The organism is Caldalkalibacillus salinus (assembly GCF_016745835.1).
Classification (GTDB): Bacteria; Bacillota; Bacilli; order Caldalkalibacillales; family JCM-10596; genus Caldalkalibacillus_A; species Caldalkalibacillus_A salinus.
The window spans coordinates 1-89,272 of record NZ_JAERVL010000020.1 but is presented as its reverse complement, the minus strand read 5'-3'; the positions used below and the strand labels follow the sequence as shown (position 1 = coordinate 89,272).

Sequence of the window (89,272 nt, the reverse complement as noted above, 5' to 3'; positions counted from 1 at the left end):
GCAGCAGAAGTAGAAGCAGAAGCTGACAGCACCCAAGAAGCGTCAGCGGAAGTAGAAGCAGAAGCTGACAGCACCCAAGAAGCGAGCACCGAAGAAGAAACGTCGCTTAAGCCGCTTCAAAAGCTAACATCCTACTTCAAACAACTTGTTTCAGACTATCAAACCTTGTTTTCCTTTTTAAATAAATAGTGAGAATGGCTTAACACCCCCACTTTCTCTCTAGATATTGTTCACCCCTTTAGCAAAAAGAGGAATCTCATAATAGGGATTCCTCTTTTTTTGTGCTATCATAAAAAAAGGATATTGAGCGAAACTTATAGAAGTATACTCATATATCAGATGTAAGTTCAGTATAGATAGAAATAATCAACTAAGGTGATGACAATGATGAATAGGTTTAAAGTACTGGTCGCTGACGACGACCCTAATGTAATTGAAATTATTCGTTTATATTTTGAACAACAACAGATAGATCTTGTGGAAGCGAATGATGGGGAACAAGCTCTTGAATTGGTGGAAACAGAACAACCTGATATCGTCCTACTAGATATTATGATGCCTAATATGGATGGTTTAGAGGCATGTCGTCAATTGCGAAAAAAATATGATATTCCTATTATTATGTTAACCGCCAAAGGCGAAGAATTCGACAGAGTGTTAGGCTTAGAGCTAGGCGCTGACGACTATGTCACCAAACCGTTTAGTCCGAGAGAATTAGTAGCCAGAATCAAAGCCATCTTCAGAAGAATGCAACCCAGACCTGAACGCACAGAGCAAGAAAACCAAGAGGACACAAATGTACTAGAATTCAAAGACTTGCAAATATACCTTGATCGTCGTGAAGTGATCGTAAAGGGAGAGAAAATAGGATTTAGACCCAAAGAATTTGACTTGCTTGTACACCTAGCGCGCTCACCTAAAAGTGTCTACACACGAGAACAGTTATTAGAGCAAGTATGGGGCTACGATTTTATGGGTGATATCCGTACCGTTGATGTTCATGTTAAAAAAGTACGACAAAAGTTAGAACAACTCGATACAAATTATGTTCAAACGGTATGGGGAGTGGGCTACAAATTTGAGGTGGAAGATTAATGCTAGGTATGGATAAAAGCCTGTTTCGCAGGCTTATTTTAAGTTACCTTTTAACAGTGTTAATCGGTATTGGATTTGTAGGGATTCTGATTTCTTACTTAGTCAAAGGGTACATCTTCTCCACAACCCAAGAGGAGATGGTACGCAAAGGTCGTATCGTTAATATGACCATACAAGATATGCAGATCCAGTCAGAAGAGACGGAGCAAATGCTTGTATTTCTAGATCAATCGTTTAATACGAGAATTTGGGTTTTTGATCGTTCAGGTGAAATTATAACGACATCTACGAAAGATGAAGTGTCTATTGGTAAATCGGTGGCGTCATCTATCGTAGAGCGAGTGTTACAAGGGGAAGATGCGGTCAATCGCTTAGAATTCGAGGGGCTTAATGAGCCTATGTTGTCCGTTGTCGTCCCTTGGGGCCAGGAGGAGCAGGTGTATGGGGGTATCGTGTTACACTCACCTGTTGTCGGTATTAATCGGACTGTAATGAAGATAAGAGAAACGATCCTTTGGGCCACGTTGTTTGGGATTTTCGTTTCCACAGTGATGGTGTCATATTTATCATGGTCCATTTCCCGACCTTTAAGAACCATTGACCGCGCCGCTGAGAAGATAGGTATGGGAAATTACGATGAGCGTATTGACATCAAATCCAATGATGAAATAGGAGATCTTGCCAATACGATAAACACCATGGCAGCCAAATTGGATAGGATTGATCAAGAACGCAAGAAGCTTGACCAAATACGTAATGACTTCCTAGCCAATGTGTCCCATGAACTGCGGACACCTCTCACAGCAATGCAAGGTTTCTTGGAGGCCTTACAGGATGGCTTGATCGATGGCGAAGAGGGACGTAAGAAATACTACAATGTCATGTATAAGGAAACACTCCATATGAACCGGCTAGTGGAAGATATTTTTGATCTCATTAAGCTTGAAAATAAGGAAATATCTCTACAACCAAAACCAGTGGACGTCAACGAGGTCATTCATAATACAGCCCTTATTTTTGAACAAGAGGCTGAAGAAAAAGGGGTTGAGCTTAAGGTGGATACAGCAGACCAGCTGCCAAAAGCTTACGCAGACCCCGTACGTTTAGAACAAATTATTGTCAATCTAGTCAAGAATGCACTCAAATTTACCGAACAAGGGTATATTTCCTTGTCCACAATATCAGAGGAAGCGTTTATCAAGATACGTGTAAAAGATACAGGGATAGGTATTACAGAAGCTGATCAGGAACTGATCTGGGAACGTTTCTTTAAGGTTGATCGTGGACGTTCAAAAGTCAATAAAGGAACAGGACTGGGGCTAGCGATTGTAAAAGAATTAGTTGAACTTCACGGTGGCCGCATTGCCCTAGAAAGTGAAGTAGATAAAGGCACGACTTTTACTGTTCTAATCCCAGCGTATGAGGCGCCACATACGGAGTTGAACGGTTAGAATTAGATTCAGAACCAGAACACAAATAACACCAAACATCTCATCGAGCGACATAAAAAAGACCGGCTTTCAACAAAGTTTAAAAGTCGGTCTTTTTTATGGTTTTTGTGTCGTATTAATCATGTTGCTTAATCGGAATAAACCAGGAGCCCATAGGTGTACGGTCGATGTGAATGTTTATGTTTAATTTTGATATCTCTTTTTCAATGATAGTGGCCACTTCCGAAGTTTCAGCAAACGCGGAGAACCCCTGTTTGATTTGATTTATTTTTACCTTCGCCATTTCTTTTCGGCTTATAATCATCTACTTCCCTCCTTCACGCTCGGATGTTTGAGTAAAATGATCGTTGTTTGATATTGTATATGATTATGAGATAAAAAGCGAATTTATAGCTAAATCATATCAATATTATGCGCAGTAGTATGGAATGGTTCTTCTTCAGGTCGCTTACTCATCAAGTTTTATCATTTGTACCTTAACGGTTAATGTGGAGTAGACCACCAGTGTTTTAAGCTGTAATCCGTACCGCTGCTGCTGAATGTCATACTTACTCTCATTCACAAGGTGATGGATCGCCTCTGACGTCTCAGCGACACTTTCAAGTGGGAGTTGAATAAGAAACTTGAGGTCTCTTCGCAGGTGCTCCGCCATTTCTTTCTCTACTAACTCATCAATCGGGTCTTCGTCAGGTTGTTGAACGATTTGGACATCTATGCGACGAATGGCTATTTTCTGTTGTCTTTGTCTAGACAGTTCTGATTTGTCCTCTTCGAGTGTTTCGATATCATCCATCAGTTTGATATTGTCCAACGTCAACTGTCGATTCTGTTTCATCACATCATTGAGCGTACTTCCATGAATGTACAAAATAATAATCGCCCCAATCACAGCGCCTAGAACAAAAGTGGCGATATAACGAGTGAGCTTATCTATGAGTGCCGGTGAAGGGACTCTCATCAGTATTCCCCCACAAACCATTTAATAATAATGGTGCCCGCATGTGCACCCAAAAAGGCGCTACAGATAAAGAGGAGATGCTTAACGACCTCCCCGTGCGACCCGGAGAAAAAGCCCCTTTCAATGGCAGACAGTGTGTCAATGGTCCCACCTATCGCTGCGACAACGGCCCATATTTTAATTTTATCAGCAAGATGAGACATGAGATCTAAAGGGGGATGTGTTGGTTGAGCAATGATGATGGCCCCAAGACCACCTAACAAGCAACCTCCGATTAAAACACCGAAGGCGACAAAGAAATCTAAAATAATGGTTACTAAAAAACTCATGATCATCTCTCCCCTACGTATGCATTACTACCATGTATATGGGGAAGTGGACAGGATCATGAGTCCATTGGACAATTAACGCTTACAAGACGTTTTTTTCTAAAAAGTCAGCAATGCCTTCTTCTTCATTGGTCAGTGTTATGGCATTTGCTCTACGCTTTAACTCTGGAATGGCGTTTTCCATGGCTACACCCGTCCCTGCAAACTCTATCATTTCAAAATCATTATCTTCATCACCGAACGCAATGACGTTCTCGACGGGGATATTATAATGATGGCAAATTCGCTCCAAACCGACCGCCTTATTTAGCCCGCGGCGTATCACTTCGATCACGTTCCAGGGTGCACCCCATTTGCGATGTTCTATGACCTCGGCATGTTGTTGATCTAGTCGTCTTCTAAGCTCATCGACATTATGTTCATAGGGATATATGAGCACAGAGGTAGGGTCGGTGTGAAGGGTATCCTTAAGTAGGGATACTTCTGTATCAGGTCCAAAGAAAGTGTCGATAATCATATCGTCGTGTTTTCTAATAAAAACATGATCCATCACTTCGACCATAATATTCTGTACACCGAACGTTTCAGACGTCTCTACAACACTTTGAGCTGTACTTAAATTCAATGGAAAGTGATACGTCCCCCATGAAGTGTCTTGTGGATGATGGACGAGAGCACCATTGAAATTAATAATCGGCATATTTAGCCCTAGCTCTTTATAGTACATTTCACTAGCTCGAAATGGTCTGCCCGTGGCAATCACAACTTTGTGTCCCTGGTCCATCGCTTGGTGTAATGCTTTCTTTGTCCGTGGCGTAATGGCTTTATCTTCGTCCGTTAACAGTGTACCATCTAAATCAACCGCAATTAAAAACTGTTTTTTGCTCATCGCTTCTCCTATCCTTTTTCGATTTAATCATCTATTATACAATTATACATGAAGGACATGAAGAGCGAAATGATAGACCCGGTTAAAATGGGGATTAAGATACAAGGGGGGATTGAGATGATACAAGATTTTGTTCACCTGCATGTGCATAGCGAGTACAGCTTGCTTGATGGAGCAGGTCGAATAGAGCAACTCGTTGAAACTGCAAAAGCGCAAGGCATGCAAGCCTTAGCGCTGACGGATCATGGGTCTATGTACGGGACAATCCCCTTTTACAAAGCGTGTAAACAACACGGTATCAAGCCCATCATTGGCGTTGAAGCCTACGTCACGAATCAACCTCTAGACCGGAAGATGGTAAAAGGGGAACAGAAACTTTACCACTTATTACTCTTAGCTGAAACGTATGAAGGTTATCAGAACCTGATGAAGCTTACGACCAAAGCCCATTTAGAAGGCTTTTATTATAAACCGCGAGTAATAAAGGAGTGGCTTGCTGAATATCATCAAGGCATCATCGCCACAAGTGCTTGTCTAGCGGGGGAAGTACAGCAAGCGTTGTTGAATGATGAAGAAGAGAAAGCGCGTCAAATTGCTTTAGAATACCAGAATATCTTCGGAAGAGATTATTTTTACTTAGAAATGCAGGATCACGGTCTTGCTGAACAAAAAAAGGTGAACCATCGTTTGGTGCAGTTATCCGAGGAAACAGGTATTCCGCTAGTCGTGACCAATGACGTCCATTACGTCCACAAAAAGGATGCCGTGGCACATGACTGTTTACTATGTATTGGGACAGCCAAGAAAGTCAAAGAAACAGAAAGAATGAAATTTCCAAGTCCAGAATTTTACCTAAAAACAAAGGAAGAAATGCAACGACTGTTTCCACATGTACCTGAGGCGCTTCAAGCGTCGTCACAGATTGCACAGCGTTGTGAAGTGGACATTCCGTTAGGGAGTGAAATTTTACCGCACTATCCTGTGCCTGAAGGTCATTCGGCACTATCCTATCTACAGGAACAATGTATCCAAGGGGCCAAACAGCGTTACGGTACGATCACAGATGAGATTGAAGAAAGATTAAACTATGAACTACAGGTCATCGGTCAAATGGGCTACGCCGATTACTTTCTCATCGTGTGGGACTTTATGCGCTTTGCTCATGAGAAGGGTATTATGACAGGGCCTGGTAGAGGGTCAGCCGCAGGAAGTCTTGTGGCCTATGTCTTAAACATCACGAATATCGATCCGATCAAATACAAATTGTTATTTGAAAGGTTTCTCAATCCTGAAAGGGTGACAATGCCCGATATTGATATAGATTTCTCTGACCGTAGGCGTGATGAAGTGATTCAGTATGTCCTCTCTAAATACGGGGACGATCGGGTCGCACAAATTATTACATTCGGAACGATGGGGGCAAAAGCAGCCATTAGAGATATCGGACGAGTGTTAGATATACCCCTCCCACTTATTAATAAAGTCGCTAAAAGTGTGCCCAGTGGATTAGGCGTGACATTGGAGCGTGCCCGAGCCGAGTCGAGCGAGCTACAAGCGTTAATAAACGAGGATGAACGCATTAAACATTTGTATGACATCGCCGTTCAACTAGAAGGGACGGCAAGACATAGTTCAACTCATGCAGCAGGCGTGGTGATTTCTAAGGACCCATTACCAGAGTATGTCCCCTTACAAGAAGGTCACGAAGGGGTGCCATTAACGCAGTATGCTATGGAGGACTTAGAGGATATTGGGTTACTGAAGATGGATTTTCTAGGCTTGCGAAATCTTTCTTTACTAGAAGAAATATTACACATTATTAACCAAGGTAAGCCACAAGAAGAAGCGTTGGCCTTAGATCACATATCATTTCAGGATGAAGCCACATTTCAGCTTTTAAGCGAAGGCGATACCACGGGCGTTTTTCAGTTAGAATCAGCGGGCATGAGGAGTGTTCTCCGCCGGTTACAACCATCTTCATTTGAGGATGTCATAGCCGTATTAGCGTTGTACAGACCAGGGCCGATGGAGAATATACCTTTATTCATAGACGCCAAATTCAAAAGGACGGATGTTGAATACCCGCATGAGGACCTCAAGCCTATCTTGGAGGATACTTACGGAATCATCGTTTACCAAGAGCAAATCATGCAAATCGCTTCATCAATGGCCGGGTTCTCACTCGGAGAAGCAGATCTTTTACGTCGTGCAGTGGGTAAGAAAAAAAGGGAAATTTTAGAGCAAGAGAGAACGCATTTCGTACAAGGGTGTCTACAACAAGGATATAATAAACATGTGGCTGAGCACGTGTATGACCTGATTGTTCGCTTTGCTGATTACGGTTTTAACCGTTCGCATTCAGCCGCTTATGCCGTGATTGCCTATCAGCTTGCCTATTTAAAGGCGCATTACCCTGTTGCGTTTCTTGCCTCTCTATTATCGACGTCCATTGGTGCGACTGAGAAAGTGGCTGATTATCTATCTCAGGCTTCTAGACGACAGATCAAAGTTTTACCTCCGTCTGTACAGCATAGTCAGGCTGGGTTTACCGTGGAGCACGATCAGATCCGAATCGGTTTAAGTGTCATTAAAAATGTCGGTTATGCCGCTATTAAGGAAATTTTAGCAGAACGGAGCAAACGCCCGTTTCAAAACATGTTAGATTTTTGCCAAAGGGTTAACCTAAAGATATGTAACCGAAGGGTTATAGAGTCCCTTATTATGAGCGGTGCTTGTGATGACTTAGGTATGCATCGCGCCCAAGCACTGGCGAATCTTGATGATATTCTCGATATGGCTGAGCAAGCGCAAGGATTAAGAGACAGTGACCAACTGTTTTTCTTTGCTGATGAGATTCCGGATGACTACCCTTGGATTGATGTCCCACCTTACGCCCCTATAGAGCAATTAAAAGCTGAAAAAGAAGTCCTAGGTTTTTATCTCTCAGGCCACCCTCTAGATCCGTATCGTGACCAGCTGCGACAGTATCAATGGACACCATTGGCAGATATAACGTCACCGACGGAGGTTAAGGTGCGAACGGCGGGAATGGTTCAAAACATACGTAAAATTACCACCAAAAAAGGTCAGGCGATGGCTTTTGTGACCCTTGAAGATCACGGCAGTGAACTGGAATTAGTGGTTTTTCCTCAGGTTTATCAACAATCTCCCGCACGATACGAAGAAGGTCAACTCATATTTGTTGAAGGAAAAATAGAACCAAAGCAACGTGAAGAAGGCTTACAGCTCATTACTCATCGGGCCATAAAGGTTCAAGATTTAATAAAAAAACAGAAGGAACATCCTCAACAGCAGACACCAACAACGGACAAGGTAGAACAAGCGTTATTTATTAAAATACCAAAACGGACCGCATCCTCTATCCTCGTTTCATTACAGCGATTGTTGAAAGAAAATGATGGACATACGCCGGTCTACCTACATTATGAGAAAAATAAAAAGACTGTCCTGTTGGCGCAGGAATATAACGTCAGTGTGGATAAAGGATTCATACAGACCATAAACCACATGTTAGGAGAAGAGGAGAGTGCGATCGTTAAAAGAAAAGGGGAAGCATAAAATGTCTGCTCCCCTTTATTTACATAGATTTATGATCTGGTATAATGAGTAGGAAATAATCTGCTATAATAAATGTATAGATAATTTTATCGCTCAATGCTAGGCAAGTCATCCATAAAAGGAGAGTGAAAGTAAGTGGCCACCACTAGAGAAGAGTCGTTGCACTTACATAGGAAGAACCAAGGTAAATTAGCCGTTAAGTCTAAAATCTCTGTAAAAAATGCAAAGGATCTTAGTTTGGCGTACTCCCCTGGAGTGGCTGAACCGTGTAAAGAGATATTTGACACTCCTAAGAACGTGTATGAGTACACGATGAAGGGGAATATGGTTGCAGTCGTCACGGATGGGACTGCAGTATTGGGCCTAGGGAATATTGGACCTGCTGCGGCTATGCCAGTTATGGAAGGGAAAGCTGTACTTTTTAAGTCCTTCGCTGGTGTGGATGCGTTTCCAATTTGTCTAGATACGACCGACGTAGACAAAATTGTGGAGTCAGTTAAACTTCTCCAACCGACTTTTGGAGGAGTGAACCTTGAAGATATTGCTGCACCTAACTGCTTTGAGATTGAGGAGCGTTTGAAGAAAGAAACGAACATTCCGATATTCCATGATGACCAACACGGGACAGCGATTGTAACGCTAGCTGGGTTGGTGAATGCCCTTAAAGTTGTAGGCAAGGACCTATCGTCGATTAAAGTTGTGGCTAATGGTGCAGGTGCAGCGGGCATTGCCATTATTAAATTACTCATCCGTATGGGCGTTAAGGACATTCTACTATGTGATTCTAAGGGCATTATTTATGAGGGCAGACCCCAAGGGATGAACAATATCAAGGAACAAGTGGCCAAAATGACGAATCATAATCGCCAAGAAGGGACATTAGCGGATGCGATGCAAGGGGCGGACGTTTTTGTAGGAGTATCCGTTGCGGGTGCAGTAACTGAAGAGATGATCCAGAGTATGAACGAGGATCCTATCATTTTTGCCATGGCTAATCCAGATCCTGAGATTATGCCTGAGGATGCAAAAAAAGCAGGGGCTAGGGTGATCGGAACAGGTCGCTCTGATTTTGCCAATCAAGTCAATAACGTACTGGCCTTTCCTGGTATCTTCCGTGGTGCATTAGATGTCTATGCCACACATATAAATGAAGAAATGAAAATCGCAGCAGTCTATGCGATTGCGGAATTGATCAGCGAGGGAGAGCTAACGGAAGACTATGTTATCCCTGCTCCATTCGATACACGTGTCGCGCCAGCAGTAGCAGCGGCTGTGGCCAAGGCTGCCATGGAAACAGGTGTAGCGAGAAGACAGGTGGATCCAGACTCGGTGGCTGAGAAAACGAGACAGCTAGCGATGATTGAAGACGCGTAATCATCTATGTTATGATAACTTAGATTTATAGTCGTTGCTAAGGAGGAATCAGTACATGTGGACGGCGATTTACATAGCTCCTAGTGAAAAAATCGCAGAACGAATCCAAGACCGTCTAGCAGAAGAGGGCTTTCTTGTTAAAGTAAAACCTAGTCAGCATGGCAAACAGTTTGAGATATTAGTACCTGAAGCCGAGCTAGAGGAAATTAAGGAAGTCTTAAGCTCGATCCTCCATTAAAATGAAAAAAGAAGCAACATGTGAGGTGTTCATGTGTTAAAAGATTTATTTAATAAAAAACAGAAGCGTAAGTATGCCACCATCCCGTCGGAACAAGCGAAAAAGGATATACCTGAAGGGTTGATGGTGAAATGTAAACAGTGTGGTACAATCCTATATAAGAAAGAATTGGAAAAGAACCTGAAAGTTTGCGCCAATTGTGGTTATCACTTCCCTCTCACGGCTGGGGAAAGAATTCAGATGATAGTGGATGAGGGTACCTTTGTCGAGTATGACAAGGCTATCACGTCCAAAGACCCCTTAGAGTTTCCCGAGTATCAGGAGCGATTAGAAAGTACGATGGACAAGACAGGATTGAATGAGGCAGTCGTAACAGGCGAAGCTCAGATTGAGGGATTGCCTGTTGTGATTGGTGTCATGGACTCTAGATTTATTATGGCGAGTATGGGATCAGTCGTAGGAGAGAAGATTACGCGCGCCATCGAGAGTGCCATTGTAAACAAAAGGCCATTTATATTATTTTCGGCTTCTGGTGGGGCGAGAATGCAGGAAGGGATATTGAGCTTAATGCAAATGGGAAAAACAAGTGCAGCGCTGTCACAGCTTGACCGTCAGGGTGGCCTGTTTATTTCTGTTCTAACTCACCCAACATACGGTGGCGTTTCCGCTTCATTTGCTTCGTTAGGTGATTACAATATAGCTGAACCACAGGCTCTAATAGGTTTTGCCGGACGGCGTGTCATAGAGCAAACGATACGCCAGAAGTTACCAGATGACTTCCAGACGGCGGAATTTCAATTGAATCACGGACAATTAGACATGGTCGTTAAACGCGCTCTATTGAGAGAACGTTTGGCTACAATCTTAGACATACATGCGAGCTAAGGTAGGAGGTGAAATTGATGGCAGGAGATTTATCTTTTGAACGACCTTTAGTGGAATTAAGGAATAAAATCGAGGAGCTACAGCAATTCACGGATGAAAAGGATATCGACTTTACAGAAGAGATTAATCGGTTAGAGGAAAAAGCCCGTAACTTAGCAAAAGAAATCTACGGAAATCTGACGCCTATGCAGCGGATTCAGATTGCCCGTCACCCTCAACGTCCGACCACATTGGACTATATAGAACAGATCTTCGACTCTTTTGTAGAGGTACATGGAGATCGACTTCACGGAGATGACCGTGCCATCATTACAGGGATTTGCAAATTAGGGGACCAGCCAGTGACCGTTATCGGGCACCAAAAAGGTAAAGACACCAAAGATAATATCGCTAGAAACTTTGGGATGCCACACCCGGAAGGTTACCGTAAAGCGCTAAGGGCAATGGAACAAGCTAATAAGTTTAAACGTCCCATTGTGACTTTTATAGACACTCCTGGTGCTTTTCCGGGTATTGCCGCAGAAGAGAGAGGACAGAGTGAAGCGATCGCTAGAAACCTACGTGAAATGGCCGGGTTTGAAGTGCCAATTATATGTATCGTCATAGGCGAAGGTGGTAGTGGTGGTGCGTTAGCCATAAGCATTGGTAATCATATTTATATGTTAGAAAATGCAGTGTACTCTACCATCTCGCCTGAGGGGGCAGCAGCTATTATTTGGAAAGACGCTTCGCAGGCCCAAAGAGCGGCTGAGGCAATGAGGATCACCGCCGGTGACTTACTTGAAATGGGTGTCATTGAAGGGGTGATCCCTGAACCTCAGGGAGGCGCCCATCACAACTTAGAACAACAAGCACAATCCATAAAATCATATATTCAATCTGCATTAGATGAGTTAAACGACCTTTCTCAATTAGAGTTAGTGACTTCTCGCTATGAAAAGTTTAAAAAAATCGGAGAAATTAGCGATGTAAGCGATTACAACATGCAGGTGTAATAGTACAAAATGCTTCTGTTGACCAGAAGCATTTTTCTATGAGAAAGTGTCTATTGTAAGAGGAAATAGAGAATGATAAAGTATAAAGGTATGTCTTGTATGTCTTTATTTATGTATAAAATGATGTATTAACCAATACATATGACGTTTTTAAGAGGTGAGTATAAATGAAAAAAATTGGCGTTTTAACAAGTGGAGGAGATTCTCCTGGTATGAACGCGGCCATTAGGGCGGTTGTACGTAAAGCCCTTTACCACGGTGTACAAGTCAGTGGTATATATAGTGGATACCATGGATTAATGAATAACAATATAGAAACACTTGATGTTGGCTCCGTTGGAGATATTATTCACCGAGGTGGAACCATATTAGGCACGGCTAGAAGTGAGACGTTCAAAACGGATGAAGGACAGTATCAAGCGATTGAAAATCTGAAAGCTAATGGCATTGAGGGATTAGTTGTCATTGGCGGTGATGGTTCCTTCAAAGGGGCTGAGAAGTTAAGTGAGAAAGGAATTGCAGCTGTAGGGGTACCAGGTACAATCGATAACGACATCCCTTGTACGGATTTCACCATCGGTTTTGACACAGCGTTAAACACCGTCATTGAAGCAATAGATAAGATTCGAGATACAGCTACCAGCCATGAGCGTACGTTTATCATCGAAGTGATGGGCCGAGATGCCGGAGACCTCGCACTGTGGTCCGGTTTAGCGGATGGGGCTGAAACGATACTCATCCCTGAAGAAGATTTCACGATCGACGATGTTGTGAGTCGTTTGAACCGTGGCTATGATCGCGGGAAAAAACATAGTATTATTGTTGTAGCTGAGGGTATCGGTAGCGGTATGGATGTAGGTCACCAAATCACAGACAAAACGGGCCTAGAATGTCGTGTGACCGTACTGGGGCATATCCAACGTGGGGGAACCCCAACAGCCTTTGACCGTGTGCTAGCGAGTCGTTTAGGAGCGTATGCCGTTGAGCAACTCCTTCAAGGACAAAAAGGCATCATGGTGGGCTTACAACAGAATAAAGAAGTCGCAACAAATATTTCTGAAGCGTTAGAACGAAAGCATACCGTGGACCATTCTTTATGTAAGTTAGCAAGAGAATTATCCATATAAAAAGGGGTAGGTATAATGAGAAAGACAAAAATTGTCGGGACGATAGGTCCTGCAAGTGAATCGGTTGCATCATTAAAGCAACTTTTTGAGGCAGGGTTGAATGTTACAAGACTTAATTTTTCCCATGGGGATTTCGATGAACATGGCCAGAGGATCCAAAACATTAGACAAGCCATCGATGAAGCAGGCAAAAACGTTGCCATCTTATTGGATACCAAAGGACCTGAAATACGAACGGGTGTCTTAGAACAAGAGCCTATTGAATTAGTAGAAGGCGATACTTTAGTCGTAACAACAGAGGACATCAAAGGTAATGCTAACCGTATCTCTGTCACCTACACGGGTCTGGTGAACGACATTAACCCGGGCTCAAAAATTCTCATTGATGATGGACTGATTGAGTTACAGGTTGAAAAGATAGAGGGCACAGACATTATAACAACGATCCTAAACGGTGGGGAACTGAAAAGCCGTAAGGGTGTTAACGTTCCTGGTGTGTCGGTAAACTTACCTGGCATTACGGAGAAAGACGAAAATGACATTCGTTTTGGTTTATCCCAGGGGATTGATTTTATAGCCGCTTCTTTTGTACGTAAAGCGAGTGACATTCTAGAGATTCGCAAGATACTAGAAGAAGAGGAACAGGAAGATGTTCAGATTATCGCCAAAATCGAAAACCAAGAAGGCTACGACAATCTCGATGAAATTCTAGAAGTGGCAGATGGCATTATGGTCGCACGCGGTGACCTAGGTGTGGAAGTACCAGCTGAAGATGTTCCCCTCATGCAGAAGGCCATGATTAAAAAGTGTAACGAGGTAGGCAAGCCCGTTATTACAGCGACCCAAATGTTAGACTCCATGCAGAGAAATCCTAGACCTACACGTGCCGAAGTCGGGGATGTTGCCAATGCTATATTTGATGGAACGGATGCCGTTATGCTGTCTGGAGAAACAGCAGCAGGCGATTATCCACTAGAATCAGTGAAAACAATGGCCAAAATAGCAGAACGTACAGAGGCAGCAATCGAGTATAGAGAGTGGATGATGCATCGCGATGTTGAGCAGCAGAATTCGATTACCGGGGCTATTAGTCAAGCGGTTTGTAATGCTGCACTAGATTTGGATGCGGCGGCCATTCTCACACCAACTGAAAGTGGCTATACAGCAAGAATGGTGTCTAGATACCGTCCTAAATCTTGCATCATTGCTGTGACTAATCATGAAAAAGTGGTGCGCAAATTAGCACTAGTTTGGGGGGTACACCCTGTCTTAGCCGATCATGTACATTCTACAGATGAAATGCTAGATAGCTCAGTGGATAGTGCCGTTCAAACCGGTTTCGTTAAGCATGGCGATCTCGTCGTGATTACGGCAGGGGTTCCGGTTCGCGAGTCTGGCACGACGAATTTGATGAAAATTCATGTGGTAGGGGATATCGCCGCTAAAGGACAAGGTATCGGTAAAAAAGCTGTAACGGGTAAAGTGGTTGTCGCCAAGGATGCCGCAGAAGCGAAAGCGAAGATGACACCTGGGTCTATTCTTGTCACCGTTGGAACGGACAAGGACATGATTGAATCGCTCGAACAGTGCGCAGCCGTCATCACTGAAGAGGGCGGATTAACGTCTCATGCTGCTGTTGTCGGAATAAACGTTGGTGTACCTGTCATCGTAGGTGTTGATAATGCAACCACCACTTTCAAGGATGGTGACGAAATCACAGTGGATGCTCTACGTGGACATATCTATACAGGTCATGCTAAAGTATTATAAAAGACGTTTAACATGATCAAGGTGATGTCATGAAGCAAACACACGTAAGCACTTTAAGAGTAAGGTATGAGGAAACGGATCAGATGGGTGTTGTTCATCATTCCAAGTACGTGAACTGGTTCGAGGTTGGGCGTACCGAATTCTTACGAGAGCAAGGGATGGATTACAAAGAGGTTGAAACCTTGGGACTTATGCTACCCGTACTAGAAGTGAATGTGAAGTATCATCAACCAGCACGCTATGATGATTTGATTGCCGTGCATACGGCTATCGAGTCCTACAAAGGTGTGCGCATCACTTTTAGCTACGATATTAAGAAAGGTGAAAAACTGCTCGTTTCGGGGCAGACCACCCACTGTTTTACAAACCTTGATTTTCGCCCCACACCCGTACAGAAGGTGAATAAGGAACTGCATCACTTGATCAAACAACTCATATAAAGGAGTTGGATGAATGTTTAAGCTACTCGCATTCCTTATGATTGTTGTTCCAGTCGTAGAGCTATGGTTTCTCATCACGGTGGGAAAATGGATTGGCGCATGGTACACGATTGGGCTTGTGATTTCAACAGGCGTTTTAGGGGCATGGCTAGCTAAGAGAGAAGGACTCCAGACCCTTCAGCTTGTGAGAATGCAAATGACGAGAGGACAGGTACCGGGACAAGCACTATTAGATGGTGTATGTATCTTATTTGGTGGTGCCGTCTTACTCACCCCTGGTTTCTTCACAGATGCTGTAGGCTTTCTATTGTTAATACCGTATACTCGGAACGTATTTAAAGCCTGGCTGAAAAAATTATTTGACAAATGGATACAATCCGGTCGTTTTATACTCATTAGGAGATAAAATAGAGACTAAAAAAGTCCTGTCAATACAGGACTTTTTTAGTGCCTCATAACTAAAGCTAGCCATTCCAAAAGTAATGGGGGTTTTTAACGTCACTCATCTACTGCTCAAGTGTGATGGATGCTAAACGAACAGCGATTTCGTCTTCCAAATCTTTAGGACTGTTGCTCATATAATTGTTAAACAAGACGGCGAAAGTGAGATCATGGCCATCTGCTGTTGTCACATAGCCTGACAATGATGTTTTTGCCGTTAATGACCCTGTTTTTGCGATTACATTACCGTCAGCAGGTGTATCGCCCATTCTGTTACGCAAAGTCCCCCCAACCATACGGTCACTTTCACCCGCAACAGGTAATCCTTCGAGGAAAACGTCATACCAAGGCTCGTCTTGAATAAGATACAGTAATTCCGTTAAAGCCTGAGCTGGAACCATATTGAGATGTGACATACCAGATCCATCTCTTAAGCGGATACCTTCAGCGTCAAGGCCAATATCCTCTAGGTAATCTGACACCACTTGTAAGCCTTTAGGCCAGCTTCCCTCATCATGTACCTGCTTACCCATTTCCTTAATTAATATCTCCGCATGTCCATTGTTACTCAACTTCATGAAGGGGATAAACAACTCTGATAAGGGCATGGATTCATGTGATACCAACGTTTGTGTACCTTCAGGCGTTGGACCTAACGCATTCTCCTTACCCATTATGCGAATGCCCGTCTGTGCTAAAGACTGCTGGAATAAATCAAGGGCGTAACCCGTGGGTTCCCATACACTCACCCATGTTCGGTATCGGAACCCATCTGTCGGCATGGTACCTTCTACGATAATATCATTCGTACCATGTTCACGATATACCGAGATTTTCCTAGGACCACCTTCTTCAACCGTTTCAGTACGATTAATAATATTAACATATTCCGTTTGAGGTACGACTTTAACTTCCGTCGGTTCCTCTATCTCCGAAGCGTGGACCTCCACTATAACCGTTCCTGCATCATAATCATCGTTAGGGGAAGCGCTGAGGGCTGACACTTGTGCGCCGGCGTAACTGCTTTCATTATCCCAAGCTAAATCTTGAGAGAGTCTGACGTCATCATACCAAGTGTCGTCTCCAACGAGATCTCCTTTAACCGATTCGATCCCTTGCTCTTTCAAGGCTTCTGCAAAGTGTTCAAAATCTTCCTTTAATAGTGTAGGATCCCCTTTTCCTTTTAAATATAGATTGCCGTGCAAGACGTTCCCGCGAAGTTCACCATCGGTAAGGACGAGCGTTTCAAAAGTGTGGTCTGGGCCGAGGGTGTTTAGAGCGGCTGCTCCAGTGAGTAACTTTTGATTGGATGCTGGCGTCATTCTTATTTGATCCTGGTGCGCGTACAATATCTCACCTGTCTCAGCCGACCTGACGCTTACACCAGCGAGTGCACCTTTCAACCTTGGATCGTCGAGCACTTCATTAAGTTGCTCAGCCATTGAAGCTTGTGTTTGCGTCTCTGTGATCACCTGATCGTTAGCAGCGTAAGGAGCCACTGGGCTTGAACTTAGAGCAATAACCAATAATAAGGTAAACAATAATGTCATTCTGCGTGTCGGTAACATTAGATTCTCCTCCCTAGTAACCAAATTTGTTTTCCATTATGTTTGAGACTAAGAAGTGAACACAGAAGTTATGATAAAGGACGTTTAATAGGGCTTGTCTTAAAAATGAAGAGGCTAACAAAGCCCCTTCATCGATGTAACAACAGTTTTAAGATTTACCTTTAATAAACGTCCATATATCCTTAAACACACCGGCGCGATGTAACGCACCAAGAATGACCATACTCACAGGTCCTATGATTAAGCCGAGCATGCCGAATAACTTGAATCCGACAAAGAGAGCAATGAGGGTTAGAAGTGGGTCTAATCCCACGTTCGTTCCTAAAATCTTAGGCTCCATCATCTGTCTCTGTATGACAACGATCCCGTATAAAATGGATAAACCAATGACGAGTGAGTAATCGCCATTGATGAATAAATAAACAATCCAAGGTATAAATACGAGTCCGGTTCCTAAGTAAGGGAGTAAATCGACGACACCTATGATCAGAGCGAGGGTCAGAGCATACTCAATACGTAAGATGAAAAAGCCAATCAAAACGATGACGAATGTGATAGATATAAGTGTCAACTGGGCTTTCACAAACCCGAACAACGCTTTCTTTAGATCTTTAAATACAGCTCCCGTTCTATGTCTGATACCTTCAGGAACGATGTTGACATAATTTCGAATATGACTAGGCCAATCTTTACTGATGAAAAACGAGGCCAATAACGAGATAATAAAAGCGGTCGCCATATTAGGGACTGAACCGATAAAGTTTAAGACACCGTTAAAGACAGATTGCACCGCATCCTTACCCATGGTTGCCGCTTGATTGGCCAGTTCCTGGGTTTCTTCTTCAATCGACTGTTGTACATCTGGTTCCAAAGAGCTATAAAAAGCAGTAAATTGGTCATAGAATACAAGTAGATCATTAAGCACAAAGTCTTGTATACGTATGACATATTCTTCAACATAGCCGGGTAAGGTTTCGCTCAGTCTATTAACTTCGGCCACAATTTCTAAAATGACCAGTGTCACGATCGTTGACAGGACAGCTAATAATAATATGATTGCAACCGTGACCGCAAGCCATCGTGGAAACTTGGCCCGCCGCTCTAAAACACTCACAAACGGATTAAAAATTAAGGCAAAAAGTATACCGATAATAAAGGGGTAAATCAAAGGGAGAACATAATAAGCTACACCAAGTGCTGCCACGATAGTCAATAAAACAATGATAGATCTGAGTACTGCAAGCCAAAACGATTTGCTCATACAATGCCCCCTAAAATAAACCTTTACTAATGTAAATTTTACCTTTTTTTATAGTAAAGCACAATGTTTATCATTATTTTTTAGCATCGAGTGAGGTGTTTAAAAGTGATAACGAGCAGTATTCCCTTTTGGTTTTATAGGCATGATGATTAGAAGGATATTCAGTAGAGAGACATCACTCATCCAAGCGCATGCACTAAAGAAGACAATCGATAAAAAATATGCTAAAATGTATTAAAATACACCTGACCAAGCTATTGGCAAATAAAGTAAACGATTTCATATTGGTTATATTTTATCTCACCTTAGTTTGAACAGAAAGGAAGCGACTCCATTGCCACTCTCTAGTCCTTCATTGTTTTTACTATTACTGCTCATTATTGGATTAATAGGAAAAAATCAATCCATTATCATTGCGGTGCTATTCTTGTTTTTCCTGCGCATCACAGGTTTAGGACAAAAAGCTTTTCCGTTTCTTGAAGGACAGGGGATTAATTTGGGTGTCACTGTCATTACGGTTGCCATCCTTGTTCCGATAGCCACGGGGCAAATCACGCTTTATGATTTATGGGATTCAATGAAATCGACATATGGGGTTGTGGCACTTGTATCCGGTGTTGCCGTTGCGATGCTTGGTGCTTATGGTGTACGTTTACTCTCAGATGACCCGCAGGTCACGATGGCTTTAGTTCTGGGAACAATTTTAGCGGTCGCTTTTTTGAAAGGGGTCGCCGTGGGACCTTTGATTGGAGCTGGAATTGCTTATCTTTTAATGAAAGCGATTCAACTGATTGCCTGAACAAACGTTCACAAACACTGTCAAATAATTTATACTATTATGTAGAAAATCCTACCGGAGCGTAGATTTCTATATGTTGACAGTTGGATAGATTAAAGAAAAGGAGAGATGCCTAATGAGTACTCGTGGATTAGAAGGTGTTGTTGCTGCTGAATCTTCAGTAAGTTCAATCATTGATGGCGTACTGACGTATCGTGGCTACAATATTGACGATCTGGCAAACCATGCTAGCTTTGAAGAAGTCATCTTTTTACTGTGGTACGGCAAATTGCCAAACACAAGTGAGCTTGATCAATTAAAGAAAGACTTGTCAGAGAATGCTTCCATTCCACAGGAAGTAATTGATCAAATTCGCTTGTTTCCTAAGAACATCCATCCGATGGGAGCCCTTCGTACGGCTGTATCTGCTTTAGGATTATATGATGAAGAAGCAGAAGTCATGGACGAAGCAGCAAACCATCGTAAGGCGGTTCGACTTCAGGCCAAGATAAGCACGATTGTGACTACCTTTGCTAGATTAAGAGAAGGCAAAGAACCCGTTGAGCCACGTTCAGATCTGGGATTCGCAGCCAACTTTTTATACATGCTTACTGGTGAAGAACCTTCAGAGATATCGATAGAAGCTTTTAATAAAGCACTCGTTCTTCATGCTGACCATGAATTCAACGCATCTACCTTTACTTCTCGCGTCACTGTTGCCACTTTATCAGATATATTTTCTGGGGTAACAGCTGCAATTGGCGCTTTAAAAGGACCATTACACGGTGGAGCGAACGAACAAGTCATGTCTACTTTGGAGAAGATTGGGGAAGTAGACAAGGCAGAAGGTTATATCCTAAATGCTCTAAGCAACAAAGAAAAAATTATGGGCTTTGGACACCGTGTATATAAGGACGGCGACCCGCGTGCGAAACATCTAAAAGAAATGTCTAGACAGCTGACAACACTTACGGGTGAAACAAAATGGTATGAGATGTCCTTGAAAGTAAATGAAGTGGTAGAAAGAGAGAAAGGACTACTGCCAAATGTAGATTTCTACTCCGCATCGGTCTACCACAGCCTTGGCATTCAACGTGACCTATTCACACCGATCTTTGCTATCTCACGTACCTCTGGATGGATTGCGCATATCTTAGAGCAATATTCGAACAACCGTTTGATTCGTCCACGTGCGGACTATGTAGGACCGCAACAACAAAAGTATATCTCTATTGATCAACGTTCATAGATAGCGAAAAAGTAGATTTTTTTTTCAAAAAGTAAGCGTTAACGTTTACCAACATTTTCATAGATTGATAGAGAGCCATCCTATACTCTACAGAAAGTCATGCCGTCATCCTGTCTTAACTACGGAGTATAGGGTGGTTCGAGCGCGTTATTGACCTTGACTATGACCTTATCGAACTTAATTTAGTGCAAGTCCTTACGTCTAGACTTTTTTTTGTTAAAATAAGATTAGTGTCAAAATTGTTAAAAGTGTAATGGAGGGAGAAAATCATGCCTAACTTCAAGCAGTTTCAACCACCTACTCAAGGGGAAAGAATCAAAGTAGACACCAAAGGGAATCTAATTGTCCCTAATAACCCGATTGTCCCATACATAGAAGGAGACGGTACGGGTCCTGATATTTGGGCAGCCGCATCCCGTGTCCTTGATGCCGCTGTTGAGAAAGCCTACAACGGAGAGAAAAAAATTGCCTGGTATGAAGTTTTTGCCGGTGAAAAAGCAAATAACACGTACCAATCTTGGTTACCTGAAGATACACTCGAAGCGATTCGTGAGTATTTCATCGCGATTAAAGGGCCGTTGACGACACCGATTGGTGGCGGATTTCGTTCATTAAACGTTGCTCTCCGTCAAGAGTTGGATCTCTATACTTGTTTACGCCCTGTACGCTATTTTGAAGGTGTTCCTTCACCCGTACGTCAACCCGAGCTTGTAGATATGGCGATTTTCCGTGAAAACACAGAAGACATCTATGCGGGTATTGAATGGCAAGCTGGGTCTGAAGAAGTGAAGAAGGTCATCGCTTTCTTACGTGATGAAATGGGAGTAGATAAAATCCGTTTCCCTGAGACTTCAGGCATTGGGGTTAAACCAGTATCCTCTGAAGGTACAGAGCGACTCGTTCGTGGCGCTATCGACTATGCATTAGAGAATGGCCGTAAGAGTGTCACGCTCGTTCACAAAGGGAACATCATGAAGTTTACTGAGGGCGCCTTTAAGAACTGGGGTTATGAGTTAGCAGAACGCGTATACGGAGATAAAGTATTCACTTGGGCTGAATACGACAAGATTGTGGAAGAGAAAGGTCGGGAAGCAGCAGATCAAGCGCAAGCTAAAGCAGAAGAGGAAGGGAAGATCATTGTCAAAGATGCGATTGCAGATATCTTCTTACAACAAATCCTCACTCGCCCGGCTGAGTTTGATGTCGTGGCAACAATGAACCTTAACGGTGACTACATTTCTGATGCACTAGCGGCTCAAGTTGGTGGTATCGGGATCGCACCGGGTGCCAACATCAACTATGATTCAGGCCATGCTATCTTTGAAGCAACGCACGGTACAGCACCAAAATATGCAGGCTTAGACAAAGTGAACCCTTCTTCTGTCCTGCTCTCTGGAGAATTAATGCTTCGTCATCTTGGGTGGAAAGAGGCAGCTGACCTTATCATGCGTTCAATGGAAAAAACGATCGCTTCTAAGGTTGTCACATACGATTTTGCTCGCCTAATGGATGGTGCAACGGAAGTGAAATGTTCTGAGTTTGCTGATGAACTCATCAAAAATCTCTAGGATTTAGCCTCTCAGAGGAGACAAAAAAGAATAAGGGAGTTGGTTAAGTGGCTATTCAACGTCGAAAGGTTTCAGTCATTGGTAGTGGTTTTACAGGGGCAACAACAGCCCTTATGTTAGCTCAGAAGGAATTAGGGGATGTCGTATTAGTCGATATTCCACAAATGGAGAACCCAACAAAAGGTAAAGCATTGGATATGGCCGAAGCGGGACCTGTCCAAGGGTATGATGCCAATATTGTGGGTACCAGCAATTATGAAGATACGGCCGGTTCAGACATCGTTGTCATTACAGCTGGGATTGCGCGTAAACCTGGGATGAGTCGTGATGACTTGGTTAATACGAACGCATCCATTATGAAGTCTGTGACTGAACAAATCGTCAAATACTCTCCAGACTGTTTAATTGTTGTCCTTACGAACCCAGTCGATGCCATGACCTATACCGTGTACAAAACGTCTGGATTTCCGAAGCACCGTGTCATCGGTCAATCCGGTGTGTTAGATACTGCTCGCTTCCGCACGTTTGTCGCTCAAGAACTAAATGTGTCCGTTGAAGATGTGACTGGATTTGTTCTAGGTGGTCATGGTGATGATATGGTACCCCTTGTCCGTTATTCCTATGCGGGTGGTATACCTCTCGAAAAGCTCATCTCTAAGGACCGACTTGATGCGATCGTTGAGCGTACGAGAAAAGGTGGCGGAGAAATCGTCAACCTCCTTGGCAATGGAAGTGCCTACTACGCACCAGCAGCATCTATTGTGCAAATGGTTGAGGCCATCCTAAAAGATAAGAAGAGAATCCTACCTTCTATTGCTTTCTTAGAAGGTGAGTATGGATTTGACGGATTATATCTAGGCGTACCGACCATTTTAGGTGGAGATGGAATTGAAAAAGTCATTGAACTTGATCTCACAGAGGAAGAGAAACAAGCGTTAGGAAAGTCCGCCGATTCAGTTCGGAACGTCATGGAAGTACTCAAAAAAGGCGAGAACTAAAAAGCCGAAAACTCAATCCATTCTCACACAGGTGAAACTGGAAGAGAAGACTCCAAGGGCAAGAACCCTTGGGGTCTTTTTTTGCAAAGGTGGAAGATGGTGAGCCCTGCGAAGCAACCTATGAGCGAAGCTCGAGTGGCGAAGGAGGGGTCATCATCAAAACCTGGGTACTTTACGAATGGTACAGAACGTGGTATGATTTGAACAAATTATTGTAAGCGTTTACAAAACTTCTGAGGTGTATCATTTTAGGAAAGCTAAGGAGGCCGAATTATGCTACTTGGAAAAAAGAGACAAGTTGGACAGTATATAGACCGCATACAGGTGGGCGATTTGTTTGAAATTAATCAAAAAATAGACGACAAAGATATACTCGTATACCTAGGGTTATCAGATGATATTAACCCCATGTACATCCAGCACAGCTACACTGAACAAACCTCTTTTCAAAAACCTATTGTTCCCCATGTTATGCTGATTGGTTTACTCTACAGCTGTATTAATAAACACGTTCCAGGCCCGGGCTCAGTCATCCTGTCGACAAAAGTAGACTACCCCGAAGTGCTTTATCATTACGCTGACATACATATCAAACTAGAGGTTATTGCTTGCGATACGGATGCTAACGAAGTCACATTCTCTACGCGAATTGTTGATCAAGACCAAAGAGTTGTACTCACAGGTAAAGTCAATGTTTCTCCTCCTAAACCTTTGAAACCTCTTCCCCGCCATGCATTTGATAACTTTTAAAAGATTAAATTAAACTCACCCTTAACATAGAGGGCGTCTATCAAGCTTGAACCTTCAAGTACAATCATGCTTTATATTTCAAAGAATACTACATGAGTTTGATATAAATATATATCCCAATGAAAAGCAACCTCGAAAGGTTGCTTTTGTGTGTCAAACGATTTACACACGCTTAAACTTTTCTTAACAGTGCTGTAACGTATTTTTGATAAAATGAAATGAAACAGTCAAATGAGCACAAGTTCTTTTCATTATGATCAAAATGTGATAAGAAAGAAGATAAACATAAAAGTGATATGGATCAGTAGATAATAAGGAGAGTAGAAGTGGGGAGGACTTGAGATGGCGCAAAGAATATTAGTGGTGGACGACGAACATTCGATTGTAACCTTATTACAATTTAACCTAGAGCAAGCTGGATACCAAGTTATTACGGCTTTTGACGGTGAGGAAGCGCTTGAAAAAGTGAATCATGAATCACCTGATCTCATGGTTTTGGATCTTATGTTACCTAAATTAAACGGCATCGACGTGTGCAAAGAATTAAGACAAAGACAACTGACGATACCGATCTTAATGCTCACAGCAAAGGATGAAGAACTAGATAAAATCCTAGGCTTGGAATTAGGGGCTGATGATTATATCACAAAGCCTTTTAGCCCTAGAGAAGTGGTGGCTCGTGTCAAAGCTATACTAAGACGGTCCCAAAATACGGTCGTGGAGGACAAACCAAAGGCGATAGAAATAGGCAAACTTATGATATATGAAGAACAATATGAAGCTTATTTCCGGGGAAAAGAATTAGACCTTACGCCAAAGGAATTTGAATTATTACTTTATATGGCCAAGCACGTGGGAAGGGTGCTCACAAGAGAACAACTTCTAAATGCCATATGGAATTACGACTTTGTCGGTGATACGAGGATTGTAGATGTACATATTTCTCACCTTAGGGACAAAATGGAGGCCTCATACATAAAAACGGTACGTGGCTTAGGATATAAATTAGAAGGAAATGGTAAACGTGAATAGTTTATTTTTACGATTAACAGCCTCGATCTTACTCATTATCGGGCTGAATCTCATCGGTCTGGCTTATTTTATCGGTGAGACTCTTATAGAAGAGGTAACAGATAAAGGTAAATACTATATTATTGTTAGTTTTGTCATCTCATTTGTCTTTCTCTCTGTTCTCATATATCACCTCATACGTAAGACCATGAAACCGGTGGATGAAATCACTGCTTTGATCCAAGACCTGACTAAAGGTTATTATTGGAGAAGAATCTATACGCAGGAAACGGGCAATGAGTTACACGCCCTTTCGGCAAACACCAACGAATTAGCCCAACAGTTGCAGAGAACGACAGAAGAACAGGTCGTCAACGAAAATCGGCTCCAAGCCCTCATTAGACATATGGCAAGTGGTCTCATGTTTATCAATCATAAAGGAAGAGTGGCCATCACCAATGAGAAAGTCAAGGACATCTTACAATGGGAACAAGATTACGTCAATTTGATTTACTACGAGGCCCCGCTCCCGGAAGATATTATCACCATGGTCAAAGATGCCTTCGCCAAGGATCATGAAGTGAAAAATCAATTAACGATGAATCAAGGGATACACCGTAAAATAGTTGAGTTATCCGTTGCACCCGTGAAAGACCTAGAAGGTAAAACGAGAGGCATTGTCCTTCTTTTTTATGACATTACAGATTTGAAAAAACTAGAGCAGGTCAGAGCAGACTTCGTAGCCAATGTGTCTCATGAGTTAAAGACCCCTTTAACGTCTATAAAGGGCTTCTCTGAGACTTTATTATCAGGTGCGATGTATTCAGAGGAACATCTCAAAGCGTTTCTTGAGATTATTCACAAAGAGTCCGATCGTTTGTATCGGTTGATCCAGGATTTACTGCATTTATCCCACATCGAACAGAACAGATTCTCCATTAAGTGGGAAAACGTAGATATCAAGCAAGTGCTCGAGGATTTAAAACCATCTATGCTAGAAAAGGCAAAAGAAAAAGAGATCAATCTCCAGATGACATATGAACAGGATCAAGTTTATATGATCAAAGCTGACCGCGACCGTCTCTATCAAATATTGCTCAATCTCATCACGAATGCGATTAAATATACATCACCACAAGGGCAAGTGACCGTTGATATTAACCCTTGGAAGGACAAAGGTTACAGTGTCGACGTTAAAGACACCGGTGTGGGAATCAAGGCGGAAGAGATCCCACGTATATTTGAACGTTTTTACAGAGTAGATAAGGACAGAAGTCGTGAATCCGGTGGAACAGGATTAGGTCTGGCGATCGTCAAACATCTCGTGGAGGCGCATCATGGTGAGATTGACGTCCAGAGTGTAGAAGGTGAAGGGAGTGTATTTACAGTCCATTTTTATCGTCATCCAGTACTAAAGGATTAGTGTAAAAGTAATGTCATTAAACGACTGGTTTAAAGCGACTTAGTTACTGAAAGGGAATAGCTAATGCATGAGAGATTTCAGTCAACATCTCAAATTCCACTAGTATATAACCATATAGTTATATTATAATAAGATGCAAGATGAAGAAAGGTGGAGTTGAAAGTGTCCATAGAAACGCTGGCTAAGAGATTTAAGGCTCTAGGAGACCCCACGCGATTAAAAATGGTGGCCCTTCTTAATCATAGGGATTTTTGTATATGTGAGCTAGTACCGATTTTTCAGATCTCGCAACCGGCTATATCAAAACATATGCATCGGTTAAAAGAAACAGGATTAGTACGAGAGGAACGGCGTCGGCAATGGGTGTTTTATTCCTTGAATAGGGATGTCTTACATGACACAACGCAGTTCTTACATGATTTACCAGATATGACACAGGCTATTCAAGCCTTAAATGAAAATGGCATGCTCGTATGCCAAGAGGATGTAGACTAATTGTGAGATAAGGAGTGCTGGTATGACTACGATTGCAATAATCGTTTTTTTAATCACTTTGTTGTTTGTTATTTGGCAACCGAGGAATCTTTCCATAGGCTGGTCTGCGATGGGAGGTGCGCTGCTGGCCCTTTTATTGGGAGTTGTCACTTTTCAAGATGTGATTACGGTGACCGGCATCGTTTGGGACGCTACGTTAGCGTTTGTTGCCATTATATTAATATCTCTTATCTTAGACCGTATTGGACTATTTGAGTGGTCTGCCTTGCATATGGCTCGTCTCGCCAAGGGTAGCGGGAACCTTATGTTTGTTTACATTGTATTATTAGGCGCGCTAGTGGCTGCCTTCTTCGCCAATGACGGTGCGGCATTGATTTTAACGCCTATTGTTTTAGCCCAAGTCCGAGCCTTACAGTTTAAGGAACAAATGGTCATACCCTTCGTTATGGCCAGTGGTTTCATAGCAGACACAACATCCCTTCCCTTAATTGTGAGTAACCTCGTTAACATTGTGTCAGCCAACTTTTTTGACATTGGGTTTATTGAGTATGCAACCCGCATGATTGTTCCTAACTTTTTTGCGCTAGCAGCAAGCTTAACTGTATTGTATATCTTTTTCCGTAAAGGGATACCCAAAGAGTACAGCCTATCACACCTTAAACAGCCTCGTGAGGCCATAAAAGATCAACGATTGTTTAAATTATCATGGTATATTCTCGGTATATTGCTCGTCGGCTACTTAATCACTGAATCCTTCCATCTCCCTGTTTCAGTTGTCGCGGGTACAGTGGCTGTTATTTTTATGCTGGCAGCTAGAAACAGCGATGCCATGAAAGTCAAAGAGGTCGTCAAGGGTGCACCTTGGGCTGTCGTTGTCTTTTCCATCGGTATGTATGTGGTTGTCTACGGCTTGCATAACGTAGGATTAACGGAAATGTTAGGTCAGTGGCTGCAGGTGGCCGCGGACCAAGGGTTATTTGCGGCTACGATGGTCATGGGATTTGTTGCCGCTATTCTCTCCTCCGTGATGAACAATATGCCAACCGTAATGATTAATGCTTTAGCGATTGAGGGGACGACGGCCACAGGAATGGTGAGAGAAGCACTCATCTACGCCAACGTGATCGGGTCTGACTTAGGACCAAAGATTACACCCATAGGGTCATTAGCAACACTATTATGGCTACACGTGCTCGCTCAGAAAGGGGTTAAGATTACATGGGGGTACTACTTTAAAGTCGGTGTGATCTTAACGGTGCCAACCCTGATCGTAACCTTGATGGGTCTTTATGTATGGTTGCTCATCATCGGTTGATGCAGCTGCTACGTATGGTAAAGGGTTGCTCATCATCGGTTGATGCTGCTGTGTATGATTAAAGGTAATAAAAGAAGAGGAAACCAAAATCATTTAACTTTAGGAATCATAATACTAACATCTCCAAGGAAAGGAATTGATAAAGATGTCAAAACCGCTCGTTTATTTCTTGTGTACGGGTAATTCATGCCGTAGTCAAATGGCTCACGGCTTTCTAGAAGCAGTAGGTGGGAACAAATACGAGGTTAAGTCGGCGGGTTTAGAAGCACATGGGCTTAACCCTCGAGCTGTACAAGTCATGAAAGAAGCTGATGTTGATATCACGGACCAGACTTCAGATGTGATTGAACAGCAAACATTACAAGAGGCGGATTATATCATTACACTTTGTGGTCATGCAGACGAACATTGCCCGGCGGTAAATAACCCTAAGGCTAAGCGTTGGCACTGGGGCTTTGATGATCCAGCCCAAGCACAAGGGTCGGAAGAAGAAGTCATGGCCAAATTTCGCGCCGTTCGAGATCAAATCAAGGGCCGCATCGAAGCATTTGTACGTGAAGGAGAATAATAACAAAATGACAATCACCCATACATCATACTTTTTCCCTATGAAAAGGTATGATGTTTTTCTATAAAATAAAAAAAATGGTTATCCCATTCATTAGGTCACATGATTAAATTTAGTAGTGAGAAGAGCGATGACCTCTCACGACAAAGAGGTGTTTCAGATTGTAGAAGAACTTCTTCTTTGTTAGGACAACTTTCCTCTCGTACTTTTGTTCGGCCCCTCTAGTTGGTATAATGTTAGTAAGTAAATGATAACCCAATAACCAGGATAGGTGAGAATATGTCCAATAATAAATTGATACTGATCGACGGTAATAGTATTGCCAGTCGAGCTTTTTATGCTTTGCCACTGTTAAGCAGCGAAAAAGGCGTATACACCAATGCTGTTTACGGCTTTACAACAATGCTTTTAAGAATATTAGAAGAAGAAAAGCCTACACATATCCTCGTCGCATTTGATGCAGGAAAAGTCACGTTCAGACATACTGATTACAAAGCGTACAAGGGCAAACGCCAAAAATCCCCTAATGAGCTATCTGAGCAGTTTCCGATCATCCGTGAGCTCTTAGATGCGTTTTCAATTGAACGTTACGAATTAGAAGGCTATGAAGCGGATGATATTATTGGGACGCTAACGAAACAAGCGGATACTCAGGGCCTCACCACAAAAGTGTTTACTGGAGATAAGGATATGCTCCAACTCGTATCGGAGCACACCCATGTGGCACTGACCAGAAAAGGGATTAGTGAAGTGGAATACTACGATTTAGAGGCCCTGTACAATAAGTATGAACTGAAACCCAACCAAATTGTTGACCTTAAGGGGTTGATGGGTGATGCCTCAGATAACATCCCTGGCGTTCCTGGGGTAGGTGAGAAAACGGCGCTAAAACTACTCCATCAATTTGAAACGGTTGAGAATGTCTACGAACATTTAGATGGGGTGTCCGGGAAGAAATTAAAAGAAAACCTAACGAACCATAAAGATGATGCTTTTATGAGTAAGGATTTAGCTACCATACTCAGGGAAGCCCCGTTAGAAGTCAATATTGAACAAGCAAAGTATGACGGTTATGATGTCGAAAAAGTGGTTCCTTTGTTCAAGGAATTGGAGTTTAACTCTATACTTGAACGAGTTGGAGGAACAGTTGAGGAAGAAGAAGATCTAGAAGAATATGATATCATCACCATCACAGAACAGGAACAAGACCAGTTGGACAACGCCCTAGTGTCACCAGCAGCTTTGCACGTCGAAATTTGGGACGACCAGTATCATCAAGCGCCCATCTATGGGTATGCCATCCGTAATGAAAAAGGTCATTTCTACCTTACCCCCGAAGTGGTAAACAATCCAACGTTCAAGGCTTGGTTAGAAAATCCTGACCAAGAGAAGTGGGTTTATCATGCAAAACGGACACAAGTTGCCCTTAAGTGGAAAAATATAGACCTACAAGGGGTCACGTTTGATCCTTTCCTGGCTTCCTATTTACTCAACCCGTCGGACTCAGGCTACAACATTCAAACAATCGCAAAAGCCTACGGTAATATCACGATTAATAGTGACGAACAATTTTATGGAAAAGGGGCCAAGCGCCAGCAACCGGAACAAGGTGATACGTTGACGCAACACGTGTCTAATAAAGCAGAAGCTGTTTACCGTGCTAAGGATCATTTAGCTGCTAAGTTAGAGGAACACGAGCTATCATCGCTGCTAAAGGACTTGGAGTTGCCCCTCAGTCAAGTGTTGGGTCAGATGGAGTATGAGGGAATCAGTGTCGATATTGATACCCTCCACCAGATGGAAACAGAACTACAGGAGCGTCTGGAAGGCTTAACGAAAGAGATTTATGATTTAGCTGGTACCACGTTTAACATCAACTCACCTAAGCAATTAGGAGAGGTTTTGTTCGAAAAGTTGAACTTGCCGGTCATTAAGAAAACAAAAACCGGATACTCCACCAATGCTGATGTGTTAGAGAAGCTCGAACCTCAACACGAAATTGTGGGCAAGATCCTTCATTATCGTCAGCTAGGGAAGTTACACTCTACCTATATTGAAGGATTACTAAAAGTGGTCCATGAAGACACGAAAAAAGTGCACACCAATTTCCAACAAACGATTGCCGCGACGGGCCGACTCAGTTCTACCGATCCTAACTTACAAAATATACCAATACGTTTAGAGGAAGGGAGAAAAATAAGAAAGGCCTTCGTCCCAACCCGTGACAATGCCGTGATTCTTGCAGCAGACTATTCACAGATAGAATTACGGGTTCTAGCCCACATTTGTGGAGATAATGAATTGATCAAAGCGTTCAACGAAGAAATGGATATTCACACGAAAACGGCCGTTGATGTCTTCCATGTGAGTGAAGATGAAGTCACATCCCTTATGCGTAGAACAGCTAAAGCTGTCAATTTCGGTATCGTATACGGTATCAGTGATTATGGCCTCTCTCAAAACCTCAACATCACGAGAAAAGAAGCAGGACAATTCATTGACCGATACTTCGAATCATATCCAGGCGTTAAACAGTTTATGGAAGACGTCGTGCAACAAGCGAAGAAAGACGGGTATGTGACCACGTTGTTACACCGTAGACGATACCTACCCGAAATTAATAACCGTAATTTCAATAGGCGTAGTTTTGCAGAAAGAACGGCCATGAATACACCCATCCAAGGCACAGCAGCCGACATCATTAAAAAGGCGATGGTTCATATGGACCAACAGTTGAAAGAAAACAATCTCAAATCAAAATTACTCCTACAAGTTCACGATGAACTGATCTTTGACGTACCGAAAGAGGAAGAGGAGCAGATGAAGGCACTCGTCACTGAGGTCATGGAATCTGCCATGTCTTTAAGTGTACCGTTAAAAGTGGACGTCAGTGTTGGAAACACATGGTATGACGCTAAATAACAGAAGGGAAGAAATACAGTGCCAGAGTTACCAGAAGTTGAAGTTGTAGCCAGAACACTAGCCCCAGAAATTGAGGGCAAAACGATTACAGATTGTGATATTTACTGGCCGCGTATCATTAATTACCCCGATGACAAAGAAGAGTTTAAAACGCTGATAAAAGGTCAGACATTTGGACGTATCAGACGAACGGGTAAATATTTACGTATAGAAGTCGGCGAGCATTATGAGCTCGTTGTACATTTTCGCATGACGGGAAAGTTTCAGATGATTAAGCCAGAGGAAAGAGAGCAAAAACATCTTCACCTTTTTTTTCACTTAGAAAAAGAGGAAGAGGGACTAGCATACATTGACGTACGCAAGTTTGGCGATATTTTCCTCGTTCCTAAGGGTGAGTATCAGCAGATTAAGGGACTATATCATGCGGGGATTGACCCATTGTCAGACGCTTTTACTTTAGAAGCTTTACAGGAACGATTAAGCTCTAGAAAGCGCCACATAAAAGCCTTGTTACTTGATCAGTCTGTCTTTACTGGTTTAGGCAATTATATATGTGATGAAGTCCTCTGGTTTGATGGCGAACAGGGGGTTCATCCTCAGCGGTTATCGCATACCTTAACCCCAAGAGAACAAGAAGGCATTTACCGTCGTATATTAGAGGTCATACAACATTCCATCACATTAGGTGGCAATAGCTTTAGAGATTTTACTTACGGTGAAGGCGTCAAGGGTGAATTCAAACGTATGCTTAAGCTATACGCTAGGAAAGGAGAACCTTGCTTCAATTGTGGAACCCCTATTGAAAGAATCATTGTGGGGGGACGCTCGACACACTACTGCCCAAACTGCCAGCGTTTATAGCGTCAGGGTAGGTCGCAGTGACTCAAAGCCAAAGATGAAAGGATAATATGTAAGTCACAATATAGTCCTTCGCCCATATCATAAAAGAAGAGTAGAGAAAAGCTCTGATCAGATGTGGAGGAGGAACCGTAAGTGATACAAATCGCTTCCTTACTCGTGTTATCGTTCGCCGTTAGCCTAGATAGCTTTGGCGTCGGCATCACATATGGGTTAAGAAGAGTGACCATTCCGCTAAAATCTATATTCATTATTGCTATTTGCTCCGGCACATCGATCGTTCTTGCGATGGCTATGGGGCAAGGGATGAGCTATATGATCTCTCCACAAGTAGCAGAGATGATCGGTGGATTCATTTTAGTGATGATTGGCATATGGGCGCTGTATAATATATCTAAACCGAGTAAAGAATCTACTGATGCTCGGTCTGATGCTAAAGATCATTCTGGCAACAATGAAGCTACTGTAGCACAAGAAGTCAGTAAAGTATGGACGATTGAAATTAAAAAGCTCGGTATTGTGATTCATGTGCTTCGAAAACCGATGATGGCCGATATTGATCGTTCTGGCGTAATTTCTGGGGTAGAAGCCTTCGTCTTAGGCATCGCTTTGAGTTTAGACGCTTTCGGTGCAGGCATCGGTGCTGCTTTACTAGGCTATTCCCCTTTGGCCACAGCTTTGATTATGGCCACAATGAGTAGCTCATTTGTATACCTTGGTTTAAGGGTAGGTGCCGCTTTTTCAACGAGGGAATGGATGGCTAAACTCAGCTACATTCCAGGTGTGATACTCATACTATTTGGACTAATTAAGATTTTTTGATGGAGGATGCGTATGGTCATTGGATTGACAGGCGGAATTGCAAGTGGTAAATCAACGGTCTCGAGTATGTTAAGCGAACTCGGGGCCGTTGTGATAGACGCTGACCAAATTGCCAGAGAAGTGGTGAAACCTGGGGAGCCGACTTTAGAAGCCATCGTAGACCAGTTTGGTATAGAAGTCATACAACGTAATGGCCATTTGGACCGAGAAAAGTTGGGAAGTATGATCTTTCATGATGCCCAAAAACGCTCAGCTCTAAATGGGATTATCCATCCAGCCATACGTGAACGAATGACCGAACGAAAGCGACAAGCCCAAGAGAGGGACGAAGACTTGATTGTTTTAGACATCCCCCTTTTATTTGAAAGTGAACTTACCTACTTGGTAGAAAAGATTCTAGTAGTATATGTGCCTGAGGACATTCAGAAGCAAAGACTTATGCAACGTGATGAGATAGATGAGCATACAGCCTTAGCAAAAATGGAAAGTCAAATGTCTATTGAGGAAAAAAAGGACAAAGGACATGCTTACATAGATAATAGTGGCACCAGAGAGGAAACAAAAACACAGCTTTTAAAAATATTACAGACGTGGGGATACGTGAACAACGATGAGACTAAATCGTAAACAATGGATCTATATCATATCGCTATTTATGCTATTCTTAATATTAAATTCCGATTTCTTTTGGAAAACGATGTATCCAATCGCCTATCAAGAAGAAGTACAGGAGGCAGCAGAGTATTTTGATGTTAATCCGTATCTCGTCCTCGCTATTGTTCAAACGGAGAGTAATTTCAGGCAAGACCGTTTATCCTCGAAGGGAGCGACAGGCCTTATGCAGTTAATGCCTGATACAGCTGATTGGGCAAATGAAGAAAGCGGTCTTAACAAATCCCCTGAAGCGTATCGTCTCAATGCGAGGTCTAACATACTGTTAGGCACTTGGTATATCTCTTATCTTTTAGAAAAATATGATGGCGATATGGTAAAAGCCGTAGCGGCTTATAATGCGGGGCAAGGCCATGTCGATCGTTGGCTAGATGATGGCATTTGGGATGGGTCCGAGTACCGCCTAGATCAAATTCCATTTGGGGAAACAAGACATTATGCAGCGCGTGTGCTTTACTATCTCAAGCGTTATGAAGACATATATGAGTACCCTTTTGAATAGGAGAACGCGGAGGATGCGGTGCAACCTCTGTATAGAAGATCTGCATAAGAAGCGTATAAGCACCTGTGAGCCACAGGTGCTTATTTGTCATACAAAACTAAATTGTAGCGCTGATATCAGGTTTGTCATGCTAGGTGTTTACCCAGCTAGAGGCTACACCACTTCTCTCAATCGTTCAATCGCGTCCATGTCTAACTCCGTTAAGAACAACGTAAGGTCCTTTATAATAAATAGTTTGCGATCATCCACTTTAGCCACTTCATAAATCCGAGCTTCCTCATCAGTCAGTTCGAGTTCCTCATAATCATCCGGTTGAACAGTGAGAACATCCTTTGCTTCGTCTACTAATAGACCGAGCTTCGTGCCTTCGAAATTAATCACAAGAATCCTGTTTGCCTCGTCATCTTTATAATGAGGCACATCCATAAAAGAGCGCATATCCATGACAGGCGTGACTTCACCACGTAATTCACTCACGCCACGAACTTGCTCTGGTAGCCTAGGTATCCTAGATATTTCATTCACACGTTCTATTGAAAGGACTTGTAGGAGCGATAACGCAAACTCCTCTTTTCCTAAACGAAAGGCAATCACCTTTTTACCTTTTTCACTCATGATCATATTCCTCCTATGCTTCATTTAGAGAATGAGTTGTATACAACTTTCGACATTTTTTTCTAAAATCCTTTATGAAAATATGGTTCCACGGACCTCAATTCAAATGTCGGAGGATATGATAGAATAAAGAGATCTATTGTTAATCGCTTTAATTATTCTAAACACAATAAAAGGAGCTCTTGCAGATGAAACTGAATTCAGAACAACGGGAGGTTGCTATAAGCGAAGAGGAACGACAGAAGTCATTATCCTCTCCAAAACTTCCTTTTAATCCCCCATTCTTCTATGGCTGGATCATCGTTTTTATGGGGGCGCTAGGTATGTTTTTTTCCGGTCCTGGACAAACCTACACCGTCTCAATTTTTATTGAGTCTTACGTTAGAGATTTTGGTTGGAGTCAGTCATTGATAGCCTCCATGTACTCCATTGCTACCCTGGTCGCTGGATTATTCTTTTTTTTCGTGGGCAAGTTTGTGGATCGTTTTGGTCAGAGAAAGATGAGTGTGACCATCGGTATGTTGCTTGCATTTGCTTGTTTTTTAAATAGTTTTATAGCTGGTGCCACTATGCTATTTATCGGCTTTTTCATGTTACGTTTGTTCGGTCAGGGCTCTATGACATTAATACCTGGGACTTTGGTTCCCCAATGGTTTGTCAAACAAAGGGGAAGAGCACTCAGTCTTATGGCCCTTGGCGGTTTTGTCGGATCATCTAGCTTACCTCCATTAAATGCTTGGTTGATCGAATCCTATGGGTGGTCTATGACATGGCAGATTTGGGGCATCATACTCGCCTGTTTTTATGTTCCACTCGCATTCTTTTTAATTAGGAATAAGCCAGAACAGGTAGGACTGCTTCCAGACGGGCAAAAAAACAAAAGTGAACAAGATAAAGTCAGCCAGTCTGACCAAACCGATAAGAGGCACAGTGGAGAAAATAAAAGTACAAAAAAGGAAATCTCTTGGAAGTTAAATGAGGCCATGAGAACAAGGGTGTTCTGGTTTATCCTGTTCTGTGTTGGAATCCCCTCGATGGTGAACACCGGAATCGTCTTTCATATTACCTTTATACTAGGTGAAAATGGCATGAACAATATGATGGCCTCCTATATATTGAGTTTAATGGCCGTGGTCGCCTTTCCTGTCACGTTTATTGCTGGATTTGTTGTGGAACGGATCAAAGTACATTGGGTGTTAGCCCTCACCTTTATTGGCCAAGCGGTGGCCATGTTAGTCCTGTTACAAGTTAACACATTTGGAATGGCTGTTTTATTTGGTGTGATCCGTGGTCTTGTGGGAGGATTTGAAGTGATTTGCTTAGGGATTATTTGGCCTAATTATTTCGGACGTGAACATTTAGGGAGTATTAAAGGAATCGCTATGACTGTGACGGTTATTGGTTCTGCTTTTGGTCCTCTACCGTTTGGATTGGCTTACGATATGTTTGGGGGGTATAGCGAAATCATCCTCTTGATGACCCTTTTTCCTTTACTAGGGGCTTGCGCCGCTTTCTTTTCACCAACTCCGAATAAAGCTGTGTTGAGCAAATAAAAAGAGATAGTGATTGCATCACTACCTCTTTTTTTAGTTAAGGTTAGCGGGTATCATCATGTTACGGAGCTCGTAATGGTTCTACTCCAGAGTTTGCAGATAAGCAATAACCGCTTCTTCTTCTCCACCCGCTGTGCCCTTTGGCATTTGTCCGATACCATTAACCAGGATATCATTTAATTCTTCCTCAGAGTATTTCTTACTAACACCATGCAACGTTGGTCCCATATTACCTTCTAGGTTTTCTCCATGACAACCAATACAAGATTGATGGACGACTTCCTCACCGGCAGCCACAAGCTCTGCATCCTGATCACCTTGTCCAGCTTCTTCATCTGGTTGTTCATCTTCGGTTGCCTCATCTGGTTCAGTAGCTGGATCATCTGTCGCTGGATCTTGCCCCTCTTGGTCTTGCTCTGGGTCTGCAGGGGTTTCAGCTTCATCCTGTTCTGGAGGCGCTTCATCTCCTGCACCACAAGCTGTGATCAGGGTGATACTTAGCAGACAAACAAAAAAGATAAGGAACCATTTACTTCTTTTCGTTTTCATTCTCATTCACCTCATCTGATATCATGCACAAAACAACATTGCTTTACACATGATTTTGCTCAATCAAAGGAGAAAAAATACATCTTTTTTGAGATTGATTTGAAAATGTTTAAAGTTGATTTAACGCGTGAAGCAGTTCTTGCTCTAAGACATCGTACTCTTCAATACCCACAGACAGCCGGATCAACCCTTCAGTAATGTTAAGTTTTTGACACTGTTCCGGGTCTATCGAACGGTGTGAAGTCGATAACGGATGCGAAATAGAGGTTTGCACTCCGGCTAACGATGGTGCAAATACAATGTGCTCTAGTTGTTGAAATAAAGTATTCACTTTGTCTCGATCATCTTCGATTTGAAATGAAAGCATACCGCCGAACAAGTCATGCCCTTGTTGCTTGGCTAAAGTGTAATCAGGATGCGTACGTAAGCCAGGGTAGTAGACATGTTTGACCTTATGATGGTTAGAGAGTGTTTCAGCTATTTTCATTGCGTTCTCTGAGTGTTGTTTCATTCGTAAGCGTAAGGTTTTAACGCCTCTAGAAGCTAACCAACTATCGAATGGACTCAGATTTAAACCATAGCGAATGACAATCTCTCTCACGCGTTTGATGACCTGGTTAGACCCAGCAATGACGCCTGCAGTCACATCGCTATGTCCAGATAAATATTTGGTCACGCTATGCAGGACAAGATCTGCTCCTAACGTCAGAGGCGTTGTGATAACCGGAGTAGCAAAAGTATTATCAATGACAAGCTTAAGCCCCGCCTGATGACATTCGCGCGCTAGGCGTCTGATATCGTGGACGGTTAACAAGGGATTCGTCATCGTTTCCGTTAAGAACATTTTTGTCTGAGGTGTACAATAATCTTCAAAGCTGTAAGTATCTTCTTTTTTTACAAATGTAACTTCTATACCCAATCGGCTCAACTCTTCTTGCAGTAGTACAGCCGACCCGCCATAAATCTCCTCCGAGCACAGGAGGTGATCACCGCTGCGGCAAAAGGTAAGTACACTGGTCAGAATAGCCGAGGTGCCAGATGAAGTAACGACTGCATCCTGAGCCTTTTCCAACTGAGCCACCTCTTGTGCAAGTTCATCCGAATTAGGGTTTCCGTATCGAGAATACATATAGCGGTTAGCAGGTGCTTCAAAGTAGGCTTCTAACTCATTTAAATCTTCAAAAGAGAAAACGGAAGTTTGGTAAATGGGTGTCGCCTTTGGTTTTGATTGTACAGGCTTCATATGATCTCTCCCTCCAAAGGATATGTCTAATCTCAATTTTTTGTATTTCTTTCACTATAAGAGATAAAACGTTTGGTGTACAACATTTTTGATAAAAGTGGTTGGTAATAACAAAACAAGCCATCAGCCACGCTCGTGTCGTGTGTACATATTTGATAGAATAAGGAAGGTATACTCTGTTTGAAGTCCAAGTTTTTGAGGGAGTCGAGATTAATGCGCTTTGTACCGTCCTACCCAAAAGAATTATGGATCCTCGCGATTGGGATGTTTATTAATATCACTGGGGCGTCTTTCTTGTGGCCTATGAATGCCATATACATGACCCAAGTGTTAGGTCAAAGCTTATCCACAGCAGGGACGGTGCTCATGCTACATGCTGGAGCAGGGATGCTTGGCAATTTGTTAGGGGGGAACCTATACGACCGGATTGGAGGTAAGCGAACGGTACTCCTTGGCGTCGGTTTAGGTACGTTGAGTGCGTTTAGTTTATCTTTGGCCAATGAATGGCATATTTATATTGCCCTCATGATTGCACTAGGGTTCGGTAACGGGGTTGTGTTTCCTGCTATATATGCCATGGCTGGCTGGGTGTGGCCTGAAGGTAGGCGCAAATCCTTCAATGCCATATATGTCTTTCAGAATGTAGGGGTTGCCTGTGGAACGGCCATTGGGGGCTTAGTTGCACAAATCTCTTTTACATACGTTTTTATCGTCAATGGCCTCACGTTCTTAATCTTTATCTCTATCGTTTGGTTTGGTATTCAAAGCCATAACGCCACTCAGCTAAGAGACGGAGAAGTGACGAGAGAAACGAACGCGAGTAGGCCAAAGCATCTAGGCAACGGGTATCTTTCGTTATTCATCCTCAGTTTGGGATTTATGGCCTGTTGGATGAGTTATGTACAGTGGCAAACGAGTATATCTGTTTACATGCAAGAGCTTGGCTTCACGTTATCTTCCTACAGCGTGTTATGGACCATTAACGGCCTGATCATCATACTGGCCCAACCCTTTAACGCTTATATCACGAAAGTATGGATACCGAGTGTAAAGGCTCAATTAGCGACAGGCGTTTTCATTTTTATAGGGGCGCTTGTCCTGCTCAGTCAAACGAACGTTTACTCCGGTTTTCTCATCGCCATGGTGATTATGACAATCGGTGAAATTTTCATCTGGCCAGCAGTACCCACAGCTGCCCAAGATCTTGCACCAATCGGACGAAAGGGGCTGTATCAAGGCGTGGTTGGGAGTGCAGCTACAGCGGGAAGAATGCTAGGACCCTTGGTTGGGGGATATATTTTCGAAATATATCATGCTCAAGTCTTGTTCTACTCTATGATCGCTTTCTGCGTTCTGTCTATGGTGAGCTTTATGGTTTATGACTTAAGTTTTAAGTCTAAGCATACAACCATATCAAGGGAACAGCAAGGGGAGCAGAGTTTGAGTCAATAAGCGTATGGTTGATGCTAGTTTTTACTAAGAACATATAAATAAGCGCATCATGGGATGACATACAGATGACATACATAACATACTTTCAATTATTTATCATAAATATGAAACATACCTTAAATACGAAACAAGCGAAGGTGGTTCTGAAGACATAGTCGGATGAACGACCTTTTTTAATAAACACATTTATTTGAAAAATAAAACTTAATAATATTTTCACATTCTATAAAAAATTAAAAGGATTTTAACGAATTTTGCAGAATACTTGTTTAGAGTAGATATGAAGATGAGGAGGCTATCACGTGCAAGAGCCAATTCTAGAACTAGACCAATTACATACACACTTTTTCACCGATAACGGAGAAATTCCAGCAGTAGACGGTGTAAGCCTCAAAATCCACGAAGGAGAAATTCTAGGTGTCGTAGGTGAGTCTGGATGTGGTAAGAGTGTCACATCACTCTCCATCATGGGACTTGTTCCTCATCCGCCTGGACGAATCGTTAGTGGGCATATTCATTTTAAGCAGAATGTAGACACGCACATTGATCTAACGACGTTATCCGAGAAAAAGATGCGGAAGATTAGAGGAAATGACATCGCGATGATTTTCCAGGAGCCTATGACCTCGCTGAATCCAGTGTTCACAATTGGAGATCAAATGGCGGAAACGATCCGAATACATACAAAGATGAAGAAAAAAGCAGCCATCGATGTTGCAGTGGATATGTTAAGACAAGTTGGTATTCCGAGAGCTGACGAGATCGTCAATGATTACCCTCATCAACTGTCAGGAGGCATGAGACAGCGCGTCATGATTGCGATGGCCATGTCTTGTGAGCCCAAATTGCTCATAGCGGATGAACCCACAACAGCCTTAGACGTGACGATTCAAGCTCAGATTTTAGACCTTATGAAAAAATTAAACAAAGAAAATAAAACTGCGATTATGCTCATTACGCATGATCTTGGTGTCGTTACTGAAGTATGTGATCGTATTGTGGTCATGTACGGTGGTAAAGTGGTTGAAGAAGGTACTGTAGAAACGATTATTAAGGAACCACAGCACCCATATACGCAAGGGCTGATTAAGTCTATTCCCAAGCTCAAACAAACGGAAACTCGTTTGTATTCCATACCTGGCAATGTACCGAAACCGGGTAGTATTCAAGAAGGATGCCGTTTCGCACCACGGTGTGAAAGAGTGTTAGATATATGTCGTCATGCCGACCCAGAGCTTATTGAACTTGAGAATGGCCACAAATGCCGTTGCTTTCTACATACTGAGGAGGGAGGGGCACAAGTTGGCTAAAGCGATATTAGAGGTTCAGAATCTAAAAAAATACTTTGATATCAAGGGGGGCGTCCTAAGTAAGAAAGTCGGGGAAGTCAAAGCCGTCGACGATGTTTCCTTTACTGTGAATGAGGGAGAAGTGCTAGGTCTTGTCGGAGAAAGTGGTTGTGGGAAATCCACCACTGGTAGGTCCATCCTGAGACTGATTGAGCCAACCGACGGCAAGATCATGTTTGAGGGTCAAGATATTACAAAACTAAATGATGAGGATATGCGCAAGATGAGAAGGGACATGCAGATTGTTTTTCAGGACCCCTACGCGTCATTAAACCCTCGTCATACGGTGGAGAAGATTATCAGTGAACCAATGCTCATTCACGGTATTAAGAACGCGAAGGAGCGCCGGGAGAAAGCTCATCATCTACTGGAGGTCGTGGGGCTTAGTAGCTATCACGCATCGCGTTATCCTCACCAGTTTAGTGGAGGGCAACGTCAACGTATCGGCATTGCACGGGCGCTGGCCATGAATCCAAAGCTGATTATCGCAGACGAACCGGTTTCTGCTTTAGACGTGTCCGTACAGTCTCAAGTGTTAAACCTTATGCAGGATCTTCAACGAGAGTTTCAACTCACGTATGTCTTTATTGCACACGATTTAAGTGTTGTTAAACATATCAGTGATAGAGTTGGCGTTATGTATCTAGGGCGTCTAGTAGAGTTAGCCGAGAAAGATGCGCTTTATGACGCACCCAAACATCCATATACACACGCGCTTCTTTCAGCAGTCCCAACAGTAGATGCTGAGGAAAAAAGCAGAGAGCGAGTGATATTAAGTGGGGACGTACCTAGCCCTTCTAATCCACCGACTGGCTGCGCGTTTCACACACGTTGTCCAGACTGTATGGACATATGCAAAACAGAACGTCCTGAATTTAAATTATTAGAAGAAGGTCATTACGTCGCATGTCATCTTTACGACTAAGTCGTTTGGTGATAGGCACGTTATGATAAATCGTTCGACGAAGAAAAAAAGGGGGAAATAACAACATGAAAAAAAGAATATTCATGCTACTCATGCTCACGCTGGCACTATCACTAGTGTTAGTCGCTTGTGGTGAAGAAACAGGTACAACGCCGGATGAGAGTGATAATGACGAAGGTAACAATGAAGAAACATCTGGGGATAAGACGTTAATCTTTGCAAGAGGTGGGGATTCTGTCAGCCTAGATCCAGCAACCACGACAGATGGAGAAACCTCTCGTGTAACAAGACAGATTTTTGAATCACTACTCGAATTCGAAGCAGATTCTTTCGAGGTCAAACCTGGCTTAGCAACTGACTATGAGATCTTGGATGATGGACAACGATACCGTCTAGAGCTACGAGAAGATGTCCAATTCCATGACGGAACAGACTTTAACGCAGATGCTGTCATTTTTAACTTCGAACGTTGGTCTGATCCAGAGCATCCGCACCATTATGCAGATGAAGGATTTACTTACGTCTTCTACGGTAACCAGTTTGGTGGCTTCAAAGGTGATGAAGACCATATTATTGAGTCCATAGAAAAAATTGACGAGTATACTATTGAATTTGTGCTTAAGCGCCCATCCGCACCATTCCTTCAGAATTTAGCGATGTCAGCGTTCGGGATCGCATCACCACAGAGTTTTGAGGAACACGGAGCTGATGTGATCGAAAATCCAGTAGGGACTGGACCTTTTGTTTTCAAAAGCTGGAAAAGAAACGATACCATTACACTTGAGAAAAACGAGAACTATTGGCAGGAAGGTTATCCACTCCTTGATACGGTTATCTTTCAAGTCATCCCTGATAACTCGGCACGTTTTACAGCCCTTATGGCAGGTGATATAGACTTAATGGATGGTCTAAATCCTGACGATGTGACGACAGTCGAGGCAGACGGAAACTTAGAACTTTATAAGCGGGCACCAAATAATGTAGGCTATTTAGGCTTTAACACACAGAAAGCACCATTTGATAACGAGCAGGTCCGTGTGGCAATGAATCATGCCGTGAATAAGGAAGCACTCATCTCCGCCTTATATAGAGACTTAGGGGTTACAGCAAAGAATCCATTACCGCCAGGCTACTTAGGGTACAACGACACGATTTCAGAGTATGAGTATGACCCTGAGAAAGCAAAGGCTTTACTAGCCGAAGCGGGTTATGAAGATGGATTTGAGTTCGAATTGTGGACGATGCCAGTAGCTAGACCTTATATGCCTGATCCACAGAAGGCTGCAGAAGCCCTACAAGCAGACTTCGCTGAGGTTGGATTGACGGCTAAAGTAATCTCTAAGGAATGGGCCACTTACTTAGACGAGACCCAACAAGGTCTGCAGGACGTCTATATGTTAGGTTGGTCTGGTACGAATGGTGACCCCGACTACTTTGTAAACAATCTCCTTAGTGCCGATGCCATACCAGGTGGGAACCGAAGCTTCTACGATAATGAAGAAGTGACAGCCCTATTTAATGATGCCGTAGAGGAAACGGATGTTGATGCTCGGGATGCCATGTATCAACAAGCGTTAGAGATTGTACACCAAGAAGCACCGTGGATCCCACTTGTCCACAACACACCCGTCCTTGCGGGTAGTGATAGAGTGATCAATTACATTCCACACCCTTCGACTAGTGAAGTGCTGACGCACGTTGACGTCGAATAAGTATAGTGACAAAAGGGAGGAGAGATCACTCTCTTCCCTTTTTTAAAGTACAATTGAAAGACACATCGTGGTATTAATAGAGGTGAAAAATCATGCTCGCTTATATAATTAGAAGACTCCTACTGCTAATCCCTGTACTGATTGGCATGTCCATTGTGACATTTGCCATTATTTATTTAATACCAGGAAATCCAGCCCAAACAATGTTAGGAGAGCAAGCAACAGAGGAATCTCTTGCTCAGTTAGAAGAGAGTCTGGGCTTAAATGAACCCTTATACGTACAATACGGTTTATACGTGAAAGGCATCGTCCAAGGAGATTTGGGTACATCTTTGCGTACTAAAAATGACATTACGGAAGAGATGAGACCCTATTTGGCTGCCACGATGGAACTGACACTCTTCGCTATGATCTTTGCCGTATTCGTTGGTGTTAACGCGGGTATCTTGAGTGCCTGGAAACAAAATTCATGGTTTGATTTTACGAGCATGTTTATAGCCCTCATTGGTGTTTCATTACCGGTTTTTTTCTTAGCCTTACTTGAGCAGTGGTATTTCGCTCATAAGCTACAGTGGCTTCCGGCCATTGGTAGGGGAAATGCGAGAGATCCCATAGAAACAGTCACTCATTTTCATCTCATTGATTCTTTACTCGCGGGAAGACTAGACCAGTTTTGGACAACCATTAAGCATTTGATGTTACCAGCTGTCGCTCTAGGGACCATTCCAATGGCGATCATTGCCCGTATGACAAGGTCTAGTATGTTAGAAGTAATGCGCTCTGACTTTATTAGAACGGCAAAAGCGAAGGGCGCACATCAATTGATTGTGATTTATAAGCATGGATTACGTAATGCTGTCATTCCCGTTTTAACAGTAGTTGGACTACAGGTCGGCTCACTTCTGGGCGGGGCCATATTAACAGAAACGATCTTTGGGTGGCCTGGTATGGGAAGATACGTCTATGATGCCATCGCAAACCGAGATTATCCTGTCATTCAATCAGGCATATTAGTCATCGCATTTATCTTTGTTCTTGTAAACCTGATTGTAGACTTGCTATACGCTTACGTTGATCCAAGGATTAATTATCGTTAGAGGTGATGCAGCATGGAACAATTAAAAGTTGAAAATCCCCATACCCAGACAGATCCATCCGTAACTGAGAAAGCTTCATCGCCTTGGAAAGATGCACTTAGGGCACTCCGTAAAAACAAGTTTGCCATTATTGGGGCCACTATCATTTCATTTTTCATCCTGGTCGCCATGACAGCACCATGGCTCACAACACACGAATATGATGAAACAAACCTCATGAACAGTCTTCAGGCTCCATCTTCTGAGCACTGGTTCGGTACGGATGATTTAGGACGAGATATATACTCACGCGTGGCCTATGGGGCAAGAATCTCATTATGGGTGGGCTTTGTTGCCGTCACTGGCGCACTAGTACTGGGTACTACGCTTGGCTTAATAGCCGGTTATTTCGGACGATGGGTTGATATGCTTATTTCTAGAGTTTTTGATATCATGCTCGCCTTTCCAAGTATACTTTTGGCTATTGCCATCGTGGCTATATTAGGCCCATCGTTAGAGAATGCCCTTATAGCCATTGCGATCGTAAACATCCCCATTTTTGGGAGGCTGGTTCGTTCAAAAGTGCTCAGTTTAAAAGAAGAAGAGTACATTATGGCCGCCAAAGCACAGGGGATGAAGCATGGTCGTATCATTTTCCAACACGTATTACCCAATAGTTTGTCCCCAATTATCGTGCAAGCCACGCTTGGTTTAGGTACAGCTATTCTAGAGGCGGCTGCACTTGGGTTCTTAGGCTTAGGTGCGCAACCTCCCACACCTGAATGGGGCAAAATGCTGTCGGATGCAAGAGGCTTAATACAACACGCCCCTTGGACGGTCCTCTTCCCAGGGAGCGCCATCATGCTTCTTGTCCTTGGCTTTAACCTTATAGGGGACGGTTTACGAGATGCGTTAGATCCAAAAATGAAGAACTGATACCTATAAAACTGGTTCGTCAGTAGGAAAAACCCCTAATCTAAATGATGAGGGGTTTTTCTTTTTTTGATAAGCGCTTTATGTTTAGACGACAACATAACCAATGACATTGAAACTAAAATAGCTATGGCTTTTTCCATCACGACCACCTTTGCCTAAAGTAAAATATTTTTACCAAAGGAAACTTTATAACCATAATATGACATCAAGGGGCGCAAGGTGCCTTATAAAGATGAAAGCCTAGGGTTTTTTTCCCCCAGGCTTATTCAATAGCGTCTCAGTTATTCAAATTCTGTACTCTTATGATTGTAATCGTCACGCTTTAATATATGACGTAAATCATCTTGAACGCTTTTGTCCCATAGTGGGACGTTTGTACGATACGCAGCGCGACAGATAAGATGTCCAGCGACAGGTGCCGTTAAGAAAACGAAGATGATTCCTAGAATAAGCCGCGCGCTAACATATGATTGATCGATAACAAAAAAGATGAAGCTTCCGGTTAACACACAAATAATGCCGAGTGTTGAACTTTTGGTTGCTGCATGTGAACGGGTGTATATATCTGGTAAGCGAATCAAACCTATGGCACTAATCAAACTAAACAAGGATCCGGTTATAATCAGAAACCCAATTATGGCATAACTAATCTCGTTTCCGCTCAATGACAACACCTCTTTCTATGAACTTTGAGAAAGATATGGTTCCGATGAAGGCTAATATACCGATTAACAATATGACCTCCAGAAAAGCTTGCGTACTTAGCCAAACAGAAACCACACCGACGAGCGCGATAATGTTAATCCCAATAATATCTAAAGCAATGACACGGTCGGGCATAGTGGGCCCTTTGAACACTCTGTAAGTGCTAATGAGGATAGACACTGATAGGATTATAGCTGCCATTTTGATCAAGAGCTCGAACATTATCGGGTCACCTCCATTATGGCTTTCTCAAATGTTTGCTTGATATCGTTCACCACTGATTCTGCATCAGGTATATCCATTGCATGAATGTAAATCACTTTATTATCTGGAGACACCTCTAAGCTCAGTGTACCTGGCGTCAATGTAATCAACAAGCATAAGACTGTAATTTCCCAGTCACCTTCTAGATCCGTATGCAGTGCAAAAATACCGGGTCGAATGTTCAATTTAGGACTTAATACTTGCTTAACCACAATCAGACTGGAGATGACGAGTTCCTTAAAGAATAGAGTGATGAGATTGAGCGCTGCAAGTACTCTCCTAAGATAGAAAGTCTCTGGTATAAACCTTCTAAGCAAAAAGATTAATCCAAGGCCGATTATATACCCTTTAAAGAATGCAACGGCATCCCATGTATTGGTCAAAAACATCCAGACTACAGCGATGACAAGATTTAAGAGAATTTGTATCGACATCGTCATCTACTCCTTTATACCCACAGCATCTATATAGATGGATGGATTCATTAACGTGTCAGCTGCCTCAAACACATAAGGAAGAACATATTCCCCTCCGAGTCCTAAGAAGAAAGAAACGAGAAGTAAAATCGAACATGGCGCTAATAATCCTTTCGTCGTACCGTACTCCTCTTCCTTTGTTAGCTTGGTTTCACCCCAAAAGCCGTGCATGAAGATCTTCATCACAGAATAGAGAATTAATAAACTAGAAAACAAGCTGATACCAGCAAATAAATAAAACAGACCATGTGTAGCCCCTTGTTCAATGCTACCCTGAATCACAAGTAATTTACCGAGGAAACCACTAAGTGGGGGAATACCGGCTAAGGCAACCGCGCCAATGAAAAACATCCATCCGGGATAAGGGTGATGTTTGATTAACCCACCCATTTTCTTTACATGACTCGTACCGGCTATACCGATCAATGCGCCCCCGAGTAAAAAGAGCAAAGCCTTAATAATCATGTCATGAATCAGATAGTATATGGCCCCCGAGATGGCCACATGTGAGAACACCGCTAGGCCAAGGACGATAAAGCCTACTGCAGCGACAATATTGTATGACAGGATTTTACGTACGTCAGAATGAGCAACCGCGCCTATCACACCGAGCAAGGATGTTAAAGCCGCAAGCCAGCCTAGGATTTGATAGTGTGTAACCTCTTGTTGATGGTAAAAAATAAGCGTAAAGGTTCTGAAAAGCGCATATATACCGACCTTCGTTAGCAGAGCGCCGAAAACAGCTGCAATCACCATTGGTGGAGCACTATATGACCCAGGTAGCCAGTAGTAAAGGAAAAGACCTGCTTTTAAACTGAAGACAATCATCAATAGGATCGATACAACGGTAATAATGGCTGTCCCTTCACCGAGAGCATACGCTTCTGCAATGCGCTGGGATAGTTGGGCCATGTTAAGCGTACCCGTAATCGCATAGAGATAAGCGACTGACGCAACGAATAGCGCAGAGGAGACGATGTTAATGAGCACATACTTGAGAGACTCACGTAGCTGTCTCTTCGTTCCACCAATACCGATCATGACATAGGACGAGATCAGCATCACTTCAAAAAAGACAAACAAGTTAAAGAGATCGCCTGTTAAGAAAGATCCGCTTACACCCACAATCAGAAATTGAAACATAGGATAAAAGTAAAACTTCTCACGTTCCTTGCCTATACTAGAAAAAGCAAACCAAGAACAACAAAGAGCAACAATACTTGTTGTCAAAACGAGCAAAGCAGCAAACATATCGGCTACAAGCACAATACCGTAAGGAGGTTCCCACCCTCCAAGATAAAGCGTTTGAATCCCCTCATTAGCTATCAAGTTAGTTAAGTAAAGAGAGACACCTGTCATACCAAGAAAAGAGAGGATACTCAATATTTTTTGCCAACGTATTTGATTCTTAAAAAAGATCAGTATGACTCCAGTCACAAACGGAATGAGTAATGGTAATAAAACAATATTGTTATTCATCATCAGTTCCCCTTAATTCATCCATATCATCGGTTCCCAGTTCCTTGTATGCCCGGTAAGCTAAAACAAAGAAAAAGGCCGTTACCCCAAAGCTAATGACAATGGCCGTTAAAATTAAAGCTTGAGGTAAAGGGTCCGTGTAAGCATTAGACTCATAGCCCAGTAGAGGAGGGGCACCTGTTTTTAATCCTGCCATCGTAAGTAACAGGAGGTGTACACCGTGACTTAAAAGTGCCGTACCTAAGATAATCCTTAGTAGACTTTTAGTGAGAATGAGATAGGTGCCAGTACTGAATAGGACGCCTGCGACAACGGACATTAAAATTTCCATTAGTAATCATCCTCCCCTATAGTCAAAAGTATGGTCATGGTCACACCAATAACAGTAAGATAAACCCCTATATCAAAGAGGAGGGCCGTGGCTAGTTCCGTCTCTCCTAAGATAAATAGGTCTTTGTAATCAAAGGTGTGAGAGAGGAACGGATAACCGAGTAGGATAGCACCTATACCGGTTCCCAACGCCATTAATAAACCGAGAGCTGTTATTATTTTGTAATCGACAGGTATAATCTTTCTCATCGTTTCCAAGTCAAAGGCGAGGTATAACAAAACGAGAGCCCCCGCCGTCATTAAACCGCCTATAAATCCTCCACCAGGGTTATGATGTCCTGCAAAGAAGATATACACGGCAAATGTAAGGATGATAAAAGATACAATCTTAGTGATCGTCTGCACAATAACATCATTTATTTTCATGCTTCATCCCTCCTAGCCAGGCGAAGCTTCACTAACGTATAGACACCTAAAGCGGCAATGCCTAATACGAGTATTTCTAACAAAGTATCGAAGCCACGGAAGTCAACTAAAATGACGTTAACCATGTTTTTACCACCGGCTTCTTTATAGCTAGCTTCAATAAAGTATTCAGAAATAGGTTCAAACAACCTTGTCGCATTTGCAGATAAAGCGATCAAAGTCACGGTCAACCCTACACCAACAGATATGATGAGATTGGTCAGCTTAAACGGTACTGTGTTCTTTTCTACTTTTAGTACAGGTAAGTGATAGAAACATAGTAAAAATAAGGCCACCGATACGGTCTCTACCACCAACTGTGTTAAAGCTAAGTCTGGTGCTCTGAACACAACGAAGAATAAAGCAAGGACATATCCTACGACACCGATGGAAATAATCGCTGTAATTCTTTTTCGAGCGAATACAACCCCTAAAGCACCTGCAACCATCACTAGTGACAGTATCACTTCAAAGATGCCTATATCCGCTGTATGTTCAAAGTCATAGGTGAAAGCATTAAATGTGTATAGCGAACCTAATAGCAACAGAATAAAAAAGGCGAAAATATACACGAGGTAATCCCGTATAAAGCCAGTCATGTGTATGCGTGTGACTTTTTCAGATAGACGCTCTAATTGTACGAGTCCTTGATCATAAAAATGGTTAAGCGCTAAGCGTTTTGGGAACAGGTCATACACGCCTGACCAACGGTGTAAGCCGATAAACATCAGTGTCCCAACACCAATGACGCCCATCGTCATAAAGAGTTCAGCGTTAAATCCATGCCAGAAATAAATGTCGACTTTAAAGTAAGAGTTTTCTGGTCCTAAAAGTGTAGGCAAAATGGACGCCGTAGCTGGTTCAATAATGGACTTTGATAATAAGTTTGGAAAGAAACCAATAATTAAGACGAGAGATGCCAAGATAACAGGTGGAATTAACATCCCCAGTGGGGCTTCGTGTGGTTTGGTCTCCAACTTTTCAGGTTGAAACTGACCTGTGAATGTCCTAAATACGAGTACCATACTGTAAATGAAGGTGAACACACTGGCAATCCAAGCTAAAACAGGGAAGAGATAGGTCCACGTCTCCATGTTGAAAATATCTAAAGTACTAGCATTTAATACCCCTGTAAAGAACATCTCTTTACTCAAAAACCCGTTAAACGGTGGAAGTCCCGCCATTGAGAATGCACCGATCACCGCTAGCGTAAACGTGATGGGCATTAAAGTCATGAGACCGCCAAGCTTACGGATATCTCTTGTGCCCGTTTCGTGGTCTACGATACCTACAACCATGAATAAAGATCCTTTAAACGTGGCGTGGTTTATAAGATGGAAAACCGCAGCCACTACGGCTACTGAGTAGAAAGATCCTTCCTCATAGCCAAAGTGTACTGCAGCAGAGCCTAATCCGAGTAGACACATAATCATACCAAGTTGGCTAACGGTAGAGAAAGCGAGTATAGATTTCAAATCTGTTTGCTTCACGGCCGAGAATGAACCCCAGAATAGGGTCACGATGCCAAATAAGGATATGATCCAGAACCATTCAGCCTGTCCAGAGAATATAGGGGTCATGCGTGCCACTAAATAAATACCGGCTTTTACCATCGTCGCGGAATGCAAATACGCACTGACAGGCGTGGGTGCTTCCATTGCGTCAGGTAACCATATATGAAACGGAAATTGTGCTGATTTGGTAAAGGCGCCAGCCAGAATAAGCAGCATGGCGGGTAAAAATAAAGCATGTCCTGTTATATCTGGTGCTTGAGCAATAATCTCTCTGATACTGAAAGTATCAGTGATCAAGTATAGCGAAACAAACCCAGCCAACATAGCAAAGCCACCCGATACGGTGATTAACATGGATTTTTGTGCACCGTAACGAGATTTTTCTCGGTGGTACCAATAGGCGATAAGCAAAAAGGAAGCTAAGCTTGTTAATTCCCAGAATACATATAAAACAATTAAGTTATCTGAGAGCACAACACCTAACATAGCTCCCATAAACATTAACAAATACACATAAAAGGAATTGAGGGCCTCTTTTTCCTTAGATAGATAATAAATAGAATAAAGAACGACCAACGCACCTATCCCAGTTATGAGTAATGAGAATAATAGACCTAATCCATCAACATAAACGTTAAATGAAACGCCAATAGAAGGCATCCATGGTAAGACTTTATGAATATGTTGACCGTTCATTACAGGCTGAATAAATTGTACGAGGTAAGAAAATAGTAAGACCGGCACTATGAATACAAACCAACCCGTATGAATGTGACGTAAATACTTATGTAAAAAAGGAACAAAAATAGCAAAAATAAAAGGTGCCAGTACAACGAGATGTAATATGGACAATGATATACCTCCTCTGTCACTTAAGCAAACATAGGTTTAAAAAGCACAAGCCATACAATAGCCAAGTAAAATTATATAATAAAAACAGGCCCTATGCATCTTTAGCTTACACGTTAAACCATATGTTTACTCATTTGAGGTGCATTTTTGACCAAAGTTATTAAATAGGTAGAAACAGCATATTCATAGCAAAATTGTTCATAAAAATTTCAAATATAGCAAGGCTCAATCACGTGAGCATAAAAACTGACTCGTATAAATGGTCCCCTTTTAAGACATCCTATAAAAAAAAGGGGGATTCGGTATGTTAACGAAAGCCTTGGTATCTATATTGATATTCACAACAATGTTAGCAGGGGCTTGGCATGCCCATGATTACGTTGAACAACAGCATGCGCCCTATATGAAACAAGATCGAAGCGTAGAACCCCTAAGCAATACACTAGAAGACAGCGACCGATCCTTTGAACGTTTAGGAGAGCCATTCAAGCCTCGTGAATATATACGTATTACGCCCAATCACAATATGAATTGAGAATATAGTTTTTACCCGACATCCAATGAATATTGGATGTTTTTTCTTTAAATCATTGATACAATATGGTAAAAATCATAAAGTATAGAACGGGTGGTTGTATTGTTAAAGATGCTCTTGCCAGATTTACATGTTGATACAATTTATGATATCGATTTAGACAAACTAAAAGAGAAAGGGATCAAGGGTATTATCACAGACCTTGATAATACGCTCATCGAATGGGATAGACCGGAGGCCACACCTGAGCTCATAGAATGGTTACAAAAGATCGATCAAAAAGGGCTTAAGGTGGTTGTCGTTTCAAATAATAATGAACAAAGAGTTTCGGCTTTTGCTGAACCACTTAAGATTCCGTTTATCCATGCGGCTCGGAAACCATTCAATCGTGCCTTCAAACAGGCCCAAAGAGACATGCAGCTTAGTCCCCACGAAGTCGTGGTTGTAGGTGACCAGCTGTTTACCGATGTCTTGGGTGGGAATCGTCTAGATTTATTTACAATTCTTGTCATTCCTGTCGCCCAAAACGACGGTTTCTTTACGCGATTTAACCGTAAGCTGGAACGGATAGCCCTGAGTGCGATGCGTAAGCGTGGCATGATTACTTGGGAGAGATAAGTGGTTGGAGAAGTAATAAGAATAACGCCATGTCACTGTTCATAACGGATGGATTTGTTCACATATAGAAGGAGGACAACAAAATAAAATGGAAGCACAAACAGAGCACTATTGTGCAGGGTGTGGGATAAAAATACAAACTGAAAATAAAGATAAGGCAGGATATGTGCCTGCTTCCGCATTGAAGAGGGAGAGGATTGTCTGTCAGCGTTGCTTTCGGATGACCCATTACAACGAAGTTTCTCCAGTAGAATTGACGGATGATGATTTCATACAGATATTAAATCAAGTTGGTGAATCAAAGGGGCTTGTCGTCAAAATCGTGGATATGTTTGATTTTAATGGTAGCTGGATATCCGGTCTGCAACGCTTTGTTGGCGGCAACAGGGTGTTGTTAGTGGGTAATAAAGTTGATTTGTTACCCAAAAATATCAACCTGAACCGCATGAAGAACTGGTTACAGCATTCCGCCAAGGATTTAGGGCTCAAACCTATTGATGTCATGTTCTGTAGCGCAGAAAAGGGGACTGGTATCCAAGAGCTGATGCAAGCGATTGATCGTTTACGGCGAGGGCAAGACGTATATGTCGTGGGAGCAACGAATGTGGGGAAGTCGACGTTTATTAATCAAATCCTGACACAATTAGGTGTCGATAAGGACGAGCATTTAACAACGTCTCGGTTTCCAGGCACAACGCTTGATATGATTGCCATACCGATGGACGACGATAGAGCCCTTTACGACACGCCAGGGATTATTAACAGACACCAAATGGCGCACTATGTGACACCTGAGGAACTAAAAATCATTTCCCCATCAAAACCAATCAAGCCCAAAGTGTATCAATTGAACGATGGGCAAACTTTATTTTTTGGCGGTTTGTCACGTTTAGATTTTGTTCAAGGAAACAGGCAATCATTTGTTTGTTATGTCTCTAACGATATAAATATTCATCGTACAAAGCTGGAAAAAGCAGACGAGCTGTATCAAAACCACCTAGGGGAGATTCTTTCACCACCAGGGAAAGCAGAATCGTCTGATTGGGGACCGTTAACGAAGCATACCTTCAAGATATCTGAGCAACCCACAGATATCGTTTTTTCAGGTTTAGGATGGGTCACGTTAAAAGGTGAAGGTGCCGTAATTGACGCTTACGCACCCAAAGGTGTAGCAGTATCTGTCAGACGTTCATTGATCTAGGGGAAAATAACACGGGAGAGGGTAAAATGACGAATCAACCACTACTATTCGGTGTCATCGGCCATCCGGTCGCTCATAGCTTGTCTCCAATCATGCATCAAGCTGCCTTTAATACTTTGGGTCTGCCTCACCACTACCATGCCTTTGATGTAGCGCCCGAAAACCTAAAGGACGCCATAAGGGGCATAAAGACATTAGGGATTAAAGGAGTCAACGTAACCATACCACACAAGGAAAATGTCATCCCGTTACTTGATGAAGTAGACCCGGAAGCAAGAACAATCGGGGCAGTGAATACAGTTGTGGAACGGGACGGCATGCTCTATGGCTATAACACGGACGGAGAAGGCTATGTGAGGTCACTCATAGAAGAAACAGGTATCCAGTTAAACCAAACGGACGCAGTCATGATAGGGGCAGGTGGAGCCGCAAAAGCGATCAGTGTATACTTACTCAAACATGGTATCCGAAGCTTAACAATCATAAATCGAACATATACTAAAGCACACACGCTTGCTAAACAGCTAACAGTGTATGCTGAAGAACAGGACTTATCAACCGATATAACAGTGCTGGATTGGGAAGAGGCGGTGGTGAAGCAATATTCTTTTCAGCTTTTTGTACAGACCACGCCTATAGGCATGTGGCCCAACATTGATCAGACACCATTGACCATAAGCAACATTCAACCTGGTGCAGTCGTCAGTGATATTATATATAATCCGTTAGAAACCGCATTTCTACATGAGGCTCAACGTGCAGGAGCAACCATTCACTCTGGTTTGGGGATGTTCATTCACCAAGGGGCTTTGGCTTTTGAATACTTTACTTCTCACAAAGCACCCATAGATAAAATGAAAAGCATGGTCCTGAATCGATTACAACAAGGAGGAACATAAATTGCTAACAGGAAAACAGAAGCGATATCTACGCTCACAAGCACACCATCTCAATCCTATATTCCAGGTGGGAAAGGGTGGTGTCAACGATAACATGGTGGATCAAATTGAGGATGCACTAGAAAAAAGAGAGCTTTTAAAAATTTCGGTGCTACAAAATTGTGACCAGGATACGAAGGAAGTGGCTTCACAGTTAGCTGAAGAAACAGACGCCTATCTTGTGCAGGTTATCGGTCACACCATCGTGTTATACAAGGAATCTGAGGAAAATAAGTTGATTGAATTGCCATAAAGGGGTAGATAAGGGGATGAGTGAGATGAAGAAAGTGGGGCTCTTAGGGGGAACGTTTGACCCGATCCATAATGCTCATCTACTTATGGCGGAAGTGACCCGTGAAGAAGCACAGTTAGACCAGATATGGTTCTTACCCACACGTGTGCCTCCCCACAAGCAAGGGAAGTCAGTCACTGCAGACCACCATCGGCTTAAGATGATTGAACAAAGCATAAAGGATATTCCGTATTTTCAGCTTTGTCTAAAGGAATTTGAAAGGGAAGGTCCTTCCTATACGTATGAAACCATTCAAGCTTTACAGAGGGAACATGCTTCCATACATTTCGTATTTATTATAGGGGCAGATATGGTTGAGTACTTACCGAAGTGGCATAAAATAGACGACCTCACACGCCAAATCGAATTTGTGGGAGTGGGACGGCCAGGATGGTCTATGCATCCAGATCATTCTTATACGAAAGCGGTTCGAGAGGTGGATATGCCACCGATGGAACTTTCATCTACAGTGATTCGTGAACGCTGCAAACAAGAAAAAAGTGTGCGTTTTATGGTACCGGAGGTCGTTTTTCAGTATATCAATCACCATGCATTATATGTGGAGTGAGGAGAAGTGCAATGAAAAAAGAAGACATGCTGAAGCTTGTACAGGAGCAGATTACGACAGGGAGATACGAGCATACTTTAGGTGTTGTACAGAGTGCGGTCAAGCTAGCTCAGCGCTTTAGCCCCAATGACCTTGAGAAAGCGGAAGTGGCGGCCATTTTTCACGATTACGCTAAGTTTAGAGACAAACATGAAATGGCGCGTATCATTGAAGAGCAGGACGAAATACCTGATGACTTGTTACAGTATCATCATGAATTGTGGCACGCTCCCGTTGGCGCTTATTTAGTTCAAACAGAAGTGGGCATCGCTGATATTGTCGTCTTAGACGCTATACGCTTTCACACGACAGGGCGTGTGAATATGACCATCGTTGAGAAGATCGTTTGCTTAGCGGACTACATTGAACCTGGCCGACGCTTTCCCGGTGTTGATGAAGTACGCGAACAGGCGGAAACTAATCTCGACCAAGCTTTAGCTCAAGCACTCGGAAATACGATCGGCTTCTTGGAGTCTAAGGGCCAGAAAGTGTATCCTTTAACAATAGCTGCTTACAATGATTTAACGAAATAAGCAATAAGCCACATATTGAAGGGGCACCATAACATTAAAGGGGGAAATAAATTCGATGGAGCTTAGAAACATTATGTCTTCAGTCTTAGAAGCAGCCGAAGATAAGAAAGCACAAGACGCCGTCATTTTAGATATTGCAGGACTTTCTGTCGTAGCCGATTACTTCATGATCTGTCATGGAAATTCAGAAACCCAAGTCCAAGCCATAGCCAAAGAAATACGCGACAAAGCATTCGACATTGGGCTAGATCCCAAACCGATGGAAGGATTTGATGAAGCCCGGTGGGTGCTTATCGATTTAGGGGATGTAGTTGCCCATGTCTTCCACAGAGAGGAAAGAGAATATTACAACATTGAAAAGTTATGGGCAGACGCCGCATACGTTGAACTAGACCAAGCAAAATGATGAGTTACCAACATTTAGCTTACGTGTATGATCAACTCATGCACGATGTTCCGTATGATCAGTGGTTAACATTTTTAAACGAGGTTTGTGCACGTCATCATCATCAGATTAACGCAGTTATTGATTTAGGTTGTGGTACAGGGTCCATTGCCATTCCACTGGTCCAGCAGGGGTACAAGGTCACGGGTATTGACTTGTCTGAAACGATGCTTGCTGTGGCGCAGGAGAAAGCTTCCAATACAGGTGTGGATGTGCAATGGATCCACCAAGATATGACGGAACTTGATTTAGGAACTCAGTATGATACCATCATCTCATTTCTAGATAGTCTGAACTACGTGACAGAACCATCACAACTCCAAGCTTGTTTCCACAGAGTGTATCAACACTTAACAGATGATGGGTTATTTATTTTTGATGTCCATAGTATGTACAAAATGCGTCATATTTTTGGCGAGACGTTATTTGGTACCAATGACGAAGCCCTTTCTTTACTGTGGCAGTGCTGGATAGAGACAGACACCGACACGGTCGAACATGACCTGACTTATTTTGTTCAACACACCGATAATCAATACATACGCTACGATGAAGTCCACACACAGCGGGGATACGAAGAGGACCTCCTACGCCGTTGGTTGGAAGAGGTTGGTTTCGACATATTACAGGTGGTAGCAGATCTCACTTGGAACCCGCCACAGCAGGATAGCGAGCGATTATTCTTTATCTGTAAAAAAAATGTTCGACAACGGTTGACATAGTATCAGTATATTGCATATAATCATAATTAAATTAACACATTTTCCATACAGCATAGACACATGAATGGAGCGGCAATGACCAAGAGTAGTAACTTCCAATCTGATAGCAGAGAGTTGACGGTCGGTGCGAGTCAACATCGAGATGGAGCGAACTCGCTTGAGAGCCTGTAGGAATGAACCACGAGTAGTTTCTACCGTATTTCCGCGATAAGGAGTAATGAAGAACATGCCTTTGTTTTCTCGACATGCACAGAAAGTCATCGCATGGACACAGTAACATTTTTGATCTTTGGACTGAAACACTGAGAAAAACAAAGCATGAATCAATTAGGGTGGTACCGCGGGTCCATTTTACTAACTTTCGTTAATAACCTCTCGCCCCTAGCTATTAAGAGCTGAGGGTGGGAGGTTTTTTATATTTATGTTGATATACTTTGTCTGAAATATATGACAGCCTGGCAATACTGATACACTAAACTTTCCATTAACATAATAAAAAAGGAGTGTTAACACTTGGCCAAAACACACACTGCTTACCATTTTAGAGCCATAGAGCAAAAGTGGCAGCAATACTGGGAAGAACATAAAACGTTTAAAACAGAAGACCATCCTGAGAAAGAAAAATTTTATGCCCTTGATATGTTTCCTTATCCTTCTGGTGCAGGATTGCATGTGGGACACCCTGAAGGGTATACAGCGACAGATATTATCTCTCGTTATAAGCGTATGCGCGGCTACAATGTGCTTCATCCTATGGGATGGGACGCATTTGGACTACCAGCTGAGCAACATGCACTAGATACGGGGGAACATCCGCGTGAAATTACCAAAAAGAATATCGACAATTTCAGACGTCAAATTAAGGCATTAGGATTCTCTTATGATTGGGACCGCGAAATTAATACAACGGACCCAAACTATTATAAGTGGACGCAGTGGATTTTCCTGCAACTCTATAAAAAAGGCCTCGCTTATGTTGCCGAAGTCCCTGTAAATTGGTGTCCGGCACTGGGGACCGTTCTAGCGAATGAAGAAGTCATTGACGGTAAAAGTGAGCGAGGCGGGCATCCCGTTATCCGTAAACCGATGAAACAATGGATGCTTAAGATTACAGCTTATGCTGATCGTTTACTAGAAGACCTTGAAGAACTCGACTGGCCTGAAAGCATCAAAGACATGCAACGCCATTGGATTGGGAAATCTGAAGGAGCAGAAGTTTGTTTCCACATTCAAGATCATGAGGAGACGCTCGAAGTATTCACCACAAGACCGGACACACTCTTTGGTGCTACCTATTGTGTACTAGCACCAGAGCATCCTTTAGTAAGCTCAATCACAACGGAAGAGCGTCGTCAAGCGGTAGAGGAATATCAAGAGCAGGCCGCAATGAAAAATGATCTTGAGCGTACAGACTTAGCCAAAGAAAAAACCGGTGTTTTCACAGGCGCATATGCCCTTAATCCTGCGAGTGGGGAAAAAATGCCGATATGGATTGCCGACTACGTGCTTGTTCATTATGGAACAGGGGCTATTATGGCCGTGCCAGGTCATGATGAGAGAGATTATGAGTTTGCAAAAGCTTTTGATCTTCCAATTAAGGAAGTCGTACAAGGTGGAGATCTTGGTAAAGAGGCTTACACGGGAGATGGACCGCACGTCAACTCAGATTTCTTAAACGGCTTGACCAACCAAAAAGCGATTAGTCAAATGATCGATTGGCTAGAAAAAGAAAATAAAGGCACAAGAAAAACGACGTATCGTTTGCGAGACTGGTTATTCAGTCGACAGCGTTACTGGGGTGAACCGATCCCGATCCTACATTTAGAGGACGGTACAACAAAACCAGTACCTGAAACCGAATTGCCATTGACTTTACCCGAGATTGATGAGATCAAGCCATCTGGGACGGGTGAGTCTCCACTGGCGAACGTGTCTGAGTGGGTAGAGACAACCGATCCTGAAACGGGGATGAAAGCCCGTAGAGAAACAAACACAATGCCACAGTGGGCAGGCAGTTGTTGGTATTACCTCAGATACATCGATCCCCACAATTCAGACGAGGTTTGCTCAAAAGACAAACAAAAACAATGGCTTCCCGTGGATCTGTATATCGGTGGAGCAGAGCACGCTGTCCTTCACTTGCTCTACGCCCGATTCTGGCATAAAGTGTTATACGACCTTGGTGTAGTGGAAACAAAAGAACCGTTCCAGAAGCTTGTAAACCAAGGAATGATTCTCGGGGAAAACAATGAGAAAATGAGTAAATCAAAAGGGAACGTTGTCAATCCAGACGAGATAATTGAATCACATGGTGCAGATACACTAAGAGTTTATGAGATGTTCATGGGACCACTTGAAGCCACAAAACCATGGAGTATGACCGGTGTTGATGGTGCTCATCGTTTCTTGAGTCGCATATGGCGACTGATCGTTAATGAAGAAGGAGAACTTGAGTCTCAGATTAAGTGGGAACAAGGGACAGAGGACTTTGAACGCGTTCGCCATCAGACGATCAAAAAAGTCACGGAAGATGTTGAAAACCTTCGTTTCAACACAGCGATCAGTCAAATGATGGTCTTCACAAATGAAGCTTACAAACAGGAAGTCCTTCCTGTTGATGCCATTGAGGACTTCGTCAAACTGCTTTCGCCATTCGCCCCTCATCTCGCTGAAGAGCTATGGCATCTGCTCGGACACGAAGACAGTCTGGCTTACGCTGAGTGGCCAACGTTCGATGAGAGTATGCTAACGGAAAACGAAGTTGAGATCGTTGTTCAATTTAACGGTAAAATCAAAGCGAGAATGATGACGCCTGTAGATATCAGCAAAGATGAATTAGAAACCCTCGCTTTGGGACATGACGATGTTAAAGCTCATCTAGAGGGTAAAACAGTACGTAAAGTGATCGCCGTTCCTAATAAACTTGTTAACATCGTGGCGAACTAACCGCTAAATAACAAATGATGGGTTAACGAAAAAAGTAAAAAGAAAAATGGTAGAAAAAAAGGAAAAAGATAACAAATGGTCGAATATGTAAACAGCTAAGGTATAACCCTTAGCTGTCTTTTTTGATTGTCTATCATTTTTTTCTTTAATCCTTAACTGGCTGAATATCGCCATATGAAGATCAAGCGATGCTTTCATTATGTTTTATTTGTTGACCCTGTTTTGTTCATAGAACGTATCCTGAACGCCCTGAGCATCTTCTTTAAATTTACGGTGTGTTTCTAAAACCAGTTTATCAAATACACCAACACATTCTCGCTCTAAAACTTTTAAGGCAGCGCCAGTCACTCCTCCAGGGACGCAGACTTTTTCTTGCAAGGTCTCTAGAGTGAAACGGTCTCTAGATATGAGTTCAGCCATACCCACGAGCATATGGCTAGCAAGTGCGGTCGCTTGGGGCTTAGGAAGCCCGGTAACTCTTTCAGCAGCGTTGATAAATTCTTGTAAGAGAAAGCTGAGAAACGCGGGGCCACAACTGACGATGTCTGATGAGACACGTGTGTATTGCTCATCGATCCATAACGGCTCGCTCACCTTTTCCATTAACTGATGCAGAGCATCTCTATCTTCTTCAGTGCAACGATCTCCACACATGATCAGAGAAGCACCGCTCTGTACTGAATTTGTAATACTAGGAATGACTTTAGCGACCTTTGTCGGGAGTAGTTCTTGTAAATCTTTAATATCAACGGGGCTTGTGATAGATACCACCAACTGTTTCTCGTGTAAATAAGGTGCAATGTCATCAATGACGTTTTTGAATTCAAGAGGTTTAATACATAAGAAAACCAAGTCAGACCTTTGAGCCACCCTCGTATTGGATGGATAGGCGTGTAACCCTGTATACGTCTGTGCTAGAGATTTAACTTTTGAGAATGTTCGGTTTGAGGCATGAATTTGGGATGGAAGCAGTGCCTTAGATTCAATGAAAGACTCAATTAATATCCGTCCCATACTTCCAGTACCGATAAAACCAACTTGCATAGCAGATTTCCCCCTATCCGTGTTTATAACATTCATATGTGACAGGTGGGCGATTGACTACAATTTTTTCGACAATATGAAAAAAATATTGATTGGAGGGACAATCATATGACAACGAAGGAAAAGAAGTTATACATATTTATAGGTGTATTAGTCTTAGCTTTGGCCAGCTTCGTCTTCAGTTATTGGGCTTTAGATGCGGAAACGCAGGTAGAAGGCGCCTTCACCCTACAGTCTCCTGAAGGAACGGAAGTGTTGTCAGGTCAAGTACAACAAGAAATTCCCAGGAGAGAGGAATCTGAAAGAGATCATTCTGAAGACCCATCATCTCAGTCGATGGAGGAGCCCTTGTCCGTTTACGTGGATGTAAAAGGTGCGATTCATAATCCAGGTGTTTATGAAATGACAGAAGATGAACGTATTATAGATGCAATAGATACGGCAGGTGGTATTTTAGAAGATGGCACAACAGAGATCATTAATCTTGCTCAGCCCCTTACAGACGGTATGGTGATTTATGTCCCTTTCCAAGAGGAGCTAGAGCAAGAGGAGGACCAATCACAGAGGACGCATGTGTCACATTCACCTCATGCTCCGTCAAATGGAGATAGCGGAAATTCAGTCCATTTTCCAACTTCTTCAACTTCATTTTTTCCCACAGAGGAGCCACAATCAGGTAAAATAAACATTAATACAGCTTCGACTGATGAGTTGGTCCAACTCACTGGGGTTGGACCAAGTCGTGCTGAAGCGATTGTAGATTACCGAGAAAAAAACGGCGGTTTTGCTCAAAAAGAGGACTTGAAAAATGTATCCGGTATCGGTGAAAAGACCTTTGAAAAGTTGGAAGACGATATAGAGATTTAGGCAAATATTGATAGACAGAATGGGAGATGTGAGTATGAGAAAATCTTGGGATGACTATTTTATGGACATGGCCTATATGGCTGCGACTAGAGCAACTTGCCCTAGAAGACATGTGGGGGCCATACTCGTCAAAGACAAAAAGATACTAGGGACAGCATATAATGGTTCACCAGCGGGTACGCCAGATTGCTATGAAGAAGGGTGCCTGATGACAGAGAGCTATGAGGAAGAGCAGGGTCAAATGGTCAAAAAACAACGCTGTGTACGTACCATTCACGCTGAACAAAATCTGTTATTGTTCACCGATCGTGAAGACAGACAGCAGGCCACTGTTTATGTCACTGACCAACCATGTTGGACATGCACGAATATGCTGGCTAATAGCGGCATTCAGGAAATTGTATTTCATCGTGCTTACGCAAAAGATCATGAGCGTACCTCCCGATTACTCAGTCAAAAAAGCGTCAAATTACGCCATCTAAAGGATTATGAAGCGCCATCGGGCATGGCCATGGCCATTACCGAATGAGACATATCTAGAGAGTTATCATACTAAAGGGGTTAACCATGAAGCATATTGTCACTTATTTTGTACTATTACTAACGTTACAGACAGTTTTAACATTACAAGGGGCTCCACAAGGATGGTTATATCTCATCTGGGGCTCTTTTTTTATCATGCTTTTTATGAATCGGGACCGTCTCTCACTCCCTCAGGACCATCCGCAAGCCGCTATGAGAAAACAGGCCATTTATTGGGCGCTAGTTTTGCTTTTTGTGCTCATTTTGAATCAAGCGCATCTTTCAACCTTCTTATATACACATGAGCAGAGCAAAGCCCACGCACTGTCTACTGATGCAGCTGATGAAACGCGCAAGATTTCAGGAAAAATCGTGTCTACACCGACGACGGATGGTAACCGCATTCAGTTTGACCTAGACATTCACCAAGTGGATGGTGTTCAAAGAGCCCCCCAGGAGACCATGAGGATGACACGTTATGCTGACACAGAAAATGAGCTTCAGTTAGCTGAACAACTCGCTAGAGGAGACATGTTTACGAGTCACATTCTTATACAAGAACCTTCCACAGCACGCAATCCGGGTGGGTTTGACTATCGTTCTTTTCTCGAGCAACAGAACATATTCAGCATAGGGACTGTTGTGGATGCTGGTTGGCAGGCCTATTCTCAACCGAACATCATCGATTCATCGCGTCAGAAGATTGATGTGATACGTTCACTTTGGCAGCAACAAGTTGAGCAGGTTTTTAGCGCTGACTTAGCCCCTATTGTCTTAGCGATGACAGTGGGTGATCGATCACTGCTAGATCCTCATATGGTGACTATGTATCAAGAATTAGGGATCATACATATATTAGCGATTTCAGGATTACATGTCGGGATTATTGTATGGGGGATGTATCGGTTACTATTGTGGTTACCACTTACGAGAGAATCGGTGATCCATGTTCTGATCATATTTATACCATTATACATACTGTTAAGTGGGGCACAACCTTCCGTTGTCAGAGCCGGGTTGATGGCGATGCTGGCCTTGTTATTGCTACGATTCGGGGTATGGAAGCATTCTCTCCTTGCGTTGTACACGGTGTATAGCCTCACGCTCTTCTTTTCACCTTTTTCTATCTATCATATAGGCTACCAATTGTCTTATTTCATTACGTTTTGTTTGATTAGCGGTTATCCTGTTTTAGAGAAAGCCATGCGGGAATGGAGGATAAAAGAAGGATTTAAGCAGTTACTTGGGATCTCTTTGATCGCACAAATTGCATCTCTCCCTATTGTGATTTATCAATTTTATCAGTTTTCTCCATTGTCACTTTTCATTAACCTGGTGGTTGTGCCTATTTACTCAATCGTTTTTATACCTGCGTCGTTTGTTTTAACGCTCCTCACCTTCCTATCACAGCCTGCCGTTCAACTTTATGTTGTTCTATTTGAACGGTTGCATGCCGTTGTACTGTCCATTGTAGATTCAGTATACAACCTCCCTTTTGCCACTCTGTATCTGGGACAACCCAGTGGATGGTGGTTTGGTTTGTTCATTGGACTATTACTGCTTTGGTTCATACAGCTTGAAAAAGGACACATGTGGAAGGCTGGGCTATGTCTCATGGGATTCCCCATTCTTATAATGGTTCAAATATTACTGCCTTATATGGATGCTAGGGCGCATATTATGATGCTTGATGTGGGTCAAGGGGATGCAATCGTCATCGAACTACCTTATCGTCAGGAAGTGGTGATGATCGATTTAGGTGGTCAAATGCAATTCCCCCGAGAAGAGTGGCAGAATAGAGCCAGTACATTCGAGGTTGGAAAGGATATCGTTTTACCTTACTTACAATATAGAGGGATACAAAAGATAGACAAGGTGATTACATCACACGGTCACTTTGATCATATGGGTGGTGTACAAGGCTTGATCGGCCAAGTGGCAATCAAAGGGTGGTATCGTCCCCCCGTAGCGGGACAGTCCACTTTTGAAAAAGAATGGTTAGATCGCATTGTAGCGGAAGGCATCCCCATTTATACTTTACGGGAAGGAGATGCATGGCAAACAGGGACATCTCGAAGTCAAGTTCTGTTCCCAGAGAGGGACGCACAATGGATGGAGAGTATGGATAATCTCCATGATTATAATATCGTTCTATGGCAAGACATCTATGGTGTTTCATTTTTGTGGACAGGGGACGTCGAGGAAGCTGGAGAAACACACATTATGAAAGCGCACCCAAAATTAGACGTCGATATACTGAAGGTGGCTCACCATGGGAGTGAGACATCAACCTCATCCTCCTTTATAGCGCATGTGAGGCCCTTAATCGGGCTCATATCGGTAGGAGAAAACAACCGCTACGGGCATCCTCATCAAGATGTACTGCAACGCTTAGCTGAAGCAGAAGTGAGTATCTTTCGAACGGATGACCACGGAGGGATTTATATACAACTTAAGCCTCATGAACGAAGTATACATCCTACCGTACAACCCGTGCCTTTACATTCCTATGAGGAGTCGATACAATAAGGAGGGCTTGGAAAAAAGATGAAACAAAAAAGCTCTATCCTTCTAGAATAGAGCTGAGGTAAGTATCATGTGTTTATGTTTATATACTGATTCTTAATGAAGCTTTATGATGTGTTTGAGGATGAACGGATTAGCTATTTAAGTCTTTCAATACTCCGAAGACCGTAAAGATAGCAAAAACCGTCATGAAAAATCCAAATGTAACGACAAAGCCAACCCCAGAGTCAATAAGATCATTTCGTTGATCGTGTGGATTCTCGAATTCATTACTCATCTGGCAACCCTCCTATATCTTTTATTAGTATAAAAGAAACGGAGAATTAAATGCAACAAAAACGTGAAAAAGTAATTGATTTGCAACAAATGGTCATGCCAATACGTTTAATATATAGATGAGAGGAGGAAGGGGCGTGCAGGAACCTGAAAAGATCCTAGCTGCTCAAAATGGAGATCAAGAAGCCCTCATTTCATTATTACGGGACATTGAAACCCCATTATATCGTACAGCTTATTACATGTTAGGGAATGAGCAAGACGCCCTAGACGCAACACAAGAAGCCCTGATAAAAGTTTATAAAAATATTCACTCTTATCAGCAGAAAGCAAAGTTTACAACATGGGCACAGAGAATTGTGACCAATGTGTGCATAGATAAGTGTAGGAAGAAACGTGAGAGTATATCAATAGACGAACACGAATACGTCCTTAACAATCAAGGTACAAACCATGTCGAAGAGGCACTCAACCGACAATTAGTGAGAGAAGATGTTCGTGAAGCTATCGGTCAGCTCCAAGAGAATCATCGAACGGTGATTGTACTAAGATATATGCATGATTTATCCTATAAAGAAATTGCAGAAACCGTTGATCTGCCTATTAACACAGTAAAATCTTATTTGTTTCGCGCCAGACAACAACTTCAAACGCTATTACAAGATGTACAGAAAGGTGGTGTTTCCGGATGAATTGCGATAAGGCGCTAGAGTGGATACAACGACAGCTAGACCATGACTTAAACCCTAATGAAACAGAGGAACTCCAGCAGCATCTTTCGCATTGTACGACATGTCAAGAACAGTATGATAAGTTGACCACTGTTTCAGGTGAACTGGAAACATTACCAGATGTATCTCCTCCGATTAATATCGTTGATTCCATACTGCCGCATCTTGGCATTCAACAGGATCAGCTAGATCAGAGCCACAATGAAGAAAGCACAAGCGGTACAGCGTCAATAGGTAGCCATGATCAGGTGGGCATTGGATTTGAGGATGAAGAAACGCCGCAAAACAATGCTGTAGAACAAGCGGGAACAAAGAGAGGCGCCGTTATCCAGTTCTTACGTCATAAACGCACATGGGTGACAGGTACAGCCGTGGCAGCTGCAGCGCTACTCATCATGGTAACGTATCAACCAGTTGGTGTGAATGATATGGTTTCGGAAAGCATGGATTCAGGTTCTGAAGACGCTCCTGTGTCATTTAGCCAAGAAAGTAGTGAAAGTAGTAAGGCCAACGTTCAGGAGGAGGGAGAACATTTACCACCTGCTGATTCCCAAGGTGATGCTGACCTAGCCATGATGCAAGAGGGGAATGCTTCATACGATGGGAATAATAATGTGCACCATGGAGAAGCGCAACAAGAGGAGAACCTAGAAGAAACAGAACCTACAGATGAGCCACCCGTTCAGGATCAAGATGCCGATCAGTCTGATAATGAAGCTCATGAGTTTGGCATAGCTAGTAATGATGAAGATCATTCTACCAGGGACGAATTACACACCTTCACCGAACAACCAAACGAATATCATTCGGTTGAGGAAGATACGTATCAGGACGGGGATGAGGAACAAACAAAAGAGCAAGAAAAAGAACAACAACAAAAACTAGATAATGAGTCTCAAGATGTGAAGAAAGCGGATGAAGAAGAACAAGTTGTCTTATCTCCAAATCAGGATTTCGTGGCTTATGAAGGGATAGACGATATTCGAATTGACAAAGATGATCATCCTCACTATATTGTGAAAAGAAATTGGGAATCTCCTTGGGAGCTTGAGCGTCTAGAATGGGTCGCGTCTACCCGGTTGTATTTTGAGCTCTATAACTCGGAGAGTCAGGAACGGGAATACTGGTTGATTCACGTTGATGAAATGAAAGAAGTGCAACTCGATGCCCCGTATCAGCCGAAAGAAGATCAATAACATGTCCAATATACTTGCTAGCGTAAGTTAAGAAAAAAAGGGGCCTTGGCTAAGGTGCTCTTTTTTCTGTTTACATAGGGACAGACAATAGTTCAGACAAAAAAATAGAAACGTGTTTTTGAAAGACAGCTCTAAGGTCATCATAAAGGTGCTGCTCTTATTAATGAGAGGTGAACAACGTGGATATTGATATGGCCAAAAAGAATATAAAGCAAGGAGATATTGCCCCCATTTATGTCTTATATGGTTCTCAGAAATTTTTAATGGAAGAGATGGTTAAAGCATTATCGGAGCAATTATTGGATTCAGAGACGGCTGACTTTAATTTTGAGCGTTTTGATCTTATGGAGGATACGATACAAGGAGCTGTTGAATCGGCAGAAACGTTACCTTTTATGGGAGAAAAAAGGTTGATCGTGGCTCAAGATGCGAATTTCCTGACGGGGAGCAAGGGACATGCAAAAGTTGAGCACAAAGTGGATCGTTTGGAACAGTATGCAGCGAGTCCCTCTGACTATACGGTTTTGGTCCTATTGGTTTACCAAGACAAGCTAGATCAAAGGAAGAAAGTGGTCAAGTCACTTAAGAAATCTGCTACTCTTATCCCATGTACTTCAATGAAAACGGATCAACTTGTCGCTTGGGTTAAGCAAAGAGCGCAGGGTTTAGAAGTCCACATAGAGGACGCTGCAGCGGGGTTGCTAACAGAATTTGTCGGGAGCCATTTGCAGATTCTCACAAAAGAGATTGAAAAGTTAGGGACATATGTCGGACGTGGGGGTACAATTACACCCCAAGTCATCGAGCAATTGGTCTCCAAGACAATGGAACATGATGTCTTTTCACTCGTTGACCATGTTGTACATCTTCGCTTTCAGCAGGCGTATCAAATTTTACAGGAATTATTAAAACGTAACGAAGAGCCCATCAAAATCTTATTTCTTATAGCAAGGCAGTTTCGTATTGTGGCTCGAGTCAAAGAGCTTGACCGACAGGGGTACACCCAGAATCAAATGGCTCAGCAATTAAGCCTGCACCCCTATGTATGTAAACTTGCCTTACAGCAAGGGAAACAATTCTCTAGGGGAAAACTTGTTCACGTACTTGATGCGATTGCAGAAGCAGATTATGAGATGAAAACAGGGAAAAAGGATAAGGCGTTAATACTACAAATGTTCTTACTACAATTAAGACGCGGATGATGCATCATTTAGCCATTCTACATTATGTAGGATGGCTTCTTCTTTACCTTATCGTATTAATGACATGCATGAGGTGACGGATGGATATATAGATATAGAGAAGTAAAGACTTAAAAGGTATTGCAGAAGGTAAAGACTTAAAAGGGTTATAAAAAGACGTAAAAAAAGGACCGATCCTAATGATCGCCCCCCTTTTTTAATGTAATGTTAAGCAGAAACTTCATTTAGTTTTTGAGCTAAACGAGATTTCTGGCGGTTTGCAGCATTTTTGTGGATAATTCCTTTTGCAGCTGCTTTGTCAAGTCTCTTAGTTGCAATTACTAGCGCACTCTTAGCTGCCTCAACGTCTTTTTGTTCAACGAGCTGTTCGAAGTTTTTGATTGCTGTACGAAGAGCAGATTTTTGGGTCGCGTTGTGTGTACGCTTTTTTGTATTTGTTTTTGTACGTTTAATTGCAGATTTAATGTTAGGCATTCCCTTCACCTCCCTTAACAGCAACCGTTCATTACGGTCAAAATACAACACTACACATTATACCTTTATTTAAAATAGAATGCAATAACCAAAATAACAGTCAACGGGTATGTCTCAAGTATAATTCAGGGCCGCAGTGAAACAATGATAACAAAACACTTGACGGAGGTGTATGATGAAACACAACTGGAGAAAACGCTATTTATCACCGAAGCCACTCAACGACATCATGAAGCAACCGCAAAAAGAAGAGAAGGACATAGATTTGTCCCAATATCAAGTGCGTACAGACTTGGTATTAGAAGCTCATCAAATGGCGACCAAATTACAAGAGGAACGTGGCGGCAATATAGAAGGCGTTCGTCTTGATGAAGAAGAAGAAAACGGTATTCGGGTGACAAAAGTTTATATAGATGATGAAAAAGGTGGCGAAGCGATTGGCAAAAAGCCAGGCAAGTACCTGACCCTCGAAGCCCAAAAGCTCCGTAAGAAAGACACCCCTTTTCAAAATAAAGTCACAACCCTATTAGCTCAGCAGTTACATGAGTACATGGCGGACATGGACATTCCAAAAGACGCTAGCTGTCTCGTAGTAGGCTTAGGTAACGGGAATGTAACACCAGACGCCTTGGGCCCTATCGTTGTTGAAAATATTATGGTGACTAGCCACTTGTTTGAAATTGCACCGGAAAACGTAGAGGATGGCTACCGTAGGGTGAGTGCTGTATCGCCTGGGGTTTTAGGCGTTACCGGCATTGAAACGAGCGAGATTGTACATGGTGTTATTGAGAAGATCAAACCAGACTTTGTCATCGCCATTGACGCACTAGCGAGTAGCTCAATCGAACGGGTGAATACAACGATTCAGGTCAGTAACACAGGGATCAATCCGGGGTCAGGTATTGGTAACAAAAGAAAAGCGATCAGTGAAGAAGCGCTAGGTATTCCGGTCATCGCCATTGGTGTACCAACCGTCGTCGACGCTGTGTCTATCGTGAGCAACTCCATCGACTTTGTTTTGGGACATTTAGGAAAAGAAATGGAGAATCAAGCACAAGGGACAAATCAAAGACGCGCATTAGCACCAGGTGGCATGAGCTTCAATCTTGGTGAACCAGAAAAATTTGACCCTGAGAGTATTCCAGATGAAGAAATACGGGGCACGATCATGGGGATCGTCGGAAATCTTGAGGAACAAGAAAAACGAAAATTAATCCATGAGGTGCTCAGCCCTTTAGGTCATCAACTGGTCGTGACACCGAAAGAAGTGGATCAATTTGTACAAGATATCGCCAACATCGTGGCAAATGGTTTGAATGCGGCGCTACATGAAAAAATTGATATGAGCAAAGTTCAAGCGTATACCCACTAAACCAAAACGCTAACTCTATTCAACAGGCAATCGTGATTGACTACCACGATTGCTTTTTTTTGTCGTGAGGCTGACATCATTAAGATTTTAAGGAGAGAGTTGAAGTGAAGAGTTCTAAATGAAATACAAGATTCATAGATTTGATAGTACGAAGATCATAGAAGATTCCTTTATTTAATCCTGATGCGAATACGGCATTAGCATGCCTTTTAATGAAGACTATCATTCATCGTTGTACTTAAACGTAGAAAGGGTGTTGTACATGTCCCTGTTTAACAAACCATCATTTAAGCAAAATTTCAAAGGTCGAACCTCCCAATCCCAAAGTCAATATCTGATCAGAACCTTAGCATTGACAATCATGATCGGCGTTGCGTTTTTAATCGCACTCACTTCCCTCGGGGCAGCTGTACAGTCCAAGATGGCATGGTCCTCAGAGACGCTAAGGTCTTGGACCTCACATATAGCAGTAGACACTTTTAAAGGGACGTTAAGTATGGAAATTCCTCAACTTGGCACGTATAACCAACAACAACGCATTGAGACACCACAAGCCAGTCGAGTGTTATTTGAGATGATTACCACGTTCAACCCCCAAGACCCTCGTTCACTCATTCGCCATGAGGTGCCTTGGTTTGCTCATTTTGATGGCCAGTTAGTTGTGGCCGGACAAGGCGTCAATTATACAGATTTTCCGATGGAGTCTAACATCCCATTAGAAGAGATCATGAAGGATCGAGAGGCTGTGGTCCCCGAAGAAGAAGCTAAATCAACTGAAGAAGAGACACCGCCTTCAATGACAACGGAAGGAAGAAATGTTGTTTTTATTTATCACACGCATAATACGGAATCCTGGTTATCATACCTGCCCTCTATCAATGATTCTAACCTAGCCCATCACCCTGAGGTCAACATCACCAAAGTGGGAGAAAGATTGGGACAAGAGCTTGAAAAAAGGGGCATTGGCACGTACGTGGATACGACAAACTTTGCCCAACAGTTAAAAGACATGGGCTTAAGCTATGCAGATTCATATGATAAATCTAGGGAGACCGTCCAAGAAGTCATGGCGCAAGAACAAGAAATCACCTTCGTCTTTGACTTACACCGAGATGCTCTAGGACGAGAGCAAACGACGATAGACATTAATGGCGAAAGTTATGCCCGTACATTCTTTGTCATCGGTGGTCGGAACAAAAATTACGAGAAAAACCAAGCGTTTGCCGAACGGTTTCACAATAAATTGGAAGAAGCTTATCCAGGGCTTTCTAAGGGTGTTTTTTTGAAGCAGGGTGGACACGGAGAGTATAACCAATCTCTAGGAGAGAACAATATTTTAATAGAAATAGGTGGCGTAGAGAACACATTAGAGGAATCCTATCGATCAGCTGAAGCTTTAGCGGATGTGATTGCAGATCTATACTGGGACGCACATAAGGTAGACACACAATCTGAGAATGAGTCAAGTGCAGAAGATATATAGGTGTGAAGAGGAGCGTGTTTATGGATGGCCAAATTCATAGTTAAAGTACTTCTACTTATATCCACTCTTTTGTTTGGTCTTTTACTGGGCATGCATCAGGCCGAGCACGGCATTATGACTCTAGAGGGCTTCACTTTAGAACGTGTCGTCGAAGGTGCCTCAGAGGAGAATATGTATATCAAGCAAGTTGATGAAGATCATGTTGAGATGGAGGAAATGGCAGCTGAAGAGGAAGCCTTTTCCATGGAGGATATTGAAGAAAAAAAAGCCAAATGGCAAGAAAGGCAAAATGCTAATAAACTCAGCCACTTAGGGACAGTGATTGGGGAAGTGGTGTACAGTGTGTCTCGTAAAGGGGCGGAATGGTTAATATTAAAATTAGAAGATCTTTTATAAATGACGTTATCCGAGCCTTATTGGGAAATTAATTTTAATATGAGTTGTCCTTTATAACCACCTTTTGCTATAATCAAAGTTAGTGCACACAGCGAACTTTGCACCAGTTGTGGGAGTGAATCGGATGAATAGTAAACAGAAGAAGGAAAGACAGAAGTATATACGTAACTTCTCCATTATCGCACATATCGATCATGGTAAATCCACGTTAGCGGACAGAATATTAGAAAGAACTCATGCGCTCACGGATCGTGAAATGGAAGAACAATTTCTAGATTCCATGGATTTAGAAAGAGAACGCGGCATTACCATCAAGCTTAATTCTGTGCAACTTAAGTATACAGCCAAAGACGGTCACGAATATATCTTACACTTGATAGATACCCCAGGCCATGTAGACTTCACATATGAAGTTTCTCGAAGCTTGGCAGCATGTGAGGGTGCGATTCTTGTCGTCGATGCTGCGCAAGGCATAGAGGCCCAAACGTTAGCGAACGTGTATCTCGCATTAGATAATGACCTGGAGATACTACCTGTGATTAATAAGATTGACTTACCTAGTGCAGAACCAGATCGTGTACGTCAGGAAGTAGAAGATGTCATTGGCTTGGATGCTAGTGATGCTGTACTGGCTTCTGCCAAATCAGGTATCGGCATCGAAGACATTCTAGAACAGATCGTTGAAAAGGTCCCCGCCCCTACCGGTGACCCTGATGCACCGTTAAAGGCCATGATTTTTGATTCTATTTACGATACTTATCGTGGTGTTGTCACTTATATTAGAGTGGTTGAAGGGACATTAAGACCCGGCATGAAGGTGAAAATGATGGCCACCGAAAAAGAGTTCGAGGTGGTTGAAATCGGAACTTTCACCCCAAAACCAACCAAGGTCGATGAACTGACGGTCGGTGACGTTGGATTCATGACCGCTTCAATCAAAAACGTAGGCGATACACGCGTTGGTGATACCATCACAGATGCAAACCAACCCGCATCTGAACCTTTGCCAGGTTATCGTAAAATTAATCCTATGGTGTTTTGTGGATTGTATCCTGTGGATTCTGGTGATTATAACGACCTGCGTGAGGCGCTCGAGCGTTTAACATTAAACGATGCTTCCTTACAGTGGGAACCGGAGACATCTCAGGCCCTAGGGTTTGGATTCCGTTGTGGTTTCTTAGGTCTCCTACACATGGAGATCATACAGGAACGTCTTGAAAGAGAGTTTAAGATACCGCTCATCACTACGGCACCAAGTGTGATTTATCACGTGATGAAAACGGACGGAGAGATGATTGATATTGACAATCCAAGCCTCATGCCTGACCGCCAGGAGATCGATTACGTCGAGGAGCCATACGTCAAAGCGACGATTATGGTGCCCAACGATTTCGTCGGTGCCGTTATGGAACTTTGCCAGGGTAAAAGGGGCATCTTCAAGGATATGCAATACCTTGATGACATCAGAGTGTCCATAGTCTATGAAATACCCTTATCTGAAATCGTTTATGACTTCTTTGACCAGTTGAAGTCAGGGACGAAAGGTTACGCCTCCTTTGATTATGAGTTTACAGGTTATAAAGAGTCTAATCTTGTCAAAATGGACATTTTACTTAACGGTGAAACGGTAGATGCGCTATCATTCATTGTCCATCGTGAGTCGGCGTACCATAGAGGGAAGTCTTTAGTAGAGAAGCTGAAAGACCTTATCCCACGTCAAATGTTTGAAGTCCCTGTTCAGGCGGCGATCGGTAACAAGATCATAGCGAGAGATACGATTCGCGCCATGAGGAAAAATGTCCTTGCCAAATGTTACGGGGGAGACATTACGCGTAAACGTAAACTCCTAGAGAAGCAAAAAGAAGGTAAGAAACGTATGAAATCGGTCGGTAACGTAGAAGTGCCTCAGGAAGCGTTCATGGCCGTATTGAAAATAGAAAACCAAAAGTAACGATAAAAAATGAAAAGGTGCATCCCACACCGTTTGATCATCAAAAGAATAGGATGGTAGGATTTTTCTAAGCTGATGGACATCCATCAGCTTTTTTTACACAGGAGGCGATATGATGACCACCGTTTGTTTGATTCGTCATGGTGAAACAGACTGGAATGCAGCACAGAGAATACAGGGCAGACAAGATATCGCCCTTAACGCAAAGGGCAAAGAACAGGCACAGAAATGTGGCCACTACCTTCAAGAACAAGACATCCAGTGGGAAGTGATTATCTCTAGCCCTCTTAGTCGAGCAAAAGAAACAGCCACGATTATTGCAACAGCTCTCAATCTGAATGAAGTGATCGTCCATGATTCTTTTATTGAACGTGACTTTGGTAAGGCCTCCGGTTTAACAAAGGCAGAAGCGGATAGGAAATACCCCAACCGCTCCATTCCTGATATCGAAGACTTTGAGGAACTTCAACAAAGAGGATTGGCCGGCATGAATGAAATATTAGAACAGTATCAGGATAAGCATGTCATCGTCGTCGCACATGGGGCGCTCATCAATGCGATGCTGCACGCCCTTTCCAATGGTAAAGTGGGTTCTGGTCAAACCACGTTACACAATGCATGTCTGAACGTGCTCTATCATGATCGTGAATGGACAATTAGAGAATATAATTGCATCTCTCATTTAGAATAGAGGTCATTAACGAGCAGACGTTCATCTTTGAATCTTAATACCATTTGATTTAAAATAAGGAAATACTGAATAGTCTAGCCATATCGACAGTCAGACTGCTTAAGAAAGTAGGAACATTATGCCACAGTCAGCCTATATCCATATTCCTTTTTGCAACCGTATTTGTCCTTACTGTGACTTCAATAAATATGTTGTGAAGGGACAACCCATTGAACAATATTTACATGATTTAGATCAAGACATGCTAAGGAACGTACAACGCTATCCTTTTAAGAACATGCGTACAGTATACGTTGGTGGGGGGACACCTTCTGTTTTAGATATAGAACAATTAAATCTATTCTTCAGCTCTGTTCACGAACGACTACTCACTCATAGTCATCCAGAAGAATTCACGATGGAAATTAACCCTGAAACCCTCACGGAGGAAAAAGTCAAAGTCATGAAACAATGGGGTGTAAACCGATTTTCGATCGGTGTCCAGACGTTTGAGCCCCAACTTCTTCGTAAACTGGGGCGTATGCATTCAAACAAAGATGTCTACAATTGTATCGAGATAGCCAAAAAACACGGCATAGATAATATATCACTAGATCTTATGTTTGGCCTGCCGGAGCAAACGGTTGACATGTTTGAGCGGACCTTGAACGAAGCCATAGCCTTAGATGTCACGCACTTTTCTGCCTACAGCCTGAAGGTAGAAGAAGGGACCTTTTTTCAAACCCTCCTGAACAAAGGGAAGCTCCCCTTACCTTCGGAGGATGAAGAGGTCGATATGTATGAACGACTGATGAATACCATGGCCAAACACGGCTATGAACAATATGAAATTAGTAACTTCGCCAAGCCCGGTTATGAAAGTGCGCACAACCTCACATATTGGCAAAATGAAGAATATTATGGTTTCGGTGCAGGTGCTCATGGGTATGTCAAAGGTGTAAGACATGAAAACGCAGGGCCTTTACAAGATTACCATGACCTTATTAAGCAGGGCAGTCTACCCTATATACAGACCATCGAAGTGGACCAACAGGCACGGATTGAAGAGGAAATGATGATGGGCCTTCGCCTACGACAAGGTGTTTCTACATCGATGTTTAAAGCGAAGTATGGCCGATCATTAACGGATTATTATCAAGAGGAACTTGAGCAACTAATAGCGCGTGACCTCATTGAAGAGGAAGAGGACCGCATCAAGTTAACAAAGAAAGGCATTTTCCTGGGGAACGTTGTATTTTCAACTTTTCTCAAAGACCCTGTTGAAGCAGATTGACATTGTTTTGAAGGTTTGATATCTTGTAATATATAAGTTAGCACTCGTTAAGTGTGAGTGCTAACAAGCGGTTTTAAATGGGGGGACGTCGTGATGCTTACCGACCGTCAAAAGTTAATTTTACATGCCGTCATAGATGACTATGTGAAGTCTGCAGAGCCTGTCGGATCGCGTACGATATCTAAGCGAAACGATGTGAGATTTAGTCCTGCTACAATACGGAACGAGATGGCAGACCTAGAAGAGCTAGGGTATCTCGCTCAGCCTCACACGTCTGCTGGTCGCATCCCTTCCAATAAAGGATATCGTTTTTATGTGGACCATCTCATGCGACCTGTACGCTTGTCCTCGCAGGACATTGATAAAATTAGAGTGATGTTTGCAGACCGGTTTGTAGAGTTTGAACAAGTCATTCAACATACAGCGTCTGTATTATCAGAGCTGACCAATTATACATCTATCGTACTTGGACCAGAAGTCTTTGATACAACCTTGAAACACATCCAGCTCATCCCTCTCAGTCAAGAAGCAGCCGTGGCTATTGTTGTGACTGATACGGGTCATGTTGAGAATAAGAAGATTACAATACCTGCGGGTATTTCCATGGACGATATGGAAAAGCTGATTAACATCTTAAATCAGAAGTTAAGCGGTGTCCCTGTTTACCAATTAAAAACGCGGTTATATAACGAAATAGCCCTAGAATTAGAAAAACACTTTAAACATTACAAGGAAATGCTTCATGTACTGGATCAGACGCTTTCAACCGAGCGTGAAGACCGTGTTTTCTTAGGTGGAACAACGAATATCTTTGCTCAGCCAGAGTTTCATGATGTTGATAAAGTGAAGAATATATTCGAGTTTCTCGAACAAAACGACCGTGTCCATGGTATATTAACCGAGTTGCACAGCTCAGGTGAAGGCGTTCAAGTCAAGATTGGCCAAGAGAATGTTGATGAAGCCATCAGTCACTGTAGTATTATTACAGCTTCGTATTCTATTGGTGGAAACCCTGTAGGCCAATTAAGTATACTAGGTCCCACAAGAATGGAGTACCAGAAGGTTTATAGTATATTGGACTACTTGACGAATGATCTCAATTCTGTACTTAAACAGATCTATGAGCGTTCATAGCACTGTTATGGCATTTTGATATAAGTCCTCAAGGTGAGAGAGGGAAGCTTCTTTCCCTCTCCTCTTGTTGTGTAGTATTAGGAGGTGAATGTTGTGTCCACAGAGCAGAATCACGATGTAATTCAAGACGAACAGGTAGAACAGAAGGAAGTCGAAGATGTAGATGCGAATCAAGACAGTGCTGACGCGGCTGATTCCGGAGAGGGAGTCGATGCGGCAGATGATACAACAAACGAGCAGCAATTCTCGCATGACGAGGAAGCTGTAGATGTAAGTGGGGGAGAGATGCAACGCCAATTACAAGAGGCTGAAAAAAAAGCAGCTGAATTCCAACAAAAATATTTAAGAGCTCAGGCAGACTTTGATAACTTTAGACGTCGTACAAGACAAGAGAAGGAAGAGCAAGCCAAATATGCATCACTCCCTTTAGTTGAGAAGCTATTACCCGCTTTAGATAATTTTGAACGGGCTTTAGCGGCGAGCCAAGATTCTCAAGACCCTGAACTAGCGAAAGGTGTCGACATGGTTTATAGACAAATCGACGAGGTCCTGAAGCAGGAAGGGCTTGAGCCTATTCTTACAGTAGGGGAAGCTTTTGACCCGAATGTACATCAAGCTGTCATGCAAGAAGAGAGTGATGAGTACGAATCTGGCATTGTCACTGAAGAGCTTCAAAAAGGGTACAAATTAAAGGATAAGGTGATTCGCCCTGCTATGGTCAAAGTGAGTTCCTAAGGAGCTCCTTTGCCACGATTCGGGCACAGTGTCTGGCTAGGTCAAAGCTAAGCTGCCTTTGCTTGAGTCGCCCATCTTTGAAATGATACTTAACTTAACAATTTTTACTTTGATAATAGCAAATTGACATAAGGAACAGGAGGATGAACAAATGAGTAAAGTAATTGGTATTGACTTAGGAACGACGAACTCATGTGTCGCAGTGATGGAAGGTGGAGAAGCGGTTGTCATTCCTAACGCGGAAGGAAGCCGTACAACACCATCTGTCGTCGCTTTTAAGGACGGCGAACGTCAAGTAGGAGAGGTCGCCAAGCGCCAAGCGATCACAAATCCAAATACAGTTATCTCTATTAAGCGTCATATGGGAACGAATCATAAAGAGGATATTGAAGGTAAGGAGTATACGCCTCAAGAGATTTCCGCTATTATTCTTCAGAAGTTAAAAGCTGATGCAGAAGCGTACTTAGGAGAAAAAGTAGAAAAAGCTGTCATTACAGTACCAGCCTACTTTAACGACGCACAAAGACAAGCGACAAAGGATGCAGGTCGTATCGCTGGTCTAGAAGTTGAGCGTATCGTTAACGAGCCAACAGCTGCAGCACTAGCATACGGTCTTGACAAAGAGGACGACCAAACGATTCTCGTTTACGACCTTGGTGGAGGGACATTCGACGTCTCTATTCTTGAGTTAGGAGACGGATTCTTCGAAGTAAAAGCGACGAGCGGTGACAACAAACTTGGTGGGGATGACTTTGACCAAGTGATTATTGACCATCTTGTCGACGAATTCAAAAAAGAAAATGGCGTGGACCTAAGCCAAGATAAAATGGCTTTACAGCGCCTAAAGGATGCAGCTGAAAAAGCAAAGAAAGATTTATCCGGTGTCACGTCCACTCAAATTTCTCTACCGTTCATCACAGCGGATGCAAGCGGACCTAAACACTTAGAGGTGTCACTGACTAGAGCAAAATTTGAAGAGTTAAGTGAAGACTTAGTTGAACGTACGTTGGAGCCAACACGACGTGCGCTGAAAGATGCTGAACTTACACCAACAGATATCGATAAAATTGTGCTTGTTGGGGGATCTACTCGAATTCCTGCCGTACAAGAAGAAATTAAGAAACTCACAGGTAAGGACCCTCACAAAGGTGTTAACCCTGATGAAGTGGTAGCCCTCGGTGCAGCAATCCAAGCAGGCGTGCTCTCAGGTGATGTGAAGGACGTTGTACTACTAGATGTGACCCCGTTATCCCTGGGTATTGAAACACAAGGTGGCGTCTTCACGAAAATGATCGAACGTAACACAACGATCCCAACGAGCCAGTCTCAAGTATTCTCTACAGCTGCTGATAACCAAACATCAGTTGACATCCATGTGCTACAGGGTGAACGTGAGATGGCAGCGTACAACAAAACATTGGGGCGCTTCCAGTTAACGGATATTCCTCCAGCACCAAGAGGAGTACCACAGATTGAAGTCAGCTTCGATATTGATGCGAACGGTATCGTTAACGTATCTGCCAAAGACAAAGGAACGGGTAAAGAACAAAATATTACGATCACCTCTTCTAGTGGTTTATCTGATGAAGAGATTGAAAATATGGTTAAGGATGCAGAAGCAAACGCAGAGGAAGACCGCAAACGCAAAGAAGAGGTCGATCTTCGCAATGAGGCGGATCATCTCATACACACAACAGAAAAGACAATCAAAGATCTTGGGGAGCAGGTAGACCAGGCAGAGATTGATAAAGCAAACGAAGCTAAAGACGCGTTGAAGCAAGCAATTGAAGGTACAGACGTTGAAGAGATTAAGTCTAAGAAAGAAGCACTAGAAGAAATCGTTCAGCAGCTCTCCGTTAAGCTATATGAGCAAGCCGCGCAACAAGCTGAGGCTCAAGGTGAAGCAGGTCAAGACCAAGAAGGTCAAAAGGCTGACGATAACGTCGTCGATGCTGAGTATGAAGACGTAAATGATGAGGAGAAAAAGTAAGCCGACGGTAAAAAAAGTCAAAGTCAGGACATCTTGGCTTTGACTTTTTTATGCAACGTGATATGATAATTTTTATGCGATAATCGGGAGTGGATAGGATGAGCAAAAAAGATTACTATGACATTCTGGGCGTATCAAAAGACGCCGGATCAGATGAAATCAAAAAAGCATATCGAAAACTCGCTCGTCAGTACCATCCAGACGTGAATAAAGCAGGAGACGCAGAAGCGAAGTTTAAAGAGGTAAAAGAAGCTTACGATGTCCTAAGTGATGACCAAAAAAGAGCGAACTATGATCGCTTTGGCACTGCAGAACCTAACCAAGGATTTGGCGGTGCTGGTGGTGCAGACTTTGGTGACTTTGGCGATATCTTTGATATGTTCTTCGGTGGTGGTGGCAGAAGAAATCCGAACGCACCAAGGCAGGGAAATGACCTACAATACACCATGACCATTGATTTTGAAGAGGCCGTTTTCGGTAAAGAAACGGAAATTCGCATTCCAAAAGAAGAGGAATGTGACACATGTCTCGGTTCGGGAGCAAAACCAGGGACTAAGCCTGAAACATGTCAGATATGTCACGGCACAGGTCAACAAGAACAAGTGCAAAACACGCCTTTTGGGCGTGTCGTGAACCGTCGTGTATGTATGAGTTGTGAAGGTAAAGGAAAAGTTGTTAAAGCTAAATGTCCAACATGTCATGGGCGAGGTAACGTTCAGACCCATAAAACCATCCCTATCCGCATCCCAGAAGGTGTGGATAACGGCATGCAAGTGAGAGTGTCGGGTCAAGGTGAACCAGGTGTGAATGGAGGTCCTCCAGGAGATCTCTACATCGTCATCAGAGTTAAGGAACATCCGTTTTTTGAAAGGAACGGGCAGGATATCTACTGTGAGATGCCGGTCACCTTTGTCCAAGCGACGCTAGGTGATGAAATAGAAGTGCCCACACTCACTGGGCGTGTCAAGTTAAAGATTCCACAAGGGACAGAAACAGGCACCTATTTCCGAATTAGAGGTAAAGGTGTCCCAGCCGTAAGAGGTCAGGCTCAGGGTGACCAGCATGTACGAGTAAAAATTAAGACACCGAAGAAACTTAACGACCGTCAAAAGGAGCTGCTAAAAGAATTTGCAGAGATCAGTGGAGATCAAATTCCGGATGAGCAGTCTGAGAGTTTTTTTGATCGCATGAAAAAAGCGTTTAAGGGAGATTAAACCCTTAGCTTAAATAAGCACACGTTAATTTATTGGGGATGGAGTTGGTAGAGTTGAAATGGTCAGAAATCAGTATTCACACAACACAGGAAGCGATTGAACCGGTGGCCAATATTCTGCATGAAGCTGGTGCAAGTGGTGTTGTCATTGAAGATCCGGAAGTGCTAGGGAGGGATCTCACACAAAATAATGACTTTGGAGAACTCTATCAACTTAACCCCGAAGATTACCCTAAGGAAGGGGTCATCGTTAAAGGCTACCTCCCTATGAATAGCTTTCTAGGTGAAACGGTAGAAGAGATTAAAACGGAGTTAAATAACTTACTCCTTCATAACATAAACCTCGGTTTAGGTACCGTTTCTTTGGCCGAAGTGTATGAAGAAGACTGGGCCCACGCATGGAAAAAGTATTATAAACCCTCACAAATTACAGACCGTGTCACTATTTCACCATCATGGGAGGATTATTCTCCTTTATCTGATGATGAGATCGTTATTGAACTTGACCCTGGCATGGCTTTTGGTACGGGCACACACCCTACAACGGTCCTGTGCATACAAGCAATAGAAAAAATACTTCAACCAGGGGATGAAGTCATTGATGTCGGTTGTGGTTCAGGTGTACTCAGCATTGCTGCAGCGAAATTAGGGGCCAAAAAAGGCCTAGCCCTCGATCTGGATGATGTTGCAGTTAAAGTAACGAGGGATAATGTCAAAGTCAATGGTGTATCAGACATTATAGAAGTGAAGCAAAATAACTTACTAGATCATATTGATCAACAAGCTAATCTCGTTGTGGCCAATATCTTGGCTGAGGTCATTTTAAGATTCGTCCCTGATGCGTATCGCGTGGTACAGCCGGGTGGCCATTTTATTACCTCAGGCATCATCGCTCACAAACAGGAAGAAGTCAAAAAAGCTATGATTTCACAAGGGTTCAATATAGTGGAAACACTTCACATTAATGAATGGGTAGCTTTTATTGCGAAAAAAGAGTAAGATATTAGGAGCATAAGAGCATAGGAGCAATCAAACTAATGCAAAGATATTTTATTTCAGCACACCAAATGTCTGAAAATCAATGTCTCCTTGAAGGTCAAGACGTTCATCATATTAAAAACGTTATGAGAGCCGATGTCGGAGACCAATTGATCTGTAGCAATGGTAAGGGACGTGTTGTCTTGTGCACTATTTCACTTATGGAGGAACGTAAGGTCGTTTGTGACATTATCGAAGAGTTAGATGGCCATACTGAGTTACCAGTTCACGTGACCGTAGCACAAGGACTACCCAAAGCTGACAAATTGGAATGGATTTTACAAAAGGGAACAGAGCTGGGAGCAGACCGGTTCATTCCTTTTTCTTCTGCCAGAACAATTGTCAGATATGACCAGAAAAAAGAGAAGAAGAAACAAGAACGTTGGGCCAAGATTATTAAGGAAGCGTCAGAACAATCCCACCGTGCTTTACTCCCTGAAGTCACTTCGATTCACTCTTTTACAGCTCTGCTTAACATTGACGCTGAACATAAGTGGGTGGCCTATGAGAAAGAAACGATTGATCATGAAGGCATGGCTTCCTTTGCCCAGGCTATGTCTAGCGTTAAGAGGGGTGAGCGTATTATCATTGCGATAGGACCTGAGGGAGGGTTCACTGAAGAGGAAATTCATACTCTACATCATCAGGGCTATCGATCTATCTCGTTGGGACCACGTATTTTACGCACGGAAACAGCATCACAGTACGTGCTGTCCTCAATATCTTATCATTTTGAACAGATGGGAGGGTGAACACCATGTCTACCGTCGCTTTTCATACACTAGGATGTAAAGTCAATCATTATGAAACGGAAGCCATATGGCAGTTATTTAAAAACGCCGGCTATGAAAAACGTGAATTTGAACAAACAGCAGACGTTTATGTCATTAATACGTGTACTGTCACGAATACAGGAGACAAAAAATCGAGGCAAGTCATCAGACGTGCCATCCGTAAAAATCCAGACGCCGTCATATGTGTGACAGGTTGTTATGCGCAAACATCCCCTGGTGAGATTATGGCCATTGAAGGGGTTGATATCGTCGTGGGCACCCAGGATCGTTCCAAGCTCCTCGAATATATTGAACAATACCATGCGGAAAGACAACCGATTAACGCTGTGGGTAATATCATGAAGACGCGCACGTACGAAGAGCTGGATGTGCCTGAATTCACAGATCGTACGAGAGCATCACTAAAGATACAAGAAGGTTGTAACAATTTCTGTACGTTCTGTATTATCCCTTGGGCTAGAGGGTTATTACGTTCACGCGATCCGAAGAGTGTGATTGCTCAAGCGAACAAGCTCGTTCAAGCAGGTTATAAAGAAATCGTACTCACGGGTATTCATACAGGTGGGTATGGGGAGGATTTAGAGGATTACAATCTTGCCAAACTACTCTTGGATTTAGAACAAGTCCCTGGCTTAGAAAGATTGAGAATTAGTTCGATCGAAGCGAGTCAACTCACGGACGAAGTCATTGAAGTGCTAGGACAATCTTCTAAAGTGTGCCGACATCTTCATATTCCACTACAAGCAGGAGATGACGAAGTCCTCAAACGCATGCGTCGGAAATACACCGTGGCAGAGTATCGTGAAAGAGTAGAGAAAGTGCAACAGGCTCTACCTCATTTTGCTTTAACGAGTGACGTGATTGTAGGTTTCCCAGGGGAGACAGAAGAGCAGTTTATGAATACGTATGAGTTCATCAGAGACATGCGCTTTGCAGAGCTACACGTATTTCCATTTTCCAAACGGACAGGAACACCGGCTGCAAGAATGACAGACCAAGTCCCTGAGGAAGAAAAGAATGACCGTGTTCACCGTCTTATCGCACTGTCTAATCAGCTAGCTAAAGAGTATGCCTCTCAGTTTGAAGGGCAAACATTAGAAGTCATTCCTGAAACGGAGTACCAAGAAAAGCCTGGTGCAGGTCTATTGGTCGGTTACACGGATAATTATCTTAAAGTCGTAATCAAAGCGGATGAGAGCTATATCGGGCAAGTCGTCGAAGTTCAAATCGATGAACCGGGGTACCCTTATTGCGCTGGATCTATCGTCGAACCGAAGGTGAAGGACGTTGTCAATTACTAATCAGCTACGCAACCATAGGCGCGTCCGAAACCTTGTCATTAACGTGTGCTATATTATAGGAGGTTTTGCCGTGTACTCACAGAGAGTCGACGCTTGGGTCACGGCATTTCTTCTTCTGAATACATACGCATTCATAATATTTATTCAGGATAAAAGGAAAGCTAAACGAGGGAAGCCCTTTCGAATACCGGAATCATCCTTCTTTTTAACCGCTGCATGCGGGGGTGGCATCGGTACACTGATAGGGATGACAGCAGCTCGTCACAAGACACAGCATCTCTCTTTTAAGCTCTTACTCCCATTACTTTTCGTCACGAGCGTCGCCTTATTTATGATAGGGTATCAACATATACAAGCTTAAGGTGGGTTTACTGAATATAATACGAAAATGTCTGCCGTATAATGGTGGAAATGAAAAAAAGAAGAGGAGGGCCATCAAATGGAAAACATTGCAGCCTTAATTGATCATACAGCGCTAAAGCCTGATACAACAAAGGATCAAATTGTACAACTCTGTGAGGAAGCTAAAGAATATGAATTTGCTTCAGTATGTGTCAATCCAACATGGGTATCAACCTGCGCGTCTTTGTTAAAAGATAGTAAAGTAAAAGTATGTACCGTCATCGGTTTTCCGCTAGGAGCCACCACAACAGAAACAAAAGTGGCTGAAACAAAGGACACTATTGCAAACGGTGCCACTGAGGTCGATATGGTGATCAACATTGGCGCATTGAAGGGACAACAAAACGACTTTGTGGAGGAAGATATACGGAGTGTCGTTAACGCGGCCAAAGGAAAAGCACTTGTAAAAGTGATTCTCGAAACCTCTCTTCTCACAGAGGAAGAGAAAGTACGCAGCTGCATCATCAGTAAAAATGCCGGTGCAGACTATGTCAAAACGTCTACAGGATTCTCCACAGGGGGCGCCACCATCGAAGATATTAAGCTCATGAGGAAGACGGTGGGGCCAGACATGGGAGTCAAAGCGTCTGGCGGTGTGCGTGACCATAAAACCGTTGTCGATATGGTTAATGCCGGTGCCACACGTATAGGTGCCAGTAGCGGTGCCGCTATTGTCAAAGGAGAAAAAGGCGAATCGAACTACTAGTCGCTCTCTCCCCTTGTAGACATACTTAAGGATTAAAGCACTCTTTTGGGATGAGGCATAAAGAGCATCACAATGCGTTCAAACCATTGTACGAATGGGAGAAGTATGAAAGACGATAATACATTAAAAACCGTTTGAGCATGTGCAACCTGCTTCATGGGATAAGGGGTTAACCACTCAACAAACTGTATAAATACGGGCAAGAAAGGTAAAAAGAGGAGTACACCAATTAAATTAATCATCACGTGGGAAAAAGCCACCTGCTTTGAGACTGTATTTCCACCTAAACTGCCAAGTACAGCCGTAATACACGTACCAATATTACTGCCAAATATGACGGCCACAGCAACGGTTAGCGGTAGTATCTGGTCGTACATTAAATTCATAGTAATGGCTGTCGTTGCAGTACTACTTTGGATTAGAGCGGTGAGTAATGTCCCAGCAGCTATGCCACTTAAAACACCGCCTTCACTCATCGTAAACAAACTTTGGACAATACCCAGTTGTTTAATAAAAGGTGTGATCGATTGCATCGTGTCCATCCCTAAAAACAGGAGCCCGAATCCACCGAGGGCGAGACCGCAACTTTTGACTTGGAGGGTAGGGAGCACGAACAAAATGCTGCCTAGAATGAAAAAGTAGACACCAAACTGTTGAATATTGAAAGCGATTAACTCGGTCGTGAGGCATGTCCCAATATTTGCACCTAGTATAATGCCGAAAGATTGTCTAAACGTGAGAAGGCGTGCATTCGTTAGGGCGATGGTTAGCAACATCACAGCGCTGCTACTTTGAAGTATCGCTGTCGTTAAAGCACCCGTGACTAGACCCGTCATTGGAGTTTTGGTTAAGACGTGTAAAATCTCTTTAATACGTTGCAAGAACAGATTTTCAAACCCAACACGCATGACTTGCATGCCAAATAAGAAGATCGCGAGTCCTGTTGCGAATGGAATGAGAAATTCTTTCATGAACATGGGGCCAACCTCCTCTAGAATCATCCTATGTGAGGAAATGGATAAGCATGACAAGCATTTTCATCTGCTAGACACCAGACATCAGAAAGGGGTAACAACATATGAAGCTAGGAATGATCGGCTTAGGGAAAATGGGCTACAATTTAAGCCTTAATTTATTAGATCACAATCACGAGGTCGTCGCTTACGACGTGTCTGAGGAGGCCGTGAAAAAGGCCGAATCACAAGGTGCAGAGGGAGCTTATCAACTTTCAGAAGTTGTAGAGAAACTACCCAAACCGCGCATTCTATGGGTGATGGTGCCTGCAGGAGAGATAACAGAGCAAGTCCTTGAGGAACTCCAAGGATTACTCTCCGAAGGGGACATCGTTATTGATGGAGGTAACTCTAACTACAAATTATCTGTTGAAAGAAATCGCGTATTTCAGGATAAAGGCGTATATTTCTTTGATGTAGGCACAAGTGGAGGGATGGACGGTGCTCGCCATGGTGCTTGTACCATGATCGGTGGAGATGCCGAAGCGTTTAAAACGATCGAACCGCTATTCCGAGATACATGTGTGGAAAATGGCTATCTTTATGCTGGAGAGTCAGGTGCAGGCCACTATTTGAAGATGATACATAATGGGGTAGAGTATGGGATGATGCAAGCCATTGCGGAAGGCTTTGATATCCTAGAGAAAAGCCCCTACGATTATGATTATGAAAAGGTCGCTCGAGTTTGGAACAACGGGTCCGTTATCCGCAGTTGGTTAATGGAGCTAACTGAAAGTGCATTCTCAAAAGACGCTAATTTAGATGATATTAGGGGTGTCATGCACTCTTCTGGGGAAGGAAAATGGACTGTAGAGGAGTCGCTAGACCTCAAGGCAGCCGCACCAGTGATCACTTTATCATTATTGATGAGGTATCGCTCTCTTGAAGAGGACACATTTGCAGGCAAGGTCGTTGCTGCGTTACGTAACGAATTTGGCGGACATTCTGTGGAGAAAAATTAACGCGTGAGTAAAATTAAATAGTGCCTAACGACAGCCCCACTACGGGGCTTTTTTGTGTCATTTAACAGTCATTATATTGAAAAAAATAAACAGTCTATGTAGCCAATCGTGATTAGAAAGTCTACAATAGTGTTAAAAGCAAAAAGGAGTGAACGATATGAGTGAGACCATTTTTAGTAAAATTCTGCGTAAAGAAATACCGGCAAAGATTGCGCATGAAGATGAATGGACGATGGCCTTCCATGATATCAACCCTCAAGCGCCCGTCCATTTACTCATTATACCTAAAAAACAAATCTCAACATTAGCAGACGTGCAGGAGGAAGACATGCCTCTTATCATACACATACATAAAGTCGCTCAAAAACTGGCAGAAGCGATGGAGCTTGAAGGTTGGAGAATCGTTGTAAATGTAGGAGAAAAAGGTGGACAAGAGGTTTTCCATCTTCATTATCACTTGCTGGGGTGGACAAAAGAGTAAAAGTTGACCATTCACTGTATGGTATAATATAATGAAGTTTGACAGCTTTGTATAAGTTGCAAATGAACTCTTTTTTCTTTATGGAAGTAGCGGAGGGAGGGAAATTTATGGCTGAAATTCGCGTTCGCAAAAATGAATCTCTTGACCAGGCACTTCGCCGCTTTAAGCGCTCTTGTTCAAAAGATGGAGTCATTGCTGAGGTTAAGAAACGCAAGCATTACGAAAAGCCGAGTGTTAAACGTAAGAAGAAATCAGAGGCTGCTCGTAAACGTAAGTTTTAGGAGGTAAGTCATGTCGACTCTTGAACGTTTAAACTCTGATATGAAGCAAGCGATGAAGGACAAGGATAAGAAGAAGCTAACGGTGATCCGTGCGGTCAGATCTTCTTTGAAAAATGAGGAAATACAACTTGGAAGAGAGTTAAACGAGGACGAAGTGCTTACCGTACTCAATCGCGAACTTAAGCAACGCAAGGATTCCCTCCAAGAGTTTGAAAAAGCAGGTCGTGATGATCTCGCATCAAATATCAAAGAAGAACTTGAGATCTTAGCGGAATATATGCCGGAACAACTATCTGAAGAAGAAGTTGCTAGCCTTGTCAAGGAAACGATTGCTGAAGTTGGGGCGAGTTCCAAAGCTGACATGGGGAAAGTCATGGGCGCGATCATGCCTAAGGTCAAAGGCCGCGCTGACGGCTCTATTGTCAATAAACTTGTCCAACAGCATCTTTCATCTTAACGGGTGATAATCAAAAGCACTTTGTCTGTATAGACAAAGTGCTTTTTTCAGGTACTCTGACATTTTTTAGGGCTCTACAATATATGTTGGGGTGGGAT

At 42.8% G+C, this 89,272-nt stretch carries 89 protein-coding genes and 1 other annotated feature; of the genes, 69 read left to right on the top strand and 20 right to left on the bottom strand.

Translation table 11 applies throughout. The features are described 5' to 3' along the window. The 3 genes from JKM87_RS12815 to JKM87_RS12805 all read left to right on the top strand — a co-directional run. Nucleotides 1-189: hypothetical protein (locus tag JKM87_RS12815; protein WP_202080772.1), on the top strand; the 189-nt coding region annotated here is incomplete at its 5' end. A gap of 198 nt (nucleotides 190-387) precedes the next feature. After that, the gene (locus JKM87_RS12810) at nucleotides 388-1,095 is read left to right on the top strand and encodes a response regulator transcription factor (protein ID WP_202080771.1); all 708 of its coding nucleotides are present in this window, start codon (nucleotides 388-390) and stop codon (nucleotides 1,093-1,095) included. Next, on the top strand, nucleotides 1,095-2,546 hold the full coding sequence (locus tag JKM87_RS12805; protein WP_202080770.1) for a sensor histidine kinase: 1,452 nt from the start codon (nucleotides 1,095-1,097) through the stop codon (nucleotides 2,544-2,546). The genes JKM87_RS12810 and JKM87_RS12805 overlap by 1 nt, the downstream gene beginning before the upstream one ends. A 115-nt stretch (nucleotides 2,547-2,661) precedes the next feature. On the opposite strand, the gene JKM87_RS12800 is transcribed toward JKM87_RS12805, so the two are convergent. From JKM87_RS12800 to JKM87_RS12785, 4 genes are all read right to left on the bottom strand, one after another. Further along, on the bottom strand, nucleotides 2,662-2,850 hold the full coding sequence (locus tag JKM87_RS12800) for a YtzJ family protein (RefSeq protein WP_202080769.1): 189 nt from the start codon (nucleotides 2,848-2,850) through the stop codon (nucleotides 2,662-2,664). 144 nt (nucleotides 2,851-2,994) lie between these two features. After that, the gene (locus tag JKM87_RS12795) at nucleotides 2,995-3,504 is read right to left on the bottom strand and encodes a sporulation membrane protein YtrI (RefSeq protein WP_202080768.1); all 510 of its coding nucleotides are present in this window, start codon (nucleotides 3,502-3,504) and stop codon (nucleotides 2,995-2,997) included. Then, nucleotides 3,504-3,833: a YtrH family sporulation protein gene (locus JKM87_RS12790; protein WP_336885176.1), complete on the bottom strand. Its 330-nt coding sequence runs from the start codon at nucleotides 3,831-3,833 to the stop codon at nucleotides 3,504-3,506. The genes JKM87_RS12795 and JKM87_RS12790 overlap by 1 nt, the downstream gene beginning before the upstream one ends. A gap of 82 nt (nucleotides 3,834-3,915) precedes the next feature. Beyond that, on the bottom strand, nucleotides 3,916-4,722 hold the full coding sequence (locus JKM87_RS12785) for a Cof-type HAD-IIB family hydrolase (RefSeq protein ID WP_202080766.1): 807 nt from the start codon (nucleotides 4,720-4,722) through the stop codon (nucleotides 3,916-3,918). Nucleotides 4,723-4,839: 117 nt separating this feature from the next. On the opposite strand from JKM87_RS12785, the gene JKM87_RS12780 reads away from it, so the two are divergent. The 9 genes from JKM87_RS12780 to JKM87_RS12740 all read left to right on the top strand — a co-directional run bounded on the left by JKM87_RS12780 (nucleotide 4,840) and on the right by JKM87_RS12740 (nucleotide 15,536). Further along, on the top strand, nucleotides 4,840-8,301 hold the full coding sequence (locus tag JKM87_RS12780) for a DNA polymerase III subunit alpha (RefSeq protein WP_202080765.1): 3,462 nt from the start codon (nucleotides 4,840-4,842) through the stop codon (nucleotides 8,299-8,301). A 135-nt stretch (nucleotides 8,302-8,436) separates the two neighbouring features. Continuing rightward, the gene (ystJ, locus tag JKM87_RS12775; RefSeq protein ID WP_202080764.1) at nucleotides 8,437-9,675 is read left to right on the top strand and encodes an NADP-dependent malic enzyme; all 1,239 of its coding nucleotides are present in this window, start codon (nucleotides 8,437-8,439) and stop codon (nucleotides 9,673-9,675) included. A 55-nt stretch (nucleotides 9,676-9,730) separates the two neighbouring features. Next, the gene (locus tag JKM87_RS12770) at nucleotides 9,731-9,913 is read left to right on the top strand and encodes a glutamate decarboxylase (protein WP_202080763.1); all 183 of its coding nucleotides are present in this window, start codon (nucleotides 9,731-9,733) and stop codon (nucleotides 9,911-9,913) included. A 33-nt stretch (nucleotides 9,914-9,946) separates the two neighbouring features. Continuing rightward, nucleotides 9,947-10,798: an acetyl-CoA carboxylase, carboxyltransferase subunit beta gene (gene accD, locus JKM87_RS12765; protein ID WP_202080762.1), complete on the top strand. Its 852-nt coding sequence runs from the start codon at nucleotides 9,947-9,949 to the stop codon at nucleotides 10,796-10,798. A gap of 17 nt (nucleotides 10,799-10,815) precedes the next feature. After that, the gene (gene accA / locus JKM87_RS12760) at nucleotides 10,816-11,793 is read left to right on the top strand and encodes an acetyl-CoA carboxylase carboxyl transferase subunit alpha (RefSeq protein WP_202080761.1); all 978 of its coding nucleotides are present in this window, start codon (nucleotides 10,816-10,818) and stop codon (nucleotides 11,791-11,793) included. A 167-nt stretch (nucleotides 11,794-11,960) separates the two neighbouring features. Continuing rightward, on the top strand, nucleotides 11,961-12,920 hold the full coding sequence (gene pfkA / locus JKM87_RS12755; protein WP_202080760.1) for a 6-phosphofructokinase: 960 nt from the start codon (nucleotides 11,961-11,963) through the stop codon (nucleotides 12,918-12,920). Nucleotides 12,921-12,935: 15 nt separating this feature from the next. Then, a complete protein-coding gene (gene pyk / locus JKM87_RS12750; protein ID WP_202080759.1) occupies nucleotides 12,936-14,690 on the top strand; it encodes a pyruvate kinase in 1,755 nt (584 codons plus the stop codon). Between the two features lie 29 nt (nucleotides 14,691-14,719). Further along, nucleotides 14,720-15,130: an acyl-CoA thioesterase gene (locus JKM87_RS12745; protein ID WP_202080758.1), complete on the top strand. Its 411-nt coding sequence runs from the start codon at nucleotides 14,720-14,722 to the stop codon at nucleotides 15,128-15,130. Between the two features lie 13 nt (nucleotides 15,131-15,143). After that, the gene (locus tag JKM87_RS12740; RefSeq protein ID WP_202080757.1) at nucleotides 15,144-15,536 is read left to right on the top strand and encodes an FxsA family protein; all 393 of its coding nucleotides are present in this window, start codon (nucleotides 15,144-15,146) and stop codon (nucleotides 15,534-15,536) included. 100 nt (nucleotides 15,537-15,636) lie between these two features. On the opposite strand, the gene dacB is transcribed toward JKM87_RS12740, so the two are convergent. Further along, nucleotides 15,637-17,139: a D-alanyl-D-alanine carboxypeptidase/D-alanyl-D-alanine endopeptidase gene (gene dacB, locus JKM87_RS12735; RefSeq protein ID WP_202080756.1), complete on the bottom strand. Its 1,503-nt coding sequence runs from the start codon at nucleotides 17,137-17,139 to the stop codon at nucleotides 15,637-15,639. A 148-nt stretch (nucleotides 17,140-17,287) separates the two neighbouring features. After that, nucleotides 17,288-18,400, bottom strand: coding sequence for a sporulation integral membrane protein YtvI (gene ytvI, locus JKM87_RS12730; protein WP_202080755.1), 1,113 nt, complete (start codon nucleotides 18,398-18,400; stop codon nucleotides 17,288-17,290). 334 nt (nucleotides 18,401-18,734) lie between these two features. Between ytvI and JKM87_RS12725 the strand changes: the two genes are divergently transcribed. The 15 genes from JKM87_RS12725 (at nucleotide 18,735) to JKM87_RS12655 (ending at nucleotide 34,331) form a co-directional block, all read left to right on the top strand. Further along, nucleotides 18,735-19,199: a DUF441 domain-containing protein gene (locus JKM87_RS12725; RefSeq protein WP_202080776.1), complete on the top strand. Its 465-nt coding sequence runs from the start codon at nucleotides 18,735-18,737 to the stop codon at nucleotides 19,197-19,199. 115 nt (nucleotides 19,200-19,314) lie between these two features. Then, nucleotides 19,315-20,427, top strand: a complete 1,113-nt coding sequence (citZ, locus tag JKM87_RS12720; protein WP_202080754.1) for a citrate synthase — start codon at nucleotides 19,315-19,317, stop codon at nucleotides 20,425-20,427. A 269-nt stretch (nucleotides 20,428-20,696) separates the two neighbouring features. Further along, nucleotides 20,697-21,995, top strand: coding sequence for an NADP-dependent isocitrate dehydrogenase (icd, locus tag JKM87_RS12715; RefSeq protein ID WP_202080753.1), 1,299 nt, complete (start codon nucleotides 20,697-20,699; stop codon nucleotides 21,993-21,995). 47 nt (nucleotides 21,996-22,042) lie between these two features. Then, nucleotides 22,043-22,993, top strand: coding sequence for a malate dehydrogenase (gene mdh, locus JKM87_RS12710; RefSeq protein WP_202080752.1), 951 nt, complete (start codon nucleotides 22,043-22,045; stop codon nucleotides 22,991-22,993). 273 nt (nucleotides 22,994-23,266) lie between these two features. Then, complete coding sequence (locus tag JKM87_RS12705) at nucleotides 23,267-23,743, top strand: hotdog family protein (protein WP_202080751.1); 477 nt, start codon at nucleotides 23,267-23,269, stop codon at nucleotides 23,741-23,743. 342 nt (nucleotides 23,744-24,085) lie between these two features. Continuing rightward, the gene (locus JKM87_RS12700) at nucleotides 24,086-24,775 is read left to right on the top strand and encodes a response regulator transcription factor (RefSeq protein ID WP_202080750.1); all 690 of its coding nucleotides are present in this window, start codon (nucleotides 24,086-24,088) and stop codon (nucleotides 24,773-24,775) included. Then, nucleotides 24,768-26,177 carry a two-component system histidine kinase PnpS gene (gene pnpS, locus JKM87_RS12695; protein ID WP_202080749.1) on the top strand — a complete coding sequence of 470 codons (1,410 nt, stop codon included), beginning with the start codon at nucleotides 24,768-24,770 and terminating at the stop codon, nucleotides 26,175-26,177. The genes JKM87_RS12700 and pnpS overlap by 8 nt, the downstream gene beginning before the upstream one ends. 162 nt (nucleotides 26,178-26,339) lie before the next feature. Then, entirely contained in the window at nucleotides 26,340-26,672 is a 333-nt protein-coding gene (locus JKM87_RS12690; protein WP_202080748.1) for a metalloregulator ArsR/SmtB family transcription factor, read from the top strand. A gap of 22 nt (nucleotides 26,673-26,694) precedes the next feature. Further along, on the top strand, nucleotides 26,695-27,987 hold the full coding sequence (locus JKM87_RS12685; protein ID WP_202080747.1) for an arsenic transporter: 1,293 nt from the start codon (nucleotides 26,695-26,697) through the stop codon (nucleotides 27,985-27,987). 145 nt (nucleotides 27,988-28,132) lie between these two features. Continuing rightward, nucleotides 28,133-28,555, top strand: coding sequence for an arsenate reductase (thioredoxin) (gene arsC / locus JKM87_RS12680; protein ID WP_202080746.1), 423 nt, complete (start codon nucleotides 28,133-28,135; stop codon nucleotides 28,553-28,555). Nucleotides 28,556-28,834: 279 nt separating this feature from the next. After that, on the top strand, nucleotides 28,835-31,477 hold the full coding sequence (polA, locus tag JKM87_RS12675) for a DNA polymerase I (protein WP_202080745.1): 2,643 nt from the start codon (nucleotides 28,835-28,837) through the stop codon (nucleotides 31,475-31,477). An 18-nt stretch (nucleotides 31,478-31,495) separates the two neighbouring features. Further along, nucleotides 31,496-32,338, top strand: a complete 843-nt coding sequence (mutM, locus tag JKM87_RS12670; protein ID WP_202080744.1) for a DNA-formamidopyrimidine glycosylase — start codon at nucleotides 31,496-31,498, stop codon at nucleotides 32,336-32,338. 132 nt (nucleotides 32,339-32,470) lie between these two features. Continuing rightward, the gene (ytaF, locus tag JKM87_RS12665; protein ID WP_202080743.1) at nucleotides 32,471-33,157 is read left to right on the top strand and encodes a sporulation membrane protein YtaF; all 687 of its coding nucleotides are present in this window, start codon (nucleotides 32,471-32,473) and stop codon (nucleotides 33,155-33,157) included. Nucleotides 33,158-33,163: 6 nt separating this feature from the next. Continuing rightward, a complete protein-coding gene (gene coaE / locus JKM87_RS12660) occupies nucleotides 33,164-33,784 on the top strand; it encodes a dephospho-CoA kinase (protein ID WP_202080742.1) in 621 nt (206 codons plus the stop codon). Beyond that, nucleotides 33,768-34,331 carry a lytic transglycosylase domain-containing protein gene (locus JKM87_RS12655; RefSeq protein WP_202080741.1) on the top strand — a complete coding sequence of 188 codons (564 nt, stop codon included), beginning with the start codon at nucleotides 33,768-33,770 and terminating at the stop codon, nucleotides 34,329-34,331. Before coaE ends, JKM87_RS12655 begins: the two co-directional genes overlap by 17 nt. A 153-nt stretch (nucleotides 34,332-34,484) precedes the next feature. On the opposite strand, the gene JKM87_RS12650 is transcribed toward JKM87_RS12655, so the two are convergent. After that, nucleotides 34,485-34,946, bottom strand: a complete 462-nt coding sequence (locus JKM87_RS12650; protein WP_202080740.1) for a chemotaxis protein CheW — start codon at nucleotides 34,944-34,946, stop codon at nucleotides 34,485-34,487. A gap of 188 nt (nucleotides 34,947-35,134) precedes the next feature. Here JKM87_RS12650 and JKM87_RS12645 point away from each other — a divergent pair, with 188 nt between their 5' ends. Then, on the top strand, nucleotides 35,135-36,499 hold the full coding sequence (locus tag JKM87_RS12645; RefSeq protein WP_202080739.1) for an MFS transporter: 1,365 nt from the start codon (nucleotides 35,135-35,137) through the stop codon (nucleotides 36,497-36,499). Nucleotides 36,500-36,580: 81 nt separating this feature from the next. On the opposite strand, the gene JKM87_RS12640 is transcribed toward JKM87_RS12645, so the two are convergent. Continuing rightward, a complete protein-coding gene (locus JKM87_RS12640; protein WP_202080738.1) occupies nucleotides 36,581-37,048 on the bottom strand; it encodes a c-type cytochrome in 468 nt (155 codons plus the stop codon). A 109-nt stretch (nucleotides 37,049-37,157) separates the two neighbouring features. After that, nucleotides 37,158-38,291 carry a trans-sulfuration enzyme family protein gene (locus JKM87_RS12635; RefSeq protein ID WP_202080737.1) on the bottom strand — a complete coding sequence of 378 codons (1,134 nt, stop codon included), beginning with the start codon at nucleotides 38,289-38,291 and terminating at the stop codon, nucleotides 37,158-37,160. Between the two features lie 213 nt (nucleotides 38,292-38,504). Between JKM87_RS12635 and JKM87_RS12630 the strand changes: the two genes are divergently transcribed. The 6 genes from JKM87_RS12630 to nikC all read left to right on the top strand — a co-directional run bounded on the left by JKM87_RS12630 (nucleotide 38,505) and on the right by nikC (nucleotide 45,741). Beyond that, nucleotides 38,505-39,743, top strand: coding sequence for an MDR family MFS transporter (locus JKM87_RS12630; protein WP_202080736.1), 1,239 nt, complete (start codon nucleotides 38,505-38,507; stop codon nucleotides 39,741-39,743). A gap of 302 nt (nucleotides 39,744-40,045) precedes the next feature. Next, complete coding sequence (locus JKM87_RS12625) at nucleotides 40,046-41,053, top strand: oligopeptide/dipeptide ABC transporter ATP-binding protein (RefSeq protein WP_202080735.1); 1,008 nt, start codon at nucleotides 40,046-40,048, stop codon at nucleotides 41,051-41,053. Further along, entirely contained in the window at nucleotides 41,046-42,017 is a 972-nt protein-coding gene (locus tag JKM87_RS12620; protein ID WP_202080734.1) for an ABC transporter ATP-binding protein, read from the top strand. Before JKM87_RS12625 ends, JKM87_RS12620 begins: the two co-directional genes overlap by 8 nt. A gap of 65 nt (nucleotides 42,018-42,082) precedes the next feature. Beyond that, on the top strand, nucleotides 42,083-43,729 hold the full coding sequence (locus tag JKM87_RS12615) for an ABC transporter substrate-binding protein (RefSeq protein WP_202080733.1): 1,647 nt from the start codon (nucleotides 42,083-42,085) through the stop codon (nucleotides 43,727-43,729). 92 nt (nucleotides 43,730-43,821) lie between these two features. Next, complete coding sequence (locus JKM87_RS12610; protein WP_202080732.1) at nucleotides 43,822-44,826, top strand: ABC transporter permease; 1,005 nt, start codon at nucleotides 43,822-43,824, stop codon at nucleotides 44,824-44,826. A gap of 12 nt (nucleotides 44,827-44,838) precedes the next feature. Next, nucleotides 44,839-45,741, top strand: coding sequence for a nickel transporter permease (nikC, locus tag JKM87_RS12605; RefSeq protein WP_202080731.1), 903 nt, complete (start codon nucleotides 44,839-44,841; stop codon nucleotides 45,739-45,741). 281 nt (nucleotides 45,742-46,022) lie between these two features. On the opposite strand, the gene JKM87_RS12600 is transcribed toward nikC, so the two are convergent. From JKM87_RS12600 to JKM87_RS12570, 7 genes are read right to left on the bottom strand one after another with little or no spacing between them, the layout of a single operon-like run. Next, nucleotides 46,023-46,406: a Na+/H+ antiporter subunit G gene (locus JKM87_RS12600; RefSeq protein WP_236838809.1), complete on the bottom strand. Its 384-nt coding sequence runs from the start codon at nucleotides 46,404-46,406 to the stop codon at nucleotides 46,023-46,025. Next, on the bottom strand, nucleotides 46,387-46,668 hold the full coding sequence (locus JKM87_RS12595; RefSeq protein ID WP_202080730.1) for a Na(+)/H(+) antiporter subunit F1: 282 nt from the start codon (nucleotides 46,666-46,668) through the stop codon (nucleotides 46,387-46,389). Before JKM87_RS12595 ends, JKM87_RS12600 begins: the two co-directional genes overlap by 20 nt. Further along, a complete protein-coding gene (locus JKM87_RS12590) occupies nucleotides 46,668-47,144 on the bottom strand; it encodes a Na+/H+ antiporter subunit E (protein WP_202080729.1) in 477 nt (158 codons plus the stop codon). The genes JKM87_RS12595 and JKM87_RS12590 overlap by 1 nt, the downstream gene beginning before the upstream one ends. A 6-nt stretch (nucleotides 47,145-47,150) precedes the next feature. After that, entirely contained in the window at nucleotides 47,151-48,665 is a 1,515-nt protein-coding gene (locus tag JKM87_RS12585; RefSeq protein WP_202080728.1) for a Na+/H+ antiporter subunit D, read from the bottom strand. Further along, entirely contained in the window at nucleotides 48,658-48,996 is a 339-nt protein-coding gene (locus tag JKM87_RS12580; protein ID WP_202080727.1) for a Na(+)/H(+) antiporter subunit C, read from the bottom strand. The genes JKM87_RS12585 and JKM87_RS12580 overlap by 8 nt, the downstream gene beginning before the upstream one ends. After that, nucleotides 48,996-49,421: a Na(+)/H(+) antiporter subunit B gene (locus tag JKM87_RS12575; protein ID WP_202080726.1), complete on the bottom strand. Its 426-nt coding sequence runs from the start codon at nucleotides 49,419-49,421 to the stop codon at nucleotides 48,996-48,998. Before JKM87_RS12575 ends, JKM87_RS12580 begins: the two co-directional genes overlap by 1 nt. Next, on the bottom strand, nucleotides 49,418-51,826 hold the full coding sequence (locus tag JKM87_RS12570) for a Na+/H+ antiporter subunit A (RefSeq protein WP_202080725.1): 2,409 nt from the start codon (nucleotides 51,824-51,826) through the stop codon (nucleotides 49,418-49,420). Before JKM87_RS12570 ends, JKM87_RS12575 begins: the two co-directional genes overlap by 4 nt. A 304-nt stretch (nucleotides 51,827-52,130) precedes the next feature. Between JKM87_RS12570 and JKM87_RS12565 the strand changes: the two genes are divergently transcribed. From JKM87_RS12565 to leuS, 10 genes are all read left to right on the top strand, one after another. Continuing rightward, nucleotides 52,131-52,361, top strand: a complete 231-nt coding sequence (locus JKM87_RS12565) for a hypothetical protein (protein ID WP_202080724.1) — start codon at nucleotides 52,131-52,133, stop codon at nucleotides 52,359-52,361. 93 nt (nucleotides 52,362-52,454) lie between these two features. After that, nucleotides 52,455-52,979 (top strand): YqeG family HAD IIIA-type phosphatase, encoded by a 525-nt coding sequence (locus tag JKM87_RS12560; protein WP_336885175.1) that lies wholly within the window; start codon nucleotides 52,455-52,457, stop codon nucleotides 52,977-52,979. 88 nt (nucleotides 52,980-53,067) lie between these two features. Beyond that, nucleotides 53,068-54,180, top strand: coding sequence for a ribosome biogenesis GTPase YqeH (yqeH, locus tag JKM87_RS12555; RefSeq protein ID WP_202080722.1), 1,113 nt, complete (start codon nucleotides 53,068-53,070; stop codon nucleotides 54,178-54,180). A 26-nt stretch (nucleotides 54,181-54,206) separates the two neighbouring features. After that, complete coding sequence (gene aroE, locus JKM87_RS12550) at nucleotides 54,207-55,079, top strand: shikimate dehydrogenase (protein ID WP_202080721.1); 873 nt, start codon at nucleotides 54,207-54,209, stop codon at nucleotides 55,077-55,079. Nucleotide 55,080: 1 nt separating this feature from the next. Then, complete coding sequence (yhbY, locus tag JKM87_RS12545; protein ID WP_202080720.1) at nucleotides 55,081-55,371, top strand: ribosome assembly RNA-binding protein YhbY; 291 nt, start codon at nucleotides 55,081-55,083, stop codon at nucleotides 55,369-55,371. 16 nt (nucleotides 55,372-55,387) lie between these two features. Further along, nucleotides 55,388-55,978, top strand: a complete 591-nt coding sequence (locus JKM87_RS12540; RefSeq protein ID WP_236838807.1) for a nicotinate-nucleotide adenylyltransferase — start codon at nucleotides 55,388-55,390, stop codon at nucleotides 55,976-55,978. An 11-nt stretch (nucleotides 55,979-55,989) separates the two neighbouring features. After that, nucleotides 55,990-56,550 carry a bis(5'-nucleosyl)-tetraphosphatase (symmetrical) YqeK gene (gene yqeK, locus JKM87_RS12535; protein WP_202080719.1) on the top strand — a complete coding sequence of 187 codons (561 nt, stop codon included), beginning with the start codon at nucleotides 55,990-55,992 and terminating at the stop codon, nucleotides 56,548-56,550. Nucleotides 56,551-56,605: 55 nt separating this feature from the next. Further along, on the top strand, nucleotides 56,606-56,956 hold the full coding sequence (gene rsfS / locus JKM87_RS12530; RefSeq protein ID WP_202080718.1) for a ribosome silencing factor: 351 nt from the start codon (nucleotides 56,606-56,608) through the stop codon (nucleotides 56,954-56,956). Further along, on the top strand, nucleotides 56,956-57,717 hold the full coding sequence (locus JKM87_RS12525; RefSeq protein WP_202080717.1) for a class I SAM-dependent DNA methyltransferase: 762 nt from the start codon (nucleotides 56,956-56,958) through the stop codon (nucleotides 57,715-57,717). Before rsfS ends, JKM87_RS12525 begins: the two co-directional genes overlap by 1 nt. Before the next feature lie 66 nt (nucleotides 57,718-57,783). After that, nucleotides 57,784-58,103: a binding site (T-box leader), on the top strand. 127 nt (nucleotides 58,104-58,230) lie between these two features. After that, nucleotides 58,231-60,663: a leucine--tRNA ligase gene (leuS, locus tag JKM87_RS12520; protein WP_202080716.1), complete on the top strand. Its 2,433-nt coding sequence runs from the start codon at nucleotides 58,231-58,233 to the stop codon at nucleotides 60,661-60,663. Between the two features lie 204 nt (nucleotides 60,664-60,867). On the opposite strand, the gene comER is transcribed toward leuS, so the two are convergent. Then, nucleotides 60,868-61,707 (bottom strand): late competence protein ComER, encoded by an 840-nt coding sequence (gene comER / locus JKM87_RS12515; protein ID WP_202080715.1) that lies wholly within the window; start codon nucleotides 61,705-61,707, stop codon nucleotides 60,868-60,870. Nucleotides 61,708-61,815: 108 nt separating this feature from the next. Here comER and JKM87_RS12510 point away from each other — a divergent pair, with 108 nt between their 5' ends. Genes JKM87_RS12510 through JKM87_RS12500 form a run of 3 tightly spaced genes read left to right on the top strand, consistent with a single transcriptional unit; the run spans nucleotide 61,816 to nucleotide 65,625 of the window. Beyond that, complete coding sequence (locus JKM87_RS12510) at nucleotides 61,816-62,574, top strand: ComEA family DNA-binding protein (RefSeq protein WP_202080714.1); 759 nt, start codon at nucleotides 61,816-61,818, stop codon at nucleotides 62,572-62,574. Nucleotides 62,575-62,608: 34 nt separating this feature from the next. Continuing rightward, nucleotides 62,609-63,103: a deoxycytidylate deaminase gene (locus JKM87_RS12505; protein WP_202080713.1), complete on the top strand. Its 495-nt coding sequence runs from the start codon at nucleotides 62,609-62,611 to the stop codon at nucleotides 63,101-63,103. Between the two features lie 38 nt (nucleotides 63,104-63,141). Continuing rightward, complete coding sequence (locus JKM87_RS12500; RefSeq protein WP_202080712.1) at nucleotides 63,142-65,625, top strand: DNA internalization-related competence protein ComEC/Rec2; 2,484 nt, start codon at nucleotides 63,142-63,144, stop codon at nucleotides 65,623-65,625. Between the two features lie 130 nt (nucleotides 65,626-65,755). Here JKM87_RS12500 and JKM87_RS12495 read toward each other — a convergent pair whose 3' ends face one another. Further along, on the bottom strand, nucleotides 65,756-65,899 hold the full coding sequence (locus tag JKM87_RS12495) for a YqzM family protein (RefSeq protein WP_202080711.1): 144 nt from the start codon (nucleotides 65,897-65,899) through the stop codon (nucleotides 65,756-65,758). Between the two features lie 136 nt (nucleotides 65,900-66,035). On the opposite strand from JKM87_RS12495, the gene JKM87_RS12490 reads away from it, so the two are divergent. The 3 genes from JKM87_RS12490 (at nucleotide 66,036) to holA (ending at nucleotide 69,027) form a co-directional block, all read left to right on the top strand. Beyond that, nucleotides 66,036-66,590: a sigma-70 family RNA polymerase sigma factor gene (locus JKM87_RS12490; RefSeq protein WP_202080710.1), complete on the top strand. Its 555-nt coding sequence runs from the start codon at nucleotides 66,036-66,038 to the stop codon at nucleotides 66,588-66,590. After that, a complete protein-coding gene (locus tag JKM87_RS12485) occupies nucleotides 66,587-67,825 on the top strand; it encodes an anti-sigma factor family protein (RefSeq protein ID WP_202080709.1) in 1,239 nt (412 codons plus the stop codon). The genes JKM87_RS12490 and JKM87_RS12485 overlap by 4 nt, the downstream gene beginning before the upstream one ends. Before the next feature lie 170 nt (nucleotides 67,826-67,995). Continuing rightward, nucleotides 67,996-69,027, top strand: coding sequence for a DNA polymerase III subunit delta (gene holA / locus JKM87_RS12480; protein WP_202080708.1), 1,032 nt, complete (start codon nucleotides 67,996-67,998; stop codon nucleotides 69,025-69,027). Nucleotides 69,028-69,234: 207 nt separating this feature from the next. On the opposite strand, the gene rpsT is transcribed toward holA, so the two are convergent. Next, a complete protein-coding gene (gene rpsT / locus JKM87_RS12475; protein ID WP_202080707.1) occupies nucleotides 69,235-69,501 on the bottom strand; it encodes a 30S ribosomal protein S20 in 267 nt (88 codons plus the stop codon). A 229-nt stretch (nucleotides 69,502-69,730) separates the two neighbouring features. Here rpsT and gpr point away from each other — a divergent pair, with 229 nt between their 5' ends. The 15 genes from gpr to deoC all read left to right on the top strand — a co-directional run bounded on the left by gpr (nucleotide 69,731) and on the right by deoC (nucleotide 85,980). Continuing rightward, nucleotides 69,731-70,873 carry a GPR endopeptidase gene (gene gpr, locus JKM87_RS12470; protein ID WP_202080773.1) on the top strand — a complete coding sequence of 381 codons (1,143 nt, stop codon included), beginning with the start codon at nucleotides 69,731-69,733 and terminating at the stop codon, nucleotides 70,871-70,873. A 202-nt stretch (nucleotides 70,874-71,075) separates the two neighbouring features. Beyond that, nucleotides 71,076-72,356: a stage II sporulation protein P gene (gene spoIIP / locus JKM87_RS12465; protein ID WP_202080706.1), complete on the top strand. Its 1,281-nt coding sequence runs from the start codon at nucleotides 71,076-71,078 to the stop codon at nucleotides 72,354-72,356. A 24-nt stretch (nucleotides 72,357-72,380) separates the two neighbouring features. Next, entirely contained in the window at nucleotides 72,381-72,752 is a 372-nt protein-coding gene (locus JKM87_RS12460; RefSeq protein ID WP_202080705.1) for a DUF3679 domain-containing protein, read from the top strand. 124 nt (nucleotides 72,753-72,876) lie between these two features. Further along, nucleotides 72,877-74,703 carry a translation elongation factor 4 gene (gene lepA, locus JKM87_RS12455; RefSeq protein ID WP_202080704.1) on the top strand — a complete coding sequence of 609 codons (1,827 nt, stop codon included), beginning with the start codon at nucleotides 72,877-72,879 and terminating at the stop codon, nucleotides 74,701-74,703. Between the two features lie 115 nt (nucleotides 74,704-74,818). Further along, entirely contained in the window at nucleotides 74,819-75,394 is a 576-nt protein-coding gene (locus JKM87_RS12450) for a histidine phosphatase family protein (protein ID WP_202080703.1), read from the top strand. Nucleotides 75,395-75,512: 118 nt separating this feature from the next. Further along, the gene (hemW, locus tag JKM87_RS12445) at nucleotides 75,513-76,667 is read left to right on the top strand and encodes a radical SAM family heme chaperone HemW (RefSeq protein WP_202080702.1); all 1,155 of its coding nucleotides are present in this window, start codon (nucleotides 75,513-75,515) and stop codon (nucleotides 76,665-76,667) included. 93 nt (nucleotides 76,668-76,760) lie between these two features. Beyond that, nucleotides 76,761-77,801 (top strand): heat-inducible transcriptional repressor HrcA, encoded by a 1,041-nt coding sequence (hrcA, locus tag JKM87_RS12440; protein ID WP_202080701.1) that lies wholly within the window; start codon nucleotides 76,761-76,763, stop codon nucleotides 77,799-77,801. A gap of 93 nt (nucleotides 77,802-77,894) precedes the next feature. Continuing rightward, nucleotides 77,895-78,536, top strand: a complete 642-nt coding sequence (grpE, locus tag JKM87_RS12435; protein ID WP_202080700.1) for a nucleotide exchange factor GrpE — start codon at nucleotides 77,895-77,897, stop codon at nucleotides 78,534-78,536. 151 nt (nucleotides 78,537-78,687) lie between these two features. Beyond that, entirely contained in the window at nucleotides 78,688-80,526 is a 1,839-nt protein-coding gene (gene dnaK, locus JKM87_RS12430) for a molecular chaperone DnaK (protein WP_202080699.1), read from the top strand. 98 nt (nucleotides 80,527-80,624) lie between these two features. After that, nucleotides 80,625-81,740, top strand: a complete 1,116-nt coding sequence (gene dnaJ, locus JKM87_RS12425; protein ID WP_202080698.1) for a molecular chaperone DnaJ — start codon at nucleotides 80,625-80,627, stop codon at nucleotides 81,738-81,740. Between the two features lie 53 nt (nucleotides 81,741-81,793). Continuing rightward, entirely contained in the window at nucleotides 81,794-82,738 is a 945-nt protein-coding gene (gene prmA, locus JKM87_RS12420; RefSeq protein WP_202080697.1) for a 50S ribosomal protein L11 methyltransferase, read from the top strand. A gap of 38 nt (nucleotides 82,739-82,776) precedes the next feature. Then, complete coding sequence (locus JKM87_RS12415) at nucleotides 82,777-83,529, top strand: 16S rRNA (uracil(1498)-N(3))-methyltransferase (RefSeq protein WP_202080696.1); 753 nt, start codon at nucleotides 82,777-82,779, stop codon at nucleotides 83,527-83,529. A gap of 5 nt (nucleotides 83,530-83,534) precedes the next feature. Then, entirely contained in the window at nucleotides 83,535-84,872 is a 1,338-nt protein-coding gene (mtaB, locus tag JKM87_RS12410) for a tRNA (N(6)-L-threonylcarbamoyladenosine(37)-C(2))-methylthiotransferase MtaB (protein WP_202080695.1), read from the top strand. 70 nt (nucleotides 84,873-84,942) lie between these two features. Continuing rightward, entirely contained in the window at nucleotides 84,943-85,233 is a 291-nt protein-coding gene (locus JKM87_RS12405) for a DUF1294 domain-containing protein (protein ID WP_202080694.1), read from the top strand. Nucleotides 85,234-85,311: 78 nt separating this feature from the next. Continuing rightward, complete coding sequence (deoC, locus tag JKM87_RS12400; protein WP_202080693.1) at nucleotides 85,312-85,980, top strand: deoxyribose-phosphate aldolase; 669 nt, start codon at nucleotides 85,312-85,314, stop codon at nucleotides 85,978-85,980. A gap of 32 nt (nucleotides 85,981-86,012) precedes the next feature. On the opposite strand, the gene JKM87_RS12395 is transcribed toward deoC, so the two are convergent. Beyond that, nucleotides 86,013-86,957: a Na/Pi cotransporter family protein gene (locus JKM87_RS12395; RefSeq protein ID WP_202080692.1), complete on the bottom strand. Its 945-nt coding sequence runs from the start codon at nucleotides 86,955-86,957 to the stop codon at nucleotides 86,013-86,015. 101 nt (nucleotides 86,958-87,058) lie between these two features. Here JKM87_RS12395 and gnd point away from each other — a divergent pair, with 101 nt between their 5' ends. The 4 genes from gnd (at nucleotide 87,059) to JKM87_RS12375 (ending at nucleotide 89,174) form a co-directional block, all read left to right on the top strand. Then, nucleotides 87,059-87,955 carry a phosphogluconate dehydrogenase (NAD(+)-dependent, decarboxylating) gene (gene gnd, locus JKM87_RS12390; RefSeq protein ID WP_202080691.1) on the top strand — a complete coding sequence of 299 codons (897 nt, stop codon included), beginning with the start codon at nucleotides 87,059-87,061 and terminating at the stop codon, nucleotides 87,953-87,955. A 157-nt stretch (nucleotides 87,956-88,112) separates the two neighbouring features. After that, a complete protein-coding gene (locus tag JKM87_RS12385; RefSeq protein WP_202080690.1) occupies nucleotides 88,113-88,436 on the top strand; it encodes a histidine triad nucleotide-binding protein in 324 nt (107 codons plus the stop codon). A 107-nt stretch (nucleotides 88,437-88,543) separates the two neighbouring features. Then, nucleotides 88,544-88,717 (top strand): 30S ribosomal protein S21, encoded by a 174-nt coding sequence (rpsU, locus tag JKM87_RS12380; RefSeq protein ID WP_202080689.1) that lies wholly within the window; start codon nucleotides 88,544-88,546, stop codon nucleotides 88,715-88,717. 10 nt (nucleotides 88,718-88,727) lie between these two features. Next, on the top strand, nucleotides 88,728-89,174 hold the full coding sequence (locus JKM87_RS12375) for a GatB/YqeY domain-containing protein (RefSeq protein WP_202080688.1): 447 nt from the start codon (nucleotides 88,728-88,730) through the stop codon (nucleotides 89,172-89,174). The last annotated feature ends 98 nt before the right edge of the window (nucleotides 89,175-89,272 follow it).

Coding starts and splice junctions, on each gene's coding strand:
- JKM87_RS12810 (WP_202080771.1), top strand. CDS start 388: ATGAATAGGTTTAAAGTACTGGTCGCTGACGACGACCCTAATGTAATT.
- JKM87_RS12805 (WP_202080770.1), top strand. CDS start 1,095: ATGCTAGGTATGGATAAAAGCCTGTTTCGCAGGCTTATTTTAAGTTAC.
- JKM87_RS12800 (WP_202080769.1), bottom strand. CDS start 2,850: ATGATTATAAGCCGAAAAGAAATGGCGAAGGTAAAAATAAATCAAATC.
- JKM87_RS12795 (WP_202080768.1), bottom strand. CDS start 3,504: ATGAGAGTCCCTTCACCGGCACTCATAGATAAGCTCACTCGTTATATC.
- JKM87_RS12790 (WP_336885176.1), bottom strand. CDS start 3,833: ATGAGTTTTTTAGTAACCATTATTTTAGATTTCTTTGTCGCCTTCGGT.
- JKM87_RS12785 (WP_202080766.1), bottom strand. CDS start 4,722: ATGAGCAAAAAACAGTTTTTAATTGCGGTTGATTTAGATGGTACACTG.
- JKM87_RS12780 (WP_202080765.1), top strand. CDS start 4,840: ATGATACAAGATTTTGTTCACCTGCATGTGCATAGCGAGTACAGCTTG.
- JKM87_RS12770 (WP_202080763.1), top strand. CDS start 9,731: ATGTGGACGGCGATTTACATAGCTCCTAGTGAAAAAATCGCAGAACGA.
- accA (WP_202080761.1), top strand. CDS start 10,816: ATGGCAGGAGATTTATCTTTTGAACGACCTTTAGTGGAATTAAGGAAT.
- pfkA (WP_202080760.1), top strand. CDS start 11,961: ATGAAAAAAATTGGCGTTTTAACAAGTGGAGGAGATTCTCCTGGTATG.
- pyk (WP_202080759.1), top strand. CDS start 12,936: ATGAGAAAGACAAAAATTGTCGGGACGATAGGTCCTGCAAGTGAATCG.
- JKM87_RS12745 (WP_202080758.1), top strand. CDS start 14,720: ATGAAGCAAACACACGTAAGCACTTTAAGAGTAAGGTATGAGGAAACG.
- JKM87_RS12740 (WP_202080757.1), top strand. CDS start 15,144: ATGTTTAAGCTACTCGCATTCCTTATGATTGTTGTTCCAGTCGTAGAG.
- dacB (WP_202080756.1), bottom strand. CDS start 17,139: ATGTTACCGACACGCAGAATGACATTATTGTTTACCTTATTATTGGTT.
- ytvI (WP_202080755.1), bottom strand. CDS start 18,400: ATGAGCAAATCGTTTTGGCTTGCAGTACTCAGATCTATCATTGTTTTA.
- citZ (WP_202080754.1), top strand. CDS start 19,315: ATGAGTACTCGTGGATTAGAAGGTGTTGTTGCTGCTGAATCTTCAGTA.
- icd (WP_202080753.1), top strand. CDS start 20,697: ATGCCTAACTTCAAGCAGTTTCAACCACCTACTCAAGGGGAAAGAATC.
- JKM87_RS12705 (WP_202080751.1), top strand. CDS start 23,267: ATGCTACTTGGAAAAAAGAGACAAGTTGGACAGTATATAGACCGCATA.
- JKM87_RS12700 (WP_202080750.1), top strand. CDS start 24,086: ATGGCGCAAAGAATATTAGTGGTGGACGACGAACATTCGATTGTAACC.
- JKM87_RS12685 (WP_202080747.1), top strand. CDS start 26,695: ATGACTACGATTGCAATAATCGTTTTTTTAATCACTTTGTTGTTTGTT.
- arsC (WP_202080746.1), top strand. CDS start 28,133: ATGTCAAAACCGCTCGTTTATTTCTTGTGTACGGGTAATTCATGCCGT.
- polA (WP_202080745.1), top strand. CDS start 28,835: ATGTCCAATAATAAATTGATACTGATCGACGGTAATAGTATTGCCAGT.
- coaE (WP_202080742.1), top strand. CDS start 33,164: ATGCGTATGGTCATTGGATTGACAGGCGGAATTGCAAGTGGTAAATCA.
- JKM87_RS12655 (WP_202080741.1), top strand. CDS start 33,768: ATGAGACTAAATCGTAAACAATGGATCTATATCATATCGCTATTTATG.
- JKM87_RS12650 (WP_202080740.1), bottom strand. CDS start 34,946: ATGAGTGAAAAAGGTAAAAAGGTGATTGCCTTTCGTTTAGGAAAAGAG.
- JKM87_RS12645 (WP_202080739.1), top strand. CDS start 35,135: ATGAAACTGAATTCAGAACAACGGGAGGTTGCTATAAGCGAAGAGGAA.
- JKM87_RS12640 (WP_202080738.1), bottom strand. CDS start 37,048: ATGAAAACGAAAAGAAGTAAATGGTTCCTTATCTTTTTTGTTTGTCTG.
- JKM87_RS12635 (WP_202080737.1), bottom strand. CDS start 38,291: ATGAAGCCTGTACAATCAAAACCAAAGGCGACACCCATTTACCAAACT.
- JKM87_RS12630 (WP_202080736.1), top strand. CDS start 38,505: ATGCGCTTTGTACCGTCCTACCCAAAAGAATTATGGATCCTCGCGATT.
- JKM87_RS12615 (WP_202080733.1), top strand. CDS start 42,083: ATGAAAAAAAGAATATTCATGCTACTCATGCTCACGCTGGCACTATCA.
- JKM87_RS12610 (WP_202080732.1), top strand. CDS start 43,822: ATGCTCGCTTATATAATTAGAAGACTCCTACTGCTAATCCCTGTACTG.
- nikC (WP_202080731.1), top strand. CDS start 44,839: ATGGAACAATTAAAAGTTGAAAATCCCCATACCCAGACAGATCCATCC.
- JKM87_RS12595 (WP_202080730.1), bottom strand. CDS start 46,668: ATGTTCGAGCTCTTGATCAAAATGGCAGCTATAATCCTATCAGTGTCT.
- JKM87_RS12590 (WP_202080729.1), bottom strand. CDS start 47,144: ATGTCGATACAAATTCTCTTAAATCTTGTCATCGCTGTAGTCTGGATG.
- JKM87_RS12585 (WP_202080728.1), bottom strand. CDS start 48,665: ATGAATAACAATATTGTTTTATTACCATTACTCATTCCGTTTGTGACT.
- JKM87_RS12580 (WP_202080727.1), bottom strand. CDS start 48,996: ATGGAAATTTTAATGTCCGTTGTCGCAGGCGTCCTATTCAGTACTGGC.
- JKM87_RS12575 (WP_202080726.1), bottom strand. CDS start 49,421: ATGAAAATAAATGATGTTATTGTGCAGACGATCACTAAGATTGTATCT.
- JKM87_RS12565 (WP_202080724.1), top strand. CDS start 52,131: ATGTTAACGAAAGCCTTGGTATCTATATTGATATTCACAACAATGTTA.
- yqeH (WP_202080722.1), top strand. CDS start 53,068: ATGGAAGCACAAACAGAGCACTATTGTGCAGGGTGTGGGATAAAAATA.
- aroE (WP_202080721.1), top strand. CDS start 54,207: ATGACGAATCAACCACTACTATTCGGTGTCATCGGCCATCCGGTCGCT.
- JKM87_RS12540 (WP_236838807.1), top strand. CDS start 55,388: ATGAGTGAGATGAAGAAAGTGGGGCTCTTAGGGGGAACGTTTGACCCG.
- yqeK (WP_202080719.1), top strand. CDS start 55,990: ATGAAAAAAGAAGACATGCTGAAGCTTGTACAGGAGCAGATTACGACA.
- rsfS (WP_202080718.1), top strand. CDS start 56,606: ATGGAGCTTAGAAACATTATGTCTTCAGTCTTAGAAGCAGCCGAAGAT.
- JKM87_RS12525 (WP_202080717.1), top strand. CDS start 56,956: ATGAGTTACCAACATTTAGCTTACGTGTATGATCAACTCATGCACGAT.
- comER (WP_202080715.1), bottom strand. CDS start 61,707: ATGCAAGTTGGTTTTATCGGTACTGGAAGTATGGGACGGATATTAATT.
- JKM87_RS12510 (WP_202080714.1), top strand. CDS start 61,816: ATGACAACGAAGGAAAAGAAGTTATACATATTTATAGGTGTATTAGTC.
- JKM87_RS12505 (WP_202080713.1), top strand. CDS start 62,609: ATGAGAAAATCTTGGGATGACTATTTTATGGACATGGCCTATATGGCT.
- JKM87_RS12500 (WP_202080712.1), top strand. CDS start 63,142: ATGAAGCATATTGTCACTTATTTTGTACTATTACTAACGTTACAGACA.
- JKM87_RS12495 (WP_202080711.1), bottom strand. CDS start 65,899: ATGAGTAATGAATTCGAGAATCCACACGATCAACGAAATGATCTTATT.
- JKM87_RS12485 (WP_202080709.1), top strand. CDS start 66,587: ATGAATTGCGATAAGGCGCTAGAGTGGATACAACGACAGCTAGACCAT.
- rpsT (WP_202080707.1), bottom strand. CDS start 69,501: ATGCCTAACATTAAATCTGCAATTAAACGTACAAAAACAAATACAAAA.
- gpr (WP_202080773.1), top strand. CDS start 69,731: ATGAAGCAACCGCAAAAAGAAGAGAAGGACATAGATTTGTCCCAATAT.
- spoIIP (WP_202080706.1), top strand. CDS start 71,076: ATGCCTTTTAATGAAGACTATCATTCATCGTTGTACTTAAACGTAGAA.
- JKM87_RS12460 (WP_202080705.1), top strand. CDS start 72,381: ATGGCCAAATTCATAGTTAAAGTACTTCTACTTATATCCACTCTTTTG.
- lepA (WP_202080704.1), top strand. CDS start 72,877: ATGAATAGTAAACAGAAGAAGGAAAGACAGAAGTATATACGTAACTTC.
- JKM87_RS12450 (WP_202080703.1), top strand. CDS start 74,819: ATGACCACCGTTTGTTTGATTCGTCATGGTGAAACAGACTGGAATGCA.
- hemW (WP_202080702.1), top strand. CDS start 75,513: ATGCCACAGTCAGCCTATATCCATATTCCTTTTTGCAACCGTATTTGT.
- hrcA (WP_202080701.1), top strand. CDS start 76,761: ATGCTTACCGACCGTCAAAAGTTAATTTTACATGCCGTCATAGATGAC.
- dnaK (WP_202080699.1), top strand. CDS start 78,688: ATGAGTAAAGTAATTGGTATTGACTTAGGAACGACGAACTCATGTGTC.
- dnaJ (WP_202080698.1), top strand. CDS start 80,625: ATGAGCAAAAAAGATTACTATGACATTCTGGGCGTATCAAAAGACGCC.
- JKM87_RS12415 (WP_202080696.1), top strand. CDS start 82,777: ATGCAAAGATATTTTATTTCAGCACACCAAATGTCTGAAAATCAATGT.
- mtaB (WP_202080695.1), top strand. CDS start 83,535: ATGTCTACCGTCGCTTTTCATACACTAGGATGTAAAGTCAATCATTAT.
- deoC (WP_202080693.1), top strand. CDS start 85,312: ATGGAAAACATTGCAGCCTTAATTGATCATACAGCGCTAAAGCCTGAT.
- JKM87_RS12395 (WP_202080692.1), bottom strand. CDS start 86,957: ATGTTCATGAAAGAATTTCTCATTCCATTCGCAACAGGACTCGCGATC.
- gnd (WP_202080691.1), top strand. CDS start 87,059: ATGAAGCTAGGAATGATCGGCTTAGGGAAAATGGGCTACAATTTAAGC.
- JKM87_RS12385 (WP_202080690.1), top strand. CDS start 88,113: ATGAGTGAGACCATTTTTAGTAAAATTCTGCGTAAAGAAATACCGGCA.
- rpsU (WP_202080689.1), top strand. CDS start 88,544: ATGGCTGAAATTCGCGTTCGCAAAAATGAATCTCTTGACCAGGCACTT.
- JKM87_RS12375 (WP_202080688.1), top strand. CDS start 88,728: ATGTCGACTCTTGAACGTTTAAACTCTGATATGAAGCAAGCGATGAAG.